The sequence below is a fragment of the Rhizobium sp. SJZ105 genome (assembly GCF_007828365.1).
In the GTDB taxonomy this organism is placed as follows: domain Bacteria; phylum Pseudomonadota; class Alphaproteobacteria; order Rhizobiales; family Rhizobiaceae; genus Agrobacterium; species Agrobacterium tumefaciens.
Genome location: NZ_VIUP01000002.1, coordinates 57,672 through 173,014 on the forward strand (window position 1 = coordinate 57,672; position 115,343 = coordinate 173,014).

Sequence of the window (115,343 nt, forward strand, 5' to 3'; positions counted from 1 at the left end):
GGGAAAGGCGAAGCGACCGATATTGTCTGCCGCAAGGCCTTTGCCGTCACCGGCATTCTTGCGCTGGTTGGCTTCAGTATTGTCAAAGCCGAGGATCATCGCGGCCTTGCCGTCACCGAAGACGCCGAGCGCCTGGGGCCAGGTGGAGCCGAGATAGCCGGGCTGGAAGGGTTCGAGCTTGCCGAACTCGGCCAGTTGCTCGCCCGCCTTGATGATGGAGGGATCCATGAAGCCTTCACCCTCGCCCTTGCGGGCGGCGTCGAACACGGTCTGTCCGCCATTGCGCATGACGAGATAGCTCCAGTAGAAATGGATCGGCCATTTTTCACCGCCACCACCGGCAATCGGAACGATGCCCGCTGCCTTGATTTTCTTGACGGTGGCGCCGAGATCGTCCCAGGTCTTGATGTCTTCCGCCTTTACGCCCGCCTTGGCAAACAGCTCCTTGTTATAAAAGAAACTGACGAGGCTAACCTTGTAGGGCACTGCCCAGACCTTGCCGTCAAAGGAGAGGCCGTCGATTGCTGCCGCGTTATAGGCCTGCCGCAGCTTGCCGCCATCGGCATCGAATACCTCGCTCAAATCCTTGAGTGCGCCGGTTTTTGACTGTTCCTCAAGGACGCCGCCGCCCCAGCTATAAAAGAAATCGGGAACGTCGTTGGACTGCAGCAACGTCGGTAATTTGGCCTTGAAGGCCTCGTTTTCCAGAAACTGCAGTTGCACGTCCACGTCAGGATGTTTGGCCTCATAGTCCTTGGCAATCTCCTCCCAGACGGCCACGGCTTTGGGGTCCAACTCCACATGCATCCATTTAACGACCGTTGCGGCCGAGGCGCTTGCGGCGCCGAGCATGAGAGCAATGCTTGTCGTTGTGGCAAAGCCTATCAGCCTGCCGCTCAGGCTTGCGCCTGCGTGCCTAATCGTCATGATCGTGATCCTCCCTCGGGGATTTCCTCATTTATTCCCCAATGCGGATTAATTCACCTTAGCACTCGCTCATTGTCAAGGCGCCATGCTGATTTTTTGAGCGAATGGCTTGACACACCCCTCCCTGACACCGTTATTTAATCCGCAATCCGACATAAATTGGTTTTCGAACCGGCATTGATCGCAGCAGGACCCCATGAAGACCGCAGACCCAGAACTGATGCGCGCGATCAACCGGCTAAGCGTGCTGGACAGCATCCGCCGCTACGGACCGATCTCCAGGGTGGAAATCAGCGAAAGAACGCAGCTTTCCACCACCACCGTATCTGCGATCACCGCATCGCTGCTCGATGACGGGCTTATCCTTACCCGCCATATCGGCGATATCCGCACGGAGGGCGCACGCGGCAGGCCGCGGGTGATGCTGGAGCTGAACCCGGATGCGGCCCGCGTGGTGGGCGCCAAGATTGCGGCAAGCCGCATGGTCTTCGTCGTCACCGACTTTTGCGGCAACGTGCTGTCCACCCTCGCCCTGCCGATCCGTGTAGACCGCCAACCGATCGGCGTCATTGCCGATCTGGTGGAAGACGGGGTGCGGCGTTGCGTGGTCGATGCCGGACTGTCGCTGGAAGATGTGGACATGGTCTGCCTTGGCCTGCCAGGCGTCATCGAACATCGCACCGGCAGGATCCGCAGCAGCCCTATCCTGCGGGAAGTGAACGTCGATTTTGCCGAGGAAATGACCTCACGGCTGAATTCCCCCACCATCATCGAAAGCGACGCCCACGCCATCACGCTTGCCCATCACTGGTTCGGCCATGCGCGCGATCTGGAGGACATGGTGCTGATCTCGCTCGAGCAGACACTTGGGCTTGGCGTGATGCATCAAAACCAGCTGTTTCGTGGTGCAGGCGGCCTCAGCCACAATCTCGGCGACCTCGTGATCGGCCTTGCCAGTGAAGGAACCGTGCGGCTGGCGAGCCAGGCGGGCGAGAACGCCATTCTCGGTTCCCGCCCGGTGGACGGGCGTTTTGCAGAAGCTATCCGGCTTGGTCGCGGCATGCAGCATGCCCATGCGCTGATTGCGGCGGAAGACAACGATCTTATTGCGGCAGCCTTGCGCGCCGGTGCAGCCCTTGGCCTGACGCTTGCCAATATCGTCACGCTGTTTGCGCCGCCACGGGTCATCATCACCGGCTCCAGTCTCGAGCTCGGCGAGCCCTTCATTGCCAGCATCCGCGACAGTTACAACGCCGCCGTGCCGCCATCGCTGGCAGGCGTCGCAGAGCTGGTTTTCGACGTCGCAAGCGACGAACTGTGGGCGCAGGGGGCGGCAGCCGTCGCACTTTACGAGCTTTACGAATCGCCATGGAACACGACAGGGCCGGCGCTCTAGCCGGCAAGGTTGAGAGTGGGCTTAGGCATTTCTGATTTACGGGAGGAAATCACATGAACAAGGTCGGTATCGGCATCATCGGCTGCGGCAACATCTCCAGCGCCTATCTCAAGGCGATGGCGTCGTTTCCCATTCTCGACATTCGCGGACTGGCGGATATGAACGACGACGCAGCAAAAGCGCGGGCAGACGAGTTCGGCCTTCAGGCAAGAAGTATCGACGAACTTCTGTCTGACCCCTCCGTGGAAATCATCGTCAACCTGACGATTCCCAAGGCGCATGTGGAGGTGGGCCTGCGCGCACTTGAGGCGGGAAAACATGCCTATTCGGAAAAGCCGCTCGGCATCAATTTCGCGGAGGGTAAACGGCTTGCGGACGCGGCAAAGGCAAAGGGCCTGCGCATCGGTTCGGCACCGGACACTTTCCTCGGCGGCGGGCACCAGACCGCGCGCCGCCTGATAGACGAAGGCGTGCTCGGCCAACCGGTTGGCGGAACGGCTACCTTCATGTGCCCCGGCCATGAGCGCTGGCATCCCAACCCCGCCTTTTATTACGAAGTCGGCGGCGGGCCGATGCTGGATATGGGACCCTATTACATCACCGATCTCGTCAACCTGTTCGGCCCGGTCGCCAAGGTGGCAGGTTTCGCCATCGCGCCGCGCAACGAACGCCTCATCACCAGCGAACCTAAGAATGGCGAGAAAATCCCAGTCCATGTCGCCACCCATGTTTCCGGCGTGCTGGCATTCAAGAACGGCGCGGTGGTGCAGGTGGGCATGAGCTTCGATGTGGCGGGCCACAAACATGTACCGCTGGAAATCTACGGAACGGAAGGCACATTGATCGTGCCCGACCCCAATCATTTCGGCGGTGAGGTGCAATTGCTGAAAAAGGGCGGCCAGTTCGAGCCGCAGGCACTGTCTTCGCCCTATGCTGACGGCAACTACCGCTCGATCGGCGTGGCCGACATGGCCCATGCGATCCGCGAAAACCGCCCGCACCGCGCCAATGGCGATCTTGCCTTGCACGTGCTGGAGGTCATGGAGGCCTTCCAGACGGCATCGGACAGCGGCACCACCGTTTCCATCACCACCGAGGTGGAGCGCCCTGCTCCTCTCGAAACTTCGCTGGTCGACGGCCAGCTCGGCAAATAATCCCGAGGAGGAAATAAATGCGCGAAGCACTCATCGTCTGGGGCGGCTGGAGCGGCCACGAGCCGCAGGAATGCGCCACCATCGTTAAGGACATTCTCGAAGAGGATGGTTTCAAGGTCTATGTCGAGCACAGCACGGAGGCTTTTGCCGATCCGTCCGTGCATGACCTGAGCCTTGTCGTGCCGATCGTGACAATGTCGAAGATCGAGAAGGAAGAGATCAAGAACCTCACCGCCGCCGTCGAAAACGGCGTCGGCATTGCCGGCTTTCATGGCGGTGCAGGCGACAGTTTCCGCGACTGCGTCGAATACCAGTTCATGATCGGCGGCCAATGGGTCGCCCATCCCGGTAATATCATCGACTATCACGTCAACATCACCCGCCCCGACGACCCGTTGATGGAGGGGATTTCCGATTTCCCCTACACATCGGAGCAATACTACATGCATGTCGATCCCTCCAACGAGGTGCTGGCGACGACAAAATTCACCGGCGACCACGCTTGGTGGATCGACGGTGTAGTGATGCCGGTGGTCTGGAAACGCAAATACGGCAAGGGCCGCGTCTTCTATTCGGCGCTCGGCCATCAGGCCAAGGAGTTTTCCGTGCCGCAGATGAAAACCATGTTCCGCCGCGGCGCCAACTGGGCGGCACGTTAAAGCGTGCATTGAGAGGCGGCCAAACAAGGCCGCCTTTTTCTTTATCATCAGCCCCGAATAATCTCTTCCGCAGCCATCGCCACACCCAGAACGTGGTCATCCGTGCCGTGCAGGCCTGATAGCAGCAGGCCAACGGGCATGCCCGCCTCACCCGTGCCGCAGGGAATGGAAACGCCGCAGAGATCGAAGAAGTTGCCGATCTGGGTGTTGCGCAGGGTCTTGGCATTCATTGCAAAGAAGGTCTCATCATTCTCCACAAGCGGTGCGACCTTGGCCGCGACATGAGGCAATGTCGGCGATATCAGCAGCTCATTCTTGCCAATCATGCCCGAAAAAGCCGCCGTCATGCGTTCGCGCGCCTCGATAATGGCGATGTAATCCGGCAGGGAGATATTTGCGCCCAGTCTTGCTCGCGCAACCACGCGCGGGTCCATGCGAGCCGCATCAGCACCTTCCAGCCGCGCCTTGTGCAGGGCGAAGGCTTCCGCCGTTACCAGCGCACCCTTTTCCTTGATAAGATCGAATAATTGCGAAAAGACCGGGAATGCCTGCCGCCGTACAGAAGCGCCGGCCCGGGAAAGCCGTTCCACTGCCTGCTCGAAAGCGACCGCGACGCCCTCCTCGATGCCATCGAAAAACACTGTTTCCGGCACGACGAGTGACAAGCCGGACAGAGGCGTGCGCGCCGCATCAACAGCCGCCTTGCCACGCATGGCGGCATCTACCCACACGGCGTCCTGCACAGTGCGAGTGAGCGGGCCGAGCGAATCGAGACTTTTAGCCAGCGGATAGACGCCGCGCATCGAGTAACGGCCGCGGCTCGCCTTGTACCCCACCACACCGTTGAAGGCGGCGGGAATGCGCACCGATCCGCCGGTATCCGTACCGATTGCCACCGGCACCAGACCGGCCGCAACCGCGACACCCGCGCCGGAAGAAGAGCCGCCTGGCAGCCGGTGGCCATCCGTGGAAGCGGGATTGCGCGGCGTTCCGTAATGCGGGTTGATGCCAAGGCCGGAAAACGCGAACTCGCTCATATTGGTACGGCCGATGCAGACCATCCCGGCCTCCTTCAGCGCGCTCACCACATCCGCGTCACGGGACGCAGGCGCATCATTCGAAAGCACCGTCGATCCAGCCGTGGTCACAGTGCCTTCGAGATCGAAAAGGTCCTTCCAGGCGACCGGAATACCGTCGAGCACGCCGCAGGATCGACCCTCGCGAATGCGTTTCAAGGCGCCTTCCGCCTCCGCCATGGCCCGCTCCGCCGTCAAGCCGACAAAGATCGCCCGGTCTTCCGATTTCCCGATTGCATCAAGGGTCTCTTCCGCCAAGGCGCGCGGATCAAGATGGCCGCTCTGGATGAGAATGGAAAGCTGCGCGATGTTTTTGCTCTTGTGAGCCATGATATGTTCCCTGAAACCGGCATGTTACGCACAACATGCCGTTTATCGGCAGCTTGGCAAGGTCAATCGCGGTACCCTTGCAACCATAAAGCCCGGTTGATGAGCGCGAAAAGAGGCCCCAATGCATCGTCGTATTTGGCGCCGATGTCCCATCACAAGCCATCGAATATTTCAACCTGAGGTACATATTTTCGGCGCCTTATATAAGCGGCGACTATAAAAAGACGGATTAATTCTTAATCGCATCTAAACTTTGTTGAATTATTTAGCAGACACCATTGAAATACATGCCCTATAAAAATTCCATAAAACAATCATAACGCGACATCGCGGGGGAATATCGCGAATGGAAGAGACTGCCTATCGGGGGATAGATAGACAGACTGAAACCGGTGACACGCTTCGCTCAACGACGCAGCCGGTGCCGGGCCGCTTTTCGCGGCGGCGTTCGCTCGCCAGCAAGATAACCCTGATATTTCTCGGCGGCGTGATCTTTTCCTACAGCATCGGGGCGCTCGTCGGCTGGTACATGTTCGTTGCCGCCGCCAGCGAGCAATGGCTCAACCAGGCCCGCGTCAATTCACAGATTGCCAGCGCCACCCTGCGCAGCATCTATACCTATGTCAGCGTCACCGCCGACACGGACGGACAGGTGAACGGCATCTTGACCGACAAGCCGATTGGCGACGACGCTTCCATCCTCGTTACCGGCTTCAACCCCAGCGACGTTCTCGCCCTCATCGGTGCGCAGACCAAGAATGCCGTCTGGCTTTTCCGCTACGATGAGGCCGATTCCGGATTCCGTCAAATCGCGGCGGCCTTCGACAACGCCACCGACGACGCCGAAAAACCGATTGCCACCGATCCCATCTTCTCCAGAGATGCGGTCGCCGCGCGTTTTGCCACCGGCTTTGCGACGATTGGCGATTCCAGCCATTATATCGGCCTGTTGCCGATCATCAGCACGGAAACGAAAAAGCCGATTGGCGCGGTCGCCGTCAGCATCGGCGGTTCGGACGCGCTTTATGGCGCGCAGCGCAAGCTCATCTACAATTCGCTCGTCGCCCTGATCGTTGTTCTGACCGTCACCGGCGTTCTCGTGACGCTGATTGCCAGGCATTTTCTGAAACCCGTTCCGGCGCTGGTGCAGGCGACACTCAGGATCGCCCGTGAGGAAACCGATGTCGTCACGCCGTTTCAGGATCGACGGGACGAGATCGGCGACATGGCCACCGCCATCGAAACCCTGCGGGAGGCCGTTCTGGAACGTGGACGGCTCAGGCAGATCCGCGACATGGCGCAGCAACTGGAACATATGGCCCATCACGATGCGCTGACGGGGCTTCCCAACCGCGTGCTCTTGATGAAGACGCTGGAGAACCGTCTCGAACATCTTTCCACGTCAGGCCAGCCGTTCAACGTCATGCTGCTCGATCTCGACCGCTTCAAGGCCGTCAACGATACGTTGGGACACGCGGCAGGCGACGCCCTGCTGGTGGCCGTGGCCTCGCGGATTTCCTCCGTGCTCGGTGAAAACGACATGGTGAGCAGGCTCGGCGGCGACGAATTTGCGATCATACAAGCGGTGAGCGATAATTGTCGCGAGGATGCGGGCGCGCTGGCAAAGCGCGTGGTCCATGCGGTCTCGCGCAGCTTCAGCCTCGAAGGTAGCCATATAAGCGTCGATACCAGCATCGGCATCGCCTGCGCGCCCGATCACGGCAACTCCGCCACCCAGCTTCTGCAACATGCGGACCTTGGTCTCTACCGGGCGAAATCCATGGGATGCGGCTTTTTTGTCTTTTACGAGCCTGGCATGGACATGGCGGCGCAGCACAAGCACGCGCTCGAAATAGACATGAAATCCGCGCTCGAAAACCACGAATTCGAGCTGTATTACCAGCCCGTGGTCAATCTGGAGAGCGGCCGCATTGTCGCCTACGAGGCCCTTGCCAGATGGCGGCACAGCAAGCTTGGCATCATCACGCCGGATCGCTTCATAACGCTTGCCGAAGAAAACAATTTCATCAAACCTCTGGGCGAATGGGTTTTGGCGCAGGCCTGCATGGACGCCATGACCTGGCCCAGGGATATCCGACTTGCCGTCAATCTTTCCGCCGTGCAGCTTTGCAATGACGATATTGTCCCGATCGTTGACGGCGCGCTGAAAGCCTCCGGCTTCCCGGCCGAGCGGCTCGAGCTTGAAGTGACGGAAACGGCAATGCTCGAGCGCGACAACAGCGCCAGGGCTTTAAAGCTGCTGAAGGAAATGGGCGTCCGCCTCGTGCTTGATGATTTCGGCACCGGTTATGCCGGGTTGAGCACGCTGACGCATGTTGCCTTCGACAAGATCAAGATCGACCGCGAATTCGTTTCCGGCCTGCCGGAAAATCCAATGTGCTCGGCCATCGTCAACACCATCATCGACATGGCAGAACAGATCGGCCTGAAAGTCACCGCCGAGGGCGTGGAAGACAAGAAACAGGTCGAGGCCCTCAAGCTTTCCGGATGCGACGAGGCACAGGGCTATTATTTTGCCGAGCCGGCGCCGCTTGCCCGGATACTCAAGAACCGTGCCGTCATCGCCCAAACCGGAAACGACGAATATAGCGACGTCGGGCGACCGATGCAGGAAACCTATTACCCGCCACAAAAAGCGATTTGAGAACGCGGCTGACAGCCAAAAGGACATAAAATGCGCATTTCAGTATTTTGCCTTTTCCTCACATGCTTTATCCCCACAACTCCGGTGCAGGCCGCCGGCGAAGGCGATACGCTTCGGCAGATTGCCAAGACCGCGAAAATCCGCATCGGTTATCGTGAGGCCGAACCGCCGTTTTCCTATCAGCTGCCGGATGGAGAAGTGACCGGCTTCTCGACTGATCTTTGCCGCGCGATCAGCGAGGACATCCGCACGCAACTGAAGCTGGACAAACTCGACATTGAATATGTAAAGGCCACGCCCGCAACCCGGTTCATTCTCGTCCGTAGCGGCAAGATCGATATTGAATGCGCGGCGACGACCAACAACAGCGAACGCCGGAAAATGGTAGATTTCTCCTATCCGAATTTCATGACCGCGACGCAATTTCTCTCCCGTAAACAGGACAATCTGAAGAGCCTTGCCGATCTGGCCGGACGCTCCGTCACATCCGCCTCCGGCACGGTCAACATCGAGCAGCTGAATGCGGTGAACCGCGAAAAGAACCTCAATATCTCGGTGATGCCCACAAAAACCAATGAGGAAGCCTTCGAACTCGTCGTTGCCGGCAAGGCCTCTGCTTTCGTCATGGATGGCATATTGCTGGCGGCGCTGGCGGCAACATCGGAGAATCCCGACCTCTACGCGCTCTCGGACGAAACGCTGAGCGCACCCGAACCGTACGGCCTGGTGTTTCGGCGCAACGACCCGGCCTTCAAGGCGGCGGTCAACGAAAGCCTGCGGCAGATCTTCACCGGTCCCACCATTCACGGCCTTTACGAAAAATGGTTCACCAAACCCATTCCGCCCAATGGCATGAACCTGAACCTGCCGATGACCGCCTCGTTAAAACAAGCCTATGACCATCCGAGCGAATACCGGGACTGAGGGAGTAAAAACCCCACCTCTATTTTATGAAAATGTTTTGACAGATAATTTTGGCTGGAGATGCGCGATGCAGAGATCGACATTGTGGCTCATGCTTGGGGTTTTTAGTCTTTTACCCACCATTGCAGCCGCCGACGAGACCCAACCGCCTACACTCGAAACCATTGCCAGAACCGGCACCATCCGGCTCGGCTTTGCCGACAGAAATCTTCCCTTTTCCTATATGGGAATTGGTCCGGAGCCGATCGGTTACAGCATCGAACTGTGCCTGAAGGTGGCGGATTCCATCAAGAAGAAGTTGGGCCTGCCGGAATTGAAAATCGATTTCGTCAAGCGCACCCCCAGCAACCGCATCACGCTTCTCAATGACGGCACAATCGACATGGAATGCGTGGCGAGCACGAATACGGAGGAAAGACGCAAGGCAGTGTGGTTTTCCTACAGCCACTTCATCACCGGCACGCGTTATGTCGCGCTGAAATCAAGCAACATGACAAGCGTCAGCGATCTTGCCGGACGAACCGTGGTGGTGACGACGGGAACGATCAATATCAGTCAGCTGAATGTGCTTAACCGCAAACTGGGACTGAACATCGCCGTCCTGCAAAATGACAGTACGGAAGGCAGTTTCGACATGGTGACGGAAGATCGAGCCTCGGCCTTCGTCATGGACGATATTCTTCTGAGGTCCTTCGTCGCTGAAACGGGCAAGCCAGAAGACTATTCCATCTCGAACGAATATCTCGCCCCACCACAACCCTATGGCCTGATGCTCCGACGGGGCGACACCGCCTTCAAGAACGCCGTCAACGAAGCCCTTGGGAAAATTTATGCAAGCGGCGAAATCAACGCGATCTACGACAAGTGGTTCAACGCGCCGATCCCGCCGAACGGCATAAACCTCAAGCGCCCGCTTCCCGACGATCTGGCCGAGGCATTTAGAATGCCGGTCGATACGACGGCCGAGTAAAGAAAAACGCCGCCCTGCAAGGGGCGGCGGTATTCGGAGAAAACATCACGCGGCGCGCAGGTCGGCGCTCAACGGTATCTCGACATCGATCTCCAGTATGGAGACGTGCTCGTCACGATCCATCTTCACATGCACCCGATCGTTATCGATCTGCACATGCTTGGCGATGACGGCGAGAATTTCTTCCCGGAGGACGGCGACGAGATCGGTTCCCGACGACGCCCTTTCGTGGGCAAGCAGCACCTGCAGTCGCTCGCGCGCAAGCGGTGCCGACTTTTGTTTACGGAATAGGCCGAAAATGCTCATGCAGCCCTCCTAGCAAAGATCTTGGAGAAGATACCCCGCTTTTCGCCCGGAATGACCACCGGAATGTCCTCGCCTGACAGGCGGCGGGCAGCGTCGAAGTAAGCCATGGCAGGTGCACAACGGGCATCCGCGAGCGTAACCGGTGCACCGACGTTGGAAGCACGCAGCACATCCGTGCTTTCGGGAATGATACCGAGCAGCGGAATGGAGAGGATTTCCAGAACGTCGTCGACCTTCAGCATGTCGCCGCGCTCGGCACGGGCCGAATCGTAGCGCGTCAGAAGCAGGTGCTTTTCCATGCGCTCGCCGCGTTCGGCCTTCAGCGTCTTGGAATCGAGCAGGCCGATGATGCGGTCACTGTCACGCACCGAGGAGACTTCCGGATTGGTGACCACGACGGCCACATCCGCATGGCGCATGGCCAACGTCGCTCCGCGTTCGATACCGGCCGGGCTGTCGCAGATGACCCAGTCGAAATGTTTCTTCAACTCGGCGATTACCCATTCCACGCCTTCCGGCGTCAGATTGTCCTTGTCGCGTGTCTGCGAGGCGGGCAGCAGGAACAGCGTCTCGAGGCGCTTGTCGCGGATCAGCGCCTGCGTCAGCTTGGCATCGCCCTGGATGACGTTGACGAGATCGTAGACCACCCGGCGTTCAGCACCCATGACGAGATCGAGGTTACGCAGTCCGACGTCAAAATCGACAACCACGACCTTCTGCTTGTTCTGCGCCAATGCGGCGCCAAGCGCTGCGGTCGAGGTGGTCTTGCCAACCCCGCCCTTGCCGGAAGTAACAACGACTACCTTCCCCATACGGCTCTCCTGTTCCTGTGTTGTTTTCTCTATGTCGTCAGCCAAGTTTTTCGGCCTTTATCGTATCGTTTTCCAGCCACAGCTGAACGGGCTGGCCGCGCAGCTTGTCGTCAATGTCCTCGGCAACCTTGTAGACGCCGTCGATTGCCAGTAGCTCCGCTTCCAGCTTGCGGCAGAAGATGCGCGCCGAAACATTGCCAAGCGAACCGGCCATGGCGCGACCGCGCAACGCCCCGTAAATATGCACCGACCCGCCCGCGATGATTTCCGCACCCGAGGCGACCGAACCGATGACGGTCACATCGCCTTCGGGGAACATGATCGACTGGCCGGAGCGCACCGGCTCGTTGATGACCAGCGACTGGACCACGGCCCGAACCTCGCCCGAAGCGCGCGGCTTTTCTTCGGGCAATTCGGCGGCAATGGCGACGGGCTCGACCTCGACATCTGAAGCGGGCTTTCCGCCCTTCAGCGACGGCGGCATGCCCGGCTCGATCATCGAGGGGCGAACACCTTCGATCCCCATGATGCCGACATTACGTTCCGTCAGCGCTGCCAGCAGAGCCTTCAGCCCTGCCTTGTCCAGCGACAGCTCAGACGCATCCAGAACCACCGGACGCGACAGGAAGAACCCGGCTGAACGTGCAGCAAGATCATCCAGCCGTTCCAGCCATTGATCGAGCGGAGCTTCAGGGGACAGAACGACCGCGAGGAAGGAGCGGCCTTTGATACGGATCGAACGCTGGTCTGTTAGCACTTTGGTCATCTTGGTAAACAAATCGTTGACAATTAGGTACCTCGAATATGGTTAACAAATGGTTAACAACGCCCCTTAAACGACGGTTTCGTTAAGAGAATTCCGCTGCGAAAAATCTCATGCACAACATTCATAAGCTCCGTTTAGCTTTTGATTTTGCCAACTTTGACTTCTTTCGAAAACTCACAATAGCAGTTGATCCTTGCTGCAACCTGACGCCCGCATGACCGTGTGCGGACGCCGCCTCCCCTGCCTGACCATGCCCCGAGTCGCAGTCCGTGCAAACCGTCCGATTCCGGCACGATGTTCGCCACTGGCGGATGGGTCGCCATTTGCTTGAGGAGCGGAAAAACGATTCCGTTATGCCTGCCGATGCTATAGATACGAGGCCAACCCGACACATCCAACGGAAGAATGCGATGCACAGCAAAGTCCCGGCGACCGCCCAGATCTCCGCGCGCGAATATGGCGCCTTCCTGTTCGACATGGATGGAACGCTGCTGAATTCCATTGCGGTGGTGGAGCGGGTCTGGCGCGAATGGGCCGTAGACAACGGCATAGAGCCGGAGGCTTTCCTGCAGCGCATCCATGGCATGCGCGCATCCGAGGTTGTGCGTCGCGAGGCAGTTCCCGGCCTCGATATCCAGGAACAGGCGGATATGCTTTTGCAAAAGGAAATGGACGATGTTGACGGCATCCTCCAGATTCCGCAGGCAGCCGCATTTCTTGAGAAATTGCCGGCCGGAAAATGGGCTATCGTCACCTCCGCCGCCCGCGCCCTTGCCGAACTCCGGTTGGCTGCGGCAGGCCTCACCCCGCCTCCAGTGATGATCTGTGCCGAGGACGTTGTGAACGGCAAGCCTGACCCGGAGGGTTACAGAAAGGCTGCTGCGAAGCTCGGCGTCGCACCTGAAGACTGCGTCGTCTTCGAAGATGCGCCCGCCGGCATTCTGGCGGGGGAAAGCATGGGCGCAACGGTCGTGGTCATTAACGCCACTCATTCGCATCCCATCGAAACGCCGCACCTTTCGATCGGTGGGTACGGTGAGCTGGACGTCACCATCGGCGACGACGGCGGCTTGAAGCTCACAAGTAACAAGGGCTGAAAAGCCGATCCAAACATGCGGTGTCACCCTCGGGTCTGCCCCGAGGATCAATCACGTTTCGTAAAATCCAATCCATTGCGCCGAGCCTGCTGCACCGGTCCCCAGTCTTTCGCCGTGTAGTTTTCCTCTAGCGGCCAATTGACAGCACCGCATAAATCCTACCTAATAAAATTGGTAAGACCATCTTACCGCTTGCGCGAAGGGGGGAGACTTTCGCGCTGGGAGGACATCATGTTTGTGGCTCTGGAGCCGCGCCGCCTCTACAGGCTGGTCGCGGAACAAATTCGCTTGCTTATCGAGAGCGGGGAACTGACGGACGGTCAGCGCCTGCCGGCGGAGCGCGATCTGGCGGAACGTTTTGGCGTGTCCCGCCCGACGGTGCGGGAAGCACTGATCGTTCTGGAAGTGGAAGGCCATATCCATATCCGCATGGGTTCGGGCGTGTATGTGAACACGTCGCGAACGGCTAACAAGGCAAAGTCACCCGTGCCGGACGCGCACGGCCCATTCGAAATCCTGCAGGCGCGCTGCATCATTGAAAGCGCTATTGCCGAGGAGGCCGCGCGGCTTGCCACGTCTGAATGCATCGCCAGGCTGGACGACATCATCGAACGCATGGCCGGGGCGCTCGACAATTCGCCGCAGGCCCTCAACCTGGACCGCGCCTTCCACACCGCCATTGCCGACATCATCGGCAACTCGGCGCTGAACCGCTTTACCGGCCTGATCTATGACGAGCGCAGCCTTTCGCCCTATTTCGAAAAGCTCGCCAGCTATTTCGAGGGTCCTCACACATGGATTCTTGCCGTTCAGGAACACCGGGTGATCCGCGACGCGATCGCGGCGAACGATCCGGAAGGCGCACGCGAGGCGATGCGCCAGCATCTGACGCTGTCGCAAAAGAGATTTTCCGAGAGTTTCGGGGAGGAAACGATCGGAGAAGAGTGACCGCGCCGAAACCGGCGACGGGAAAAACAGAAATCTGGCTTTAATTCGGGAGGAGTTAAGAATGAAAATCAGATTGTCGACTTTGATGGGCGCAACCGCTGCCATTTTGCTTTCGGCTTTGGCGGCACAGGCGCAAACAACGCTGAAATGGGCGCATGTCTACGAGACCTCCGAACCGTTTCACACGGATTCGGTCTGGGCTGCGGAAGAAATCGCCAAGCGCACCGACGGCCGCTACAAGGTGGATGTATTCCCCGCCTCGCAGCTCGGCAAGGAAGCGGATATCAACCAGGGCCTGAAGATCGGCACGGTGGATATCATCATCTCCGGCTCCAGTTTTGCCGCACGTGACTTCAAGCCGATCGGCGTCACCTATTTTCCATATATCTTCCGCGACCCGAGCCATCTGATCGCCTATACCAAGAGTGATATCTTCAAGCGTCTTGCCAAGGGTTACGAGGACAAGACCGGCAACCACATCGCCGCCGTCAGCTATTACGGCACGCGCCACACCACGTCGAACAAGCCGATTGCCAACTGCGCCGACATGGCGGGGCTGAAGATGCGTGTTCCCGACGTTCCGGCCTATCTCGCCATGCCACGCGCCTGCGGCGCCAACACGACGCCGATCGCATTCGCAGAAGTCTATCTGGCGCTTCAGAACGGCACGGTCGATGCACAGGAAAACCCGCTGACCACCATTGAGGCAAAGAAGTTCTTCGAAGTGCAGAAGAACATCGTGCTGACCGGCCACATCGTCGACCACCTCAACACGGTGATCTCGAAGAACCTGTGGTCCAAGCTTTCCGATGAAGACAAGAAAATCTTCACGGACGTCATGCAGGAAGCCGCCGTGCGGACCACGAAGACAATCGAAGGACGCGAAAAAAGCCTCGTGGAAGAGTTCAAAAAGCGCGGCCTGAACGTCGCAGAGGTGGACAAGGCGGACTTTGAGAAGAACGTCATGGAGAAGGTGAAGTTCGAGGACTTCGGTTACGACAAGGCCGACTGGGAAGCCATTCGCGCCGTCAAGTGAGCCAAGATCCGGTGCGGCCTTCGTTGCCGCACCGCCCTTTCTCTCCAGACGGGATATCTCAATGTCGCAGGAAATTCATACTCAGGTCACGCCTGAAGAACTCGCCCACACGTTTGACGAGGCGCCGCCCGAAGTCGACCTGAAGGTCTACGCCTTCGAGGACTGGGTTACGCTTGGCCTTTTCTGGCTGATGACAGGTTGCGTGTTCCTTCAATTCTTTACCCGTTACGTGCTTAACGACAGCTATGCCTGGACGGAAGAAATCGCCGTCAACTGCCTGATTGGCGTGGTGTTTCTAGGTTCGGTCATGTGCGTGCGCATGTCACGCCACATCCAGGTGGATGTGCTTTATCACTACGTTCCGCCGCAGGTTGCCCGCGTCATGTCGATCCTTGTCGACGTGCTGCGCATCGTGTTCTTCGCCTACACCTCGTGGCTGATGTGGCGGTATCTGGAAATCGTCGCGGACGAGGAAATGGTCACCGTCGCCCTGCCGCGCAACATCGTTTTCTATACGGTTCTGGCCGCTTTCGTCCTGATGTTCTTCCGTTCGGTGCAGGTCTTCATCGCCAATATGCAGCGTGGCTATTCCGTTCTGGAACGGCCGGAAGAATTCCAGAGCGCGGGGGATTGAACATATGCTTATTCTTATCGGCTCGTTTCTTCTGTTGATGCTGATCGGCCTGCCGGTCGCCATTTCAATGGCCACGGCATCGCTTCTCTACATCGTCTCGTATAATGTCGCGCCAGATATCATCGCGGCGCAGCGTCTGATTGCGGGCGTGGAAAGCTTCCCGCTTCTCGCCGTTCCCTTCTTCATCCTTGCCGGCAATCTCATGAACACGGCGGGGGTGACGGGACGCATCTATTCCTTTGCCGTGGCGTTGGTCGGCTGGATGAAAGGTGGTCTGGCACAGGTCAACATCATCGGCTCGGTAATCTTTTCCGGCATGTCCGGCACGGCCCTCGCCGACGCCGCCGGCATCGGCACCATCGAAATCAAGGCAATGAAGGATCATGGTTATCCGGTCGAAGCGGCCGTCGGCGTCACCGCCGCTTCCGCAACGCTCGGGCCGATCTTTCCGCCATCGTTGCCCTTCGTCATCTACGGCATGATGGCAAACGTCTCGATCGGCGCACTGTTCATGGCCGGCATCGTTCCGGGCGTCGTCATGACGCTTTTGATGATGATCACCGTTGCCGTTTTCGCCTACGTCAAGGGTTGGGGTTCCGATACGCCGTTCAACCTCAGAACCATCTTCGGCGCTTCGCTTGAAGTGCTCGTCGTCATGATGGTACCGCTCGGCATCTATCTCTTGACGCTGTTTGGCCTGTCGCTCAACCTGTCGATCCTGATCGTGCTGGTGGTCTTGCTTGCCTGCGACTGGTATTTCGACTTCTCTGCCGTGATGGCCCTGATGACGCCGGTGATCCTGATCGGCGGCATGACGATGGGCTGGTTCACGCCGACGGAGGCGGCTGTCGCGGCCGTGTTGTGGTCTCTGTTCCTCGGGCTTGTCCGTTACCGGACGATGACGTTCAAGTCGCTGGCAAAATCGACCTTCGACACGATAGAGACCACGGCATCGGTTCTCTTCATCGTTGCGGCGGCATCAATCTTCGCATGGCTTCTGACGGTGAGCCAGGCAGCACAGCTGCTATCGGCGGCGATCCTGACGATCACCGACAGCAAGTGGATTTTCCTCCTGCTGGTCAACCTGCTGATGCTGTTCGTCGGCTGCTTCCTAGACACAATTGCGGCGATCACCATTCTCGTGCCGATCCTGCTGCCGCTGGTGCTGCAGTTCAATATCGATCCGGTGCATTTCGGCCTCATCATCACCCTTAACCTGATGATAGGGCTGCTGCATCCGCCGCTCGGCATGGTGTTGTTCGTGCTCTCACGCGTGGCGAAACTCTCCGTCGAGCGCACGACCGTCGCCATTCTGCCGTGGCTGGTGCCGCTGTTCGTGGCGTTGTTGCTGATCACCTTCATTCCGGCGATCACGCTATGGCTTCCGACGGAAATGGGTCTGATCCGCTGACCAGGACATCCCCTGCCCGCGCGGCTCGCCGCGCGGGTTTCATTCATCCAATCCACATAAGATGAGAGGCATCGTCATGCAGACACGCGTGGCACGTCTATACGGCCGTGAAGATATCCGCGTCGAAACGCAGGACATGCAGGCCCCCGGCCCCGGTGAAGTGCTGCTGACCATGGCGGCGGGCGGCATTTGTGGTTCCGATCTACATTATTATCAGGACGGCGGCTTCGGGCCTGTGCGGGTGCGCGAGCCGATCATCTGCGGCCATGAGGCATCGGGGCGGGTGCAGGCGCTGGGCGAAGGCGTCAGCGGGCTCGCACTCGGCCAGCTCGTCGCCGTCAATCCCTCGCAGCCTTGCGGCCATTGCCATTTCTGCCTGAAGGGCCAACCGATCCATTGCCTCGATATGCGCTTCATGGGCAGCGCCATGCGCCTGCCGCACGAACAGGGCATGTTCCGCGATCGGCTCGTGGTTCCCGCAAAACAATGCGCGACATTTTCAGACACCACTTCGCCCGCCGAAGCCGCCTGCACCGAACCGCTTGCGGTCTGCCTGCATGCCGTCGCACAAGCGGGCGATCTGACCGGCGCCAAGGTGCTGGTAACGGGCGCCGGGCCGATCGGCCTCTTGACGATTGCCGCCGCCCGCCATGCCGGTGCCGGCATCATTCTCGCCACCGACCTGACCGATGCGGCGCTGGAGCGCGCGCCCGCCATGGGGGCGGACCGCACCATCAATGTCGCGAAAAACGCAGAAGCACTTTTACCCTATCAGGACAATAAGGGGTATTTCGACGTCGTTTTCGATTGCTCCGCCGCGGCACCTGCGCTTCGCGCCGCCTTCGCCTGCGTACGTCCGCGCGGTACTGTCGTGCAGGTGGGCGTCACCGGTGACATAACCATTCCGCTCAATGCGCTGGTGGGCAAGGAAATCCTCTGGCGCGGCTCGCAGCGTTTCCACGACGAATTCGCCATTGCCGCCCGCCTGATCTCCACGCGCGGGATCGATGTGCGGCCGATCATTTCCCACAGCTTCCCGCTTGAAGAGGCGAAATCCGCATTCGAGCAGGCTGGAGACCGCTCCGCCGCCTGCAAGGTGCAGCTGACATTTTCCGCAGAATGATATTTGAGGATAAAAAATGAGACATACATGGCGCTGGTTCGGCCCGGTGGACAAGGTCACGGTTCAGGATGCGGCTCAGGCAGGGGCGGAAGGCATCGTAAGCGCGCTGCACCACATCGCCACCGGCGATGGCTGGCCGGTGGACGAGATCGCCAAACGGCATGAGGCGATCAAGGCCGGTGGGCTGTATTGGGACGTGGTGGAAAGCGTGCCGGTCTCCGAGGAGATCAAAACCCAGACGGGCGACTGGAAAAACCATATCGCCAACTGGCAGGAGACGCTGCGCCGCCTCTCCGCCACGGGCATTCGCACCGTCTGCTACAATTTCATGCCGGTGCTGGACTGGACCCGCACCGATCTGCGCTGGGAAACGAAGCACGGCGCAAAAGCCATGCGTTTTGACCTTTCCGATTTCGCCGCCTTCGACATTCACATTCTCAAACGCCCCGACGCAAAGGCCGATTATCCGGAGTGGCTGATCGAGGAAGCGGCAAAACGTTTCGCCGACACGCCGGATACGAAGATCGCCGCACTCGGACGTAATATCGGCGCGGGCCTGCCGGGTTCGGCGGATGGTTACACGCTCAGCCAGCTTCTCGAAAAGCTGCGCTCATATCACGGCATAAACCGCGAAAAACTGCAGCAGAACCTGATCGATTTTCTGTCAGAAGTGACGCCGGTCGCGGAAGAGGTCGGCATCAACATCTGCGCCCACGGCGACGATCCCCCATGGCCGCTGCTCGGCCTGCCGCGTATTCTTTCAACGGAGTCCGACTACGCCCATATGCTCTCGCAAGTCGACAGCCGGGCCAATGGCGTTACGCTCTGCACCGGCTCGCTCGGCGCGCGGGCGGATAACGACCTGCCCTTCATCGCCAGCCGTTTTGCAGACCGCATCCATTTCGTGCATCTGCGCAACGTCACGCGCGACACGGACACCGTGCCCTGCTCCTTCTTCGAGGACGAGCATCTGGAAGGTGGAACGGATATGGTCGCCGTTATCGCAGCACTTCTGTCGGAAGAATCCCGCCGTCGCGCGGAGGGCCGTGCAGACCACACCATTCCGATGCGGCCCGACCATGGCCAGGAAATCCTTGATGACCTGACGCGCGGGGCGCAGCCGGGTTATCCCGCCATCGGCCGATTGAAGGGGCTGGCAGAGCTTCGCGGCATCGAGCGCACGCTGTCGCATGGCCGTTTCGGATTGGCGAAGCAGGCTAATTAAGCCGTCACGATTGGCCGCCGGCAGCCTCTTAGCTTGCGGTCAATCGCGTCCTGAATTGAAGATACGAAAAGGCGGCAAGCCCACCGGCAATGGCGCCAACGGCTTTCACAACTGCATCTGTCATATGCGGATGCCGTGTGGGCGACAGAAATTGCAGCGCCTCGATGCCGAAAGCCGCCACGACACCCGCGACAATGATGGCAAGCCAGTAACGCGGATAGGCCAGCACGAAGGCAGCCGAACAGAAGGCAAAGGCGGCGGCGCGGTCGATGCCGACGGTCGTCAGCGTATGCGGCCGAAGCCCGATCGGGCAAACTGTAACGATCACGATCAGCAGCAGAACCGACCAGGCGATGTATTTCGGAAGTCTATTTGTCATCATGGCGTCACAATAGAGCGCTGCGCGCATAAACGGAAGATCGTCTTTTTCTTCCATCGCCCAATAAATCACACTTTTTGGACAGATACTGCACAAACCGGCTTTCGCTGAAGCCTTACTCGGGCTAAGGCAGAGGGCAACCGGACAAGGATCGCGGCTGATGGCCTTTCAGGCTGTCGCCCTTCGGTCCGGTTTTACGGTATCGGGTGGATTTTCCACACAGGATCAGATTTTCAGGGAAGAGCACAATGAGTTTCAAGCCGCACGGCAAACATCTGGTTGCAGGAGAATGGGTCGCCACGGAAGCGAAATTCCGCAGCGAGCCTGCACATGGCGAAGCTTTCGATTTTTCGGTCGGCACCGTCGATCTGGTGAATGCGGCCGCAGAAGCAGCCGAAGAGGCTTTCTGGAGCTACGGCTACACGACCCGCGAAGAGCGCGCCGCATTCCTCGACACCATCGCCGATGAGATCGAAGCCCGCGCCGACGCCATCACTGAAATCGGCACGTCCGAAACCGGCTTGCCCGCAGGACGCCTGCAGGGTGAACGCGGCCGCACCACCGGACAGCTTCGCCTTTTCGCATCGCATATCCGCAAGGGCGACTATCTCGACCGTCGTCACGACGAAGCGCTTCCGGACCGCCAGCCGCTGCCGCGCCCGGATATCCGTCTGATGCAGCGTCCGATCGGCCCCGTTGCGGTCTTCGGCGCTTCCAACTTCCCGCTCGCCTTCTCGACCGCCGGTGGTGATACCGCCGCCGCTCTCGCAGCCGGCTGCCCGGTTGTGGTCAAGGGCCATTCCGCCCATCCCGGCACCGGTGAAATTATTGCCGAGGCCGTTCTCGCCGCCGTCAAGAAGCACAATCTGCATCCCGGCGTCTTCTCGCTGATCCAGGGCGGCCGCCGCGATGTCGGTTCCGCGCTCGTCCAGCATCCGCGCATCAAGGCAGTCGGCTTCACCGGCTCGCTCGCCGGTGGCCGCGCACTGTTCGATCTCTGCGCCCAGCGTCCGGAACCGATCCCGTTCTTCGGCGAACTCGGTTCTGTCAACCCGATGTTCCTGCTGCCGGAAGCCGTTTCCGCGCGCGGTGAAGCCATCGCCAAGGGCTGGGCAGGTTCGCTCACCATGGGTGCTGGACAGTTCTGCACCAATCCCGGCATTGCCGTGGTGCTTGCCTCGCAGGCGGATGCTGTGTCGGAAACCGCACGGGCGGCCCTTTCCGAAGTCGGCCCGCAGGTCATGCTGACCGACGGTATCGCCGCTGCCTATCGTGACGGTCGCGACCGCATCGCAGCCGGTAACGGCGTGCGCGACGTTTTGACCACCACCTGCGACCTGCGTAACGCAACGCCTTACCTGTTCCGCGTTTCGGGCAAGGACTGGGTTGCCAACCACGCGCTCGCCGAAGAAGTCTTCGGACCGCTCGGCCTGATCGTGACGGTCGACAGCGCTGAAGAAATGATCGAAGTGGCAAAGAGCTTTGAAGGTCAGCTGACAGCGACCATGCATCTTGACGCAGGTGACGCCGAACTCGGCCGCAAGCTGCTGCCGATCCTCGAGCGCAAGGCCGGCCGCGTTCTCGCCAACGGCTTCCCGACCGGCGTTGAAGTCTCCGAAGCCATGGTTCACGGCGGCCCCTACCCGGCTTCCACGAACTTCGGCGCGACCTCGGTCGGCACCATGTCGATCCGCCGCTTCACGCGCCCGGTTTCCTACCAGAATATTCCTTCGGACGTTCTGCCGCAGGATATCCGCTGATCAAAAAAATGGGGAGGGCGCTCCTGCGCCCTCCCGATTCACAATAATGCATCGGTATCAGGCCGACTGGATCGCCTGTATTTTCTCGATGCCGCCGACAGTGCCGGCAAAATCCTGCCAGACGCCCTGCGCACCCTTGCGCCACTCATCCAAGGCTTCCGGCTGCAACACCTTGCCGCCCTTCGAAATCGCAAGCTCCACAGACTTCGCCTCGTCCTCGACGATCAGCTGGTTGAAATAGAGCGCGCCTTCGCTTGATGCTTCGGTCAGGGCCTTCTTCTCTTCGTCATCGAGCTGGTTCCAGAAAGCCGCACCATAATAAACCACGCCCGATGCCCAGATATGGCCGGTCTCGGTCATGTAGGGTACAACCTCGTAAAGCTTGAACCCGGCATAGGCGGACTTTGTCAGATCCATAGCGTCGGCTACGCCGGTTGACAGTGCATTATAGGTCTCGGTGATGGGAATGCCGACCGGCGTGGTGCCGAAGGCGCTCCACAGCTTGGTGTGCAGCGGGCTCTGGATGACGCGGATCTTCTTGCCGTTGAGCTGCTCTGGCCGGGTTACCGGCTCCTTGGTCAGGAGATGGCGCGCACCGTAATTGATGAAGTCTACGGCCACGAATTGCTGCGCGCCAAGCTTGGTCTTCAGCTCGCTGCCGGTCTCGCCCGTCACCACCTTGCGCACATGGTCTGCATCGCGGAACAGGAAGGGCAGATCGAGGATTTGCAGTTCCGGCACCCAGCCGGAGAGCGAAGAGACCGTGGAAAGGCTCGCCTGAACCGATCCGAGACGGATATTTTCCGCCACTTCCTTTTCGCCGCCCAGCGCACCGCTCTTGACGATGTTGAAGCGGAAACGGCCAGGCAGCTTTGCCTCCACCAGCTCGCTGATCTTCACCCAGATTTTCGTCTCCGGCTTGTCGTCCGCGAACAGGGAGGCGACCGTAATGTTACGGGTCCTGGCATTTGCGTTGCGGACGAAGGCGGGCGTGGCAAGTGCTGCCGCACCCGCAGCGGAGAGTTTCAGGAGATTGCGACGATCGATAATAGTCATGAATAAAACCCCGGATTTAGAAGACAATGGCCCAGGCGCACAGAATGGCGAGGGAAACGAGAAGGGATAGGAGATAGGGAACGACGGCCTGGAATAGCGCTGTCGCCGGAATGCGGGTGACACCGCTGACGACGAAGATCAGCATGCCGAGCGGTGGTGTGAGGCCATGGATCATCAGGTTGACCACGAGAATGACGCCGAAATGGATGGGATCGATGCCGGCCGCGACGGCCGCGGGCAACAGGATCGGTCCAAACAGCAGGATGGCCGCGCCGATATCCAGCACCAGCCCCACTACGAGCAGGATGAGGTTGGAAAGCAGAAGCACCGCGATCTTGCTGCCGCCAAGCAATGTCACGAAATCCGTGACGAGGCCGGAGACGTTATCGACCGCCAGAAGAAAGGCGAAGGGGCCTGCCGTGCCGATAAGGAGACCGATGGCCGCCGCCTCACCGGCTGATTGCCGGAAAGTTGCGAAGATACGCCCCGCGCCCAGCCGGTACCCAAAGCCGAGAAGCAGCGTGTAGAGTGCGGCAAGTGCGGCCGCCTCCGTGGTGGTGACGACACCGATGCGGATGCCGACCACCACGATGACGCCGAGACCGAAGGCGGGTATGGCGGCGATAGCCGAGCGCCAGCGCTCCGTGCCCGTGGCGCGCGGCAGCGTATCGACGCTGCGCACGCTCCAATGGATAGCCACCGCAAGGCAGATCGCCATCAGCCCGCCGGCGAAAAAGCCGCCGACCAGCAACGAGCCCACCGACAGGTTGGTAGCCGTTGCGAGGATGAGAAAGGCAATGGAGGGCGGGATGACATTGTCGAGCACCGACGTTGCAGCGATGATCGCGCCCGCCTGCGCCGGCGGATAGCCGTGTTTGACCAGTTCCGGCTGGAAGGTTGAAGCGCCGAAGGCGGCGTTGGCGACAGAGGAACCGGATGCGCCGGAAAACAGCACGCTGGTCAACAGCGTCGTCTGCGCCAGCCCTGCCCGGCGGTGTCCAACCATGGAGGCGGCGAACCGAACCAGCTGGTTGGCAACGCCCGATTCCGTCAGCAGGCTTCCGGCCAGCAGGAAGAAGGGGATGGCGAGCAGCAGGAATTTCGACATGCCTGTTACCGTTGAGGAAACGATGGCCGGCTCCGGCAAGGTACTGCCGAAGGCGATCGCCACATAGGCTGCGGCGAGAAAGGCATGGGCGAGCGGTGCTGCCAGCACAAGCCCCACCGCCGCCGTCAGCGCCAGAAACAGGCTGGGCGGCAGGCTCGTATCAACGAAGACTTCCGGCAGGCCGACATAGGCCGCAATTGCAATGGTGAGAGACGCTAGAACGGCAAATGTCTTGCCCTCACTGACACGCTGAAGCGCCAGGTAAAGAAGGATCAGCGCGCCACCTGCACCCAGAAAGCCAAAACGCACCCATTCCGGCAGACCGAGCGTCGGAGACGTACCGCCCAGCATCGCCGCGATTTCAACGCCACCGAAGGCGAGGATCAGTGCTGCGATGAAGGAGAAGGCATCCGCCAGAACTTCGGTTGCGGCATGAAACCGCTCAGGCAAAAACCGCACGAAAACATCGAGCCGCATGGCAAGCGCGCTTTTGAGACTGAGCGGCGCGCCGACCGCGATCATCGCCACATGCAGCCAGATGCCGAGATCTTCCGCACCGATGAAGCCGGTGTGAAACAGATAACGCAGGGTGACATTGACCAGCACCACCACGAGAAGAGTTGCAAGGATTGCGGCGGCGACCGCGCCAAGCGCCTTGTCCAGAACGGCAAGCGCCCGCTCCGCCGCACGCTGAGGGCCGATGCGCCATTGTGCAATCGTTGTTGCCGGACCAGCCGTCATGTCTTTTTTCTCCACTCCCGGAAGGCCATGTTTACGATGCCTTTGCGGAGAGGTCGCGGTCGAACAAAGTCGACCAGGTGAATTGTTTGGCTGACGAGACTTCCCGCGATACATCAAGACGCGGAAGAACCTTTTCCCCAAAACGGAAGGCCTCTTCCAGCAATGGCATGCCGGACAGAATAAAGGTATTCACGCCCGCCTTTTTATAGGCCTCCAGCGTGCGGATCACCGTATCGGGCGAGCCGACAATTGCGGTGCCCGGTCCCGGCCGGACAAGACCGATGCCGGCCCAGAGATTGGGGGCAATTTCGAGATCACGCAGGTTCTCAGGCTTCTGTCCACCATGCATCGCCGTCATGCGCTGCTGGCCGACGGAATCGGTCTTGCCGACGAAACGCTGGTTGGCTGCAATGGCACGCTCGTCCATGCGCCCGTAAAGATCGGCGGCGGCGGCCCATGCCTCTTCATCCGTATCGCGGACAATCACATACAGACGAATGCCGTATTCAAGCTCACGGCCGAGTTTCTCCGCCCGCGCCTTGACGAGATCGACCTTCGCGCCGATCTGATCGGGCGTTTCACCCCAGGAAAGATAGGTCTCGACATGTTTGGCGGCAACCTCGATCGCCTTGTCCGAAGAGCCGCCGAACCATAGCGGTGGTGGCTCTATGCCTTGCCCCACCGGCAGTGCCAACTTTGCGCCTTCGGTCTGGAAATGGCGGCCCTTGAAATCGACCGTCTCACCGGCAAAAAGACGATGCCAGATCTGCAGATATTCATCCGCCATATCGTAGCGTTCGTCATGCGGCATGGTCATGCCATATGCACCGAGCATCTTGGCATCGCCCGAGACGACGTTGATCAGCAGGCGTCCGCGCGAAAATTCCTGAAGCGTCGCCGCCATCTTGGCGAGCAGCGTTGGCGCGACAAGACCCGGATGAATCGCGACCAGAAACTTCAGCCGCTCGGTATAGGAAAGCAGCGCGCCAGCCAGAACCCAGACATCATGCGCGCCGGTGGCAAACAGGGCGCCTGTGTAACCAAGCTGATCATAAGCAAGTGCAAGCTGCTTGTAATAACCGAGATCAACCTTGCGGGATCCTTCCGGTTGCCAGGGATAGGCGCCATCGGGCGCGCACATGTACCAGAAAACGTTCATCTGTCGCCTCCCGCGCTGGCTGATTGTGGGGCCGGTCTCTGCCCGGTCAGAACCGGTAGAGAGAAATGGCCGTGCCTGTAAAGCGTATCGGCCTCCTCCTGCTGTTCGGCAAGGATATTTTCGGCGGCGGGCACCACCGAAAGATCGCGTGAGCGCAGCACCTTTGCCCAGGACTGCGCATCGCCTTCGCTGCCCGGCTCGGCGGCAAGAAGGGCCGCGGCTTTTTCTATATCCGCCATGACGGCGCGGCCAACGCGGTCCAGTTCGGCGGCAATCGCATCGCGTTGTTCCAGCGCCACAGTGTGACGCGCGAGCGTCCAGAACAGCGAACGGTTGGGAATGGTGGAGCCGCAACGGACCAGAAGACTGATCCCGTCATGGGTCAGAGCTTTTTCGAGCCGTGGCGACATCGTCACCCAGGCATCGACGCGGCCTTCCACGAGATCGCGCAGGCTATCGCTGTCACCGCTCTCGATGCGTATTACATCCGCAAGACCAAGCCCCACCCCTTCCAGGCTACGCGCAAGAAGATAGGTATGAAAAGACCCGTCAATCAGCGATATGCGTTTTCCCGAAAGGTCGGCCGCAGAGCGGATGGGGCTGTCGCGCCGCACGAGGATCGCGCCGTTTGCGGGGCGTGGTGCCGAGGCGGCGATATAAGCTGCGGAAAGCCCCCTCGCATCCGCCTCGATTGGCGGCGTCGAGCCCGTGCCGCCGAAATGAATTTCGCCTTTTTCCAAAAGCGCTGCGGTATCGCGCCCCTCGCGGTAGGGCACGAATTCCGGATCGAATTCATCAAACGCGCCGGGCCAGAGCCGGGCGAGCCGCAAATGCAGATTGTTGGGATGAACCCCGATTTTCATGTCGACACCTCATTTCTCAATCAATCTACTTTTTTATAGAATGTTTTCGAGGAACGTTTTGGCGATCCTCTGCGGGAAAGCGAAAGAGAAATCTACAAATCCTGTAGATTTTAAAAAATTTCCTGACGCGGTCAAACTCGGCCTAATCAAACCATTGAAATTTATCGCAATACAATTTACTTTTTTATAGTTTGAAAAATGGACCTGTAGTCGTGACGAAACCGGTTTCCAATCTCATCTGCCGCAGCGTGGTGGAGGCGAGCGAGCTTTTAAAGCTTGTCGCCAACGCCAATCGCCTGGCCATCGTCTGTTATCTCATGAAAACGGAGGCTTCCGTTTCCGCACTGGAATATGAACTCGGCATTCAGCAACCGACACTTTCACAGCAGCTTGCCGAATTGCGCGATGCCGGTGTGATAGAGGGCTCGCGGGAAGGCAAACAGGTGATTTATCGCGTCACCGACCCGCGCATCATCCAGCTCGTTGCGACATTGCGCGGTCTTTATACTGATCTTTCTGATGTGACCGGCAAGAAAGGCAGGCGAGCTTTGCCACTAGATGAGGCGATGTTCGATTAGCATGATCGACCTCTACACCTGGATCACCCCGAACGGCCTGAAAATCTCGATTGCGCTGGAGGAACTCGGCCTGCCCTATATCAGCCACGCCATCGACATTGAAAAAGGCGAACAATTCTCAGCCGACTATACCCACGTCAATCCCGGCTCGAAAATACCGGCAATCATCGACCGCGATAACGGCACAGTTCTAGCGGAATCGAACGCGATCCTGATCTATCTCGCCGAAAAGGCCGGGCGTCTTCTGCCTGCCTCCCCTGCTGCGCGGCTGGCAGTCACCGAATGGCTGATGTGGCAAGCCGCCAATTTTGGCCCGACACTCGGTTATGCCCATTATTTCCTGACCTACAATACCGGACAGGCACCCTTTGCCGAGGCGCGTTTCGCCTCGGATACGGAGCGCCTCTACCGCACACTGAACCAGCGCCTGACGGGCCGGGAATTCATCGCCGGTGATTTTTCCATAGCCGATATCGCCATCTGGCCTTGGGTCTCGCGTTTCGCGCGCCATAAAATTGACCTCGACGATTTTCCGGCGGTACAGCAATGGTATCGCCAGCTCGGACAGCGCGAAACCTTCCGGCGCGGTTACCGCGTGCCTTTCGCGACATCCGATGTACCGGGTCTTTAACCCGCTTTAGCAGGCGACAAGGTGACCGGGCGAGACCTCACGGTACTCACGCGGTTTCACCACGTAATCGATCGCGCGGATCGGGCTTTTCAGCTCGTCATTCGCGGCATTTCGCCGGGTGTTTCTACGGTCCGGGTCCGGCACCGGCACGGCGGCCATCAGCTTGCGGGTGTAATCATGCTGCGGATTGTCAAACACCGCCGCACGTGGGCCGATTTCAACGATTTCGCCGAGATACATTACCGCTACCCGGTGGCTGACTCGCTCCACCACCGCCATGTCATGGCTGATGAACAGGAAGGCGAGATCGAGGCTTTGCTGCAGATCCAGCATCAGGTTGATGACCTGCGCCTTGATCGAAACATCAAGCGCCGAAACGCTCTCATCGGCGACAATCACCTTCGGCTGGAGCGCAAGCGCGCGGGCGATACAGATACGCTGACGCTGGCCGCCGGAAAATTCATGAGGGTAGCGCGCCGCCATATCGGGCGAAAGGCCGACCTTCGCCAGCATATCGGCCACAACATCCTTCGCCTCGCGGGCGTTTCCCATGCGGTGCTCCAGAAACGGTTCGGCAATCGCCGCACCCACCGTCATGCGCGGGTTGAGCGAGGCATAGGGGTCCTGAAAGATCATCTGCACCGTTTTGCGCATCTCGCGCATGCCTGATTTGCCGAGGGCGAGAATATTCTCGCCATTGACCATCACTGAGCCGGCATCCGGCTCGATCAGCCGCATGATGGCGCGCCCGGTGGTCGATTTGCCGCAACCGCTTTCGCCGACCAACGACAATGTCTCGCCGGCTCTGAGATCAAAGGACACATTCTCCACCGCATGCACGCGGCCGCTGAGCCGTCCCAAAAGGCCGGAGTGAATATCGAAGCGCTTGGTCAGCCCTTCTACCTTGAGCACCGGCTGGGCACTCGAATCGACGGTATCGCCCGGCCGCGCCGGCTGCTGCGTTTCGCCTGTGGTGGTGTTGACGATGGGAAACCTGAGCGGTCTTTCCTCACCCGTCATGGAACCCAGAACCGGAACGGCGGACAAAAGCGCGCGGGTATAGGGATGCTTGCCGCGATGAAAGATATCAGCGGTCGCGCCAACTTCCACCTGCTCGCCGCGATACATGACAACGGTACGATCGGCGATCTCAGCCACCACGCCCATGTCATGGGTGATGAACAGAACCGACGTGCCTTCCTCCTCCTGAAGCGTCTTGATGAGGTCAAGGATCTGGCCCTGAATGGTCACGTCGAGTGCGGTCGTCGGCTCATCGGCGATCAGCAGCTTCGGCCGGGATGCAAGCGCCATGGCGATCATCACGCGCTGGCGCATGCCGCCGGAAAAGCGATGCGGATATTCATCGAAACGCGATGCGGCTGAAGGAATACGGACCTTTTCGAGCAGCCGAACCGTCTCCGCCCTCGCGTCGGTTTTCGACATCGGCTGGTGGCATAACAAGGCCTCGGAAATCTGGTCGCCGATGGTGAACAGCGGATTGAGGCTGGTCATCGGCTCCTGAAAGATCATGGCGACCTCGTTTCCCCTCACCTGCCGCATGGCATCTTCGGAGAGGGACAGCAGGTTGCGCCCTCCAAGCAGGATTTCACCCTCCACCCTGCTGCTTTCACGATCCAGCAGCCGCATGATGGAGAGGGAGGTAACGCTTTTACCCGAACCGCTTTCACCGACGATCGCGACCGTTTCACCCGGCCCGACATCAAAGGAAATATCACGAACCACGGGTTTCCAGCCGCCATCCACGTGAAAGGACGTGGTGAGATTGCGGACGGAAAGCACGGCATCTTCGGCACCAACGGGTGCGGCCTGCGGCATGGTCATGATCGTTCCCTTCTTGTCGTTAGGTTTTGGCGGCGCAAGCGGTCAAGCCTAGTCCGGCCAGCGCAGCATGCCGTCGAAGCGGTGTCGGCTCCGGTCTTCGAAAGGTGTTGCAATCACCTCGTTGGAGGCACGCGCCTTGTCCAGTTCCTCGGCCAGACGAGACGCCACGATGGTTTCCTGTCCGGGATGCAGATTGCATGGGTCGAGATAGAAATAGCGATGCTCTACCTCGTGGTCGCGGGTGATGATGGGAGGATTGCCCCTGGCCAACGCCGTCGTCAGGTCCCAGGCAGTGATATGCGCTTCTTCGGCATCGATGATCACGCGCAGCCTGTCGAGCGGGTTATTGGTCGGATCCGGCTCGATGAGCGCGGTCACGCCCGGGCGGCCATCCAGCGTTTCCTTCCAGAGATTGAGATATCCGGTCTCGCGCTCACGGATGCCGGCATGGTCGCGCTTTTCCCAGGCTTCCAGTGCCGCCATAACGCCATAGATGCTTTCCTTGCCGACCTTCATGCCGCGGCCAATGCCCATATTTTGCAGGAAGGCGTTGCGCACCAGTTCCTTACTTCCGGCCACGATGCCGGAGGTGGGGCCGCCGAGAAACTTGTGGCCGGAATAGAGGACAATATCTGCGCCGGTGGCCAGAAACAGCTCCAGATCATATTCGGACGCCGCATCCACGATAACCGGAACACCCTTGGCATGGGCGATCTCTACGAATTCGGAAAGATGCAGCAGGCCGTAATTCACGACATGGTGCGAGATGACATAGACCGCCGCCGCCGTCTTTTCGGTGATGGCGTTTTCCATGTGGAAGCGATGGGTCGATGTGGCCTGCCCGACCAGCACCACCTTGCCGCCGCCAAGCCGGATCGCCTGATCCACCGGCGCGCCGTAGCTCACCACATGCCCCATCTGCACCAGCACCTCGTTCTTTTCCGGTGCAATATCAGGCAGCTTTTCGATGGCCAGGAGATTGTTGCCGGTGATGGCACCGGCAACAGCAAGGCTGATGCCGGAAGAGCAGGAAGCAGTGACGAAACCAGCCTCGCCGCCCGTCAGTCTCGCGATGATCGCGCTTGCCTTGCGCTGCAGATCGTTGATCTCTACGAATTGCGGCAGGATCGCCGCCATGGCCTCAACCGCCTCTGGAACGACGATGGAAGCACCGAGCGACGTCATGGTGCCCGAGACGTTGATGACCGGGCGAAGGCCGATCCTGCTTCTGATATCCTCGGTCATGTCTTTCTCCTGTCTTTGCGATGCGATAGGCATCGACATATATGCCATAATAATGTAATAGCTTCTCAAAATTCATGAGGAGCCCGAAATTGGACGCCCATAAACTGGACGAATTGTCTTCACACGCCTTGTCCGCGACCGAGGAAAACCCGGACGCGAAGGTGGCCAAGCGCTCGCGTGTCAGCGGCATTGATCGCGCTCTTCAGGTGATTGATTACCTTTACGAAACCGGATCGCCAGCTGGCGCTTACGCCATTGCCAAGGCGATCAAGGCGCCACTTTCCACCGTCTATGTGATCGTTGACGATCTGGTCGAAAAGAACATGCTGGCGCGCAACGCCGAAGGTAACATATGGCTCGGCGCACGGCTTTATCACTACGGCCTTGCCTATGCCCGCTCGCTGGATTTCATGGGTGTCGCCACCCACGAAATGCATGATCTGTGCCGCCATGCGGGTGAGACGGTGCAGCTTTGCGGTCGCGACGGTGACCATATGCTGGTGCTCGCCATGGCGGATGGCCCCAGCCATTTCCAGGTTGCCTCGCGCGTCGGCACCCGTGTTCCATTGAACTGGACGGCATCCGGCCGCCTGCTCGTTGGCCATCTGCCGGAAGAGGAGCGCGTCGAGCTTTTCAAACGCTGCGCCCGCACGTCGCCCACCGGCCGTGCGGAAATCAACCCGGAAGCGCTTTCTCAATCGGCAGGCACGGCGTTCCGTGACCGGCTGTCGATACAGGTTGCGGAATCCGACTACGCTGTTGCCTGCATCGCCTCGCCGATCTGCGACACCAATGGAGAATGCGTGGCGACGATCTCCATCGTGCTGCCGGAACAGAAGGTGCTGGCGGACGAAAACCACTATACCGAACAGGTCAGGGTTTCGGCCGAAAGGATCGAGAAGCTGATGGGCTGGCGCAACCATTGAACGGCCTCAATCCCTAAGGGCGATGATGGCTTCTATCTCGACGGTGATGTTGCCCGGCAGCGAACCGAACCCCACGGCGGAGCGGGCGTGCTGCCCCGCATCGCCGAACACATCGATGAAGAGATCCGAACAACCGTTGATGACGCTTGGATGATCGCGGAAATCGCTGACGGCATTGACCATGCCCAGCAGCTTGACCACCTTCTTCACCCGCGACAGATCCCCAAGCGCCTCATGCATGACGGCAAGAAGATTGATGCCGGTTAAACGCGCATGCTGGTACGCCTCGTCCAGCCCGATCTCGGCTCCGACCTTGCCGGCGTACAGGTGTCCGTTCTCCTCCCTCGGGCCCTGCCCCGAAAGATAGAGCATGTTGCCTTCCACCACGTGCGTGACGAAATTGGCGATCGGCGGCGGTGGCGGCGGCAGCGAGATGCCGAGCGCGGCAAGCCGGTCGTAGGGCGAATGACGCCCATCTGCCTCAAGCGAAGACTGTTTCACGCGAATTCCTCATAATACCGGGACGGGTATCCCTATTCTTTGCGGAAGACGGAGAGCATCCCTCCCCGCCGCTCCAGTCGGTTCAGCGCCAGGAATAGCCATGGCTGTGGCGCACGAGCTTGCGCGCTCTTGGGACATAACGGCTGGCGGCAATGGCCTCCGCACCGATGACCGCGTAGCGCGGCTCGAACAGCCGCTTGAGACGCGAAACGTCGCCATTGGAATCGGTCGCCTCCAGATCGGCATCGACAAGATCGAAAACCGTGAAATCCGCACGCTGGCCAACATCGAGGCGGTTTTCCATGTCGAGGCGGATGATGGAGGCCGGATTGCGGGTGACGGCCTCGACGACATTTTCGAAAGGCATATCGACCGAAAGCAGCTTCGACATGGTCGTCGCCAGATCCCAGACGGGGAAATTCATCGAATGGCCATGCAAATCCGTGGAGATCGAGAAAGGCAAAAGGCCGCGCGCGATCGCCGCTTCCGCCACCTTGAAGGAGAAGGATGCACCGCCGTGGCCGATATCCAGCCGGATGCCTTCCCCGGCGCAGCGCTCCGCGAGGTTGAACAGGTCCTCGTCTTCCATGATGCTGGAGCCGGACTTGCCGTTGAAGCAATGGGTCACGACATCGCCGGGACCGAGAATTTCCAGCACCTCATCGTAGAGCGCAGGCGGTTCACCCACATGCACCATCATCGGCACTTTCAGGATCTTGGCGATCTTCTTGCCGAGTTTGACCGGCGTAACTCCCCAGGAACCCGTAATGACATGGCTCGCCCGCACCTTGAGGCCAACGATATGCTCGCTGTTCTCGGCATAACATTCAAGGATGCGGTCGAGGTCGATATCCTTGATATCGCGAAGTTCCGGGACCCGGTTGCAGGCGACAAGCCCGATGGAGCCGAGATTGAGGAAGGCCTTGATGCGTTCCTTCGATGGTTCGATGATATATTCGCGAAAACCGTGGAAATTTGCTTCCCCCGCCGAACCGGCATCCACCAGCGTCGTCACGCCGCGCTCGGCCCCGCATTCTGAGGGGCGGATGGAGATATCGGTGCCGCCATGCCAGATATGCACGTGCAGATCCACCCAGCCGGGCGAGACGAATGCGCCCTTTGCGTCGATGCGCTGCGCATCCGCCGGCGCCTGAAGGGCAGGCCCAACCGCCACGACCTTGCCATCGCCGCCGATCAGGATATCGGTCTGGGCCTGTGGCGCCCCCTTTTCGAAGCCGACGGGTTTCACATTGGAGAGAAGAATGGGAGCTTGAAGAGGCGTTTTTGCCTGTTCACCGGACGTCATATTACAAATCCCTTCGCAGTCTTGGGTCGAGCATGTCCCGCAGCCCGTCGCCGACCATTTGCAGCGAGAGCACGGAAAGAATGATGGCAAAGCCGGGGAAATAGGTCATCCAGTCCGCCTGGCCGATATATTGGCGGCCGGCGGAGATCATGGTTCCCCAGGTTGGAATTTCGGGGCTGACACCAAGCCCCAGGAATGAAAGGCCGGCCTCGGCCAACATGGCGCTGGCGAAAAGGAAGGTGCACTGCACGAGGATCGGCGAGATCAGATTGCGCAGCACATGCCGCGTCATGATGTGGAAGGTGGAGATGCCGAGCGCCTTGGCCGCCTCCACATAGGGCAGTTCACGGATCACCAGCGTCGAAGCACGCACGATGCGGGCAAGACGCGGCGAATAAACGACGGCAAGTGCGATGATGACAGTCGTCAGCGACGGGCCGAGCGCCGCGACCAGCGCGATAGCCAGCAGAATATCCGGAAACGCCATCATGGCATCGATCAACCGCGCGATCGGCGTATCCAGCTTCTGGAAGAAACCTGCAAGCAGGCCGAGCGTGATGCCGATCAACGCCGAGAGCGCCACCACGGCGGCGCCCACCAGAAGCGACAGCCTTCCCGCAAAGATGGTACGGGAAAAAACGTCACGGCCGAACTCGTCGGTGCCGAACCAGTAGAGTTCGCTCGGCGGTTTCAGACGGTTGACGATCGACAGTTTCGACGGCGAATAAGGCGCGATCATCGGCGCGAAAACGGCGAGCAGCACGAAGACGAGCAGCACGATCAGACCGGCTGCGACCGTCTTGCGCTTCAACAGACGCCGAATGAACAGGATGGTCGGGTTGCGCGCCGGCTGGGCGGTGGAGGTGATATCGGCCATCAGTAACGAACCCTCGGATCGACCAGCAGATACAGCATGTCGATGGCAAAATTGATGAGCACGTAAAGCCCGGCGATGACGAGAAGCGCGCCCTGAATGACCGGATAATCGCGCCTCAAGACGGCTGACACGACGAGATTGCCGACGCCCGGCAGGCCAAACACGGTTTCCGTAACGACCGCGCCGGAAATCAGCACGGCGGCGGTGAGACCAAGCACAGTGAGGATGGGGATGAGTGCGTTCTTCAGCGCGTGTTTCATCACCACCCGGCGTTCCTTGACGCCCTTGGCTCTGGCGGTACGGACATAGTCGTCGCCGAGAACATCCAGCATCGAGGCGCGGGTAAAGCGCAGAATGAGGGCGGAAGAAACGAGGCCGAGTGCGATGGCCGGCAAGGTCAGGTGATACATGCGCTCGAGGAAGCTTGCGCCCGGACCGCCATATCCCGACACCGGGAACATATCGAGCCGGACGGCGAAGAACTGCATGAGGATCAGGCCAAGCCAGAAGCTCGGAATGCTCGCCGCCAGCATCGCAATGGTTGTCGCTGCCTGATCCACGAAGGAACCGCGCCGGTAAGCGGCATAGATGCCGATGGGAAGCGCGATGGCACTGGCGATCAACAGCGAAAAGATCGTCAGGAAGAAGGTCGGTTCCGCCCGATCCAGAAGCGCCGATCCAACCGGCATGTTGAGGAAGATCGACTGGCCAAGATCACCGCGCAGCAATTGCCCGATATAGTAGACATATTGCACGCCAAGCGACTGATCTAGGCCAAGTCTGGTGCGCAACTCCGCGATGTCCTGTGCCGAGGCGTCCGGCCCGAGCATCACCGCCGCCGGATCCCCGGGCGTGACGCGCAGGATGATGAAAACGATGGTGACGACGAGAAACATCACCACGATCATTCCGGCAAGTCTCTGGAAAATATACCGTATCACGTATGAATGCTCCGAAGCGCGTGATGGGCCGCTCTCAGGCGACGGTTGAACAGAGTTGTCGACGAGTGCCGGTAAACCCGGCGCTCATGGCTGGAAAACTCCCGCCTCCGTCATGCCGGATCTGATCCGGCATCCAGCCACCGCGCGTCTGCGTGGTGAAGGCGTCCTCTTGCGGTCAAAGACTTGATCGCGCTGGACCCCGGATTCAGTCCGGGGTCACGGGGAGCGGAGCGGTCTTACTTCGTAACCGAAGCATTCCAGAAATAGGGCCAGGGAGCCGGATCGACGCCATCAAGCTTGTTGGACTTCGCCGCCACGGCGTTGAAGTCGCCGATCTTGATGAGCGGCAGCTCGTCATAAATCGTCTTCTGCACCTTGGCCCAGAGAGCAATGCGCTTCTCCGGATCAGCCTCCGAGGTGAAAGCGTCCACCGCCGCCTTGCGCGTCGGCGTGTCCCACCAGCCCGGCGAACCTGTGGAAAGCGCGCCAATCAGCGCCGGCTCCGGCAGGAAGGGGCTGTGGCTGATGTAGATATCCCAGAGCTTCGGGTCGGCACGGCGCTGCGTCAGCGTCGCCCAGTCAACCACCTGCATATCCACCTTGAAACCGGCAAGCTTCAGATACTCCGCTGCCACCTGCGCCATTTTGTAGTGGAACTCATACTGACGGCTGGTGAGGATGCGCAACGGCTCGCCATTATATCCGGCGGCCTTCAGCTTTTCGGCTGCGGCCTCCGGGTTGCCGACATTATAATTGCCTTCGACGCCCTCTTCCGAATGCCAGGAGAAATTGGACGGATAGTAGGCGCCATCAAGCGCATAGAAATCCGTGCTGCCGAACGCCGCCGCCAGCATGTCCTCCATGTTCAACGCTTCGGTCACCGCCTTGCGGACCTCCAGCTTGGAAGACAAACCTTCTTTGGTATTGAATACAAAGACCGGATAACCGAAGGGCTTCAGCATCAACGGCTGCGAGGCCGAGGAGGACTTCACCTTGGCGAAGGATTCCACCGGAATGGAATCGACGTAGTCATACTGGCCGGAAACAGCGGCCTCGACACGGGTATTCGGATCGGGAACCGGAACGAAACGGATTTCATCGAGATACTGATGGCGCGCACCGCCATATCCGTCACTTTCACCGTCACGAGACTTGTAGCCGTCGAAACGGACGAGCTGGATATATTGGTCCGCCTTGCGTTGCTTCAACAAATAAGGGCCGGTGCCGACAAATTCTGTCATCGGCTCAGCCTGCTTTTCAGCGGGCAGAATGATGGCTGCGGAGTTGTTGAAAGCAAGCAGCGAGGTTAGCGGCGCATAGGGCTGCTTGAGGGTGATTGTCACCGTCTCGGCATCAGGCGCGGAGATATTGTCGATGAAACCGGCGACCTGTTTTCCGCGTGATGCGATCTTCATCCAGCGGCCAAGCGAGGCGACGACATCTTCCGAGGTCATATCGCTGCCGTCATGGAACTTGATGCCCTTCCGCAGCTTGATCGTGTAGGTTTTGCCGTCCGCACTGATGTCAGGCAGGCTTTCCGCCAGAAGCGGCGTCATCTTCCACCCCTTGTCGAAGGTGTAGAGCGTTTCGAAAATATGTTGCGTGACAATGCCGACGAGATCGGCCGTCGAGGCCATGGGATCGAGTGTCGGCGGCTCGCCGATCGTGGCGACATTGATGACACCGCCCTTTTCCGCAGCCATCATCACGCCCGGCGCTAGCATCAAAGCGGCAGTGGCGAGAAATGCAAGTTTACGTCTCATTGTTAAGCTCCCAGCTCTTGGTCCCGACCTTATGAGTTCCATTATTATGTTATATCAATCTTTATAACAGAATAACTCGATAAGACGCCTTGTCAATGACAATGCGGAGCGAGGAAGGGTTTCCAAGACAGGCGAAATGGAAGACGGGCCTTCGCAAGAGGCGGAAACGGAACGTAAGTCGATGGAAAACAGGCTATTTCGCCCGAAACACGGCGCGCGGCAAACACCGCTGCTGCCAGCCGGAACTGCGGAAACTACGGCTGGCTTTCAACTGGAAAACGAAGAGGAGGAATTAAGAGGCTTTGATATTTCGCATTTGCGAACAAAGTGCTATTGAGGATCAGACCAAGACCAGATTACGACAGACATAATCTCGCATTCTTATTAATCGTTACGTTATTCGCCTTCCCAGCCGTGTTTTTAAGGGCTGCAGACAGACCAGATATTCTAAACCGCCGAGCTTTATTCCGGGGCGGGTTATAAATTTTTATTACGTTGAAATTATTGAGGAAATCATGAAGACGGCAATCGTGCATGACTGGCTCACCGACAGAGGTGGGGCCGAAAAAGTGCTTCACAACCTTCTTGAGATCTATCCTGACGCGGATCTCTATTGCCTTGTCGATTTCATGAGCGATCGAGACCGGGGCTTTCTCGGTGGCAGGCCGGTCAACACCTCCTTCATCCAGAAACTGCCTTTCGCTCGTAAAAAATATCGCTCCTATCTGCCGCTGATGCCGCTGGCCGTCGAACAATTTGATCTCAGCGGCTACGATCTGGTGATTTCCTCAAGCTACGCCGTCGCCAAGGGCGTTATCACCGGACCCGGCCAGTTTCACGTCTCCTATATCCACAGCCCCATCCGTTACGCCTGGGATCTCCAACACCAATACCTGAAAGAATCGAAGCTTAGTCGCGGTTTCGCCTCGTGGATCGCCCGTGCCGTTCTTCACTATATTCGCATGTGGGACATCCGCACCGCCAATGGCGTCGATCTCATGACGGTCAATTCCAAATTCATTCGCAGCCGGGTTCGCAAATGCTACGGACGCGACTCTACGGTTATTTATCCGCCCGTGGATACTTCCCATCTCTCCCCTTCCGACCTGAAAGGCGATTATTTCGTCACGGCTTCGCGGCTGGTGCCTTACAAGAAGGTCCACCTCATCGTAGAAGCCTTTGCAAAAATGCCCGATAGACGACTGGTCGTCATCGGCGACGGCCCGGACATGAAACGCATCAAGGAAATCGCCACTCCCAATGTCGAGATCCTCGGTTTCGTCGGCAATGACGAGCTTCACAAATACATGGCGGAAGCCAAGGCATTCGTATTTGCCGCCGAAGACGATTTCGGCATCGTCCCGGTTGAATCGCAAGCGCTGGGAACACCCGTCATCGCCTATGGAAAAGGCGGTGTACTAGAGACCGTTGTTCCTCTCGGCGCCTCCAATCAGCCGACCGGCCTTTATTTCCGCGAGCAAACGCCTGAAGCCATCTGCGCTGCGGTGCAGGAGTTTGTCGATAACTCCGACAGTTTCGACAAGAACGCCTGTGTCGACAACGCCGCCCGCTTTTCAAGTGAACGCTTCCTGCGAGAATTTGCCGATACCGTGAATTTTGCGCTGGCCGAACGGGCCTGACAGGCAATTTTCAAGGTCGCATATATCCATATTGGATATACTCTGTTGACGTCGACAGAGACACTCATAGGTCAAGCAAGTGGCGTCACCGGCCTTCTCTTATCCAGCGCAGGCTAGCCGTCGCCTTGTCCGCAATGCAGTCGCCGTGCATAATGATTCCTCGTTGTGAGCGAGGCGGCCCTGACCGGCCTACCTCATAAGTGATTTGGTCTTTGTACAAACAGAGGAATATCACAAATTGGTATCTAGTAAATACCAAATCGTGATATTTATGCGGAATTATGAGCAGGAAACGCGTCGAGCCAAAGACGCCGTTGGGAAAACGGCTGACCGAGGTCCGCGAAGCACTGAAATTTGACGAGCGTGAGCCATTTGCTGAGGCACTAGGCCTGACAGTTGCAATGCTTGGTTACTATGAACGGGGCGACCGTATTCCCGACGCTGGCGTTTTGGCGCTCTATCGTGAGCGGTTCGGCATCAATATAAGTTGGCTCGTGGCCGGTATGGGCGACATGTTTGACACGGCGCCAGCGGCACCTACTCTTGCCTACGACGTTGCCCTGCTGCAAAAAATCAGCGACCGGGTCGAGACGATCTTCGCGGAGTGTCGCCAAAAGTCGCCCACACGGTCTACAATAACGGAGGCCGCGCTTATTTATAACGAACTGGCCAAAACCATATCGGACATTCGCGACGTCCAGATGGTAGAGGCAATTTTATCCGTACTTCTGCTACGCTTCAGGGAGCGTATAACAACACCAGGATCGGGACTCGGCAAATACGAATCTTCAAGTTTTTAATATTAAGCATATTTATACAGCTGCCACAATAGACAGATTTTTAACCTCATTCAATACTTCCGATACACGATTAGTATTTCATAATAAATTTTGTATCCACATCAACTAAATATTTCACTGAATTATAAATAATTTTAAAATTTACATTAGGTGTTTTATGGGAGATGCGGCGTTGCGTGATCACAGCTATGATATAGCCAAGGGTCTCGGCATTCTGGTTGTCTTTGACCACACGGGAATGATACCGCAACCCGTTTCGGGGTGAATGAGCGCCTGGCGCCGCAGACCAACCGGGGACTAAGGATCAGCCGCTGACTTAGGGAAAAGATACTTTAAAACAACCAATTATCGTGTTTTTAAGTCAAACATGAAAGAAACTGGACAAGCGTGACAAAACTGCACTAGCGCTATGCGGTAATCGCAGTGATTATGCCGTCCGATTGAATATTGAAGAACGATGATACTGACGCCATTCGGGTTCGTGAAGATTGTGCATGTTACGGATTTTCCGGCGCAATCGAGCGACAACTTAACTTGAAGCATCGCCTTAAGTTACGCAATAAGCCTGATGCCAGCGTAGAGATTTCGTGACACGATTCCGCTGAACGGATGTAATGCCCGGTTGAGATTTGATTTACCGGTGTCAAATATGAAGTGCCGATTTTTATAAAACTATACGATGTCCGGTTTGTTTCTTTTTTCGGACGAAATTTATTTTGAGGACCAAATGCGTTTATTGAATGTTTCGATTCTGCTTGCCTCCGCAGCACTTGCGGGGTGCACCGTCACCGCGGCATCAGGCCCCGATGCGGCAACAATCGAATCCAACGCTTCAGTGAAATTCAGTTCCAAGGACAAAAAGAAAACTGCGGGCGTTGACTACGCTCTCATCGATATCAACAGTTCCGTCCTGAACTATGTCGGCGACACCACCACCGCTACCCTGCTCGGCAGTTTCGGCGGCGGCAAGGGTGGTGTTCCGGCATTGCCGATGGGCGTTGGTGACGTGGTGCAGGTCGCAATCTTCGAAAGCCAGGCGGGCGGACTTTTCATTCCAAACGATGCGGGCAGCCGTCCCGGCAACTTCATCAGCCTGCCGAACCAGACGGTAGACCGGGAAGGCAATATCAGCGTTCCCTATGCCGGCAAGATCCGCGCAACAGGCCGCAATGTCGAGGATGTGCAGAGCGAGATCGAGGAGCGTCTGGCCAACCGGGCTATCGAACCGCAGGTCCTCATCACCAAGATTTCCAGCCGCTCCGCACAGGCATCCGTGCTTGGCGACGTCAAGGAGCCGACGAAGGTCCAGCTTTCAGAAGCGGGTGACCGCGTTCTCGACGTCATCTCCTATGCAAAAGGCCTCAGCGCCCCAAATATCGAATCCTATGTCACGCTGATCCGTCGCGGCAAGACCGCGCGCGTCAACTACAATCACCTTGTCAGCACGCCTTCCGAGAACATCTATGTGGTTCCGGGCGACACGGTCATGGTGGAGCGTGAACGCCGCACCTATCTCGCTTTCGGCGCCTCCGGCCTCAATGGTCGTTTCGAATTTGAGGACGCCGCGCTGAAGCTCTCGGATGCACTGGGCAAGGCGGGCGGATTGCTTGACTCCCGTGCCGACCCTGCGCAGGTCTATGTCTATCGTACCGTCAAACGCGATCTTCTCGTGAAGCTTGGCATCGACATGTCCAAGTTCCCGGGACAGGAAGTTCCGGTCATCTTCCGCGCCAACCTGCGGGATCCTTCAACCTTCTTTGCCACCACGAAATTCCCGATGCAGGATCGCGATATCATCTACGTCACCAACTCGCAGGCAACCGAACTTTACAAGTTCCTGGACCTCGTCGGCTCCGTTCCCGCAACGGCCGGCAACGTCTCCGAGGATGTGCTTGCGACGCGCAACGCCATCCGGGCGTTCTGACCCTCGGCAACTCGCCGCTCCTGTTCAAAGCCGCCCCGGAAACGAGGCGGCTTTTTATTTTGGTCACGATTGGGGTCAAGTTCCGTGCATCGAGCCCGGCGACGGGCATATGCCCAAAAGCGCCACAACCCTTGTTTCGCAAGGCAACATGACGGCAGACATCGTCGCCGCCATTACAAAAGTTTAAGGTGATTTTGCAGCGCATTGGGTGTCTTGTGGGAGCTAAAGCTGCTCCCAGGGCTTGCCGAACATGTTCGGGAAACATGTATTGCTCTCATTTTGCGGAACCGTCAGATGAAACGTTTCTGGACCGCCCTCAGCGTTCTCGCCATCGCAGCCGCCGGCGCGTGGTATTTTAAAGATCGCCTGCCCCTTGATCAAATTCCTTATCTCAAACAATTCGCTAGCGTTTCGCCACATGCAGAAACGGCAACGGCCGATGGATCTGCCGGCAAGAAGGGCCAGACGTCGCAGAACGGTCAAGCCGGCCAGCAGACAGGCCAGAGGCAAGGTGGCGGGCGGCGCAATGGCGGGCCGCCTACCGTCAGCACCATCGCCGTCAACAAGGCGACGTTGCCAATGGATGCTACGGCGACGGGGTGGGCGGTTGCCGCCGACATCACCAATATAGCGCCGCTTCAGGCCGGTCTCGTCACGGAAATCTCCGCGAAGGACGGCCAGCATATCAAGGCGGGTGATCTGATCCTCAAGATGGATGACCGTATCGCCCGCGCAGCCGTCGACAAGGACAAGGCCAATATCGCTGCCGATCAGGCAACGCTGGAACAGACGGAAGCCGCCTTCCAGCGCGCCGCCAATCTGGTCAAGCAGAGCGCAGAGTCCCAGCAGGTGCTGGATCAGGCAAGGGCAGCCCGGGACAGCGCCGCCGCAAAGATCGATGCCGACAAGGCGACGCTTGCTTCCGACCAGGTAACGCTCGAACATATGGAGATCCGTGCGCCCTTCGATGGGCGACTTGGCGATGTTACCGTCAGCCCCGGTGCCTATCTCAGCGCTGGCATCAATATTGTGACGATCACGAAATACGATCCCATCTCTGTCAGTTTTCGCCTGTCGCAGCGCTACCTGCCGCAATTGCGCGAAGGCGTTCAGAAGGACACGGCGGTCGATGTAGACCCGGCGGCAACCGGCGGCGAGCCCATGAGCGGCATGCTGCGTTTTTACGACAACGTCGTAGACCAAACGTCCGGTACCGTACTTGCCAAAGCGGAATTCAAGAACGATCGCGGGCTGTTGTGGCCCGGCCAGTCCGTCAACGTCACGGCTCATTTCGTCTCCGACGCGGAGATGATCGTCGTGCCGACGGTTGCCGTGCGGCCGGGGCCGAAGGGCAATTTCGTCTACACCGTCGATGACAACCACCGTGTTCATATGACGACCGTGGAAGTTGCCCGCTCCAACGGCGATATGACAGCCATTGCCAACGGCCTCACCGGCGGCGAGCATGTGATCATCGAAGGCCAGTCGGGACTTGCCGACGGTCAACAGGTGGTCGAACAATTCTCGGACAAGGGCGGCGCGGCCGCCAATCTGGCCGCCAATATTCCGCAGCAGGAACAGGTGGGTAACCCATGATCCCGAATTTCTGCATCAACCGACCCGTCGCAACCACCCTTCTCGCCATCGGCCTCGTGCTCGCCGGGCTTGCCGGTTTCCGCCTGTTGCCCGTCGCTGCGCTGCCGAAAGTCGATTTTCCGACGATCAGCGTTTCGTCGTCGCTGTCGGGCGCCTCGCCGCAAACCATGGCCACCTCAGTCACCACGCCGCTGGTGAAGCAGTTCGAGACCATTCCGGGTGTCAGCGAAATCAGCGCCACCAACACGTTGGGCAACAGCTCCATCGTGCTGCAATTTGATCTCAACCGTGACATCGACGCAGCGGCAGCAGATGTTCAGGCGGCGATTTCGCGCGCACAGCGGCAGTTGCCAAGCAACATGACGACAACGCCGAGTTACCGCAAGACCAACCCGGCCGATGCGCCGGTACTGCTGCTTGCCATCAACAGCAAGGAGATGCCGACCAGCAAGGTGGACGAAATCGCCGAGAATATCATCTCGCCGCTGCTTTCAACCATTTCCGGTGTCGCGCAGGTGAGTATCTACGGCGCGCAGACCTATGCCGTGCGCATCGGCCTCGATCCCTCGCAGCTTCAGGCAAGAGGGCTTGGCGTCGACACCGTCACAACCGCCATCGCGCAGGCGAACAATCAGGTGCCCGTGGGCGCGTTGCAGAATGACAACCAGCGCCTGACGATAGAGGCAGACACCCAGCGCACCGATGCAGCGGCCTTCCGCTCGCTGGTGGTGGCGACAAGCAACGGTGCTTCCATCCATCTCGGCGATATCGCCAATGTCACGGACAGTATCGACAACCCCAATGCCGGCAGTTGGTTCGATGGCGAACAGGCGATCGTTCTTGCCGTGCAGCGCCAGCCGGACGCCAACACCGTTGATGTGGTGGATGCCATCCGGGCCAAGTTACCGGCGCTGCGCCAGCAATTGCCGCCATCGGTCAATATCAACGTCATGAATGACGCCTCGACTGCAATCAAGGACGCGATTGCCGACGTACAGTTCACGCTGCTCCTCACCATCGGGCTGGTGGTCGCGGTTATCTATCTCTTCACCGGGCATCTGACGGCGACCATTATTCCGGGCCTTGCCGTGCCGCTATCACTGATTACCGCCTTCGGGGCCATGTATGTTCTGGGGTACAGTATCGACAATATCTCGCTACTCGGGCTGACATTGTCGGTCGGACTTGTGGTGGACGATGCGATCGTCATGCTGGAAAACATCCTGCGACTGCACGAGGAAAAAGGCCTAACGATGCGCGAGGCGGCCCTTCAGGGCGCCGCGGAAGTCAGCGGCACCATTCTGTCCATGTCCATCTCACTGGTCGCAGTGTTCATTCCCATTCTGCTGATGGGCGGAGTGATCGGCAGGCTGTTTAACGAATTCGGCATGGTGGTCACGCTGGCGATCATGGCGTCGGCGCTGGTTTCGCTGACTGTCACGCCGATGCTCGCCTCACGACTTTCGGGTCATTCCTCCAGACCGCCGGCCATCATCCGTTGGTTCGACGCCGGCTTCGAGCGCACGCTTCGCCTCTATGGCAAGGCCGTCGGCTGGTGCCTTTCCCATCGCCGCGTGGTTCTGGGCGCATTCCTGGCATCGGTTGCAGCATCGCTTTATCTGTTCGAGACTTTGCCTTCCAGCTTCTTCCCGCAGGAAGATATCGGTCGCCTTTCCGTGTCGACGCAGGCGCGTGAGGACATTTCCTATACCGCGATGCGCGATCTTCAGGCGCAGGTGGCCGATCAGATCCGCAAGAACCCGGCCGTGGTGCATGTGACCTCTACAGTCGGCGGCAACTCCCGCAACCCGCTGAATAACGGCTCGATGTTCGTGGAGCTGAAACCGAAGGAAGAGCGTGCACCGCTAAGCCAGGTATTGGCGGAACTTGGCCAGGCGACATCGAAGGTGGCGGGCATCCGCACCTATATCAATCCCCAGCAAAGCTTGCGTTTGGGCGGGCGCAGCTCCGCCAGCCAATACCAGCTCGTCATTCAAGGCCTGAATGCCGACGCGACCAATGAATGGTCGAACAAGCTGATGGAGGCGATGCGCCGCGACCGCACATTCGCCGCCGTCAATTCCGACGCTCAGAACGGCGCAATTGCGGCGACGATTTCGGTCGACCCGGAAAAGGCAGCCGCCTTCGGCATTACCAACGACCAATTGCGCAAGACGCTGGAAATGTCGTTCGGCGGTTATACGGCGGCGCAAATCCAGTCGACCGGTGATAGCTATGATGTGATCGTCGAATTCGACAGCTCGAAACAGTGGAATGACGATTTCCTGAGCGACATCAACATTCTCTCGGCAAAATCGGGTGTTCTGGTTCCGCTTTCCAACTTCGCCACCCTCACCCGCACGCAGGCGCCGGTGACCATCAACCAGACGGGCCAGCTCGTTTCTACGACCGTCTCCTTCAACCTGCCGGATGGCGTAGCGCTTTCGGATGCGACGAGCCGTATTGACCAGATCAAAACCACCATCGGCCTGCCGCAGGACGTGTTCACCAGCTATGGCGGCACGGCGGCGATATTCCAGCAGAGCCAGGGCAATACCGGCATCCTCATTCTTGCGGCGGTGTTGACCATCTATGTGGTGCTGGGTGTGCTTTACGAAAGCTTCATCCACCCGCTGACCATCCTTTCCGGTCTGCCGGCGGCGGCTTTTGGCGCGCTGGTGGCGCTGAAGGTGATGGGCATGGATTTCTCGATCATTGCGCTGATCGGGCTGTTGATGCTGATCGGCATCGTCAAGAAAAACGCGATCATGATGATCGACGTTGCGGTGGAACTGATCCGCGAAAAGGCCGAACCGCCCACCATCGCCATCCACGAAGCCTGCGTGCGCCGTTTCCGGCCGATCATGATGACGACCTTCTGCGCGCTGCTGGGCGCCCTGCCCATCGCCCTCGGCTCAGGCGCCAGCTCGGAACTGCGCCAGCCACTTGGTGTTGCCGTGGTCGGTGGTCTCATCGTCTCGCAATTGCTGACGCTGTTCATCACCCCGGTCATCTTCGTGGAAATGGACAGGTTGGGTACCTACCTCACCGGGCTGTTTTCGCGCAAGAAATCGGCCGAAAAACACGCGGAACCGCAAAAGCCGGAAGGTTCCAGCGAACCCGATTCCGTCGCGGCATAGGTCGTAGATACGCATTTCCGGACACAAACCGAGATGCGGTTTCTACCGAAAATGCTCTAATGAAGGCTTCCGAGGCGCTCCAGTGCCTCGGAAAATCCCTGTCCCTGCAACTGGAACGAAACGGTTCGGCCCTGCAGATCGGGGGCCTCTATCGTCAGGGTTTGTCCGGCCTTCAGCGCGGTTACAAGTTCGACGAACGGCGTGAAGGAAACGATGCAGCCCACGGGCAGACACGTGCTGACCTGAACTTCCTGCAACCGCACATTTCCGGATTTTACCGAAAACAGCTTTGTGACGGCAAGGCCGAAAGGCATGACCATGGTGCCGGAAAGCTTACCCGGCGTCCCGACATCATCCAGCCGGAACTCGACGGAGACGACCAGTTTGCGTGTCTTCTCCTCAAGCTGGACCTGAGCGATGGCGCAGAGCGGTTTTGCCGTCTCCGCCACCGGCTTACTGGCGTCATTATCATCTTTTTTCGCAGGCGCGACGCAAGCAAGCTGCCAACTCCCGTGAACCTCACGCAACGGCGCCGCCGCCTTTTTTTCTGCATCTTGCGCGGGAGCACCGCCTGCCACCAAACCGGCGGACAGGAACACCGTGAGAGCCGTTTTCCAAAGCGTGTTTTGACTGCGCTTCATCAGAAACGAACTCCAAGTTGGGCTGAAGCAGATTGATCCAGAAGACCCGCGCCAAAAACCGCGCCGTAACGGAATGTCAAGGTGGCGGATGGGTTGAGATTGTAGCTAAGCCCCAGATTGATCAATGCCACGTCGCGCGCCATGGCAGCACTTGTCACAGAAAACGCACTGCCACCATCGTAGAACAGTGCGCTCTCCATCATCGGATCGCCATAGGCATGACGCCACCCGATATCGAGCATCGCGCGTCCAAGCATCCCCTCCAACGCAATGTCACGGCTGATGCGCGCCCCGAGCGTCGAATAAAACTCGTCGTGGCTGACGGCACCCGAAGACACGGCGGCGATACCGCCCATCTCCCGGAAAGCATCCGTCCGCGTATTCACGTAAGCGATATTGGCGTAAGGCTCGATATGGGTGAGATCAAAATCGAACCGCCAGGCGGCTTCGGCAAAGACCTGCGTGGTGGAAGCGTCGTAACCGGCGGTGAGGTCCTCCTTCAATGTTGAAAAAGAAACCGCCCGGCGCGTTTCGACATCCTGAAAGGCGTGGGTTGCACCAAGACGCAGGGATGCAGGGCCAATTGTTTTGCCCGCATAACCCGCCACATAGTAGCTGTCCACGTCAGCAGATGCCGCGGGAGAACCCTGGCTGATCACATCGCGGCCGTAACCGGCCGCCACCCCGGCACGCCAGCCATCAGCCAGATTTCCGTCAATACCAAAGAGGACGCCGCCGCCCTTCGTGTCGGCCGATGCGCCGTTTCCATCGCCATCGATGCGGCCGCGAGAGCCGAAACCACTGGACCAGAACGTGAGTGAACCCTCGTCAATGTCAAACGGGTTTGATCCGCCTTCAGCATAGGCGACCGACAGGATCGGGCGCGCATCGACACCTTCGAAAGCACTGCGCAGCCGGTTGAGAATGACATCGCGGGTGAGTTGGCTGCGGTTGATCAAAGCCATGGCAAGCGAGGGATGAATTTCCCCGGCAAGCTGCGCGAAGGCGGATTGCGTTTCCCCCTGCTGCAGAAACACGGCCGCCTCGTAGAGCGGCGAGTTTTCCCCAAGCGCCTCTATGGCGTTGGCGGCCCCGCGCGCATTGGGCGTCGATGTTTCAGCGGCCAGAAAGCCGGCATCCGGTGATGCACGGGCGAAGGAAAGATAGGTGGTGCCGTCGTCGGCACTCCGGGCTACCCTTGCGGTCAGATAGGCGAAATTTTCGCCGACACTTGAAAACGTACCGGTAATTCCACCCGTTGCCGTCAGGATCGTGTAGCGGGTGCTGAGGCTATAGGCAGTTTGGTTCGCCAGCGACGTAACGACAAGACTGACGTCATTGTCGATAGTGATGGTTCCGGTCACGGCAAGCCTGTCGGAATTGCCGGCGGCGTCGATTTCAACCTCATAGCGAGAGCCACTAGCAAATGTTGCGCTGCCCGTGGAAGCCAGCGTGCCGATCGAATTGCCGGGCGCGAGCGTGCCACTCGAGCCGACGGTCAGGCCTCCGATGGTGCCGGAGCCGCCAAGTGTCGCGCCGGTACCGACCGAAACAGCGCTTGCAACCGAACCATTGACGCTGAGCTTTCCAGAGGAAACCGCAGTGGTGCCCGTATAGGTACTATTTCCGGCCAAGACCAGATTACCATCGCCGGTCTTTTCAAAGGTGCCAGTACCGCTGATGGCATTGGAAAGCGTGCCGGCACCATCGACAACGAGTTGCGCATCATTGGCGATGCCGCCCGAGCCGAAACTTTTTGAGGTGCCTTTCAGCGTGCCGGAGGAAATCGTGGTGCCGCCGGAATAGCTGTTATTGCCGCCAAGCGTTGTGACGCCAGCTTCGGCAACGACTTTGCCCGCACCTGAAATATCGGCTGAGAGTATATAGCCGGTCTCGGAATGGTTGAAGACGATGCTGCCGTTGCCTGCACCGAAAGCAATCGTGCGCGCTTCCAACGCACCGGCTGAACGGGCGGTTTGGCCCGCGGCAGCTCCGATGTTGAGCACCCCTGTGGAACCCGCCGATGCGGCAATGAGAATAGTGGGCGCAGCCAGCGAGGCTCCGCCGGTTATCTCCACGGAACCGTTTCCGGCATCGCCGACGACCATGAGATTGCCAACCGCAACGCGCGATCCCACACCGCTTACCAGAACGTTTCCAGTCGATCCCGCCGAACTGCCCGCATAGAGATCATAGGCATCAAGCGATCCGCCGTTCGTAACGGTCAAGCTTCCGGAACCTTCAAAACCCACATCGACGGAGCCGGAGTTCACAACGCCGTTGTCGATATAAGCGGTGACGTTCGAACCCGCTCCTGTGATCGTCATCGTGCCGGAGGAACCGCCAAGGTCACCGAGCATCACCTTGGCAGCTTTGATACCGCCGCCGGCGCTGACCGACACATTTCCTGTAGTCCCGCCTCCGTATCCGACAAAAAACGTTCCGGTCATCGCCCAGCTCGATCCGTCGCCCGCCACCGTTACGGTGGAAGTGGAACCGCCATGGGCCGCAACATAGCCGTCGCGGCTTTCCACCGTGCCACCGGCCTCGACGGTCATGGAACCGTTGCCGTCAAGGCCGACATTGAGATCGGCGCGGCTTTGCAATTTGCTGCCTGCGCCGGATACCCGGGCGGAACCAGTACCACCGGCATTTGCTCCGATGATGATATTCGCTGCATCGACAAGGCCGCCGCCCGTGACCGCCAGCGAACCCGTGCCACTCACACCCACCTCGAGATCGCCACGGTTGACTGTCCAGACCGAGCCCTGCCCATCCACGGCGGCAGCGCCCGTTGCACCCGCCACAACGCCAAGCCGCGCCGTCGTACTATCAATGGAGCCACCCGCCATAACGTTGAGCTTACCATTGCCGGCGGCACCGCCCGGATCGGCGACATCGCCGCCGACCTGCAGGTCGCCGGTCCTCCAATTCGAGCCGTCGCCGGTGACAGTCGCCTCACTTGCCGAATGGCGGCCGATAATGGCCTCGCCACTGGTTACGGTCCCTGCGGCCTCTACGAGAAGCGTTGCAGCTCCCGAATTGCCAACGACGAGCGATCCGCCGCTTTGCAGCGCGGAGCCCAGACGGCTTACCGTCACGGAACTTCCGTCCGCAGAAGCCAGATTGGCAATCACCGTCGTTGTCTGACTGATGACCGTGCCGCCACCGGTTACGGTGAGCTTACCAACGCCTGCTTCGCCAACGACCATATCCCCGGACATGGTCCAGTGGCTGTCTTCACCGGAAACCAGCGCGGTTCCCGTCGTACCGAGGTCTTCGGCCAGAACGCCTCTCGCGCTGTAAAGCTCGCTGGCGCCGAGCACCTCCAGATTTCCACCGCCGCCAGCTCCGGAAGACGACCCGCTCACAAAAACGGTGTCGGAAGTCGTGAGAGTGGAAGAGTTATCGAGCTTGAGGGAGCCATTTCCAGTCCCGCTTCCGCCAATAAGGACGTTCTTCGACGATGCCGTCGTGCCGTGCAAAAGGGAAAGGTTACCCACGCCGCTGCCACCGATGGAGACATCACCGTCATTCTGCCATTTCGCACCGATGAAACTTGCGGTGCCGGACGCGCCACTGACAGCGCCGAGAAAAACTGAATCTGTCTGCAAGCCGCCCTGCACTACCAGCGTGCCGGCCCCTGGCGCGGTGCCTATCAACAATTCACGGGCTTTGGCGCTCGTCCCTATCGTAATGACCGGGCCGTAGGTATCGATCATCACATCATCGCTGGCACCAGGCACGCGGCGCGACGGACCCCAGTCCGCGTCGGTAAACCAGTCACCCCCATCGGACCCCGTCCAGAGCAACGTTTCGGCGATAGCCTCCGATGTAGCGGCAAGCGAAAATATAAAGAAAAATAGACCCGCCGTACCGCAGACGAAAAGCCTGCTTGGCGTCAAGGCACGCATTTCCGCTGTCGGACAGGTTTTCCCTTCCGAAACATGGCAGAAACAAGCGGACATTCAGTCTCCCTAACCCGCGCGACGTGCGGTCTTCCTTTGATCGAGCGAATCATTTTGTGAATCAGATCAACTACGCCAGTTTGAAAGATGATTTCCAGTATGAACAGCGCAAAGCGTGGTTTTTACTGACAGACGAAACAAAAACGGAGCACGACAGGCGTGCTCCGTTAAATAAGCAACAGATGGCTGGAGTAAATCTCTGCCGAGATCGAACGGGAAAATCCCGTTATGCCTACTGCTTTGAAAACCGCCCGAAGGCTCCGCCTGAAAAGCACAGGGGATCGCCATCGCGGTGGGCGGCACGCAGCACTTCGCCGACGATGATGGTGTGATCGCCCGCATCGTGGGCTGCTGCCTGCCGGCATTCGAAACGGGCGAGCGTGCCCGGAATGACCGGAACGCCCTCGTCGTTGATTTCCCAGTCAAGATCGTCAAATGCGCGGCCGTTGCGGGTGAAGCGGGCGCTCAGCACGTCCTGATCTGCGCTCAGCACATGGATGGCGAAATGCGTTGCGCCGCTGAAGGCCGGATAGCGCGATGAATTTTTGGCAGGCGACCACAGCACCAGCGGCGGATCGAGCGATACCGACGCGAAGCTGTTGACCGTCATACCGATCGGCCCTTCGGGCGTCGTTGCCGTCACCACTGTTACGCCGGTGGTGAAAGCGCCGAGCGCATTGCGAAAGCTGCGGCTGTTTTCGCCGCCGGGAACAAATACATGCTCATTGGGCATTTTGATCGCTTCTGCGACTGTCATCACGGCACCTCGCTTCCAATTGCAAGTGTGTAAAGCTCAAACCATGTCTGGCGGTCGATGGTGACGCGCAGGGCATCGGCCGCCGTTTTTATGCGCTGAATATTGTTGGTGCCGAGCACGGGCACGATCTTTGCTGGATGCCGCAGCAGCCAGGCGATGGCAACGGCAGTGGCATCGACGCCCTGCTCGTTGCCGATGCGCTGCAGGGCAGCCATGGTTCCACCATGCGCACCGGAAAACAGCGAACCGCCGCCAAGCGGCGACCACGCCATCGGTGAAACGCGCTTTTCCTGCAGGAAGGCCAGATCGCCATTGGTGAAGTTATCGGTCGCAAGCAAGCTCATTTCGATCTGGTTCGTAACCAGCCTATTGCTCATAGCCGATTGCAGCAGGGCGAAATCCCACGGGCGGAAATTGGAAACGCCCACGGCCTTGACCTTGCCGGACGCTACCAGTGCATCGAGCGCCTTGCCGGTTTCTTCGGGATCGATCAGCGGATCGGGCCGGTGGATCAGCAACAGATCGACACGATCTGTGCCCATGTCACGCAAGGAGGCCTCGACTGAAGCGTTGATATGGCCAGCCGTGGTATCGTAATGCTTGACGCGGGCGGATGAGTGACGCCCGGCTGGCGCCACGATGCCGCATTTCGTCACGATCTCGATCTTGTCGCGAAGGGATGGAGCTGCCTTGAGGCCGGCACCCAGAATGGCTTCCGCCGTGTATCCACCGTATATATCAGCCTGATCCATGGTGGTGATGCCCTGCTCCAGGCAGGCTTCGATCTTTGCCTGTACATGGGAAGGCGAAGTATCAGCATCGTCGCCGATGCGCCACATGCCGTAAACGATGCGGCTAAGTTCCAGGTTTTCAGAAAGAGCGATACGTTCCATCAGTGGCGTTCCCCGTTGCCCAGCGGCGTGGCAGGTGTTTCAGAAGGCACCCGGCCGTATGCGTGCGGCAGGGAGCAGGTTTTCATTTGCGGCAGGACCTTGGTTCCGAAGTGTTCAGCCTCGTCGAGATGCGGATAACCCGAGAGGATGAAGGCGCGAATACCCATTTTCTGGTATTCCTCCAGCGCCGAAAGGACCTTGTCGGTGGAGCCGACGAGCGCTGCACCACAGCCGGAGCGCGCCCGGCCGATGCCGGTCCACAGGTTGGGTTCGACATAACCGAACTTGTCGGCCAGTTCCCGGGCCCGCGCCTGATGCGATACACCGAGTGAGCCGCTGTCGTGGGCGCGGTTGCGGATCAGCTGGCCATATTCGTCGTCGAGCTTCGAAACCAGATGCTCGGCATATTCGCGCGCTTCCTGTTCGGTATCGCGCACGACCATGTGGACTCGCAGGCCGTAATCCAGCGTGCGGCCATGGGCTGCGGCACGCTCATGGGCAGCACGCATGCGGTCGGCGAGCTGGTCTTTCGTTTCGGGCCACATCAGATACACGTCGCATTGCGCGCCGCACAGCTCCAGCGCATCCGGCGAATAACCGCCGAAATAGAGCAGCGGACCGCCATTCTGCTGGTACGGACGTGCAGGCTCGGTGGAGACACCCTTGAATTGGTATATCTCGCCGTCATGGTCAATCGTGTCACGGGTCCAGGCCTGGCGCAAAATCTGCACGACTTCATGGCTGCGTTTGTAGCGAAACGCGCTGTCAGCCACCTCGCCGGGAAAATCGGAGCTGATGACGTTGAGCGTCAGGCGACCCTTCAGCATGTGATCGAGCGTCGCCACCGTACGCGCCAGCATGATCGGCTGCATTTCGCCGCAACGGATTGCAGCAAGGAAATTGATGCGGTCACTGATCGGAGCGCAACCCGCCACGAAGCTCAACGTGTCCTGGCCGACCTGATAGGAAGAGGGGCAGAGAATGTTGCGAAAACCGAGTTCCTCGGCCTTTTTGACGATATCCGAGCAATGTTCGAAGCTGGAGCGCAGGCTGCCATCCGGCACGCCCAGATAGGCGTAATCATCGGAACAAAGGGCAGAAAACCAGGAGACCTCGGCAGCATCGAGATCAGCGGATGTAACGGGTACGACGGTCATGCAATTCCTCCTCAAGGCGCTCTCGTTTTTCTTGCATAACATCAAGAAATATGTAAATCAATGATGTATCAATTTTTGTTTTGCGGAGGGGATGGCATCATGAAACACACGGGCGGCAGCCTGCCTATGTATTTGCAGATCGCCGAAATGCTGGTGCGCGAAGTCGCTGCGGGCCGTCTGACAGATGGTGAAAAGCTTGCTCCCGAAAGGGATATGGCAGCCGATCTCGGCATTGCTGTCGGCACGCTTCGCAAGGCGCTTGCGGAGTTGCAGGAGCGTGGACTGCTGGAGCGTGTGCAGGGTTCCGGCAATTATATCCGCGCGGTCAGCGATCCCCAGAGCGTTTATGCCTTCTTCCGGCTGGAGATGATCGAGGGCGGTGGCCTGCCAACGGCGGAGGTGCTGGATGTTGCCCGCCTTGCCAAGCCATCCACCCTACCCGCCTTTGGCACATCGCCGGAAGGCCACCGCATCCGCCGCCTGAGGCGTATCGCGGGGAAACCGGCGGCAATCGAGGAGATCTGGCTCGACGGTTCCTATGTCGATACGATTACCATCGAGAACCTGTCGGAATCGCTCTATCTCTATTATCGCACCCGCCTCAATCTCTGGATATCGAAGGCAGAAGACCGCATCGACCTCGGGGAAGTGCCAGAATGGGCGCCTGCACAATTCGGCCAGAAACCCGGCGCGTCGGTGCCGCGTGTCCTTCGCCTGAGCCAGGGTCAGGACGGAGCTGTGGCTGAAGTCTCATGGACATGGTTCGATCACACCGTCGCACGGTACGTTTCACGCATACGTTGAAAACGCACGAAATTCGCGTGATCCACATGGACAGAGAAAATTGACCACAGGCAAGGAAGCCGAGACCTGCCACGCAGGGATTTTGGTTGAAATATTTCTACAAATCAAAGCTTTGGCGGTTTTTGATTTCTGTCAGAAATAAAATTGATACACTATTGATTTCCTTTTGACGAAAGGTAATATCACGGGCCTAGGGAGACAGGCGTTTGGCCGTCCCACGATATCGCCGGACGATCGGGATGATTTTTTCGAAAAGCGATGCGTGGATTTGAAGGTTGATGCCGGGTTTGCGTTCATCGGATTTTGGACGCCCCGGACGTGAGGAGGAAAAGATGGCTTCAGTCAGCCTGCGCAAGCTGGACAAGAGTTACGGTGCCCTGCGCATCGTCAAGGGTATCGACCTTGAAATCAACGATGGTGAATTCGTGGTTTTCGTCGGCCCCTCAGGCTGCGGAAAATCCACGACGTTGCGCATGGTCGCCGGGCTGGAAAGCATCAGCGGCGGTGAGGTGATGATCGGCGACCGCGTTGTCAACAAACTGCCGCCGCGCGAGCGTGACATCGCCATGGTGTTTCAGGACTACGCGCTTTACCCGCACAAGACGGTGCGTGAAAACATGGGTTTCAGCCTGAAGGTACGTGGTGTCAGCGCCTCGCAGGCCAATGCCAGCATTGATGAGGCAGCGAATATGCTGGGCATCAGCCATCTGCTGGACCGTCGTCCGGGCCAGCTTTCTGGCGGCCAGCGCCAGCGCGTGGCCATGGGTCGCGCCATCGTGCGCCGCCCGCAGGTGTTCCTGTTCGACGAGCCGCTTTCCAACCTCGATGCAAAACTGCGCGGACAGGTTCGCACGGAAATCAAGCGCCTGCACCAGCAGCTGGGCACCACCATCATCTACGTGACGCATGATCAGGTGGAGGCGATGACGCTGGCTGATCGCATCGTCATTCTGCGTGGCGGCGATATCGAGCAGGTGGGCACGCCGGACGAGGTCTATAACCGTCCGGAAAGCGTGTTCGTCGGCGGTTTCGTCGGTGCGCCTGCCATGAATTTCGCCCGCGCCAGAGTGACCGGCGACAGGCTGACATTTACGGACGGCAACTTTCTTCCACTGGCAGCAGTCAGACCGTCCCGTGAAACGGCGCTCGATGGACGGGAGGTCATCGTCGGCATTCGCCCTGAACATTTCGGTCCTGCCGGGGGATTTGACACACAGCTCTCCGTCAAGGTGCAGGTGGTGGAGCCTTTGGGGTCGGATACGCTGGTGCATTTCACCCTCGGTGATGCGGCGCTGACAGCGAGAATGCCGCCAGAGATGAAACCGGCTCCGAATGAGGAACTGAAGATCGGCCTCGACCCATCGAAGGTGCACCTGTTCGACGTGACGACGGAACGCTCCATTCAGTGACAGGATCGGGCCGCCACCGGCCCGGCTTCAAGATTTCAATAACGGGAGGAAAACATGAAATTCAAAGCCCTTACGGGAGCGGCGCTCTGCGCAACGATGCTCAGCTTTTCGGGACAGGCCTTTGCCGACGCCGAACTCAAAATCTTCGTTTCCAGCCAGCATCAACCCGATGTGTGGCGCAAGGCGCTCGATCAATATGAGGCGAAGACGCCGGGCGTGAAAGTCGTGATCGAGACCGGCGGCAATACCTCCGAAATGCAGGCGCAATATCTCAACACCGTCATGTCTGCCAAGGATTCGAGCCTCGACGTGCTGATGCTCGATGTCATCCGTCCCGCACAGTTCGCAACCGCTGGCTGGACCAGCGATTTCTCCGGCAAGGACTTGTCCGCCTACCTGCCGACCTATGCAGAAGCAAACACCGTGAACGGCAAGATCGTGGCGCTGCCGGCGTTCGCCGATTCCATGTTCCTCTACTATCGCAAGGACTTGCTGGACAAATACGGCATCCAGCCGCCGACCACCTGGGATGAGCTGAAGGAAGCCTCAAAAAAGGTGATGGAGGGCGAAAAGAACCCCGAACTTCAGGGCCTCTCCTTCCAGGGTAAGGCCATCGAAGGTGCGGTATGCACGTTCCTGCTGCCCTACTGGAGCGAAGGCAAGTCGCTGGTTCAAAACGGCAAGCTGAATTTCGACAATCAGGCGGCCGTGGATTCGCTGAAGCTCTGGAAGAGCTTCGTCGACGAAGGCATTTCCAAGAAGAACATTTCCGAAGTGGCGACCGACGACACGCGCAAGGAATTCCAGGCGGGCAAGGTTCTCTTCGCCGTCAACTGGTCCTACGCCTGGACCCATTTTCAGGGCAAGGAATCCCAAGTGAACGACAAGGTTGGCGTCGCCCGGTTGCCGGCCGTCAAGGGCGGAGAGCAGACGACGTGCCTCGGCGGCTGGGAATTCGGCGTTTCCGCCTATTCCAAGCAGCAGGACGAAGCCAAGAAACTGGTGGAATATCTGTCCAGTCAGGATGTTTCGAAGTTCATGGCCATCAATGCCGCGCTGCTGCCCACCTATGCCTCGCTCTACAAGGATGCTGATGTGACCAAGTCCATCCCTTGGTTTGCGGATGCTCTTCCGGTTGTTGAAACGGCAAAGGCCCGTCCGGTCACACCGCGTTACAACGAGGTCAGCGAAACGATCCGCACCACCGTCAATGGCGTGCTTGCGGGCGTGATGTCGCCGGAAGACGGCGCAAAGCAGATGGAAAGCCGTCTGCGCCGCGTATTGCGCTAAGCCCTGTGGCCGGGGGCGGCATGCAGGACATGCCGTTGCCGGCCTGTTTGGCCGAACCAGTGAAAATCGCCTGAACGGCGCGATAAACGGGCCGGGACTTAACCGGTCTGATCGGGAGACGATGACGTGAATTCAGTTGCGGGAGTGGCAGACGTGACGATGCCGGAGAGAACAATGGTCAGGGTGGACGAGAAACCGCAGCCGCGCTGGACGCGGTGGCTCGATCTCGGTGACCGGTCGCTTGCCGTGCTTTTGCTGGCGCCTGCAGCCATTCTTCTTTCGCTTATCATCGTCTATCCGGTGGCGCGTCTCGTCTACACCTCGTTTTTCAGCCTTTCGCTGACATCAGGTCTGCCGGCGGAATTCATCGGCTTTGAAAACTACACGGCGATGCTCGATGACCCGATTTTCTGGGAAACGACCTGGAATACGGTGCTGATAACGCTGATAACGGTGCCGGGAGCGCTGTTCATGGGCCTGGGCCTTGCGCTCCTCGCCAACCTGCCGTTTTCGATGCAATGGCCGATGCGCCTGTCGCTGCTCATCCCCTGGGCGCTGCCTCTGTCGTTCGCCGGCCTCATCTTCGCGTGGTTTTTCCACTACGAATACGGCGTGGTCAACGATGTGCTGAACCGGCTGGGCTTTGAAGGCATCATCTGGTTCAACTCGCCGAACTGGGCCTTCGCAGCCATTTGCCTGACCATCATCTGGAAGACCTCCTCCTTCATGGCACTGATGATCCTTGCAGGGCTGCAAACCATTCCGCGCTCGCTCTATGAAGCCGCCGATGTGGATGGCGCCGGCAAGCTCAGGCAGTTCTTCGAGATCACGCTGCCGCTCCTAAAGCCCTCGATCGTCGTTGCTCTCATCTTCCGTACGATTACGGCGCTGCAGACCTTTGATATTCCATACATGATGACCGGCGGCGGCCCCGGCACATCAACCACGACGCTCGCCATGTACATTCACCAGAACACCGTTTCCTTCCTCGATCTCGGTTACGGTTCGGCACTGGCGGTCATGATGTTTGCGCTCTCCATGTGCGTCACCGCCGTTTATCTCCGCATTATCAGGACGAAGGACTGATCCCATGAGCACCGTTGCGACCTCCTCCGGTCTGTCCTCCTTCTTCTCCGGCAAGCCGCTGCGCTTCATTGCCGCCTCCATATTGCTGGTCAACGGCCTGTTTCCTGCAATATGGATCCTGTTCACCTCGCTGAAAACCGAAGCGGAACTGACGGTGAAACCGATCACATGGTTTCCGCATGCGCCGACGCTTGCCAATTACATGCAGGCCTTTTCCGACCAGCCGTTGCACCTCTTCCTGTTCAACAGCTTCATGGTCGCGCTGCTTTCCACGGCACTCACAATTCTGATTTCGGTGCTGGCAGCCTATGCGCTGGCGCGGCTCGATCTCAAGTACCGGGCGCTGATCCTCTCGCTCATCATCGCCGTTTCCACATTCCCGCTGGTAACGCTGCTGGTGCCTCTGTTCGAGATCATGCGTGCGCTCAACCTGCTCAATAGCTGGACCGCTCTTATACTGCCTTACACCGTGCTCTCCCTGCCGGTCTGCACGCTGATGCTGGTATCCTTCTTCGAAAGCATCCCGCGCGATCTGGAAAACGCCGCCATGATTGATGGCTGCACCCGCATCGGCGCGCTGTTCAAGGTTGTCGTGCCGCTATGCGCGCCAGGCGTCTTCACCGCCGGTATTCTCGCTTTCGTGAACGCCTGGGACGAATTCCTGCTGGCGCTTTCCTTCAATTCCAATCCGGCACTGCGCACGCTGCCGGTCGGCATCCAGCTTTACCAGGGTGAGTTCGCTTTCCCCTGGCCCGTCATCTCGGCGGCGCTGGTGGTCGGCATCGTCCCGGTTGCGATCTTGATCGTCATCTTTCAGGAACGCGTCGTCTCCGGTCTCACCGCCGGCGGTCTTAAGGGTTAAACAGGTATAGTCATGCAATTCGAAAAGACCAAAGACGGCTTCACGCTTGCGATTGGCAGCCACACCATTCTTTCTCATTCGCCTGAGAACCCGGCTTTCTTTGCTGGTTTCGGCAAGGAGCGGATGGATATGTATCGCGGCAATTTCGATATCGAGGACTATGTCATCGAACGAACTGCGCTCCGCCACGCCGAAGTCAGTGGCGACAGCGTTACGCTGTCTTCCGCACCCGGGCAGGCCGCGCGCCTTCATCTGGCGCTGGATGGAAATGCCATCAGGGTCACGGCGCTGGATGAAACCATCAATCGGCTGTGGCTGCGGATCATCGCAGATGAGGACGAACATGTCTGGGGCGGTGGCGAACAGATGTCCTATTTCGACATGCGCGGCCGCCGCTTTCCGCTCTGGACCTCCGAACCCGGTGTCGGCCGCGACAAGACCGCTGAAATCACCTTCAAGGCTGACGTCAGCGGCAAGGCGGGTGGCGATTATTACAACACCAATTACCCGCAGCCGACCTATCTGTCGTCGCGCAAATATGCGCTGCATGTGGAAACCAGCGCCTATTCGGTCTTCGATTTCCGCGATGAAGATTTCCACGAAGTCGAGATATGGGCGATCCCCGAGAGGATCGAGTTTTTCACCGGTGATTGTTTCACCGATATCGTTTCCGCCCTCTCGCTGCGGTTCGGACGCCAGCCGGAACTGCCGGAGTGGGTCTATAGCGGCGCGATCATCGGGTTAAAGGATGGCGCCAACTCCTTTGCCCGGCTAGAAAAAATCCGCGCTGCCGGAACCAAGGTCTCCGGCCTGTGGTGCGAGGACTGGGTGGGGCTTCGCCAGACATCATTCGGCGCCCGGCTCTTCTGGGACTGGCAGGCCAATGAGGCGCGTTATCCGCATTTGCGTCAGAAGATCGCGGAGCTTGCCGATCAGGGCATTCGTTTTCTGGGATACGTGAACCCCTATCTCTGCGTCGACGGCCCGCTTTTTCCGGAGGCGGAGGCGGCCGGTTATTTCGCCACCGGCGCGGACGGCAAGACGGCGCTCGTGGATTTCGGCGAGTTCGATTGTGGCGTGGTCGATTTCACCAATCCGGCCGCAGCCGAGTGGTTTTCCGAAGAGATCATCGGCAAGAACATGCTGGATTTCGGCCTTTCCGGCTGGATGGCCGATTTCGGCGAATATCTGCCGATCGACATCACGCTATCGAACGGCATCGACGCCAAGCTGATGCACAATGCCTGGCCGACGCTCTGGGCAGAGGTCAACGCCAAGGCTGTTGAAAGCCGTGGCAAAACCGGCGAAGCGCTGTTCTTCATGCGGGCGGGCTTTACCGGTGTGCAAGCCCACTGCCCGCTGCTGTGGGGCGGCGACCAGTCCGTCGATTTCTCCCGCCATGACGGTCTCGTCACCGTCATATGCGGTGCGCTGTCCTCCGGTCTTCTCGGTAATGCCTATCACCATTCCGATATTGGCGGTTATACCAGCCTGTTCGGCAATGTCAGAACCCCGGAACTCATCATGCGCTGGACGGAGATGGCAGCCTTTACCCCTGTCATGCGAACCCATGAGGGCAATCGCCCGCGCGACAATCTCCAGATCGATCAGGACGAGACGGTTCTTGGCCATTTTGCCCGCATGACGGCAATCTATGTCGCACTCGCCCCCTATCTGAAATCGCTTTCCACTGAAGCGGCCAAAACCGGCCTGCCGGTACAGCGCCCGCTTTTCCTGCATCACGAGAACGACCGGCAGACCTATGCCATTCAGGACAGCTATCTCTACGGGGCCGACATGCTGGTCGCACCCGTGTGGAAGGCGGGGGAGACGCAGCGCACGCTTTACCTTCCGGGCGATGGTGAATGGGTGCATCTTTGGAGTGGCGCGCGGTATTTTGGCGGGCACGAGTTCACCGTGGACGCTCCGATAGGCCAGCCGGCTGTGTTCTACCGCGCTGAAACGCCCTTTACTGCGTTATTTGAACAGCTTCGCAATATCGTTTGAAGCATCACCTTCCGGCTATTTCCAAAAAACGCCGCAAATATTGCGGCGTTCAATCGATGCTTTAGCAGGCCTCGCTAAAACGGCCATCAGCCCGTCAGGCGTGGTGATGTAATGGCTTTCTTGAACAGCACCGTCATCGCGTCGCTGATGCCCTGGGACGGGCTGACTTCGAAATACAGGCCCGGGGAAGCACAGCTCTGCATGCGTGAGCCGATTTCCGCCTGAAAGGGCTTGATCCAGCTATTATACCAATCATTCGTCGGCAGCGGCAGATAGGTGGTATAAAGCACCGCGATACGAAAACCCTTTTCCTTCAATTTCGTACAGTCTTTGATGTCGATCGGCTCCTGACAGCGGCCTCCCGTCAGTTTTTTCGTACAGGAGGAGGGCTTGTAACTGTCGCCCACCCCGTCTGAAACAAAGAAAATAACCTTATCCGGGTTCGCCGAGCTTGCGCCCGTGCCCGAACTGCCGACCTTATCTCCAATCTGGATCAGTGCCCGGTCGAAATCTGTTTGCTGGTCGTTGTTGTATCCCTGATAGGGGATCGACATCAGGTTGATTTCACCAGCTTTTTTCTTTGCTGCGTCCAGATCCGATGTTAGCGAAACGACCTCAAGCAGCTTGGTATCTTCCGCCCGTTCCCCAAAGGTATAGACGGCCATGCGATATTGATTGCTGCTTTTGCGCGTGGACTTTGCCGTGTCCATCAGGCTGGCGGTTGCCTTGGCAACCACGTCGATACGCGTCGTAACCCCGAGTTTCTTGGCCTTGAAGTAATAGCTGTTCGGGTCTGCCACGCCGTCCTTCACGATGTGACAGGCAAAAGCGCATTTATCGCCAGTATTCGCAACCAGGGTGGCAACATCCGTGGGTGTCGCGCCCACTCCCATGGAAGGCGTATTATCAAGCAGAAGATAGAAATCGCTGAAGGTTTCCGTTTCGTATTTGGCCGTGGCCGTGCCGCCAACCGAAACGAAATCCTTCCCCAGAAGCCCTGAGAGCGTCGTGCTGACCGACGCCTTGAAGCTGACGGACGACTCGACCACATTGCCGTGCTTGATCACCGAAACATCGACAGAGGTTATGGTGTAGTCCGCGTCGCCGCGCTGATTGCCATCGAAGAATGCCCGGGCTTCTTCATTGCCGACGGGAATGACACCGTCCCCCGACATCTTCTTTGCCGCCTGAACACTTGCGGACATATCGGCGACTGCCGCCAGAGCCGCGGAATCCGCCGCCTGCTGCAGATCGGCTTTGACCGACATGCCGCGCGTAATATCGAGCGCCACACCGGCAGCACCGCACAGAGGCACCATGAGCAGCGCGGTCAGAATGCCAAAATTTCCAGATTTCTCTTGCCAGAAGTTTTTCAAGTTCGCCCCCAACCAATCTGGGAGCTGAAGCTAATACAGCGGAATTGAAAAGCGGTTTCAATAAATAACTAATTTTTGATTAACTTAATATAATCGACAACTAATATGTTCGCGGCAAATTCGCCAATATTCTCGTTAACTTTCAACGTTGACATTACTTCAAAACCCTCCTAGCAAAACAGTCTCTTCCGAGGGGAGCACCTGACGGTGCTGAGATGGCGATGAGCCGGACCCTTGAACCTGATCCGGGTCATGCCGGCGTAGGAACGGAAACTGTAGCGCGTTTGCGTTACTGCCCTTTCTCTTCTCCGCTTTGCCCGGATCTCCGTGATCGCCACAGCTGGAGACCGAACGATGATGATGAAACATCCTTCCCTTCGTATACGGTACGGCTGCGTCTGAGCCCCGGCCGATGCGTGCCTCCCATGCGCTGAAGGGCGTCGTTCTTATTCTGATTGTCTGGCAGCTGGGCATCTGGCTGTTTGCACCGCCCCGCTACATCCTGCCCTCGCCCGCCGATGTTGCCGCAGCACTCCTGCGCCAGCCAGCCTTCCTGTTCGGACAGGCCATGGTGACATCAGGTGAAATGGCTGTCGGGCTTGCGGCTGGCATTGCCGCCGGCATTCTCGTTGCCTTTACGATTGCCGCCGTCCCGCGTTTTGGCCGCCTCGTCTGGCCCATGGTTCTCGTGTTGCAGGCATTTCCGGTCTTCGTGCTGGCCCCCATTCTCGTACTCTGGTTCGGTTTCGGCATGGCCTCGAAAGTTGTCATGACGGCGATCATCATCTTTTTCCCCGTCGCTTCAGCCTTCACCGACGGCCTCAATCGCACGGATCGGACAATCCTCGATGCCGCCTCGCTGACGGAGGCGAGCCACTGGCAAATCCTCACCCGGCTGCGTGTGCCGCTGGCGCTTCCCTCACTCATTTCCGGACTGAGGGTCGCAGCTCCGCTCGCCCCGCTCGGCGCGGTCATTGGCGAATGGGTGGGCGCCTCCGCCGGGCTCGGTTTTGTCATGATCCAGTCAAATGCCCGCATGCAGACCGACACAATGTTCGCCGCCATGACCATTCTCGCCGTCATGGCGGTGCTGCTGCGGCTTGTCGTCGACCGGGCAACGGCCAACCTCGCCCCCTGGGCCAAAGAAACAGACCACGTCATTCCTTTCAAACATTTGCGGAGACTTTCGGCACCATGAAACGAACTCTTCTTTCCCTCGTCGTCGCGGCAGCAAGCGTGCTTTCGCCCGCGCAATCGCAGGCGGCAGACAAGCTTACCGTATTGCTGGAATGGTTCGTGAACCCGGACCATGCACCGATGGTGATCGCCAAGGAACGCGGCCTTTTCGCCGATGCAGGGCTGGAGGTCGAGTTGATCCCGCCCGCAGACCCATCCGCCGTACCGCGTCTGGTCTCGGCAAAGCAGGCCGATATCGGCGTTCACTACCAGCCGAACCTCTATCTAGACCACGATGCAGGGCTGCCGCTCGTCCGTTTCGGAACGCTGGTCGAAACGCCGCTGAACACCGTCACCGTTCTGGCCGACGGGCCTATCAAGAGCCTGAAGGACCTGAAGGGCAAGAAGGTCGGCTTCTCCGTTTCCGGCTTCGAGGATGCGATGCTGAAGCGGATGCTGGAGAAGGAGGGACTGACGAAAGACGATGTGGAACTGGTCAACGTCAATTTCTCACTCTCGCCGTCCCTGATCGCGGGCAAGGTCGATGCCACGCTTGGCGGCTTCCGTAATTTCGAACTGACGCAGATGAAGCTTGAAGGCCACGAAGGCCGCTCGTTCTTCCCCGAGGAACACGGCGTGCCCGCCTATGACGAGCTCATATTCGTCACGCATCGTGATCTCGTGAAAGATAGCCGCCTGCCGCGTTTTCTCTCGGCCGTTGAGCAGGCCGCGATTTTCATCACCAACCACCCACAAGAATCCTGGCAGCTTTTCATCAAGGCCTATCCGAACCTTGACGACGCGCTGAACAAACAGGCGTTTTTCGATACGCTGCCGCGTTTCGCCAAACGTCCAGCCGCACTTGATCGCGCCCGCTACACACGCTTCGGCACCTTCATGCAGGACATGCAACTGATCAAGCAGGCGCCGGCGGTGGAAGACATTGCCGTGGAGTTGCAATAACCATGGCAAACAGTTTTCCGACTGCGGCGAAGGCCGCAGAGATCCTCGAAAGGGTAAGGCAGACGCGCCCGCGCGTGCATTGCCTGATGAACACCGTGGTACAGAAATTCACCGCGGATGGCATTACCGTCGTCGGCGGCATCCCCTCGATGACAACCTCACTCGAAGAAATCGGTGCTTTCGTCACGAAAGCCGATGCGGTGACGATCAATCTCGGCACGCTCGACGCCGACCGGCGCAAAGTCATTCGATTTGCCGTCGAGATCGCCCGCGCGGCTGGCAAGCCGTGGATTCTGGACCCCGTGCATTGCGACTATTCGCCATCGCGACTGGCGTTCGCGCGTGACCTGATCTCGCTTGGACCCACCATCGTGCGCGGCAACAGCGCTGAGATGAGCCTGATCGGTGCTGTTCCGAACGCCATCAGGATAGAGACCGGACCTGTCGATAACCTGCGCGACGCCACAAGGAGTGTCAGAATCGTCAACGGTCACCCGTGGATGGCGAAGGTGACAGGCACGGGTTGCCTATCGGGTGGCGTCATCGCCGCCTTCATGGCGGTGGAAAAAGACGCACTGACGGCCGCCGCCGCCGCCCTCGCTATCACGGGTGTCGCAGCCGAACTGGCAGCGAAAAACGCCAAAGGTCCCGGCACATTCGAGCCGGCATTTCTGGATGTGCTTTCAGAAATTTCCGGCGAAGACATAAGAAACCATGCGAGGATTGAGCATGAACAAAGTTGATTACCGTCTCAATGCGCTGGTCGATGCGAGCCTCGTCGATGTTGCGCCGTTGGGCGAGCTTGCTCTGGCGGCCGCACTCAACGGCGCGACCATTCTGCAATATCGCGACAAACACGCCTCCACGCGGGAGATGATCGAAAACGCCCTCGCTATTCGCGAAGCCATTGCCGGCACGGGCGTGCCGCTGGTCATCAACGACCGGGTGGATGTGGCGCTCGCCTCTGGCGCGGACGGGGTGCATCTCGGCGCCGATGATATGGATGCCAAAACCGCCAGACGCATCCTTGGAGATAAGGCGATCATCGGCCTTACCGTCAAGAACCGCGCCGATGCCGAGCGGGCGGCCTCCATGCCCGCCGATTACGCCTGCATTGGTGGCGTGTTCGAAACCGTTTCCAAGGTCAATCCAGACAAGCCTGTCGGCCTCGACGGCTTTACGACGCTCCGCACTCTGCTCCGCGAATTGCGGCCGGGCATGCCGGTGGGCGCCATCGCCGGTATCGATCTTGCCCGCGTGCCGAACGTCATCGCCGCCGGTGCGGATGGTGTCGCCGTCATTTCTGCAATCTTCCGCGCAAACGATATTGCCAGCGCAACCAGGGACTTCCGCGCGGCAGTCGATGCAGCGCTGAAAGCGAGACAGTCATGACAGCAATCGCATTGACCATCGCCGGCTCAGACAGCGGCGGCGGCGCAGGCATTCAGGCCGACATCAAGACTTTTTCGGCACTCGGCGCCTATGCCGCCAGCGTCATCACCGCCATCACCGCCCAGAACACCAAAGGTGTGACGGCAGTGGAGGATATTTCCGTCGACACCATCGTCGCGCAGATGGATGCAGTTTTTTCCGATCTTGCCGTCAATGCGGTGAAGATCGGCATGGTATCGCGGATCGAAACCATCGCGGCCATAGCTGCAAGGCTTCGGCAGCAGCCCCAGCCGGTGGTACTCGACCCCGTGATGGTTGCGACCTCCGGCGACCGTCTATTGCATGCGGATGCGATCGAGACATTGCGGCGCGACCTGCTGCCGCTCGCCACCATCGTCACGCCGAACCTGCCTGAAGCAGCGCTTCTCACCGGGTTGCCGATTGCAGACACCGAGGCGGAGATCACCCGTCAGGCCGAGATGATCCTGAAGGTGGGCGCGAAAGCCGTGCTCATCAAGGGCGGCCATGGCGACGGGCCGCAGAGTACGGATTATCTGTTTGCAGACGGCACCGTGCAGGCGCTTTCCGCTATGCGAGTGGACACGAAAAACGACCATGGGACCGGCTGCACGCTGGCGGCGGCGATCACCGCGCATCTGGCCATGGGGCATAACCTGGCGGAGGCAGTGGGGCTTGCGAAGGAGTATCTGAATGGGGCGCTTGACGCTGGTCGGGGGCTTGCCGTCGGGAACGGTCGGGGACCGGTGCATCATTTTTATCGGTGGTGGGGGTGACATCGACATGCAGAGTGAGGGGCTTACCCCCCTCTGTCCTGCCGGACAGAGGGGATAACCGCATATTCCGCTGCGTAATTGTCCTCTCGAAAAAACTACTCACCGCGCCTTCGGCGTCGCCAGCACATTCCTGATCGCAAAACTCGAATGAATCCGCGAAACACCCGGCAGCTTCGACAGAATCTCCTTATGGATGCGCTCGAAATCGCCCGCACTTTCCGCCTCACATCGCAGGAAATAATCCGACCCGCCCGTCATCAGGTAACATTCGCGGATTTCTGGATAACGCCGCACCGCGTTCTCAAACCTGTTGAGAAAATCCTCCGTCTGGCGGTCGAGCGTGATCTGCACGATGACCGAGATCACCTCGCCGCCGGCAAGGCCGCTGGTCAGCGCCGTATAGCCCCGGATGATACCCTCCCGTTCCAGAATATCGACCCGGCGAAGGCAGGCGGAGGCCGAAAGGCCGACTTCCGCAGCAAGTTTCGCATTGCTGATGCGGGCATTGAGCCGGAGCAGGCGGATGATGTGGCGGTCTGTCGCGTCGAGTGACGACATAGAAAATTCCAATATGACAATGAAAGTTGCGTAGATTGCATTTTTATCGCATCTTATTCGAACAATAGCCAAGAAATTCGACAATCGTTGCAATACTCTCATGTGATAAAAATGAGGGTGAACGACCATGGACATGCAGATCAGCCGCCAGCAGGCAGCGGGTGGTGCAAGCGGCCATCTGACCATCGATCTTGGCGCATTGCGCGATAATTATCTCTCGCTTGCGGCAATGGCGCCCACATCGCAGACGGCAGCGGTCGTCAAGGCTGACGCATACGGCCTCGGCGCGGATATCGTCTCGCAGGGGCTGTTTGACGCGGGCTGCCGGAATTTCTTCGTCGCCCATATCGATGAAGCGTTGGCGCTCCGGCTGCGTCTTTCAGCGGAAGCGCGGATTTTCGTCCTCAACGGGCTTCAGCCCGGTAACGAAACCTCCTGCGCAGCCATGGCCGTCACACCGGTTCTGAATTCGCTCGAGCAGATCGCCCAATGGGCGGCCCACGCCAAAAATCTTGGCAAGACATTACCCGCCGCAGTGCAGATCGACACCGGCATGTGCCGTCTCGGCCTCTCTCCCGAGGAGCTTGAAGTCCTCGCCTCCCGGCCGCAACTGCTTGATGGTATCGACATCGCCTTCGTGATGAGCCACCTCGCCTGCGCCGACGAGCCGGATCACCTCTCCAATGCCGCCCAACTCTCTGTGATGCGAAAAGCCGCTGCAGCTTTTCCTGATGTATCCGTCTGTTTTTCCAATTCCGGCGGCATCTTTCTGGGCAACGACTATCACAACTCCCTGCTACGCCCCGGCATTGCGCTTTATGGCGGCGCGCCCTCCGTTACCCGTCCCAACCCGATGAAACCGGTCGTCCGGCTTGATGTCGCCGTTATTCAGACCCGCGAAGTTCCCGCCGGATCGCTGGTCGGTTATGGTGGCTCTTTCGAAGCGGCCGGGCCGACGCGGCTTGCGACGATCGCGGCTGGTTATGCCGATGGCCTGCCGCGATCGCTCAGCAATCGCGGTGCGGCATGGTACAATGGCGTTCGCCTGCCCATTGCTGGTCGCGTTTCAATGGACAGCATCATTCTCGACATATCCGCCCTGCCCTTGGGAACATTGACGCAAGGCAGCTTCGTGCAGATGATCGGGCCTGACCAGACGCTGGAAGACATTGCCGAGGATGCGGGCACGATCGCCTATGAAATCCTGACCGGACTCGGACGCCGTTACCGCCGCAATTATATTCAGCCGGGCGAAACCCCGGCCGTCGCTTCAACATCTGTCAGCCATAAGTGAGACGATCATGAACGTCACTATCCTCGGAGCCGGCGTCGTCGGCGTGACCTCCGCCTGGTATCTGGCCAAAGCCGGACACAAGGTGACGGTGATCGACCGCCAGCCGGCCGCAGCGCTTGAAACCAGCTTTGCCAATGCCGGCGAGGTTTCCCCCGGCTATTCCTCGCCATGGGCCGCGCCCGGCATTCCGATGAAGGCCATGAAATGGCTGTTCATGAAACATGCCCCGCTCATCATCCGCCCGACCGCCGATCCGGCGGCGTGGCGCTGGATGAGCCAGATGCTGCGCAATTGCACATCGGCGCGTTATGCCATCAACAAGAGCCGCATGGTGCGCATTGCCGAATATAGCCGCGATTGCCTGATGGCGCTGCGCGACGAAACCGGGATAGAATACGACCAGCGCATGCAGGGCACTCTGGAGGTTTTCCGCACCCAGAAGCAGTTCGATGCCATCGGCAAGGATGTGGACGTGCTGACGGCAGGTGGCGTGCCTTTCGAAATTCTCGACCGCGAAGGCTGCGCCGCCATCGAGCCCGGCCTTTCTCCTTCCAGGGAAAAGATCGTCGGCGGCCTGCGCCTGCCCGGTGATGAAACCGGCGACTGCTTCATGTTCACCACCGAACTTGCGCGCATGGCTGAAGAGGCGGGTGTCACCTTCATCTACGATACCGGCATCATGCGCCCCATCGTCGAGGCAGGCCGTATCAAGGCCGTGGAGACCACCAAGGGGCTGCTGGAAGCCGATATTTTCGTCGCCGCACTGGGCAGCTATTCCCCGCAATTCGTCCGCCAGCTCGGCCTTACCCTGCCGGTTTACCCGGTCAAGGGCTACTCCATCACGGTTCCGATCGTGAAGGAGGAACGCGCGCCCGTTTCGACCGTGATGGACGAAACGTTCAAGGTAGCGATCACCCGGCTCGGCTCGCGCATCCGCGCCGGTGGCATGGCGGAAATCGCCGGTTTCAGCAAGGATCTGCCCGCAGCAAGACAGGAAACTCTGGCCCATTCGGTGGAAGACCTGTTCGGCGGCGCAGGTGACCAGAGCCAAGCGAAATTCTGGTGCGGCCTGCGCCCGATGACGCCGGATGGTACGCCTGTCATCGGCGCCACCCGCTACAGCAATCTTTATCTCAACACCGGCCACGGTACGCTTGGCTGGACGATGTCCTGCGGCTCGGCCCGCGTGCTTGCCGATCTCATCAGCGGGAACAAGCCCGAGATAGACACGCACGATCTGGCACTCAGCCGTTACGCAGCCTGAAGTGCGACAGGGCGCTTATCCCCGTCTGAAAGGCGGGGATGGTGGCCGCTCAAAGTGCCAGTGCATCCTTCAGCGCCAATCCTTCCTTCATGCGAAGGTCGAGATCGGCCTCGATGTGATCGAGGTGCTGCAGCATCAAGGCACGGGCCTTTGCCGCATCCTTCGCCTCCAGTGCATCGAGCAGGTCGGCATGATCGTTGTGGCCGCAGCTTGAAACGCCCGAGCGCCCGTAGAGCGCGATAACCAGCGACGAGCGGGCGACCAGTTCGTCCATGAATTTTTCGAGGATGGCATTGCCGGCAAGCGAGGCCAGCATCAGGTGGAAATCACCTGATGCCTTGATTTCCGCGCGCCTGGCGTGCGGGCCGCGCTCATGCTGGTGGCGGCTTTCCTGAACCAGATGCTCTCTCAGCTGCTTCACCGCCGCAGGCGTGATCTTTTCGATTGCGGCGTCCAGAACGCCGGGCTCGATCAGCCGGCGCGAAGCAAAAACCTGCCGCGCTTCGTCCGGTGTGGGATTGGAGACAAAAGCGCCGCGGTTGCGCTCGGCCTTGACCAGTCCTTCGTAAGCCAGCATCTGAAGAGCCGCCCGCACCACCGTGCGGCTGACATCGAACAGCGTTCCCACTTCCGATTCCGACAGCTTCGTTCCCGGGGCAAGCCGTCGGTCGACAATGGCGTCGCGCAGCGTATCTCGAATAGCCTGGGCACGGTCTTCGTGGGATGAATCGGAATTGACGGTTATATGGGCAAGGCTCATGGAATTGTCCTGTTTGAACTTGAGTTCTAGCGCGAAGCGCGGCTTGCGCAAACAGGAATTGCGAGCTGTCGCCAGCCGCCACAATTCATTCAGCGCCCGTTCAGCAGGCGCGCTATATTTCTTTAACCATCGAATTTGCAACTGGCAGCGCCCTGCCATCCGGATGGAAGAAGATCATGTCGTCCTTTGCAGCTAAAACCGTTCTGGCTATCGCCGTCGCCGCCGCCACCATCGTGCCCTTCAACAGCGCATCCGCCGATGACTGGGGCCGCCGCGACCGTCGCGATGCCGCCATTCTGGGTGGCGTGCTTGGCCTTGCCGCCGGTGTCGCCGTTGGCTCAGCCCTTTCCCGCCCGGCACCGGTAGACGACGAGCGCGTCTATATCGACCCGCCGCGTCGCTATGAACCGAGCTATGTGTACGAAGAGCCGGACTACCGCTATTATCAGCCACAGCCGCAGCCCGTTTATCGACCCGCTCCGGTCTATCGTCCGGCACCGGTTTACCGTGCCCAACCGGTGTATGACAATAATTCCGGCTACTACCAGCAACGCCGTACCTACCGCACCATCGAGCCGTGGACGAATGCCTGGTACGATTATTGCTCGCAACGTTATCGCAGCTTCAACGGCCGCTCCGGCACCTATGTAGGCAATGACGGCCAGCGTCATTTCTGCGTAGCGGGTTGATCGGGGACAACGTCTGCGCAGTTATTGCTGTTAATAATCAGGCCGCGGACGGAAACGTCCGCGGCTTTTCATTAAGTGTCACCCCAGATCCTGCGGCAACCTCAAGCAGCGCCGTTTTTCACATAATCCGCCCGGTTGATGCCGTGACGTTGCAGCTTGTCGTAAAAAGTCTTGCGGGCAATGCCGAGTGTCGCAATTGTTTCGGCCACGTCGCCATTCGATTGCACAAGCGTTTCGCGAATGATCTGCGCTTCTATTTCATCCATTCGCTCTGGCAGGGTGCCGGAAGCCGGAATGCTCGATTGCGAAACAGTCGTGGTGGCCGCATCCATCTCCAGCCCCAATACTACCCTTTCAGCGAAATGCCCGAGTTCGCGCACATTGCCCGGCCAGTCGTAGTCGTTAAGGCGGCGGGAAACGCCGGCGCTGATCTGCGGTACCGGCATGTTGAACCGGTTGGCGGCCTTGGTGACGAAGTGCGAAAACAGCAGCGGAATATCCGCCTTGCGCTCGCGCAGCGGCGGTATCGACAGCGTCACCACATTCAGCCGGTAATATAGGTCCTCGCGAAACGTGCCACGCTCGGCCGGGTCGCCGAGATCCACCTTCGCCGCCGCCACCACGCGAATATCGACCGGTCGCTCCTCATTTGAACCGAGTGGCGAGACCTCGCGCATTTCCAGAACGCGCAACATCTTCACCTGTACGGCAAGCGGCATGCTTTCGATCTCGTCGAGAAACAGCGTGCCGCCGCTTGAATGTTCGATGCGACCAACGCGTTTTTTCTGCGCACCGGTGAAAGCACCCGGCTCATGGCCGAAAAGCTCGCTTTCGATCACCGTTTCCGGCAGCGCACCGCAATTCAGCGCCACAAAATTGCCCCTGGATCGCTTCTTGCTCCAGCGATGCAGCGCCGTTGCCACCACTTCCTTGCCGCTGCCCGTCTCACCTGCCACCAGCACGTCCACGTCCGTATCAGCAATGTGCCGGAGCGTGGTGCGCAGGCGCTCCATGGCGGGCGTCTGGCCAATCAGCGGCAAATCGTCCTCGGCTTGAGCACTCGCCCGGCGAAGCGCGCGGTTTTCCAGCACGAGGCGGCGCTTTTCCAGCGCGCGGCGGGCGCTTTCAACCATGCGTTCGGCGGGGAATGGTTTGGCGATGAAATCATAGGCGCCGTTGTGCAGGGCATCGACCGCCATCGGCACATCACCGTGGCCGGTGATGAGGATAACAGGCAGGTCGGCATCGATCCTGCGGACATGGTCGAAGAACTCAAGCCCGGTCATGCCGGGCATGCGCACATCGGTGATGACGACGCCGTCGAAATCCTCGTTGAGCGCCGCAAGTGCCTGTTCGGCGCGGGAAAAGGAGGTGACGGGCAATCCGTCGAGTTCCAACGTCTGCACCATCGCCTTACGCAGCTGGGAGTCGTCATCCACCAGAAATATGGTTCCACCTGCCATCATATCATGCTCGCTTCAGATATACGGAAAAAGACGTGCCTGCCTCGCTGCTCGTTACCTCAATACGCCCGCCATAGTCGGAGGCGATATCGTTGGAGATGACGAGACCAAGGCCTAGGCCGCTTTCCTTGGATGTATTAAAGGGCGAAAAAAGCTGGGCGCGGATCGCTTCCGGAATGCCGGTCCCATTGTCGCTCACCGAAAGCAAGACCATGTCCCCTTCCTCGCGCACCCGCACCTCGACACGCGCCGCATCAATCGCTTCAGTGGCTTCCAGTGCGTTTTGCAGAAGGTTGATGAGAATTTGCTCGAGCCGGATGCGGCTGCCAAGCACCTTCAGGTCCTGATCCGGCAACACGATATCAAGCGCATCCATCTGTCCGGAAAAACGACTGCGCAACAGCATCACCGCGCCTTCGATGACCAGTTTGAGACTGACCGGTTCGGCAGCGGTGCGGCCCTTGCGCGCCAATATCTTCAGGTCGCCGGTAATCGTGCCGATGCGATCGGTCAATGCCGCGATGTTTTCGAGATTTTCGTTGGCCTCCGCCATGCGGTCGCGTTTCAGCAGGGTGCGGGCATTGTCGGCAAAGGCGCGGATCGTCGCTACCGGCTGGTTGATTTCGTGGGCAACGCCCGCCGCCACCTGCCCTAGAATGGAGAGACGGTTGGCCTGCACCAGCTCGTGCTGCACGTTGCGCAGTTCACCTGTCGTCTTTTCGTGCAGGGCAATTTCCGCCTGAAGATGGTCGCGGGTCCTCGTCAAGTCACGGGTGCGCTCCTGCACCTTCATTTCAAGCTCGGTGCGGGCGCGCTGCTCCTCTTCCTTTTCCCTCAGCGCCTTGTGCCTGCGCCACAGCCACAGAGCCGAAAGCGCCATCAGCGGCATCAGCGTTGCCAGCGCCACCACCCTGCCTTCGCGAATGGCGGCGTTCAGCGCCGGTGCCACCGGCTGCAGATAATGCAGTGTCCATGAGGTCGTCGGCACCGGCGTTTCCAACCGCAGATAATCGCCGCGCTCACTTGCCGGGTCATCGACACGGACGAGCGGAACGCCGTCGCTCGAGAGTCGCGCCATCCGGAACGGCAGCGTCGTAAGCGCCTCGTTACCGAATTGCAGGCTTTCGGAAATGGCTTTGCGTCGCGCCTCGTCAATCGGCGCTACGGTCTTGAAGCGCCAATCCGGCACGCTCGTCATCAGCACGACGCCGTTCCTGTCAACCACATAGACCGGTTTGCCGCCGATGTTCCAATCCGCCTCCAGACGGTTGAACTCCACCTTGGCGATGACGACGCCGAGCGGCCGCCCGTCTGCGGCATCGATGCGGCGCGAGATATAAAGGCCCGGCCGGCGGCTGACATTGCCAAGCGCATAATGTTCGGACATGCCGGTATTCATCGCCGCCTGAAAATATTCGCGGAAGGCATAATTGGAGCCGACGAAGCTGTCGGCCTGTCGCCAGTTACTCGAGGCAATTGTCAAGCCGGTCGGTCCGGTCACGTAGATGACAGAGGACTGCGTGCCTTCGATCAGCCCCTCCAGCTTGCGGTTCAGCCGATCAATGGCAGGCGCGCCACCGCCATCCAGCGCAGTCGCAAGGTCGGGATCGCCGGACAGAACCAGCGGAATGGCTCGCGGCCGCTCCAGCGCGACATTCAGAAGCGCGATCTTGAGTTCGGCATCGGTGGAGGCCTCGGACGCGGCGGTGCGTATTGCGTGGTTTCGCGCAAAGTCATCGGCAACCAACAGAACTCCCAGGCTGACGAGCAGCCACAAGCCCGCCAACGCCAGCCATTGAGCGCGCCGTCGTGCCTGGGAATGAGAGGCCTGATCTTCTTGGGTCATGTGACAATTGTGCGGATTTACACACAGACCGCAAGAGGTTTTGTCCGGATATCCACACATACGCCGGCGAGCTGATACGGCGTCAATAAAAAGTACTTTTTAAATCAGCCAGTTACACCAAATAAGCAAGTCTGGCATGCGTATTGCACATGACTCCTCAATCGGCGCGAAGCCGTCAACGACACGGCGATCCCGGGAGGCCAATTAAGGCAGGGTGAGGCCGAGGAGGAAAAAACATGATCGATACAACAACCGTGGCGGCAGGCCACGCCAAGCAGCCATTCTACAAGCACCTGTATTTCCAGGTTCTGGTCGCCATTATCGCCGGTATCGCGCTTGGCCATTTCTATCCGGCCTTTGGCGAACAGCTGAAGCCGCTCGGCGACGGCTTTATCCGTCTCGTCAAGATGATCATCGCTCCCGTCATCTTCCTCACTGTCGCAACCGGCATCGCCGGCATGAACGATATGAAGAAGGTTGGACGCGTCGCCGGCAAGGCCATGATCTACTTCCTCGTGTTCTCCACCCTCGCGCTCATTGTCGGCCTCATCGTCGCCAACACTGTGCAGCCGGGTGCCGGCATGAACATCGATCCGGCCACGCTGGATGCCAAGGCCGTCGCGACCTACGCCGACAAGGCCCATGAGCAGACCATCACCGGCTTCCTGATGAACATCATCCCGACCACCATCGTCGGCGCATTCGCCAGCGGTGATATCCTGCAGGTGCTGTTCTTCTCCGTGCTGTTCGGCATCGCGCTCGGTATCGTCGGCGAAAAGGGCAAGCCCGTCACCGATTTCATGCATGCCATGATGTATCCGATCTTCAAGCTGGTCGCGATCCTGATGAAGGCCGCCCCCATCGGTGCCTTCGGCGCCATGGCATTCACCATCGGCAAATACGGCATCTCGTCCGTCACCAACCTCGCGATGCTGATCGGCACCTTCTACGTCACATCAGCACTGTTCGTGTTCGTGGTCCTCGGCGCTGTCTGCCGCTATAACGGCTTCTCGATCGTCGCGCTTATCCGCTACATCAAGGAAGAACTGCTGCTGGTTCTCGGCACCTCGTCTTCGGAAGCCGCCCTGCCGGGCCTGATGAGCAAGATGGAAAAGGCGGGCTGCAAGCGCTCCGTCGTCGGTCTCGTCATCCCCACCGGTTACTCCTTCAACCTCGACGGCACCAACATCTACATGACGCTGGCTGCCCTGTTCATCGCACAGGCGACCGGCATCCACCTCTCCTTCGGCGAACAGATCCTGCTGCTGCTCGTGGCCATGCTCTCCTCCAAGGGTGCCGCCGGCATCACAGGCGCTGGCTTCATCACGTTGGCCGCAACGCTCTCCGTCGTGCCGTCGGTTCCGGTTGCCGGCATGGCACTCATCCTCGGCATCGACCGCTTCATGTCGGAATGCCGCGCACTCACCAACTTCGTCGGCAATGCGGTCGCCACCATCGTTGTTGCCCGCTGGGAAGGTGAACTGGATCAGGAGCAGCTCGCCCGCGTTCTCAGCGGCAAGGAAGAATTCACCGGCATCGCCGATGTGGATTCGCTTCCGGGTGCGGTTCAGCCCGCCGAATAACACGACCTCCCAAGGTCCAGCCTGTCCCGGTTTGTCCGGGCAGGCTCTCGCATGAAGGCCGGCGCATCAGATCGATGCTCCGGCCTTTGATCGTTTGAAGCCCTCCCAACCGTCGAAAACGGTTTTTATCGCCGTGCGGATGTTATAGGCCAGATCGAGCGAGAACGAATGCGAAAAACGGAGTAGGCCCTTATGAAGAACCTGTTTCTGGCCTGGCAATTCTGGGCACTGCTATCGGCGGCCTTTGCGGCATTGACCGCGATTTTTGCGAAAATCGGCATCGAAAACGTCAATTCCGATTTCGCCACCTTCATACGCACCATCGTCATTCTCGCTGCCGCTGGCCTGATGGTTTATGTTACCGGCAACTGGCAGCAGCCCTCCACCATTTCGGCGCGGACCTGGACCTTTCTCGTGCTTTCGGGGCTGGCGACCGGCGCATCTTGGATATGTTACTTCCGGGCGCTGAAAATCGGCGATGCCGCCCGCGTCGCCCCTATCGACAAGCTCAGTGTCGTGTTCGTCGCCGTCTTCGCGGTTCTGTTTCTAGGGGAACGGCTGTCGCTGCCAAACTGGCTGGGTGTGGTGCTAATCGCCTGCGGCGCGGTGCTTGTGGCATACCGGGGATAAGGCAAGCTGACAGCGGTGCCCGGCCGGACGAACCGGCCAGGACATTCGCAAAGTCATCAGGCGCGTGCGGCCGCAACCTTGTCCAGTCCCCGCTTAACGCCGGCGAACAGCTCATCAAGCTGCTCGGCCGTGATGATCAGCGGTGGGCAGAAGCAGATCGATTCGCCGATCGGGCGAGTGATCACGCCCTCATCCTCAATTCCGGCGGCAATGGCGAGCGTCGCATCGCCCGGCTTCGTACCTTCCCACGGCTTTATCTCCAGCGCGCCAAGAAGACCGACGCCGCGCGAGGAATGCACCAGCGGATGGTCGGAAAGCGCTTTCAGATGATCGAGGAACTTGCCTTCCAGCCTCGCGACATTACCGACCAGATCGCGCTCCTGAATAATCTTCAGGTTTTCGAGACCGACGGCCGTCGCGACCGGGTGGCCGGAGGCGGTATAACCATGGCCGAAGGAGCCGATCCGGTCGGATTCGTCGGCGATCGGCTGGTAGAAACCGTCATTCATGATGATCGCCGACAGCGGCATGTAGGATGAGGATATCTGCTTGGAAACAACAAGCACATCCGGCTTGATGCCGTAGGTCTCGCAGGCGAACATCTTGCCGGTGCGGCCGAACCCGCAGATGACCTCGTCCACGACAAGCAGAATGTCGTATTTCTTCAGGATCGCCTGCACACCTTCCCAATAACCTTCAGGCGGCAGAAGAACCCCGCCGGCACCCATCACCGGCTCGCCCCAGAAGGCGGCAACGGTTTCCGGGCCTTCGCTGAGGATCAGATCTTCGAGTTCCTTCAGAATACGCGCGGTAAAATCCGCCTCGCTTTCACCTTGCTTGCCGAAGTGCACATAGGAGGGGCAGGCCGTATGCAGCATGCGGTCCAGCGGCAGGTCGAAGCTTTCATGGTTGCGCGGCAGGCCGGTGATCGAGGCAGAGGCAATCGTCACGCCATGATAACCCTTGATGCGGCCAATGATCTTCTTCTTGTCCTTTTTGCCCAGCGCATTGGAGCGATACCACACCATCTTGGCAACGAGATCGTTCGCCTCCGATCCCGAAGACGTGAAATGAACCTTCGACATCGGCACTGGCGCAAGCTCGATCAGCAACTCGGCAAGATCGACCGACGGGCCGTGCGTCTTGTAGGAGAAGGTGTGGTAATAGGGCAGCTTCTGCATCTGCTTTGTCGCAGCGTCCACCAGTCGCTGTTCACCGAAGCCAAGCGCCACAGACCAAAGCCCTGCCATCGCCTCGATATAACGCTTGCCGCTGCTGTCGGTCACATAGATGCCTTCACCACTTTCGATGACCAGACCACCGGTCTTTTCGAATTTACGCAGATTGACGTTCGGATGCATCTGGTAGGCGATATCGCGTGCCTCGACGGAATTCGGCAGAATGGTCATGGGATAAAGGCTCCGTTTCGGTTGGATGGACTGAAGCGTCAGACGTGCTGGCCGCCATTGATGAGAATTTCTGCGCCGTTGATGTAGCTCGACTGCTCCGAGCAGAGGAAGTAGATGGTCTGCGCCACCTCCGCCGTTGTGCCTAGCCGCCCGAGCGGGACCTGCGCTTCCACGAGTTCAGCGGTTCCGGGTGAAAGGATGGCGGTGTTGATTTCGCCGGGCGCTATGGCATTGGCGCGCACGCCGCGCGGCCCGAATTCATGCGCCAGCTCCCGTGTCAGCGCCGCAAGTCCCGCCTTCGATGCGGCATAGGCGACGCCCGCGAAAGGGTGCACCCGCGAGCCCACAATGGAGGTAACGTTGACGATGCAGCCTTTTGCCGCCTCCAGTTCCGGCAAAAGCGCACGGGCAAGAAGCGCCGTCGAGACGAGATTGACGTTTAGCACCCGCGTCCAGATCTCCGCCGTTGTGTCGGCAACGCCAAGGCGGCTACCGCCTTCGCCCTTCGGCGAGATTCCGGCATTGTTGACGAGTGCGGCCAGCTTTCCTTCCGGCAGGCGCGAGCGCACCTCGTCGGCCAGATCGTCGATGCGGGACAGGTCCTCCAGATCGGCCTGGATATGGCTTTCGCGCGCAGATGGCCAGCGGCATTCCTCCGAAAAGGGTTGTCGCGATACGGTCAGGATTCTCCAGCCTTTTTCCTGAAACAGCTTGACGGTGGCATGCCCTATTCCGCGGCTCGCACCAGTCAAAAGCATAAAAGGAACAGCCATGAAAGAACTCCTTTGCCATGCGAACCGTTGAGCCGGTCGCGCATTCAGCCCGCATGTTAGAGTGCTGCGACCCGCTGACAAGGGCTATTTTGTCGCGGTGCACGAATGGGAGCCGCGTCACGGGCTAATCCCATTTGATATAGGCCTTTCACCCGAAGGGAATATTTGAAGCCGGCCATTTGCTCATAAAATGCAACCTCCCGAATCTGTGATCCGTATTGGGAGGGGGACGAATGCGTATCGACATCATCGACACCGACGCCGGCTTCGAGGCGATCCGGCAAAACTGGGAAACGGTGTTCATGGCCGATCCCCATTCCCGACACTTCCTGTCCTGGGGCTGGCTGCGGGATTATATGCCGCGCCGCAAGCGCTGGTTCATCCTGGCGCTCAGGGAACGTCCCGAAGGCTCGCCCTATGTGGCATTTTTTCCGCTACGCATCGTCACCGAACCGGACAAGAAAACCGGCCGCTTCCACGACAGCATCGTCATGGCTGGCAATGCCGCGGCGGATTACACCGGCTTCATTACCCTGCCGGAATATGAAAATAACGCGGTTGCCGGTTTCTGTTCCTATATTCGGCAGCAGAACTGGACCGAACTCAAGCTCGACTATCTTTCCGGCCCACCGGAGCGGCGCGACGCGATGATCCGCGCGCTTCAGGGACCGCTCGTCATGTTCCGCGACAACATGCCGACCAACCCCTATAACATCAACAATTGCATCTGCCCGGTCGTGGCCCTGCCGGACACGTTCGACTCCTATCTCGATAGCCATATGAGCAGCCAGTCCCGGCAAAAGCTCCGCCGCTTCATGAGGAAGGTGGAAGGCGGTGACGAATACCGCATCACCTTCGCAACGAGAGAAACAATCAAGCGGGACATGGGCATCCTGTTCGATTTCTGGCGCATCCGCTGGGCGCCCCACAAGGGCAAGGAGCGCACCGAACTGTTGATCGGCGCAACACGGCAAATGCTGATGGATGTCTATATACGCGGCGATCTGGAAGTGCCGGTCCTGTGGTTCGGCGACCAGCCGCTCGGCGCGCTTGCCAACATCATCGACCGGCAGAAAAAGTCGGTATTGTTCTACATTACCGGTCGTGACGAGAACTGGAAGACCCCCTCACCCGGCCTCGTGCTGCACGGACACTGCATCCGCAGGGCGATCGAACAGGGTTTCAAGACTTATGATTTCCTGCGAGGCAACGAGCCGTACAAATATTTCTTCGGCCCGGAGGAGCACAAGCTCAGTTGCACGCTGTTCCGCACCCGCTCGGGCGACAATCTCGGTGGCAAGCTCCACCCGCGCAGCATACGCTTCGTCTACGAAGAGGGTCTCAAACTTTACAAGACGGGCAAGAAGGCGGCCGCCAACATCGCCTTTTCCCAGGTGCTGGCAGCCGCGCCCGATCACCTTGGCGCACAATTCGGGCTGGCCAATCTGACCTTCGACCGCGGTGAATTCCGCGAAGCGGAAATCGCTTTCCTCGGTCTCCTCGGCAGCGGTCAGGACCCGGTTCTGCTGTGGATGCGCATAGGCGAAGCGCGGTTGGCGCAACGGCAATATCACGAGGCGTCCGAAGCATTCCGTCAGGTGACCAATCGCGCCCCCTTCCACCGCGAGGCGCTCTACAAGTGCGCCGTGGCGCTGATTGCGGCCGAAAGAACGATGGAAGGCGCCGAAATCCTCGACAGATTGCAGCATTACCATTCTGACGACGCTACGCATCTGGAATATGCCGAAAAGGCGCGCGCAGCCCTTGCCCGGCTGGAACTGGGAAAGGCCAGGATTCCGCTGCCTGCCGATGTCATCACGCTGAGCGCCAGGCCAAAATCGACGGGCAAGCGCTGGCGTCCGCCAAAGGTTTTGCATTGAACGTAATGACCTGTAAGTTGCGGCAGAAAAAATCGGCCGGACGACTTGCAAGGGTTTTTTATGTTTCTGACCAACAAGGATATGCTTGACCTCATCGAGCTGCGCCATGAGCTGCACCGCCATCCGGAAATTTCCGGCGAGGAGAAGGAAACAGCGCGGCGTATTCGCGATTTCCTCGAGCAGGCAAAACCGGATCGGATGTTCACCGATCTGGGTGGTCATGGCGTGGCAGCGGTCTATGACAGCGGCAAAAGCGGTCCGGTAGTCCTCATCCGCTCGGAACTCGACGCTCTGCCCATTCAGGAAAAAACCGACGCCGAATACCGCTCCGGCACCGATGGTAAGGGCCATCTTTGCGGCCATGACGGTCATTCCACCATTCTAACGGCGCTTGCACTCGGACTTTCCAGAAAGCGCCCGGAAACCGGCAGCGTCGTACTGCTCTACCAACCGGCAGAAGAGACAGGTGCGGGCGCGGCCGCCGTCATCGCCGATCCGCGCTTTGGCGAGATGAAGCCGGATTATTCCTTTTCTCTTCACAATCTTCCAGGCCTGCCATTCGGCCATGTCAGCGTGGTGGAAGGGCCGGTCAACTGCGCATCACGCGGCATCAAAATCCGCTTCTCCGGCAAGACCGCGCACGCCTCCTCACCGGAGCATGGCGTCTCGCCGATGCGGGCGATATCTGAGTTGATGCCGGCTTTGACCGATCTCGGTTCCGGCTTTCCACCGCAACCCGATTTTTCGATGGTGACAATCACCCATGCCGTGATGGGTGAAGCGGCCTTCGGCATCTCTCCGGCAGATGCGGAAATCTGGGCGACGCTCCGGACGCTGACAGACGACCGAATGGAAAAACTCTGCGCGGATGCGGAAGCGCTGGCAAAAAAGGTGGCCGAAGAACAGAAACTGACACTCGATATCGCCTATGATGATATTTTCCTGCATTGCGAAAATGCGCCGGAAGCCGTCGACCATATCCTGCGGGCGCTAACTGCGGAGAAAATTTCCCACGGGTCGGAAGGTTTGCCGATGCGGGCCTCCGAGGATTTCGGAAGGTTCCGCGCCGTCTCGTCATCGGCCATGTTCTTTTTGGGCGCAGGCAAGGACTATCCCAACCTGCACAATCCCGACTACGACTTTCCGGATGGGCTGATCGATATCGGCGCACGCATCTTCATGCGCATCATCCGCAACCTCACCGACGCGGGGTAAGCAACGGCAGCCCATTGCCGCCCAACGCCATCAGCCGCCCTGGGGCCCTCTGCTCGGCCGGGCGGCACGGACCGCTGCCAGTCCCCTGATGCCCTCCTTATCGCCAATGGACGTCAGACTCTCGAAAATCTGCGCAGCATCGGCGTAGCGGTTCATGGCAAGATAGGAATAACCGCGTAATACCATGAGATCGGTACGCTCATCGGCAAGCCGCGCCCGCTGATCAAGCAGGAGAAGCGTTTCCGCATAACGTTTCGACTGGAAGGCGGAAACCGCCCTGTCGGCCAGGATTGAAACCTGCAACTCAGTCGCGCGCGGGCGGTCCATGCGCGATTTCGTCGCCGAGACAGCGGCATGGTCCGTCAGCCCCATGCGCAGATAGGCAAGGCTCTGGCCATAGGCCGCATCGCTTTTAACAGTCGACTGGCCGCCAGCAATGGCGGATTCGAAAGCCTTCAGGGCTTCCGCCGGCCGGTTGGTCTCCATCAGGCACCAGCCGAGATCAAGCGCCTGCTGTGCGGGCAGGCGCTGGGGATCGGGATAGACCGCGCAGGAGCGTGGACGTGACGAGGCACTTACGGTCCTCTGCGTCTGCGCTGGCAGACGCGCCTGCTTGCGCGAAGGTTCCGGAGCCGGCTGCTGGACAGACGGCTGGCTATAAGCCACCACTGTCTCAGGCTGCGGCGCATAGGGCGCGGGTGCCGTTGTCTGGGAAGCTGTGGCGACAGGCGGTGCGGTGATGGGCGCTATCTGCTGCGCGGACTGGTCCACCATACGTGCCGTTCCCACATCAGCGATGCGTTGCGAGCGGCTTGCCCATTGCTGCTGTATGCTGCGCAGACCGGCGAGATTGCGCAGATCGTGATAGCTGACTGCCATGCCATAGGCCGACGGTTCGTCATCGGCTTTCCAGCCAAGCGCAGTGCTGAACCATTGCAAGGCGAGCGGCGTCTGCCGGAAAGCAAGCGAATACCAGCCGAACTGCTGCGCGGTCGCCGCATCCTTGCGAGTTATTGTTTCAGCGGCGATGCGCTGCAACACATCCGGCGGCAGGACCACAGGCGGCTCAAGCGCCAGGAGATTGGCTGTCGCGGCAAGATAGGTCGCAAGCCCGTCGTCCGAAGCGGTGCGCCACTTATACATGACCTCTTCAGCTTCACGTGGCTCGTTGCGGTCGATCAGCGCCAGCGCCAACCCTTGCGATGCAGACGCGCTGTCTTCCTCTTCCCGCGCCTTGCGAAACCACTTTTCCGCCTCCGCCATGTTCTTCTGGCGGATATTGTACCAGCCGAGCAACAAGGCATCGCTTGCAAGCTTGTCGGTCTCGGCAAGCCTTTCAAGCCGCATCAGATAGGCGGAAGGAACGGAAATTCCCTCCTTCTCCCCTGCCTTCGCCACGAATTGGCGGGCGAGATCGTTCTTGACCGGTTCGAATTCCAGCTGACCGTCTGCGTTGGGCTTTTCCTTGGCAAGCAAATCGCCGATCATCTCCGCCGGCAAAAGCGCGGACGCCTTCTGCACCGTGGCGAGCCTGTCGCTTGGCGTCGTGCAATTGTTGAGAATGTAGAGATAGGCGTCGCGCGCCCGTCCCATGCGGTCGGTATTGGCAAACGCATCGGCAACCCGCCACAGGACATCCACCTCGCTACAGGTCAGCAGGCCGGGATTGCTGGCGGCCGCGTCCACCACTGTCGCATATTGCTTGAGATCGGAAGCGTTGACGAGCCGCTGGCGGGCCTCGGCGAGGGAAAGCATGCCGGTCAGATTGTCGGGAGGCTGCCAGCCGGGTTCCGCCTGCTGGCGGTCGGCGATCGCCTTTCTGACCTCGGCGTAACGGCCGTCGCTATAAAGCTGCCACATGGCATCGAGCCGGGGATCGCCGTTAACGGGAATGGCGAGCGGATCGGCAGGCGGTGTCCAGTTCGGATAGAGCGTGCGCAGCCTCGCGATTTCGGCCTGAAGGCGCTGGGTATCGCCCTTGGCCGCGAAATAGCGCAGCGCGCTGAGATCGACCTCGAGCATGTCTGATGACGCCGGCTGGGTCTGGCGGGGTGCGGGCGCCTGCGCCATTTGGGGCTGCGATATCTGTCCACCCGTCTGTGTCTGCGTAACCGGCGGTTGCGGATCAGTCGCCGGCACCGTTACCGCTGGCGTCACGGGTTGGGTTAGCTGCGCCATCTCGCGATTTTTAAGGAACGCGTTGATCTGGGCCGGATTGGCTGCCGCTGGAGAAACGCGCTGCGCCGCACGGTTGTCGCCAACCGCCGAAGTATGAATGTCCGATACACGTCCGAGAATGGTGTCGCGCCAGTGGAAGGCGGCGAGAGCAATCAGAAGCAGGATGAGAGCCGAGGTAGACAGCGGTTTGTTCATCGGCACTCCCCGTTATTCCTTGCCAGAAACGACAATGCCAGAAGATGCAATGTAGAAGGATAATAAAGCGTTGGCTGAAAGCCTTTCAGTTCGGCAGGCACAGCCGGGCCGCCGCCGGCGCAGGCTGCGAGCGCCGGAATGATGCGATAACCGGGATCCGACAGAACGTCCTTGACCGCGCCGCTCTTGAGATCGAAAGTTCCCGCAGCACCGCTTTCCAGCGTCATGCCGTTTTTCAGGCGGTCAAGCAGCTCCGGCGAGCCCATTTTCGCCCTTGCAAGATAAAGCGGAATCCGCACCGCATTGTAACCGAACTCGGGTGGAAACGCCGATGCCGGTTGCGGTTTCGTCTTCATCGACACCCAGTCGGCGGGCAGTTTCCTGTCGCTGAAAGCGAATGTGGCGATCTGCGCCACGCCGTCGTCGGCAAGCGCCTTCCAGAGTGGCGATGGTGCGACGAGATTGAGGACCGGAAATGCTTCGAAAATCAGATAGGAAGGATTGACCACCGGGCCGTCGCCCCGGTCAACCTCGCCAAAGCCGCTGGCGGCGGGCAAAAGCAGCGTTCGCCCGCCGCGCTGAACGACAGTCTTCTTGAGGACGGCTGATGCGATGGCCGCCGATGCCTCTGCATAGTCCTGCCGGTTCCACTGCGCGGCAGCCAGCGCCAGCGCGTAGGCAATCAGAATATCGCCATCCGTGGCATTGTTGATGTCAGTCACATGCGGTCTGGTTCGCGGATCCCATTTCCACGCGGAGAGACCGTCGTCGCGCACCAGGAGTTCCGTGCGGGTAAAACTCCATATCAGCTCGAAGTCGGCAATGTTCTCTGAAAGAACGGCAAGCCACATGCCGTAACCCTGGCCTTCGCTATGGCTAATATTGCCGTTGCCGGTATCGATGATGCGCCCGCCGGGATCGAGAAACGCACTTTTATAAGCCGACCAGGCCTCAGGCGAGACAGATGCGGCGCGGGCAATCGAGATGCTTGAGATCAACGCCATCAGCGACACGCAGAAAATGCCGGCAAGTCTAAAAATCCCACGCCTCATCGGTGTCGCCCCATCATACGCAGCATCGCGAAGGTGGCAAAGCCCAGGAGCGACACGAACCCGATGAATGCCAGCGAATAGGAAAGAACATTGGAAGACAGCCAATTAGCAGCGATCAGCCTCCAGTTCGAGAGGGAAAACGCCCGCGTGACATAGAAATACGGCTGCCCCACCTCGACCGTTTCGATCTTTTCTGCACCGGCATCGTAAGCTGCGACCCGCCCCGTGACGTCGCGCCAATGGTTCTCACGCACCATCGAAGACATGCCGTCACGAAGCTCCGCCGACGTCGGGGCGGTAGCCAGCGTCCAGACCCCTTCGCCGGAAGGGCTTAGACCCTGCACCAGCATGAAGGAGACATTGCCGGGCGGCGCATAGGGCTGCTCGGCCGCCGGCAGGAAACGCAGCGTATCGGAACTCAGATCGAAATTCCGCTTCATCCACTCCTCAAAGGAGGAAACCTGGCCTTGCCAGATGCCGCCGTCCACCCGCTCTCGCCAGTCATTAAAGAGGGTTTCGCTGTTCTGCGCAGGCGGCTGAACGCCCGTTCCCATTTTCCAGGATATCTGGCTGGAAGGGACAAGATTGAACTGGCTGATCAGCGATTGCGGGAATTGCGAAATCGTCCCGACGAACAGGGCGTCACGGTCCCCGATCACCAGCGGCGATGCGACGGTCTCGACATTGATCGGATATCCAGCGGCGCTTGCCAGCCGGCTGACCAATGTCGCCGCCGCCGACATGGTGTCGGTATCGAAACGATCAAGCGACAGCGCGACGGGATTTGCGGCAAACCTGTAGGGCTGCCCGGCACCGGACATCGCGGCGAGATCCGGTTTGCGACCGATCTGCGCGTAATCAGGAATATGGATTTCCGATGTGTCGAACAGGGCAAAACGCGGGGTCGTGCTGGCTGGCGCTCCCGGCGCGCAGACCTGATCCTGCGCCGTCATCAACACGGCCTCGATGGTGATCTTGTTCGGGCCAGGCTTGAAGTGGCGCATCGTCACATTGATGGGCAGATGCCGGAAAATGCCGCCACCATTGTTGGAGATCGGCACGGTCGAGGCGATCTCGTCATTGACGTAGATGTCTATATGGCTACCGGGCAGCACCTGCGAGGAATAGGCGGCATCGAGCAGCATGGCCGCCTCGCCATAGGCCGACGCATAAAAGTCGGCGGGCATGCCGACGTAGAATTCGTTGCGGAAACGCCGTCCACCAAATTCGCTGCTCTCAAGCCCAAGCTCGGAAAGCGCGATGCGACGGTCCGACATGACGAGCGGCACATCCGGCGCATGCCAGCTGCGGGTGGAAAAGGTCGTTCTCTGGGCACCGGGCGTGCGCGAGATCGAGGAAAACAGCGTCTCAATCGCCGCCTGTACCGCCTGCGGGGTGGGACCGCTGACGAAGAGTGGCGAGAGGCCACCCGGTGCGGTGGTATCGAAGCCGGCAAAAGCACCCGCCGACGCCTCGGGCGGCACCGCGCCGGTGAAGCCGGTAATCTCGCGCGCGGTGCCGACAAGAACTACCAGCGTTCCCGCCTTGCGTTCGGCGGAGGGTGCTGCCACGAAACGGATCGTCTGGTTCGGCATCTGGGTTCGGAGTGCCAGAGCCTGAGAAAGGCGCAGCAGCGAATCTGCAAATGCCGGATTGCCGAGTGCAGGTGCAACGATCTCGATCGACGTTGCCGCCTTGGCGTCCGGACCGGTTGCCTGGATATCGTCGATATTGGTGAAGTTGCCCGCGACATCGGCGTTAAAGCCGATATAGGTATTTGCCGGATTAACATCGGTCCACAGATCATAAGTGGACTGGATCGTGCAATCGGTTCTGTGGCGCTGCTGCACGCCAAGCGTCACGACATTCGCGCCCACCTGCAGGACACCGGGTGGAATTTTCAAGGAAACATTGCCCTCACCGTCGGGCGCCTCAATGCGCGCCGTCTCCAGCGGAACATTGTTGAGGCTGACCTGGAAATTCGAGTCTTCCGGCGCGACCACGATGGCGTTCTGATAACCAATATTCAGCGAAACGGCGGCATTCACCTGCTCGGGCGTCAGATAAATGCTCCACTGCCGCCGATCCATTTCGCCGGAAAGGCTGAGCTTTTCGTACGGCAAGATATACCGGCGACGGCTATCCGCCGCGGGTGACGATGCCTGAACGGGTGCGGGTCTCGCCTGACCCTGCGGCGGCATGGATACGGGTGGCGTCAGCGGCCGCAGCGGCGGTTGCGGCGCAGGTGCGGGCTGCATTACCACAGGAGGCTGGCCCACTGCAGGCTGGGTCGATTGCTGGGCTGGCTGCGGCTGGCGCGGTACAGCGGGGGGAAGTGTCGGCGGCGGCACAGGTGCCGGGGCTGTCTGTGCAGGCTTCTCCGGCGACATGTCGAAAGGTGAGGACTGCGCCATCGCACCGGTTGCGACGACACCCAACATCAGTGCTGTCAGTGAACTCCTGATCGTTTTACCGCCGGTCATTTTACAACTCCGGCAGGTTTGACGGTTTTGGAGGCGGGCCGGAGCGCCTTGGCCAGATAGAACAGGCCGCGCTGCGTCTGGAACAGAGATATCGCCAGAAAGATCGCCGTGCCTCTGATGAGGCCGGGGTTCTTGCGGCGCACGCGCTGGAACTCGCTCCATTGCTCGGAATTGGCGAAGATCAGGTCGGCGATCAGGCGATGATCGATGGCGCGCTGCGGCGAGAATGTGCAGCCTATGGAAATGAAACCGTCGCTCCGGACCGTGCGGACCACATTGATGGTCATGGTTTCCGGCACGCCCTCGCTATGCGGCTTCACCCTAATGATCGCTGTCGTGTTCTTTTCGATAGCGGTGGTGCTGTCGAAAAGATTGATCAGCAGGCCATGCACCGACACGTTGTCGATGGAGGCCGGCACCCATGCGTCACTACCCTCAAGCTTGACCTCGCAGCGCCGCTTGACAGTGATGCGCCGCGACGCCGATTTTTCGCCGCGCTCGGAGACGACGCCAAGCGCACATCCCGCGAAAATGAGGTTGAGCAGGTTCCACCCGCCGACGACGAGTGTGACGTCCGCCTTGTATGGCTCCGCATAGATGCGCCAAATGGCAAAGGCCATCGCAACCAGCAAAAGTGCGAAAATGACGAAGAACGGGCGGCTGATTTCCGAAAGCCGCGCCTCGGCGATGGATTCGTCCTTCGCCGTCACCTTAAAGGTCGGCTTGCCCGGATTGAAGATCACCGACACGACGGCTGGCAGAAGGTGGACCGTCTGCACATATTCGTAGAGTTCAGAAATCCACGGCCAGCGGAAGCTGCCATAGAGATAGTTCTGCATCATCAGGTTCACGAGCATATACGCGGCCGTATAAGCCAAAAACTCGCCGCCGGAAGCCACGAAAATCTGAAGATCGAAGAACAGGTAGAACAACGGCGCAAACAGGAAGATCGTGCGCGGGAACGGGAAAAGCCAGAACAGCGTCGACGACATGTAGCAAAGACGCTGCGTGAAGGAGAGACCACGGCGGAACAGAGGCTGGCGAAAGATCAGAATCTGCATCATGCCCTGCGCCCAGCGGCTGCGCTGGCCGATGAAGCTTGCGAAGGTGGCCGGTTGCAGCCCGGCGATCAGGGGCTTGTCGACATAGACGCTGTTCCAGCCGCGCGAATGCAGCGCGAGCGCCGTTTCGCAGTCCTCGGTGATGCTGACGCCGCTGAACCCTTCCGTATCCAGCAGTGCCTCGCGCCGCAGCACGGCGGCGGAACCACAGAAAAACGCGCCATTCCACTTGTCGAGACCGCGCTGGATGATGCCGTAAAACATCTCGTTTTCGCTCGGCATCGTCTCGAAGGTGCGCAGATTGCGCTCGATCGGATCGGGATTGACGAAGAAGTGCGGCGTCTGCACCAGGAAGAGCCGGGGGTCTTCCTCGAAATAGCCCACCGTTTCCAGAAGGAAATCGCGCGCCGGCGCATGGTCGGCGTCAAACACCGTCACCAGTTCGCCGGTCGAGTGGGCGAGGCCGTTATTGAGATTTCCGGCCTTGGCGTGGACGTTGCGCTCGCGCGTCAGATAACGCACGTCGAGGTCCTCGCAAAGCTTCTTCAACTCCTCATGGCGGCGCTGTGCCGCCTGCGCCTCGACGATATTGCTGGCATTGCGCTTCTGCACCGAGCCGCCGTCGTCCAACAGCCAGACGGTGAACTTGTCGGCCGGGTAATCCATGTTCTTGGCCGCCGCCAGCGTATTGGCGAGAAGCTCCGCGTCCTCGTTGTAACTCGGCACGAAAACATCGACCGTCGGCCGGTAATCGGGCGAGCCAGGCCGGGTCTTGCGGGAAGGCAGCGGCATCGACACGATGACGAGGCTGAGACCCAGCATCACGACGCTATACATTTCCGCGAGATAAAGCAGAAAGCCGGGAATGAAGTTTTCGAGCTGGTTGACGGGCGGCAGCGTGCTCGTGGTGCGCCAATAGACATAACGAAGCACGATGGCCGTGCCGAAACCAAGCGCCACGAGCCGCCAGGCTCCCTGCCCGTTGAAACTCTTTATTGTTGCGAGAAGGACAAGCGAGATCGCCGTGGCGACCAGGTGCGTCTGCAGGCTGACCGGCATCGTGACGATGGCCAGAACGCAAAGCGACACAAGAAACCAGACAATGATTGTGATGGCCTTGTTCATCCCGAAACTTTCCGCTCTCTTCCCCGCCCGGAATTTTTACCGGGATCTTTTGCAATGCCCTCTTCTGCTGTTGCTCCAGCCATCACCTGCATCCCGGAGGCGCTGCCGAACCGGACAGACATGTGGGCGACGGAATGGCTACCTGCGGAACCTGCGTCGGCTGCTGGCTCTCCACCTGCACGCTGGCCGCGCGCCTGCCGACTACAGCAGGCCTTGCGGGCTGGGCGGGCGCGCCAACGGATGCGGGTGACGGAATACTGACTGCCGCAACCGGCGGTAGGGGCTGCGCCGTTGGCTGAACAGGCGTGACGGGTACGGCAGCACGGCGCACGGGTTGCAATGGTATGCTCGCAGTCACTTCACTGCCGGGCCGCATCGGCACCTCATTGGTCTTCATGGGATAGACCGGATGGCCCGGCCGCCCAAGGTTCTGATCCACCGCCTGCGGCGTGCCATAGGGGTTCCAGCTTTGCGAGGCATAGGTGCCGGTGATCGTGTAATTATACATGACCGTCAGAAGCTGCTCGACGCTTGCCGCCGACTGGCAGAGGCGCAGTCGCACCTTGATACGCCCCAGGTTGCGGAAATCCTGCCGCATGCTTTCGGGTGAGCGGATGTCCTGCCAGCCATAAAGGCAGGTATCGCTGCCTCGGCCCTTGCCGGCCGCATAAGAAAAGGCGCCGTAACCGTTCTGCAGATAATTCGCCGACATGACGATGTTCTCACCCGGAAACTCCGAGCGGATTTCCCGCGCGACGGAGGATGCCTTAAAGCCGGAGAAAGTCAAAGCATCGCGATCAGTGTCGCCGGCTTGCTGCGGACCGAAGAACTCGGCCTTAATGTAGTTCTGTCCGGGCGTAGCGGCTTCGGCGCGCAATACGACCTGCTGTGCCACGGCATTGGAGTAGGTGCGATTGACTACGGTGACGATTTCCGGACCGCCGGGCGGTGGGAAAACCAGTGCTTCGGACGCAGACAACATCTTTGCGCCCCCGAACGACCTGACGCCCGAGGGAGTATTGCAGCCCGAAAGAACTGCAATAGAGAATAGCAATGAAGTAAAGGCAGAAAATTTCACTGCCCCGTGCCCCTTTATTTCCCCAAGCCCTAACAGGTTAAAAGGAGACCGAATCACTAATGACCAGACCATTGTTACGAAATACTGGAGGCAGGCGAATAAGCAATATCAAATTTATATTGTAATTTCTGATGCTTTGTGGCCTCCGAATCGTTTCGGATCCCTTCTTTGCCGGACGAGACGACGGAACCAAATCGCGCTGGTGCGGGTTCGCTCGGCGTGAGGTCGATATTTTTACGGTTGCAGCGCAATATGTCCCATGGTCTACTTGCGTCTATAATGACGTATTTTTATTGATCACTTTTTTCATTCAACTGTAAAAACAGAGAGTTGACGCATGACTGTGCAATTTCCGAGTATCTCGCAGGCGCTTGCCGAAGAGATCGGAACCTTACGGAAATGGCTTGAAGAGGACGCGCTACCGCTGTGGTGGGAGGTGGGCTCCGCCCGTCCGGACGGCGGTTTTTACGAGCGCCTGGGCCAGGATGCGAAACCGGTTTTTTCTGATGACCGCCGCGCCCGCGTGCAGCCTCGTCAGGCCTATTGTTTCGCTGCCGCCGGCCAGAACGGCTGGCAGGGTCCGTGGAAGGATGCGTTGCTGCATGGGCTGAGCTGGTTCGAAAAGGTCTATCGCCTCGATAACGGCCTTTACGGCAACCTCGCCGACCAGACCGGCAAGCTGATCGATCCGTCCTTCGATCTCTACAATCAGGCTTTCGCGCTTTTCGCCGCAGCACAGACGGCCGCAGCCCTTCCCGACCGCAAGGACGAGATGCGTGCCCGGGCGCTCGAGATCCTCGCCGTCCTCAATCGCGACTACAAACACCCCGTCGCCGGCTTTGAGGAAGCGAACCCGCCGCGCACGCCGCTGTGCTCCAATCCGCATATGCATCTTTTCGAGGCGATGCTTGCCTGGGAAGTGCAGGACCCCGAAGGTCCATGGACCGCGCTGGCCGACGAGATCGCCGGCCTTGCACTCACCCGCTTCATCGATGGCACCAATGGCGGGCTACGCGAATTCTTCGGCCATGACTGGATGCCGTTTGAAGGCGAGAAGGGCCGCATCATGGAGCCCGGTCACCAGTTCGAATGGGCCTGGCTTCTGGTGCGCTGGGGCAGCCTGCGCAACAATGGCGAGGCAATCGCCAAGGCCAAGCGCATGTTCGAGATCGGCGAAGCGCATGGCATCTGCCCACGCCGCAAGGTCGCGATCATGAGCTTGTACGATGATTTTTCGGTACATGACGGTCTGGCACGGCTCTGGCCGCAGACGGAATGGCTGAAGGCAGCCTTGCGCCTTGCCAGCGTGACCATTGGTGAAGAAAGACAGCGTTATCTTGCCTCGGGCCTGAGGGCCATCGGCGCGCTGCAGCCTTTCCTCGACACACCGGTCAAAGGGCTTTGGTTCGACAAATGGCCGGCCGACAAGCCGATGCTGGACGAACCGGCACCGGCCAGCACTTTCTACCACATCGTCTGCGCCATCTATGAGGCTGAGGCAGTACTCGCCTCCAGCCATTAGAGTCCGGGCGGGCGAGCGGGCCGGGCGTCCGCTCTACCCGCTCCAGCCTCAGTTAAGCCGCGCCGGGCGCACAACGCGCCAGTCGGGCTTGCCGAGATTGTGCGGCCATGGATGCACGTCCTTGTCGTTGAAATAGACGACCTCTTCCAGCTTGGGAAAATCCGCCTGTTTCAGCGTCACGTCGTTCATCCATGGACGGACGTAGGAATCGCCGCCTTCGTAACCCAGTTCAGCAACCCAGACCGGTTTATTGAAGGTTTCGACAAGCCCATAGCCCTTGCGCAGGAGATCGGTGAACTTCTGCGGCCCGCCATATTCGATCTTGTCATAGTCCTCTAGACCGAAGACCGAGAGACCGACCAGGTCCGCGTAATTGTCACCAGGATAGTAAGCGCGCAGACCGTCGAGACCTTTCGGCGACCACATCACCTTGACGCCGGGGACCGCCTTGCGGGTCATGTCCACCATGCGTTTGTAGGCCGTGATATAGTCCTGCGGGTTCCAGCCCGACCACGAGAAGCGGCCGGATGTGTCTTCCATTTCCTGTCCCCAACGCAGGATCAGCGGGCTCTTCATTGCGGACATGCGTGCGGCGATCGCCTGCATGTTCTTGTCGTAGTCGCCTCCCATCACCTTGCGGCGCAACTCGTCGGAGGTGAGCCGCCAGTTGACGTCCCATGACCAGGGTTCGACCGTGATCAGGACATTACGCTTGCGCTCCAGAGCGTAAGCGTCTGCGAGCGCGAGGCTGTCGAGATCCACGTCCTCCCAGGGCAGGAACAGATGTTCCGTCGCCACCCCGGTCTGGCCGGTGAAATCGCCGTGCGGATCGTAGGCGCCGAAGCGTATACCATCCGCGTGCAATGTCGGACGTTTGTCGGCAAGCGTCTTCATGCCCGTGGAGCCCATGGGCGCGACCCCCTGGGCATCCAGTTTGAATATGGGGTACATGCTGGCTGAAGAAGCAACAGCAGCCCCGCTTGCAAAGAGCAGTCTTCTTCTTGTTATTTGCATGACACTTTCCTCCTACCTCGTCGCAGTCATCGCCTTGCCATAGGCGGCGATTTGCGGGGTGACGTCGTCCTTGCGGACAAGTTTCAGGAATTCATCTCCGGGCCGTGGCGGATTATGCCGGAAGACGTACCAGGGCCCGCCCTGCTTGCGCTGGTAAAGCACCTGACCGATGCGACCGTGGTCGAAACACGTGTCGGCCTTGCCGTTTCCGGCATCGGTTTTCCAGGTAGCGCGCATGCACAGCGTACCTTTGGCATCGACGGTCCAGCGGCCTTCACCGACGGCCTTCTTGCCTTTCTCTTCAGTCAGGGCGATGAACTTGCGGCCATCGGCGATGAAGCGTCCGCCACCAGTCTCCCATTTCCAGGTCTTGTCGTAATACATATCTACGACTTCGCTGGTCCGGAGCGGTTTCGGCGTCTTCGTGCCGCCCGCGGCGTGGACGGCACTTGGCGCGATCACCGCAAGGCAGAGTACGAAAGCGGAGAACCCGCATTTGCTTATTGTTGTTCTCATCACAGCCTCCTCCTTCTATTGTCCGACCCTATTGTCGGCCAGCATGATTTCTCCGGTTGTCATGACCGGTGGCGGCACCATGGGCTCCGCCTGCATGTTTCGAATTCCGGGCATTCCCGGCAGTACGATGCGCAGTTTCAGACGCACCGATCTCGCTCCCTCCACGCCAGCACCGGCCACGGTGAACCGCGTTTCGGTGAAGCTGACATAGGGTTGCCCGTGCGACAGGGCCTCCAGCCCACCAATCGCATGGGAGCTGAGTTCCGCGGCACTACCTGCCACAAGCAGTAACGAACAGGCGGCAACCGTCGCCCCACCGCGCAATGCCGGCAGCCGTGGCAAGCCGTTTTCCATGGTATGTCGGACGAGAAGAAAAACCGAAAGGCCCGCGTAGATCGCCACATTGATCGCGGCGAAGACGAAGAAACCTTCCGCAGCGTTTTCACGCGGCGCCAGAACCATTGCGAGAAGGCTTAGTGCCGCCAGAACCATGTAAGGCGCGATTACGCGCAGCGGCAGCGGCGGTTTCGCCTGCGTGCCCTTGGGTGTAATGCGAAAGTCGACGAAATCACCACGGATCGTATCGCGTATCGCCGCAAGCACACCCATCAACGACCAGGGCCAGCGCAGGAACAGAAACACGATGGCTTCCCACCCGAAGAGTTTCGCATCATGCGGGCGAAAGGCCCCCGTGGCCCGCCAGAAAAAGGCGAACACGATCATGATGAATGAAATCGGCAGGAAATGCGCCAGAAACACTGGATAGGAGGCATTGACGAGTACCTGGCCGCTCAACAGTGCAAAAGCGGGAAGCACGAACATCAGTGCCATGAAGCCGGAAAACAGGGGATACCAGAGCTGTGAAAACAGGAACTGGAATTTCAACCGCAAGGGAAGCTTCGGCACGTAATGCCGCGAATATTGCAAGAGGATGGTCATCAGACTGCGTGACCACTGGAATTCCTGCACCACGAGATCGGTAAAAGTCACCGGCCCGTCGCCATGCGCGATTGCGTTGACGGCATGGACGCCGCGCCAGCCGCCCGCGTTCATCAAAAGCGTGGTGGAATGGTCCTCGGCAAGCTCGGGTCCCAGACCGCCCACCTCACGCAGAGCTTTGGTGCGCACGGCATAATGCGAGCCGATACAAAGCGGCGCCCAGCTGTTGTTGTAACCCAGCTGCAGGGCGCCGTGCAGGCTTGCCTCGGCATAAAGCCTGCCACGCGCAGCCCAGCTCTCCTTTGCATTGGCATCGCAGATGCTTGGTGCGGAGACATATCCAACCGCCGGATCGGCGAAAGGACGAATGATTTCACTCAGATAGTCCGGTTTCGGAACGTGATCGGCGTCGAATTGCGCGACGAAATCATAACGCTCATACCCGTAATGATCGTAGAAATAAGCGAGATTGCCTTCCTTGCAACGGGTGCGGCGAGGCCATGTCTTGCGGTGATAATCGACGACACCCTTCCGGGTCGAAACGAAAACGCCGTGCGCGCCGCACCATTTCAACGTTTGCGCATCCGGGTCCTCATCCGCAAGCCACACGTCAAATTCCAGGCCCTTCTGCTCCAGCATGGCCTGCAGCGTCTTTTGTACTACGGCAAAAGGTTCCGATGGCGCCTTGGTTACAACCATCGCCACCCTGCCTTGCGGCAGAGGAGAGCGCCGGTCGACGACCCTGGCGTTCAGGAAGATGAAGATGAAATAGGACGGCAGAAGCGTGATCCACGCGAGTGTTACCGTAACGATCGTAAAATACGGCCAGTCGATGACCCGATCCCGGTCCAGCCACCAGATCCAGAAATAGGCAAGCGTCACCAGCCAACCTCCAATGCCGAGACGATAGGCCATGCGGTTCCAGCCGGTGAAGACGGGCAGCATTGGCAATTGGCCCGCGACGGGACGCGATGATGGTACGGAAGGGGTAGAGCGAGCTTTCATGACAGCACCTCCAGCCCGAAGCCGGGACCAGCCGTGCGGATGATGGTGTCTATATCGGAGCGCTTCGGCGCAAAGCCGAGGGTCGCCCTCGCTCTTTCTATATCAGCGAACAGGGCGGGCGGATCACCGGCGCGCCTTGCGCCGAAATGCACCGGCACTTCCTGTCCCGTGACGCGATGGATCGCGCGGATGATATCCCCGACCGATGTGCCGTGGCCGGAGCCGAGATTGACACGCAGGGTCTCGCCGCCATCGGAAAGATAGTTGACGGCGGCCACATGGGCATCAGCCAGATCGCTGACATGGATGTAGTCGCGGATACAGGTGCCGTCGCTGGTGTCGTAATCCTGGCCGAATACATCAAGTTGCGGCAGCCGCGAGGCGGCAGCCATCAGTGCCCGGGGGATCAGATGGGTTTCCGGGTCGTGGCGTTCGTAAAGTTCGCCATCCGGGTCGGCACCCGCCGCATTGAAGTAGCGCAGAGCGACGAAACGCATGCCATAGGCGGCAGCGTAATCATCGAGCGCCATTTCGAAAATCAGCTTCGTACGACCGTACGGATTGACCGGCATCTGCGCCGTTTCCTCGCGGATCGGTAATTGCGGCGGCACGCCATAGGTGGCGCAGCTGGAGGAAAATACCAGACCGCCGATATTCTGGTCGAGACAGGCATCCAGAAGCGCCAGACTGCCGCCGACATTGTTGCGGTAATATTTGCGCGGATCCTCGACGGATTCGCCGACATAGGCATTTGCGGCGCAATGTATGACGAAGGCTGGCGAGAACTCCTTGAGCGTGGCCTTCAAGAGACCACGATCCAGAATGTCGCCTTCAATGAAGGGACCCCAGCGAACTGAATCCGCGTGACCCGTCGAGAGATTATCGTAAGCAATGGGCTTGAAGCCGGAATGCGCCAGCGCCTTGCAGATGTGGCTGCCTATGAATCCGGCCCCGCCCGTGACGAGGATTGTACGGGACATCTCATACGGCCTCCGCAACCTTCTTGCCGGCCAGCAGCGCATCGAAATAGACGATGGTTTTCTCCAGACCGGTTTCGAGCGGTACGCGCGGTTGCCATCTGAGCATTTCCTTGGCACGCGAAATATCGGGACGACGCTGCTGCGGATCATCGATCGCAGCGGGCAGATGCACGATGCGCGAGCGGGAATTCGTCATGCGGATGACGATATCGGCCAGCTGCCGCACCGGAATTTCGCTCGGGTTGCCGAGATTGATCGGTCCGGTGCAATCCTTCGGCTTGGCTGAAAAACGCAGGAACCCGTCGATCAGATCATCGACGTAGCAGAAGGAGCGCGTCTGGCTGCCGTCGCCATAAATGGTGATGTCCGACCCCTTCAGCGCCTGGACGATGAAGTTGGAGACCACCCGCCCGTCATCGGGGCGCATGCGCGGCCCATAGGTGTTGAAGATGCGCCCAACCTTGATATCGACGCCATAAAAGCGGTGATAATCGAAAAAAAGCGTTTCGGCGCTGCGCTTGCCCTCATCGTAGCAGGCTCGCGGCCCGATTGTATTTACGTTGCCGAAATAGCTTTCCGGCTGCGGATTGACGAGCGGGTCGCCATAGACTTCCGATGTCGAGGATTGCACCACGGTTGCACCGCATCTGCGAGCGACTTCGAGAACGTTGACCGCGCCGAGCACATTGGTAAGCAGGGTGCCGACTGGATCACGCTGGTAGTCCGGCGGCGAGGCCGGCGACGCGAAGTTGAAGATCAGCGAGACGTCGATGTCATAGGGCTTGCGGACATCATGCTCGACCATCAAAAACCGCTTGTTGGCTTGCAAATGCTCAACATTAACGGTCCGTCCAGTCGAAAGATCGTCGAGACAGATCACCTCATGACCGCAAGCCAACAGACGTTCGCAAAGATGGGAGCCAAGGAAACCAGCCCCGCCGTTGACCAGAACGCGCTGGCCTGGCCGCCACTCGGAATAGATTGTAGCGCCGTTGTCATGGTCGTTGGGAACGAAATTACGCATTACACACTCCTCCCAATGAGGAACCAGCCCGGCTGATTCGACTTGAACTAGATCAAACTCCAGATTGCAGGATATTTCGAATGTCACCTCCGGTTTTTATTTCTTCTGGAGGTTTTAATATTTAGATTCGGTATATTTCAACTTTTATGATAGGCGCGTCATAAAACAGGTCAACTTTATTTTATCGACATATTACAATTGATTACCCCGAATTACTCGTATTAATCACTCGATTTAATACTTTTTAACTACGCCTCCATTATGCCTTTCTTATTGAGCATTAGCGCAAGCTTCGCTCAACCAGTCGGGACTATTCTGGTTTTGTAAGGCTCGGTCCACCGGGGCAAAACCACCCGGCGAGATGCGACAGCTAGTCGATTTCAGGGGACATACATCATGAATGAAATGCCTTATTCCCATAACAGCAAAGCGGCCCGCCGCTGTCGTTTTGCACTTGTTGCCGCCGCACTTGCGACGTTCACTTTCGCAACGGCCTCGTGCTCCGTCGTTGAAGATGCCGTTCTGATCAAGACCGCATCTGCTAATACGGCGACGATCAAGAGCCGGGTTGCTCCAGCCAAGGCGTCCTACGGCTATGACAAGACAGGCAACGCAGCCGTCACGCTTGTTGCCGATACTTACGACACACCGACGATATCGCCGCGGCATTCCTATTCCGGTTCTTCTCCCTATATCTGCTCACCGAGCGGATTTGGTCAGAAGTCCCGCTGTTTCCTGAGGCCCTGAGCCTCAGGCATAACCTCTGCTTGAAACTGGCGTCATTGCGGCATCAGGCCCGCCAGATGTTCAGTTTCTCCAGCCGGAGATAGCCGCGTCGTCGTCCTTGTGAAAGAAGCGCGACGCTGCCTCCGTTCGGTTGCGCACATTCATCTTCTTGTAGATGTTGCGAACGTGCACCTTCACGGTATTCTCGGACAGGTGAAGCCGGTCGGCGATAATCTTGTTTTGCGTTCCCTTGCAAAGCAGGTCGAGGATTTGCACCTCGCGCGTCGTCAGCGCCGCCATTTCACTCTTGCTGACGGCAAGAGCGTCGGCGCGGTTGGCGAGCACGGCGTTGCTTTGAACGCTTTTGCCGTTCACGGCCTGGGAATAGGGGGTGAGCTTGCCGAGAAGGGCAGCGGGAAAATGCTCCCCGCCCTTCATGAGGAGATCAACCGCCGCCATGAAAACGTCGAGCCGCAGATTAAGCGGCAGCACGCCATCGATGATACGCATCCCCACCAGTTGCTTCAGCGGCTCCTCAAACTTGTCGATGGTTTCGACGACAAGTGCAATTGGGGCATCCGGATGCTTTTCGCGGACTGCCGAAAGAACGCTATGAAGCCGCTCGCCCGACATACGGTACGGCAGGACCAGCCGGACATCGGCGCCATAGTCATCGTCGATCGTTGCCGACGACATAACGCTCATCACAGCGAATGTTGGGAACTTTTTGCCCAGCGCCTCCACGAGGCACTCGGAAAACAGGTCCGGATCCGCGATGATCAATAAAGTCCCATTTATAGGCGCAACGGCTCCACTTTGTTTTGCCGCATAATCTGAAGTTCCCATGAACATCGACGTCTCCCCTAAAGCGCTACGCATTACGTTCTTTTTGGTTGTGTGCTCTGTCATTCGCCGGGATACCCCTAGAAACAAATGGGGCAACTCCCGCTTCACGCCATGTCAACTATCATTAATTACCCGTTAATTAAGGAGGCTAATACGAAAAGCTGTGCAAAGAAATGGCCCAAATGGGTTATTTCTTGCAATTGACGTACAAAATTGGTTACGCCCGTAATGAATCGTTGAGCCCGGAACCAGTGTAAAAACAAACACATCGGAAAAGCTTTCGCTCCGGTTTTGCAATCCGGGAAAATATAACTTTTGGTTGATATCCCTTTACATACCTGCCCGGCAAAGGAGCTTCCGGAATGTGCCATTTCGGGATAGGGACCCTTCTCACCGCCATTGACTACATTTTTAGAAAAAGCAGCTTTTCCCGGCCTGAGCGCGATTATTTGCGTCTGAACCGGCGGCAAATCTCCATGCGACCGCCTTCCGACATATATATTGGTGGTAAGGGTGCCGATATGTTTAGCCCGAATTGATAGCTAGGAAGCGCGATTTTTCTGCTGCACAGTCTGACCGTCGCTGCAAACAGTGACCGATGGAAAGACAACCCTGGCCTTTGACGTGTGTTTGCAAACGCCGGTTCCTTTTCAAGACATAACGAAAGCAAAAAGACGAAGCCACCGCGCTCCCAACGGAGCGAGGAACGGATTTGTGCGCCTTAATACCGAGTAGCGCACAAGGGCTGAACGAGAAGAGCCCGGTTACGGGCCGATGCCAAGCCGCAGATGAGACGTACCGAGTGCATCTGCAGAACATCAATCTTTGTGCAACGCGGAGCAAGCGCGAAAAAATCCCGTTTTAGATGAGAGGGATTTCGAAAGCTGCTCCGAGCTTTTTCGGAGGAAATCGACATGGGTTACAATCCACAGCCTGCGGGCGACGACATCACCAAGATTGGCGCGCTTTCGGAGGGTTTCGCCAACACCTCGACCAATGACGCAAAGGTGGACGACAGCAACGTCGGCACCGCAAACGGTGAAAACCGCAACAACGACAACAGCGACAACAGCACCAATGTGGATGTTGACGCCAAAATCGACGTTGCAGTGGGCAACGGCGACAATCGCGACAACGACTATGACTGGAGCTATGACAGCAAGTCTTACAGCGACAACGATACGACCGTAAAGACGAGCACCGAAACCAGCACCGAAATCAAGACCGATTACGACTGGAGCTATGAAAGCAAGTCGTACAGCGACAACGACACCAACGTGAAGACGGTCACGGATACGGACACCAAGACCTTCTCCTATTCCGACGACGACACGACAACAACAACAACGACGACTTCCGACAGCTTCAACTCCGCTGACAGTTTCTACAAGTCGGATGACGACTTCGGCAACATCGCCGGCGTCAAGGATGTCGGCAATCTCGGCATCGCTGGCGGAGACCTCACCTTTAACCTCGGTGACGACTTCTCCTTCACGCTTGATGTCGACAATATCCTCAACAGCTCGCTCAACGGCGAAGGCAACGACACGGGCTTCAGCCTTGTGCAGGCCAACCACCTGGCGGATCAGGATCAGGCCTGGGATGTCAGGATGGACAATGGTGGTGCCCAGAACCACCTGAGCGCGAATGCCGGCGACGCCTTTGGCGCAGAAGGCATGGACGGCAAGGGATGGGACCTCAAGGCTGGCGACGACGCTGCGGGTACCAGCACTGCAGATGCATCGGCTATCCTTGCAAACTCCGGCTTCCATCTGGAACTGGTGCAGGGCGCCAACATGCTCTCCAATGCCGTTGATGTCTCGGTCACAGGCGGTAACTCGCATGTTTCTGATACCGGCGAGGACAGCGGCTCCTGACGAGTACCTCTCTATGAAAAAAGCTGCACCGGCATTCGCCGGTGCAGTTTGCGGTTGAAGGACCGGGTTTGCGCGAAGACGAAGCACCGCCTCTTGGACGTGTGCCGCCCGCCGCCCAGGCTCTGCCGCGATGATCAGGGAGGGACCTGCAATGCAAATCGACAGAATTTCAGACATGATTGCGCATTTCATCGGCCTGTTCGACACGGTGATCGAGGAAGCGCGTCTAAGAAGCAACTATGCCGAAGGCACGGCACACGCGAACAAAGACCGGTTGTCGGATGATGACGCGGCAAGACTGCTAGACAAGAACTACGACTTGCAGCTTCAGGATTACGATCCCGGCGTTAAATATCGCGCCGGCTATTACGACTTCGACTATCTGCAACCGCATTTCGCCCGCATGGTCGAACACGACATGCAGCAGCTTGCAAATGCGATACCGGTCGATATGTCAGCGGCGCATTTCCGTTTTCCGGGCAGTGTCTCCTTTGAGCAAGAACGCGAACTGGTGGTTCACACCGGCCCTGGCTCGGTTATCGCCCATGTCACTCAGGTCAATATTCTTCAGGACGACGACTATCTGAACATGACGGACGGCCCCAATGTGGCGCGCGACACCAGTTTCGTGACCCAGCGCACCGTCGAGTTCCATAACGAAGCAGCCGTCTTCACGCCCTTTTCCGTTTTCCAGCGCACCGACAGCTACGACGCGTTGCAGGCGCTCGCCAAATCAGCACATGATTATATCGACCATGCACGCGAAAATGACGTGACGTCCCTTGGAACCGGCGCTGAACAGGATTTCGTTCTCGCTGGCAATGACATCAACGGCCTCTACATCAATGGCTCCATGGCAAGCGAAAAGCCAACGCTCGACGACTTCATGCCGGATCGTGGCATTGCCAAGCCCGCTGAAGAGCCGGAAAAGAGCGATGTTTCGCTGCATGAGGATAGCCCCGCCGGAAACAGCCTCGATGTGGCTGCCGGCGCAAATGTCGTCGCCAACATAGCAACGCTGGTCAATACTGCCGTCATGGCCTCCGTCACCACCGTCATGGGCGATTATCACCAGATCGACGCAATCACCCAGGCCTATGTCTATAGCGACCGCGATGAGGTCGATTCCGTTTTCACGCAGTCCGAAGACCATGACGCAACCGCCGCCTACAATATTGCGACCTTCTCACGCAGTGTCTATCCGGGTGCAGAAAGCGCCGATAGCAGCCACGATAGTGGTGAACCGCCAATATTTCCCACTGCCTGGCGTGTCAGCGTCCTCGAGGGAGACGTGTCTTTCGTCCACTGGATCGAGCAGTACCAGTTCATCAGCGACAACGACACACTGACGGTTACCTCTTCGGGTGCCAGCGTCAGCTTGCTGAGCGGTGGCAACGCTGCCCTCAACATCGCCAATTTCCTCGGCATCGGCATGCAGTACGATCTGGTCATCGTCGGCGGCAATGTGCTGGACATGAACCTCATCAGCCAGATCGCCGTGCTTTACGACAATGACTGGATCCGCGCCAACCCCGACGCGCCTGAGGGCGCCACCGTTCAGTCCGGCAACAACCTGTTGTGGAACGACGCCAGCATCCACAATGTCGGTGGCAACGACCGTTTCGAAACCATGCCGGACTATATGGCGCAGACGGTGAAAGCGATTAACGAGCGTGATCCGAACATGCCGGACGCGCTTGCCCACGATGCCAATTTTGCGGGCTATCAGGGGATCAACGTCCTTTACATCACTGGCAATCTTTATGACGTCAGCATCATCAAACAGGTGAGCGTGCTGGGCGATTCCGACTATGTGACGCAGGCAGCCGCAAAGATTCTGGAAAACAACGAGAACGTCACGATCCATATCGATACCGGCAGCAACGCCGTCATCAATCTCGCGCAGATTATCGATTACGACAGCTTCGGTTCCACCACCTACGTCGCGGGCGGGCTTTATTCGGATGCTATCCTTATACAGGGCGGCATCATCGAAAATGATGCGTCGCAACCGGGTCACCAAGGCCAGCAGCTGGCAAACGAAGTGATCGCGTTTCTGCACGACGATCCCGCCACCATTCAGAATGAATCCGATGGCGTCATCAACGCCGGTCACGACATGTCGTGGTCGAGCGCGCATTCATCCGACGTCATGCAGGCGGTCACTGCATAGGTTTTGACAGGCGGGGAGAAACACCCGCCGCCAAAGCCGCAGAAACCGCGAGATCACCGAGGGGATTAATAAAAAAATGGATCATATTTCAAGAAAAACCATTACCGCCGGGCACTCGCTGGACTTGCCGCTGGATCAGGATGCGGAAGACAGCAAGCTGACTGATGCCTGCATTTCGGCCATAAACGAGGCCGTCGAAAACCTGCGTCACCTGTCCGGCGCGGAACCGACCGTGAAAGCAGCCTCGCCCTCCCCTGAGATCACACCGCCCCGGCCCCTTCCACAACATTCCCCATACGCCGAACAACCGCAAATGCGTGACGTTCCGCAGGAAAGGCCAGTGCCGCCGCAGCAAGACCGGCGCCCCGCCTCACCGCCGGAGCCGGAAGCAAAGGTGGACAATACCGAGCTGAAAAGCGCACCCGACCTGCCCTTCGTCAAGACCATCGACAATAATGACGGGCCTATCCGTGAAAACGAGCGCCGTCCGGTGACGGGCGGCGGCGGCAACGGCAAGGAGCCGACGGAGAATGGCGGCGGTGGCGGAGGCGGCGGCGGAAGCCAGAGCGGCTTCCACAAGCGCAGTGAACCCGTCAATTTCGCCGCCAGCCTCGCCAAGGGCATCGCCGCGATACGGCGCAACATGGCGATCGTGATGCTGTTCACCATCGCCATCAACGTTCTGCTGCTTGCCATCCCGCTCTATCTGTTTCAAATCTCGGACCGGGTCCTGACAAGCCGCTCCATGGATACACTCGTCATGCTGACGGTCGCCGTTCTCGGCGCGGTTCTGTTGCAAGCCTTCATGGACGCCATCCGGCGCTTCATCCTGATGCGCACCGCTGTCGAGCTTGAAGTGCAGCTTGGAGCGCCGATCCTGTCGGCAGCGGCCCGTGCCTCCCTGCATGGCAGCGGCAAGGACTACCAGATTCTGCAGGACCTGCAGCAGCTGCGTTCCTTCATTACCTCCGGCACCCTGATCGCCTTTCTCGATGCGCCGTTGATGCCCCTCTTCATCGTGGTGGTTTATCTTGTACATCCGCATCTCGGCATCATCATCATGGTCTGCTGCGCGGTGCTGTTCATCATAGCCTGGCTGAACCAGCGCTTCACCGCCAGACAGTTCGCGGAAGCCTCCGGTTATCTGAGCCGCGCCAATTTCCATCTCGATTCCATGTCGCGCAACTCGCAGATCATCAATGCCATGGCGATGATCCCAGAGGCCGTGAAGATGTGGGGTCGTGAAACAGCCGGATCACTGAAGTCGCATGTGGCGGCGCAGGATCGCAACATCATGTTCTCAGGTGTTTCCAAAGCAGCCCGCATGATCACGCAGGTCGCACTGCTGGGTTGGGGCGCGCATCTGTCTCTCGCAGGCGAACTGACCGGCGGCATGGTGATCGCAGCATCCATCATTTCCGGCCGCGCGCTGGCGCCCATCGAAGGGGCGATCGAGGGTTGGCATCAGTTCAACAAATCTGCAGCCTCCTATAGCCGTATCAAGCAGCTTCTCATCACCTCACCGCTCAATTTCCCGCGTCTGCGCCTGCCCAATCCGGAAGGGCGTCTGGATGTGGAACGTATCCTTTTCGTGCCGCCGCCGCAGAAGAAGGTGATCTTGAACGGCATTTCCTTTTCGCTGAAGAAAGGTGAATCCCTCGCCATCATCGGCAATTCCGGTTCCGGCAAGACGACGCTTGGCAAGATGCTGGTCGGCTCCATCCTTCCCACTTCCGGCAATGTCCGCCTTGACCTCATGGACCTGCGCAACTGGGACCAGCGGCAATTCGGTGAAAGCATCGGTTATCTGCCCCAGGACGTGCAGCTGTTTCCCGGCACCATCAAGGCCAATATCTGTCGCATGCGTGACGATGTTGAAGACCGGCAGATCTACGAGGCGGCTGTGCTCGCTGACGTACACGAGCTGATCGCCGGTTTCCCGCAGGGTTACGAAACCGTGGTTGCCGCCGATGGCGCACCGCTTTCGGGCGGCCAGAAGCAGCGCATCGCGCTTGCCCGCGCCTTCTTCGGTGATCCCAAATTCGTGGTTCTGGACGAACCAAACTCCAACCTTGATACGCAGGGCGAACAGGCGTTGGCAAAAGCCATTCTGCACGCCAAGAAACAGGGCATCACCACCGTCACCATCACCCAGCGACCCGCACTTCTTCAGTGCGTCGACAAGATAATGGTGCTGAAGGACGGATCGGTCGCCATGTTCGGCGAACGGATGGACGTACTGAAGGCTATTTCCGGCAATGGCCGGCAAAGTAGCCAGTCTCCGCAGATCGAGGGTTGAGGATCGTCATGTTCAAGAAAAAAACCGCCGTCGCCGTCGCAGAGGTAAAACCCCAGGGCCAGCTTGAGTGGTACAGCGAAGTGCCACGTTCCATTCGCCTCCACAGTTCAATCGGTCTTGCCGTGCTGCTCGCCTCCTTCGGCGGCTTCGGGTACTGGGCCGGCACTGCACCGCTCTCCGCCGCCATCATTGCCCAGGGCAGCTTTGTCGCCACAGGCAACAACAAGGTCGTGCAGCATCTGGAGGGCGGCATCATCAAGGAAATGATGGTCAGCGAAGGCGACACCGTCAAGGAAGGCGACGTGCTTCTGACGCTCGACAAGACGACGGCGCTCGCCAACGAGCGCATGTTCCAGCTGAGACGCCTTCGCCTCGAAACCATCGTCACGCGCCTGCGCGCCGAGGCGCAGGGCCAAAAAAGCTTCAAGGTGCCTGACATCGTCATGAAGGAAGCCAGCGATCCTGATATCAAATCCATCATCCAGAGCCAGAACATCGTGTTCCACAGCAAGATCGTGAAGCTCGACGAGCAACTGAATCTCATCGAAAAGAACATCAAGTCGCTGGAGTTTCGTTATGCAGGCTATGAGGGGCAGAAGCAGTCCTTCGACCGTCAACTGGCACTTCTGACCCAGGAGCGTGATTCCAAGGAAAGGCTTGCCAAGGACGGTGTCATCCGCAAGACCGACATGCTGGCGCTGGAGCGCGCCATTGCCGATGCCATGGGCGATATCGCCCGACTGACCGGCGAGATGAACCAGAGCGAGGCTGAAATCGCCAAGTTCAAGCAGGAAGCGGTCATTGCCATCAACGCCAACAAGCAGGCTGCTCTCGACGCGCTCGAAACCGCAGAAGCCGATCTGGACAGCGTGCGCGAGCAAGTGCGCGGTGCCGCCGAAGTGCTGGAACGCACCGTCATCCGCTCCCCCGTCAACGGTACCGTGGTGCGCGCCTATTACCACACGGCAGGCGGCGTCATCACCACCGGCAAGCCAATCATGGAAATCCTGCCCGCCCACGTTCCCCTGATCCTTGAGGCGCAGGTTCTGAGAACCTCCATCGACCAGTTGCATGAAGGCCAGACGGCAGCGATCCGCCTTTCGGCACTGAACCGCCGCACCACGCCTGTTCTGAACGGTAAGGTCTTTTACGTCTCCGCCGATAGCATCGAGGAAAATGCAGGCCTGCAGGTTAAGGACGTCTATATCGTGCGCGTGCAGGTTTCAGACGAGGAGATCGCGAAGGTCCATAATTTCCATCCCGTTCCCGGCATGCCGGCGGATGTCCTGATCCAGACTTCGGAGCGAACCTTCTTCGAATATCTGACCAAGCCTATCTCCGAGAGCATGTCCCGAGCATTCAAGGAAAGATGAAGAAATACCGCTTTTCCAGGAAGGTTGGACGGCGGTTTTGCGTCGGGAAAATGCGGAACGCAGAAGGACCTACACTGTCAATCCCGTCCAGATCGGCATAGAATGCCAGTATATGTCTGGTGGGGCGGGAGAACAGCATGGCGGCAATGTCGGATATATTGCTGATGGTCGGCAGGCTGAATTACGTGTGGACCAACACCGAAAGCCTGATGATCTATCTGATCGTCCATCTCCTGAAAGTGGAGAAGGAAGCGGCCATCGTCGTGTTTCTGACGCTCAACACCACGCGCGCGCGCATGGATCTCATCGAGCGTCTGGCAAAACTTCCCTCAACGCCGGCGCCGGATCGCAAGACCATTCTATCCATCATGGCGCGGCTCAAGAAAGAATCGAAAACGCGCAACAAATACAATCATTGCATCTACTCCTTCGACGAAAAGGGCGAAATTGCCAGCACCCAGCTCATGCGACTGGTGGAGGACGAAACCCAGGTCCGTTACGGCAAGGTAGAACGCATGGACGAGAAAGAAATCGAACACCTCGAGAAATCCATCGCCGACATCGTCTCTGTCAGCAAGGACATGTGGAGTTTCATCCACGCCAGCCCGCACGTCTCATCGGATTACCTCTAGGATCGGGAAGAGCGAATGCTCAGGCTCGCGTCTGTAACCGCACGCCAATCGCGGGATGAGTTTCGCTATTCTGCGTGGCTTTCGCCGGCAGGCACAGTTTTCCGGCGGCGAAATACAGCAGGAACGAACCGATCTGGAATGGGAAGATGATATCGATCTCCACGAAGGAGCGGACGACGAACAGCGCGCAGATGGCAAAGAGAATGACGCCCTGCGGATCGCGCTGGCGCATCAGGACCGAGCGCAGATGGCCGAGCAGCGTTCCGTAAAGCACCATGCCGAGCAGAACCATGCCGACGATGCCATTCTCCACCACCGTCTCGATATAGGTGTTGTGAAAATGGAAGCCGCTGCGTCCGGTAATGAAGAAGTCGTTCCACAGGCGCTCGGCATCGGCAAAACCCACCACCCAGAACCCCTGGTAACCAACGCCGAGGATCGGTGTCTGCTTTGCCGCTTCGATGCCCTGCTGCCAGAGATAGGTGCGTCCTGTCAGTGTCGAATCCTTGCCGAAAAGGCCGAGAATGGCATCAAGCAAGCCGAACTGCAGTGACGCAACCACCAGCAATATGCCAATACCGCCGAGTGCGAAAAAGGTCATCTTGCGGTTGGCCGGTGAAAGCATGCCAATCGGGATGAAACCGATGATGAGGGCGACCACCGCCGCCGTGGTAATGGTGGATGTGGCCGATTGCGAAGCAATTAGGCTATAGGCCGATAGGAGCCCGGTGATGCCCGCGACCGGCAGCCAGATACCCCTTTGCTTGAGGATCAGCACGGATGAGACGGCGAAAATGACGCCGAGCGAGGCGTAGAAGCCAAGCTGGTTCTTCGATGAGAAAGCCCCGACAAAACTGTAGGTTCCATCAAGCGCATCGAAAAGGTGGACACCGAACAGCAGCGAATAGAGCAGAATGACGGTGATGCCGATCAACGCCCCACGTGTCAGCGTGCGGATGGAGACCACCCGCATGGCGATAAGTGCACAGACGATATGCGTCATATACTGGATGGAAGCGCGCATGGTGACCGATGCTGCCTCCGACCAGAAGCTCGACAGCACGGTCAGGATGCCGAAGGCGAATATCCACAGATAGCGCGGATAGTTACCCAGCACGCGCCGGTAATTGACCACTACAAGGGGCAGCCACATGCCATAATAGGCCAGAATCGAGATTTGCCCGAAACGCGACGAATAGGCGAAAACGAAGAATGACAGCGCAATCGCCGCCATTCCGTAGACCTCATTGCGTTCGGGATCGATCAGTGCCGATTTGGCGATCCGCATGAAAACCTCACTGCATCAGGATTTCGGACGAGACCTTGATGACGTCGCCTGGCTGAAGCATGGCGTTTTCATCCACCTTCACTTCTTTCGGCTTGCCGTTTTCCTCACGCACCACGACGTAGCTGATTGTCGCGGATTTTCCCGACGGATCGAAACGGATCGCCTCAGCCGATTGTGCGAGCGCCTCCGACATCAATTCCCGGCTTGTACCCAGTTGCAGATTGAGCTTGTCGAGTTCCGCTTCCGTGTCCTGCAATTCCTTGGAGCGCTGTGCCACCCAGTCATTGCGCAGGTTGATTTCATCCTGGGTCGCCTTGTTGATATCCTGCTTGGCCCGCAATGACTGCGTGTCGATATCAAGCAGTGCGGCTTCCACCTCCGCTGCACGTTCTTCCGCGGAAATACGCCGTTGCGATAGTGCAAGGCCCTGCTCGTTCAGCCGGTTGACACGGTCTCGGTCCTCATTGGCAAGCTCGAGCTGGCGGTTTTGCGTTTCCGATTTCTTTTTCAGCGATTCGACTTCGCTTTCCAGAAGCGCATGCAGATCCGTCAGTGCCTTGAGCTGCAAAGTGTAACGCTCGGTGCGCGATTTCATCAGCGCGCTTTCGCTGGCGAGAAGCGCGTCGATCTCGGCAATCTTTTCCATCTCCGGCGTCTTGGCAATGACCGTGTCACCCTTGACCTCGGCGATCAACCGCGCCTGACGGGCAAGCAGCCTTGCGCGCTGGTTGTCGTAAACGGCTGCGTCGCCGCGGGCATTTATGAAGTCGCGGGCAAAACGCTGCCCGGCATCGGAGCGCCGCAACCCGCCGGCAAGGCTTACGGCCTTCAACACCGTGAGATTGGCAGCATAGGGATATTCGCCTGGCGTCTGTACATCTCCGCTGAGGAAGATCGGCCGGAACTGGGCAATTTCGACAGAAGCCGACGGCAGGTTGCGAAGGGCGAACTTGCTCTGAAGCTGGGCTCCAATCGCCTCACCGACCTCTGCAGACGTCTTCCCCGCCACATCCAGCTGGCCGATGAAGGGCAGCGACAGCGCGCCGGATGGGCCGACGGAATAATCGCCGTTGATGACATCCCAGTTGCGGATGCTGCCATCGGCCGGCTGCCATTCGGCAACGCGGATGCGCAGCTTGTCGGCGGTGCCAAGCTTGTATTGAGCGCCTTCTGCAGCCATTGCGGAAAGCGGCGCTCCGAATGCGACGGATGCAACAAGCAGAAGGGCGGAGAAAGTGCGTCCGGCGGTTCTTTTTGCAAGCGGACGGCTGGCGACGGCAATAGGACCGTTCATCGGGAAACTCCCTGTTTGCGGATCGCCGCGCGGGCGATCAGGCGATAGAGCAGCCGGACGGTGCCGGCTGCACAGCGCCGCAAAAAGCGGCCATTATGATTTGCACCAATGACGCACCCAAAGACCGGACTTGGGATCCCGGTCAGGGTGCGTGGCAAAACAAAGATCGATAAAGCCAAACTCAATATCGGTTTTCAGTAGCTTCCGCGTGAAAGGCACACGGCGGGAATGGTCTTGACGATGATGAAGACGTCCTGTCGCATCGACCAGTTCTGCACATATTGCGTGTCGAAAGCCACGCGGGTCTTGTAGCTTACGTCATTGCGGCCGCTGATCTGCCAAAGGCCGGTCAGGCCCGGACGGGTGCTGAGGTAATAGGCGGCATCGCTTTCGTAGTAGCTCAGCTCCTCGTCGACGACGGGGCGCGGGCCAACGACGCTCATTTCGCCGCGGATGATGTTGAGAAGCTGCGGCAGCTCATCAAGGCTGAGCTTGCGCAACACGGCACCAACTGCGGTTACGCGCGGATCATTCTTGAGTTTGCGGGTCGCACGCCATTCCTCGGCGGCCTCCGGATTGGCGGCAAGATATTGCCGCAACATTTCATCACCGTTCATCGCCATCGTCCTGAATTTCAGGCAATGGAAATAGCGGCCATTATGTCCCACACGCCGGTGCCCATAAAAGATCGGGCCGGGATCGGACAATTTCACCAGTGCGGCGATCAACAGAAAAATCGGGCTGAAGATGAGCAGCGCAAGCAGGGCCGATGTCATATCGAAGCTGCGTTTTGCGATGCCCCCGATAGGGAAACTGACATCGAAGTCTTCGGAACTGCTGAGTGTCTGTTCAGCCGATTGGGTCGCGGACTTCATAGAGAGAACTCCATTTATGTTTTGCGATTGGTCGGTGCCCGGAGGCGTGTCTTTCCGTCTAAAAGAGATAACAAGTCTGTGTTCTGAATTTGATGCTAATGGATTTTTTGTAAGGCACATTGCCCCTGACCGTCTATGCGATTTCTTGCGAGAGCGGCCGATCAACGTCAGGGCAATATTAACGGTTGCATAAAAAAGCAACAAATGTGCCGGCGGCCATGTGTTGAGAGCATGGGTACCGCTCCCGCATGTATTGCGTTTTCGACAACAGATAGTCTTTTCTTATATGTTTCTTGTGACTTAATCAGGTGAGACAGGAACGCCAAGAACAGCCATGCGTCAGGAAGAATATTAAATTTTTTTGCAGCGCAGCAAGATTGTGGCAATGCATATAAAATTTGACATATTAGCCGGGATTTTTTTGCCGGCACGCCAACTTCGCCAAGAAAAAGCGATGGAAAAATTGCAAAAGCGGCGCAAAAGCGGCAAAATAATGGCAGGAACCCGTATCAAAGTTCGGTCGGATCGTAGAAAATCTCTCCGGCTGGACCATATTATCTCCGGCTGAAACGGTCCGACCACCATTCCGGCGTGAGTTTACGCGAAAGCCATAGAATCAGAAGGTGGGTGGTGTGCAGGCGCTGATGACCTCGCACGGCACTGGACCAACGCAGCGGAAGCGGTGCGGCCTGCGGCTTTCGAAATAATAGGCATCCCCCGGACCGAGAACCCGCCGCTCCTCGTCTACCGTCACCTCCAGACGCCCCGAGAGGATGATACCCCCCTCTTCTCCATCGTGGACCAGTGGCACCTTGCCGGTATCGGCACCCGGCTGATAACATTCCTTCAAGATTTGCAGGCTGCGGCCGAAAACATTTTCGCCCACCTGCCGGAAGGATATCGGTCCTTTGCCGATTTCGACAAGTTCATCCGCGCGGTAAAATGCCTTGCGGCTGGTCTCCGGCTCGTAGGCGAAAAATTCGGCAAGGCCGATCGGTATACCGTCGAGAATGCGCTTCAGCGCGCCGACGGACGGGTTGGAGGTGTTGGATTCGATCAGGGAAATCGTCGAATTGGTAACACCAGCACGTCTTGCCAGTTCACGCTGGGAAATATTGTGACGCAGCCGCAAATGGCGCAAACGCCCGCCTATATCCACCGACATGCGTGATCCCCCGTTGCCGTTGTTCGAAATATCGAAAACTACCTTTCCCGCCTATAACATTTTCAATGGCTTGGCCACAGCGAGAAAAGGGCTTGTTCAGCCCGGAAAATACCTTTCAATCACCGGCACCGAACAGGAGAACCGTTATGGACAACCCCAACCGATCCAACTCCACCTCACTCGACAGCTACTGGATGCCATTTACCGCCAACCGGCAGTTCAAGGCCAATCCCCGCCTGCTGACGAGCGCGGAGGGCATGTATTACACCAGCAATGACGGTCGTCAGGTTCTCGACGGCACAGCTGGCCTGTGGTGCGTCAATGTCGGCCATGGCCGCCACCAGATTGCATCCGCCGTCAAACACCAGCTTTCGACCATGGATTATGCGCCCTCGTTTCAGATGGGCCATCCCGTCGCCTTCGAATTCGCCGAGCGGCTGGCGGAAATCGCGCCCGGCGCGGAAGGCGCGAAGCTCGACCGCGTGTTCTACACCGGCTCGGGTTCTGAATCAGTCGATACGGCGCTGAAGATTGCCATCGCCTATCAGCGCGCCATCGGTCAGGGCACCCGCAGCCGTCTGATCGGCCGTGAGCGCGGTTATCACGGCGTCGGTTTCGGCGGCATCTCCGTTGGCGGCCTTGTCAACAACCGCCGTGTTTTTCCGCAAATCCCGGCCGACCACCTGCGTCATACCCACGATTTGGCGAAAAACAGCTTCGTAAAGGGCCAGCCCGAGCATGGTGCTGAACTGGCAGACGATCTGGAACGGCTGGTTGCTCTGCATGGGGCCGAAACAATCGCGGCCTGTATCGTTGAACCGGTTGCCGGCTCCACCGGCGTGCTGGTGCCGCCGAAGGGTTATCTGGAGCGCCTGCGGGCCATCTGCGACAAGCACGGCATTCTGTTGATCTTCGATGAGGTTATCACCGGTTTCGGCCGTATGGGCTCGTCCTTTGCCAGCAACTACTTCGGCGTGACGCCTGACATCGTTACCACCGCCAAGGGGCTGACCAACGGCGCAATCCCGATGGGTGCGGTTTTTACCAGCCGCAAGGTGCACGATGCGTTGATGCATGGGCCTGACAACCAGATAGAGCTGTTCCACGGCTATACCTATTCCGGACATCCGGTTGCCTGCGCCGCCGGCATCGCCACGCTCAACATCTACCGCGACGAAGGGCTCTTTACCCGCGCGGCAGAAATGCAGGATGTCTGGCACGACGCCATCCATTCGCTGAAGGGCCTGCCCAATGTCATCGACATCCGCACCATCGGCTTCATCGCCGGCATCGAGCTGCAATCGCGTGATGGAGCTATCGGCGCACGCGCCTATGACGTTTTCGTGGATTGCTTCGAGCGCGGTCTGCTCATTCGCGTCACGGGCGATATCATTGCCCTTTCGCCGCCGCTTATCGCCGAAAAATCCCATTTCGACGATATCGTCTCTATCTTGGGCGACGCGCTGAAAAGAGCGAATTAAAAGTATAAATCACTAATAAACAAAAGGCTGCAATTTCTATTGCAGCCTTTTTTTTGCATTTATCAAGACCGCAACAAAAATAGATCATTTCTTAAGCATATTCTATTAATTTCCCGTAGTATAACCAACCGAGCGGGAATGGCCTCATGGCGTCGATTCAGAAAAAAATTATATTGGCAAGCATTGCGATCTTTTCCATCACCGGAAGCGCGGCGGGGGTCGGTATCTGGGCGACGAATACGCTCAATCGCAATAGTACGGATGTATCGCGGTCCGCCGAGATACTTCATAATCATATGCGTGCCGACATGATGCACGATGCGCTGCGCTCAGACGTGCTGGCAGCCATTCTTTCCACGAATGATACGATGGGCCTGTCGTTCGACGCGGTAAAGGCCGACCTTGCCGAACATGAAGCCACTTTCCTTGAAGCATTGAAGCTAAACAAGGCGCTTACCGAAGGTACGAACGCCAAAGCCGTTATTGAGAGCGTTGAAAAACCGCTTCAGTCCTATCTTGAAAGCGCCAAAACGGTGGTTGGCCTCGTCAACGCCGATCCGGGCGCGGCGACAAAAATGATTCCGGACTTCATGCGCCAGTTCACCACTCTCGAAACCGCGATGGAAACGGCGAGCGAACAGATCGACGCGCTTTCCGAAGCAACTGTCGCGGAAAGCCAGGAGACGAAGGCGGTAATCGAGCTCGTATTAGAAGGGCTGCTGGTTCTGGCGACACTCTTCTGCGTAGGCCTCTTTATCCTCACCCGCAAAACGGTAACGGGTCCAATCCTGCGCCTGTCGAAGACGATGGAAATCCTTGCCAGCGGCGACACGTCACAACCTCCTTCCGGCATGGACCGGAAGGATGAGATCGGCTCCATGTCCGGCGCGGTCGAAATATTCCGGCAGGCGGCGATTGCCAATCGGGCGCTCGAAGAACAGGCCGCAGCAGCCAGACTGCAGGCAGAA

The 115,343-nt window shown here is 58.8% G+C and carries 94 protein-coding genes and 1 riboswitch (2 of these 95 cut by a window edge); of the genes, 50 read left to right on the plus strand and 44 right to left on the minus strand.

The features are described from left to right. Window positions 1-927: the 5' portion of an ABC transporter substrate-binding protein gene (locus tag FB593_RS09510; RefSeq protein ID WP_038493940.1), read on the minus strand. The gene continues 375 nt to the left of window position 1, outside the view; only the first 927 of its 1,302 coding nucleotides appear in the window; the start codon lies at window positions 925-927; its stop codon lies off the left edge, out of view. Between the two features lie 196 nt (window positions 928-1,123). Between FB593_RS09510 and FB593_RS09515 the strand changes: the two genes are divergently transcribed. From FB593_RS09515 to FB593_RS09525, 3 genes are read left to right on the plus strand one after another with little or no spacing between them, the layout of a single operon-like run. Continuing rightward, on the plus strand, window positions 1,124-2,323 hold the full coding sequence (locus FB593_RS09515; protein WP_065703027.1) for an ROK family transcriptional regulator: 1,200 nt from the start codon (window positions 1,124-1,126) through the stop codon (window positions 2,321-2,323). A gap of 53 nt (window positions 2,324-2,376) precedes the next feature. Then, window positions 2,377-3,477, plus strand: a complete 1,101-nt coding sequence (locus FB593_RS09520) for a Gfo/Idh/MocA family protein (protein ID WP_111842571.1) — start codon at window positions 2,377-2,379, stop codon at window positions 3,475-3,477. 17 nt (window positions 3,478-3,494) lie between these two features. Then, on the plus strand, window positions 3,495-4,136 hold the full coding sequence (locus FB593_RS09525; RefSeq protein ID WP_003510737.1) for a ThuA domain-containing protein: 642 nt from the start codon (window positions 3,495-3,497) through the stop codon (window positions 4,134-4,136). Window positions 4,137-4,183: 47 nt separating this feature from the next. Here the strand turns inward: FB593_RS09525 and FB593_RS09530 are convergent, their stop codons facing one another. Then, on the minus strand, window positions 4,184-5,542 hold the full coding sequence (locus FB593_RS09530) for an amidase (protein ID WP_003510741.1): 1,359 nt from the start codon (window positions 5,540-5,542) through the stop codon (window positions 4,184-4,186). Between the two features lie 346 nt (window positions 5,543-5,888). Here FB593_RS09530 and FB593_RS09535 point away from each other — a divergent pair, with 346 nt between their 5' ends. The 3 genes from FB593_RS09535 (at window position 5,889) to FB593_RS09545 (ending at window position 10,101) form a co-directional block, all read left to right on the plus strand. Then, window positions 5,889-8,207: an EAL domain-containing protein gene (locus FB593_RS09535; RefSeq protein WP_003510743.1), complete on the plus strand. Its 2,319-nt coding sequence runs from the start codon at window positions 5,889-5,891 to the stop codon at window positions 8,205-8,207. A 30-nt stretch (window positions 8,208-8,237) separates the two neighbouring features. Continuing rightward, window positions 8,238-9,131, plus strand: coding sequence for an amino acid ABC transporter substrate-binding protein (locus tag FB593_RS09540; RefSeq protein WP_060642281.1), 894 nt, complete (start codon window positions 8,238-8,240; stop codon window positions 9,129-9,131). Window positions 9,132-9,198: 67 nt separating this feature from the next. Further along, complete coding sequence (locus FB593_RS09545) at window positions 9,199-10,101, plus strand: amino acid ABC transporter substrate-binding protein (RefSeq protein WP_003510747.1); 903 nt, start codon at window positions 9,199-9,201, stop codon at window positions 10,099-10,101. A gap of 45 nt (window positions 10,102-10,146) precedes the next feature. Here the strand turns inward: FB593_RS09545 and minE are convergent, their stop codons facing one another. From minE to minC, 3 genes are read right to left on the minus strand one after another with little or no spacing between them, the layout of a single operon-like run. Beyond that, on the minus strand, window positions 10,147-10,407 hold the full coding sequence (gene minE, locus FB593_RS09550; RefSeq protein WP_003510750.1) for a cell division topological specificity factor MinE: 261 nt from the start codon (window positions 10,405-10,407) through the stop codon (window positions 10,147-10,149). Beyond that, window positions 10,404-11,219 (minus strand): septum site-determining protein MinD, encoded by an 816-nt coding sequence (gene minD, locus FB593_RS09555; protein ID WP_003510752.1) that lies wholly within the window; start codon window positions 11,217-11,219, stop codon window positions 10,404-10,406. The genes minE and minD overlap by 4 nt, the downstream gene beginning before the upstream one ends. A 37-nt stretch (window positions 11,220-11,256) precedes the next feature. Then, window positions 11,257-11,985, minus strand: a complete 729-nt coding sequence (minC, locus tag FB593_RS09560; protein ID WP_003510754.1) for a septum site-determining protein MinC — start codon at window positions 11,983-11,985, stop codon at window positions 11,257-11,259. 410 nt (window positions 11,986-12,395) lie between these two features. Here minC and FB593_RS09565 point away from each other — a divergent pair, with 410 nt between their 5' ends. The 7 genes from FB593_RS09565 to uxuA all read left to right on the plus strand — a co-directional run bounded on the left by FB593_RS09565 (window position 12,396) and on the right by uxuA (window position 19,459). After that, a complete protein-coding gene (locus FB593_RS09565; RefSeq protein ID WP_111801432.1) occupies window positions 12,396-13,082 on the plus strand; it encodes an HAD family hydrolase in 687 nt (228 codons plus the stop codon). Window positions 13,083-13,313: 231 nt separating this feature from the next. Beyond that, entirely contained in the window at window positions 13,314-14,030 is a 717-nt protein-coding gene (locus tag FB593_RS09570; protein ID WP_013761517.1) for a FadR/GntR family transcriptional regulator, read from the plus strand. A gap of 61 nt (window positions 14,031-14,091) precedes the next feature. Then, window positions 14,092-15,066: a sialic acid TRAP transporter substrate-binding protein SiaP gene (locus FB593_RS09575; protein WP_013761518.1), complete on the plus strand. Its 975-nt coding sequence runs from the start codon at window positions 14,092-14,094 to the stop codon at window positions 15,064-15,066. A 61-nt stretch (window positions 15,067-15,127) separates the two neighbouring features. Beyond that, on the plus strand, window positions 15,128-15,700 hold the full coding sequence (locus FB593_RS09580; RefSeq protein ID WP_013761519.1) for a TRAP transporter small permease: 573 nt from the start codon (window positions 15,128-15,130) through the stop codon (window positions 15,698-15,700). A gap of 4 nt (window positions 15,701-15,704) precedes the next feature. Continuing rightward, window positions 15,705-17,111, plus strand: coding sequence for a TRAP transporter large permease (locus FB593_RS09585; RefSeq protein ID WP_003510762.1), 1,407 nt, complete (start codon window positions 15,705-15,707; stop codon window positions 17,109-17,111). Window positions 17,112-17,187: 76 nt separating this feature from the next. Next, window positions 17,188-18,234, plus strand: coding sequence for an L-idonate 5-dehydrogenase (locus FB593_RS09590; protein ID WP_065687734.1), 1,047 nt, complete (start codon window positions 17,188-17,190; stop codon window positions 18,232-18,234). Between the two features lie 16 nt (window positions 18,235-18,250). After that, window positions 18,251-19,459, plus strand: coding sequence for a mannonate dehydratase (gene uxuA, locus FB593_RS09595; protein ID WP_145166520.1), 1,209 nt, complete (start codon window positions 18,251-18,253; stop codon window positions 19,457-19,459). A gap of 28 nt (window positions 19,460-19,487) precedes the next feature. On the opposite strand, the gene FB593_RS09600 is transcribed toward uxuA, so the two are convergent. Next, window positions 19,488-19,841, minus strand: a complete 354-nt coding sequence (locus FB593_RS09600; RefSeq protein ID WP_034501960.1) for an antibiotic resistance protein VanZ — start codon at window positions 19,839-19,841, stop codon at window positions 19,488-19,490. A gap of 245 nt (window positions 19,842-20,086) precedes the next feature. On the opposite strand from FB593_RS09600, the gene FB593_RS09605 reads away from it, so the two are divergent. After that, complete coding sequence (locus tag FB593_RS09605; RefSeq protein ID WP_013761523.1) at window positions 20,087-21,598, plus strand: aldehyde dehydrogenase (NADP(+)); 1,512 nt, start codon at window positions 20,087-20,089, stop codon at window positions 21,596-21,598. 57 nt (window positions 21,599-21,655) lie between these two features. On the opposite strand, the gene FB593_RS09610 is transcribed toward FB593_RS09605, so the two are convergent. Genes FB593_RS09610 through FB593_RS09625 form a run of 4 tightly spaced genes read right to left on the minus strand, consistent with a single transcriptional unit; the run spans window position 21,656 to window position 26,525 of the window. Beyond that, complete coding sequence (locus tag FB593_RS09610) at window positions 21,656-22,654, minus strand: TRAP transporter substrate-binding protein (RefSeq protein ID WP_003510767.1); 999 nt, start codon at window positions 22,652-22,654, stop codon at window positions 21,656-21,658. Between the two features lie 16 nt (window positions 22,655-22,670). Beyond that, window positions 22,671-24,503 (minus strand): TRAP transporter large permease subunit, encoded by a 1,833-nt coding sequence (locus tag FB593_RS09615; protein ID WP_025595730.1) that lies wholly within the window; start codon window positions 24,501-24,503, stop codon window positions 22,671-22,673. 31 nt (window positions 24,504-24,534) lie between these two features. Next, window positions 24,535-25,662, minus strand: coding sequence for an LLM class flavin-dependent oxidoreductase (locus tag FB593_RS09620; protein ID WP_025595728.1), 1,128 nt, complete (start codon window positions 25,660-25,662; stop codon window positions 24,535-24,537). Then, window positions 25,659-26,525, minus strand: coding sequence for an ABC transporter substrate-binding protein (locus FB593_RS09625; protein ID WP_111801434.1), 867 nt, complete (start codon window positions 26,523-26,525; stop codon window positions 25,659-25,661). The genes FB593_RS09620 and FB593_RS09625 overlap by 4 nt, the downstream gene beginning before the upstream one ends. Window positions 26,526-26,737: 212 nt before the next feature. On the opposite strand from FB593_RS09625, the gene FB593_RS09630 reads away from it, so the two are divergent. Together FB593_RS09630 and FB593_RS09635 are read left to right on the plus strand one after the other, a co-directional pair. Then, window positions 26,738-27,103 carry an ArsR/SmtB family transcription factor gene (locus FB593_RS09630; RefSeq protein ID WP_065687737.1) on the plus strand — a complete coding sequence of 122 codons (366 nt, stop codon included), beginning with the start codon at window positions 26,738-26,740 and terminating at the stop codon, window positions 27,101-27,103. Window position 27,104: 1 nt separating this feature from the next. Continuing rightward, the gene (locus FB593_RS09635; protein ID WP_111842567.1) at window positions 27,105-27,734 is read left to right on the plus strand and encodes a glutathione S-transferase family protein; all 630 of its coding nucleotides are present in this window, start codon (window positions 27,105-27,107) and stop codon (window positions 27,732-27,734) included. 6 nt (window positions 27,735-27,740) lie between these two features. Here FB593_RS09635 and FB593_RS09640 read toward each other — a convergent pair whose 3' ends face one another. Continuing rightward, entirely contained in the window at window positions 27,741-29,576 is a 1,836-nt protein-coding gene (locus tag FB593_RS09640) for an ABC transporter ATP-binding protein (RefSeq protein WP_111842566.1), read from the minus strand. Between the two features lie 48 nt (window positions 29,577-29,624). Beyond that, entirely contained in the window at window positions 29,625-30,821 is a 1,197-nt protein-coding gene (locus FB593_RS09645; protein ID WP_003510781.1) for an aminotransferase class V-fold PLP-dependent enzyme, read from the minus strand. 89 nt (window positions 30,822-30,910) lie between these two features. Here FB593_RS09645 and FB593_RS09650 point away from each other — a divergent pair, with 89 nt between their 5' ends. Beyond that, complete coding sequence (locus FB593_RS09650; RefSeq protein ID WP_003510788.1) at window positions 30,911-31,747, plus strand: IclR family transcriptional regulator; 837 nt, start codon at window positions 30,911-30,913, stop codon at window positions 31,745-31,747. A gap of 6 nt (window positions 31,748-31,753) precedes the next feature. On the opposite strand, the gene FB593_RS09655 is transcribed toward FB593_RS09650, so the two are convergent. The 5 genes from FB593_RS09655 to FB593_RS09675 form a co-directional block, all read right to left on the minus strand. Further along, window positions 31,754-32,248, minus strand: coding sequence for a RidA family protein (locus FB593_RS09655; RefSeq protein WP_019564632.1), 495 nt, complete (start codon window positions 32,246-32,248; stop codon window positions 31,754-31,756). Window positions 32,249-32,330: 82 nt separating this feature from the next. Then, a complete protein-coding gene (locus FB593_RS09660; RefSeq protein WP_111842565.1) occupies window positions 32,331-33,554 on the minus strand; it encodes an amidohydrolase/deacetylase family metallohydrolase in 1,224 nt (407 codons plus the stop codon). Between the two features lies 1 nt (window position 33,555). Beyond that, window positions 33,556-34,431 (minus strand): ABC transporter permease, encoded by an 876-nt coding sequence (locus FB593_RS09665; RefSeq protein WP_019564634.1) that lies wholly within the window; start codon window positions 34,429-34,431, stop codon window positions 33,556-33,558. Continuing rightward, window positions 34,431-35,372: an ABC transporter permease gene (locus FB593_RS09670; protein ID WP_003510794.1), complete on the minus strand. Its 942-nt coding sequence runs from the start codon at window positions 35,370-35,372 to the stop codon at window positions 34,431-34,433. The genes FB593_RS09665 and FB593_RS09670 overlap by 1 nt, the downstream gene beginning before the upstream one ends. A 236-nt stretch (window positions 35,373-35,608) precedes the next feature. Beyond that, a complete protein-coding gene (locus FB593_RS09675) occupies window positions 35,609-37,135 on the minus strand; it encodes an ABC transporter substrate-binding protein (protein WP_145166521.1) in 1,527 nt (508 codons plus the stop codon). Between the two features lie 136 nt (window positions 37,136-37,271). On the opposite strand from FB593_RS09675, the gene FB593_RS27695 reads away from it, so the two are divergent. From FB593_RS27695 to FB593_RS09700, 6 genes are all read left to right on the plus strand, one after another. Beyond that, a complete protein-coding gene (locus FB593_RS27695) occupies window positions 37,272-37,472 on the plus strand; it encodes a hypothetical protein (RefSeq protein ID WP_127966203.1) in 201 nt (66 codons plus the stop codon). 178 nt (window positions 37,473-37,650) lie between these two features. After that, complete coding sequence (locus FB593_RS09680) at window positions 37,651-38,775, plus strand: glycosyltransferase family 4 protein (protein ID WP_003510798.1); 1,125 nt, start codon at window positions 37,651-37,653, stop codon at window positions 38,773-38,775. A gap of 281 nt (window positions 38,776-39,056) precedes the next feature. Continuing rightward, window positions 39,057-39,575: a helix-turn-helix domain-containing protein gene (locus FB593_RS09685; RefSeq protein ID WP_035199422.1), complete on the plus strand. Its 519-nt coding sequence runs from the start codon at window positions 39,057-39,059 to the stop codon at window positions 39,573-39,575. Window positions 39,576-40,302: 727 nt separating this feature from the next. After that, window positions 40,303-41,499, plus strand: coding sequence for a polysaccharide biosynthesis/export family protein (locus FB593_RS09690; protein WP_013761539.1), 1,197 nt, complete (start codon window positions 40,303-40,305; stop codon window positions 41,497-41,499). Between the two features lie 294 nt (window positions 41,500-41,793). Further along, window positions 41,794-43,095, plus strand: coding sequence for an efflux RND transporter periplasmic adaptor subunit (locus FB593_RS09695; protein WP_035199423.1), 1,302 nt, complete (start codon window positions 41,794-41,796; stop codon window positions 43,093-43,095). Continuing rightward, window positions 43,092-46,235: an efflux RND transporter permease subunit gene (locus FB593_RS09700; protein ID WP_035199425.1), complete on the plus strand. Its 3,144-nt coding sequence runs from the start codon at window positions 43,092-43,094 to the stop codon at window positions 46,233-46,235. Before FB593_RS09695 ends, FB593_RS09700 begins: the two co-directional genes overlap by 4 nt. A gap of 56 nt (window positions 46,236-46,291) precedes the next feature. Here the strand turns inward: FB593_RS09700 and FB593_RS09705 are convergent, their stop codons facing one another. The 5 genes from FB593_RS09705 to FB593_RS09725 form a co-directional block, all read right to left on the minus strand. Continuing rightward, entirely contained in the window at window positions 46,292-46,876 is a 585-nt protein-coding gene (locus FB593_RS09705; RefSeq protein WP_035199426.1) for an invasion associated locus B family protein, read from the minus strand. Beyond that, complete coding sequence (locus tag FB593_RS09710) at window positions 46,876-50,844, minus strand: autotransporter domain-containing protein (protein WP_145166522.1); 3,969 nt, start codon at window positions 50,842-50,844, stop codon at window positions 46,876-46,878. Before FB593_RS09710 ends, FB593_RS09705 begins: the two co-directional genes overlap by 1 nt. A 232-nt stretch (window positions 50,845-51,076) precedes the next feature. Next, window positions 51,077-51,601, minus strand: coding sequence for a flavin reductase family protein (locus FB593_RS09715; RefSeq protein ID WP_013761544.1), 525 nt, complete (start codon window positions 51,599-51,601; stop codon window positions 51,077-51,079). Next, a complete protein-coding gene (locus tag FB593_RS09720) occupies window positions 51,601-52,494 on the minus strand; it encodes an aldo/keto reductase (protein ID WP_035199429.1) in 894 nt (297 codons plus the stop codon). Before FB593_RS09720 ends, FB593_RS09715 begins: the two co-directional genes overlap by 1 nt. Next, window positions 52,494-53,651, minus strand: a complete 1,158-nt coding sequence (locus tag FB593_RS09725) for an LLM class flavin-dependent oxidoreductase (RefSeq protein WP_003510817.1) — start codon at window positions 53,649-53,651, stop codon at window positions 52,494-52,496. Before FB593_RS09725 ends, FB593_RS09720 begins: the two co-directional genes overlap by 1 nt. A gap of 99 nt (window positions 53,652-53,750) precedes the next feature. Here FB593_RS09725 and FB593_RS09730 point away from each other — a divergent pair, with 99 nt between their 5' ends. The 6 genes from FB593_RS09730 (at window position 53,751) to FB593_RS09755 (ending at window position 61,109) form a co-directional block, all read left to right on the plus strand. Further along, window positions 53,751-54,455, plus strand: a complete 705-nt coding sequence (locus FB593_RS09730; RefSeq protein WP_003510818.1) for a GntR family transcriptional regulator — start codon at window positions 53,751-53,753, stop codon at window positions 54,453-54,455. 332 nt (window positions 54,456-54,787) lie between these two features. Further along, on the plus strand, window positions 54,788-55,864 hold the full coding sequence (locus FB593_RS09735) for an ABC transporter ATP-binding protein (RefSeq protein WP_035199430.1): 1,077 nt from the start codon (window positions 54,788-54,790) through the stop codon (window positions 55,862-55,864). 54 nt (window positions 55,865-55,918) lie between these two features. Further along, window positions 55,919-57,154, plus strand: a complete 1,236-nt coding sequence (locus tag FB593_RS09740) for an ABC transporter substrate-binding protein (RefSeq protein ID WP_013761547.1) — start codon at window positions 55,919-55,921, stop codon at window positions 57,152-57,154. 174 nt (window positions 57,155-57,328) lie between these two features. Next, window positions 57,329-58,240 carry a carbohydrate ABC transporter permease gene (locus FB593_RS09745; RefSeq protein WP_003510821.1) on the plus strand — a complete coding sequence of 304 codons (912 nt, stop codon included), beginning with the start codon at window positions 57,329-57,331 and terminating at the stop codon, window positions 58,238-58,240. Between the two features lie 4 nt (window positions 58,241-58,244). Then, the gene (locus tag FB593_RS09750) at window positions 58,245-59,102 is read left to right on the plus strand and encodes a carbohydrate ABC transporter permease (protein WP_003500737.1); all 858 of its coding nucleotides are present in this window, start codon (window positions 58,245-58,247) and stop codon (window positions 59,100-59,102) included. Between the two features lie 12 nt (window positions 59,103-59,114). Then, window positions 59,115-61,109: an alpha-glucosidase gene (locus FB593_RS09755; RefSeq protein ID WP_145166523.1), complete on the plus strand. Its 1,995-nt coding sequence runs from the start codon at window positions 59,115-59,117 to the stop codon at window positions 61,107-61,109. 86 nt (window positions 61,110-61,195) lie between these two features. Here the strand turns inward: FB593_RS09755 and FB593_RS09760 are convergent, their stop codons facing one another. Then, window positions 61,196-62,485, minus strand: coding sequence for a TadE/TadG family type IV pilus assembly protein (locus FB593_RS09760; RefSeq protein WP_035199432.1), 1,290 nt, complete (start codon window positions 62,483-62,485; stop codon window positions 61,196-61,198). Between the two features lie 181 nt (window positions 62,486-62,666). Next, window positions 62,667-62,769, plus strand: a riboswitch (TPP riboswitch). Window positions 62,770-62,897: 128 nt separating this feature from the next. On the opposite strand from FB593_RS09760, the gene FB593_RS09765 reads away from it, so the two are divergent. The 5 genes from FB593_RS09765 to thiD are packed head-to-tail and all read left to right on the plus strand — an operon-like array spanning window position 62,898 to window position 66,810. Next, window positions 62,898-63,683: an ABC transporter permease gene (locus FB593_RS09765; RefSeq protein WP_035199433.1), complete on the plus strand. Its 786-nt coding sequence runs from the start codon at window positions 62,898-62,900 to the stop codon at window positions 63,681-63,683. Further along, window positions 63,680-64,624 carry an ABC transporter substrate-binding protein gene (locus tag FB593_RS09770; protein WP_145166524.1) on the plus strand — a complete coding sequence of 315 codons (945 nt, stop codon included), beginning with the start codon at window positions 63,680-63,682 and terminating at the stop codon, window positions 64,622-64,624. The genes FB593_RS09765 and FB593_RS09770 overlap by 4 nt, the downstream gene beginning before the upstream one ends. A 2-nt stretch (window positions 64,625-64,626) precedes the next feature. After that, the gene (locus FB593_RS09775) at window positions 64,627-65,367 is read left to right on the plus strand and encodes a hydroxyethylthiazole kinase (RefSeq protein WP_035199436.1); all 741 of its coding nucleotides are present in this window, start codon (window positions 64,627-64,629) and stop codon (window positions 65,365-65,367) included. Continuing rightward, complete coding sequence (gene thiE / locus FB593_RS09780) at window positions 65,354-66,016, plus strand: thiamine phosphate synthase (protein WP_145166525.1); 663 nt, start codon at window positions 65,354-65,356, stop codon at window positions 66,014-66,016. Before FB593_RS09775 ends, thiE begins: the two co-directional genes overlap by 14 nt. Continuing rightward, window positions 66,013-66,810 (plus strand): bifunctional hydroxymethylpyrimidine kinase/phosphomethylpyrimidine kinase, encoded by a 798-nt coding sequence (gene thiD / locus FB593_RS09785; RefSeq protein WP_145166526.1) that lies wholly within the window; start codon window positions 66,013-66,015, stop codon window positions 66,808-66,810. Before thiE ends, thiD begins: the two co-directional genes overlap by 4 nt. Before the next feature lie 99 nt (window positions 66,811-66,909). Here the strand turns inward: thiD and FB593_RS09790 are convergent, their stop codons facing one another. Then, complete coding sequence (locus FB593_RS09790) at window positions 66,910-67,368, minus strand: Lrp/AsnC family transcriptional regulator (protein ID WP_003500727.1); 459 nt, start codon at window positions 67,366-67,368, stop codon at window positions 66,910-66,912. Between the two features lie 127 nt (window positions 67,369-67,495). On the opposite strand from FB593_RS09790, the gene alr reads away from it, so the two are divergent. Next, entirely contained in the window at window positions 67,496-68,662 is a 1,167-nt protein-coding gene (gene alr, locus FB593_RS09795) for an alanine racemase (protein WP_145166527.1), read from the plus strand. A gap of 7 nt (window positions 68,663-68,669) precedes the next feature. Then, window positions 68,670-69,926: a D-amino acid dehydrogenase gene (locus FB593_RS09800; RefSeq protein ID WP_035199440.1), complete on the plus strand. Its 1,257-nt coding sequence runs from the start codon at window positions 68,670-68,672 to the stop codon at window positions 69,924-69,926. A 49-nt stretch (window positions 69,927-69,975) separates the two neighbouring features. On the opposite strand, the gene FB593_RS09805 is transcribed toward FB593_RS09800, so the two are convergent. Next, window positions 69,976-70,686 carry a GntR family transcriptional regulator gene (locus FB593_RS09805; protein ID WP_025595694.1) on the minus strand — a complete coding sequence of 237 codons (711 nt, stop codon included), beginning with the start codon at window positions 70,684-70,686 and terminating at the stop codon, window positions 69,976-69,978. Window positions 70,687-70,862: 176 nt separating this feature from the next. On the opposite strand from FB593_RS09805, the gene FB593_RS09810 reads away from it, so the two are divergent. After that, window positions 70,863-71,375, plus strand: a complete 513-nt coding sequence (locus FB593_RS09810; RefSeq protein WP_003510838.1) for a BA14K family protein — start codon at window positions 70,863-70,865, stop codon at window positions 71,373-71,375. A gap of 101 nt (window positions 71,376-71,476) precedes the next feature. Here the strand turns inward: FB593_RS09810 and FB593_RS09815 are convergent, their stop codons facing one another. Continuing rightward, the gene (locus FB593_RS09815; RefSeq protein WP_013761557.1) at window positions 71,477-72,841 is read right to left on the minus strand and encodes a sigma-54-dependent transcriptional regulator; all 1,365 of its coding nucleotides are present in this window, start codon (window positions 72,839-72,841) and stop codon (window positions 71,477-71,479) included. A 1-nt stretch (window position 72,842) separates the two neighbouring features. Next, window positions 72,843-74,684 carry a sensor histidine kinase gene (locus tag FB593_RS09820; RefSeq protein WP_112391218.1) on the minus strand — a complete coding sequence of 614 codons (1,842 nt, stop codon included), beginning with the start codon at window positions 74,682-74,684 and terminating at the stop codon, window positions 72,843-72,845. A 236-nt stretch (window positions 74,685-74,920) separates the two neighbouring features. Here FB593_RS09820 and FB593_RS09825 point away from each other — a divergent pair, with 236 nt between their 5' ends. Together FB593_RS09825 and FB593_RS09830 are read left to right on the plus strand one after the other, a co-directional pair. Further along, window positions 74,921-76,267: a dicarboxylate/amino acid:cation symporter gene (locus tag FB593_RS09825; protein ID WP_013761559.1), complete on the plus strand. Its 1,347-nt coding sequence runs from the start codon at window positions 74,921-74,923 to the stop codon at window positions 76,265-76,267. Between the two features lie 192 nt (window positions 76,268-76,459). Continuing rightward, entirely contained in the window at window positions 76,460-76,897 is a 438-nt protein-coding gene (locus tag FB593_RS09830) for an EamA family transporter (protein WP_019564660.1), read from the plus strand. Window positions 76,898-76,953: 56 nt separating this feature from the next. On the opposite strand, the gene FB593_RS09835 is transcribed toward FB593_RS09830, so the two are convergent. Together FB593_RS09835 and FB593_RS09840 are read right to left on the minus strand one after the other, a co-directional pair. Then, window positions 76,954-78,306, minus strand: coding sequence for an aspartate aminotransferase family protein (locus FB593_RS09835; RefSeq protein WP_003510848.1), 1,353 nt, complete (start codon window positions 78,304-78,306; stop codon window positions 76,954-76,956). Between the two features lie 38 nt (window positions 78,307-78,344). Next, complete coding sequence (locus tag FB593_RS09840; protein ID WP_003510849.1) at window positions 78,345-79,079, minus strand: SDR family NAD(P)-dependent oxidoreductase; 735 nt, start codon at window positions 79,077-79,079, stop codon at window positions 78,345-78,347. A gap of 233 nt (window positions 79,080-79,312) precedes the next feature. On the opposite strand from FB593_RS09840, the gene FB593_RS09845 reads away from it, so the two are divergent. Together FB593_RS09845 and FB593_RS09850 are read left to right on the plus strand one after the other, a co-directional pair. After that, entirely contained in the window at window positions 79,313-80,959 is a 1,647-nt protein-coding gene (locus FB593_RS09845) for a GNAT family N-acetyltransferase (protein ID WP_111801492.1), read from the plus strand. A 60-nt stretch (window positions 80,960-81,019) separates the two neighbouring features. Continuing rightward, window positions 81,020-82,174 (plus strand): amidohydrolase, encoded by a 1,155-nt coding sequence (locus tag FB593_RS09850; RefSeq protein WP_111800222.1) that lies wholly within the window; start codon window positions 81,020-81,022, stop codon window positions 82,172-82,174. A gap of 30 nt (window positions 82,175-82,204) precedes the next feature. On the opposite strand, the gene FB593_RS09855 is transcribed toward FB593_RS09850, so the two are convergent. From FB593_RS09855 to bcsN, 5 genes are all read right to left on the minus strand, one after another. Beyond that, window positions 82,205-84,547, minus strand: coding sequence for a cellulose synthase (locus FB593_RS09855; protein WP_162691381.1), 2,343 nt, complete (start codon window positions 84,545-84,547; stop codon window positions 82,205-82,207). Continuing rightward, window positions 84,544-85,599, minus strand: a complete 1,056-nt coding sequence (locus FB593_RS09860; protein ID WP_065687757.1) for a glycosyl hydrolase family 8 — start codon at window positions 85,597-85,599, stop codon at window positions 84,544-84,546. The genes FB593_RS09855 and FB593_RS09860 overlap by 4 nt, the downstream gene beginning before the upstream one ends. Then, entirely contained in the window at window positions 85,596-88,082 is a 2,487-nt protein-coding gene (locus tag FB593_RS09865) for a cellulose biosynthesis cyclic di-GMP-binding regulatory protein BcsB (RefSeq protein ID WP_065687758.1), read from the minus strand. Before FB593_RS09865 ends, FB593_RS09860 begins: the two co-directional genes overlap by 4 nt. Beyond that, window positions 88,079-90,268, minus strand: coding sequence for a UDP-forming cellulose synthase catalytic subunit (gene bcsA / locus FB593_RS09870; protein WP_035199451.1), 2,190 nt, complete (start codon window positions 90,266-90,268; stop codon window positions 88,079-88,081). Before bcsA ends, FB593_RS09865 begins: the two co-directional genes overlap by 4 nt. A gap of 82 nt (window positions 90,269-90,350) precedes the next feature. Beyond that, on the minus strand, window positions 90,351-91,250 hold the full coding sequence (gene bcsN / locus FB593_RS09875) for a cellulose biosynthesis protein BcsN (protein WP_035199452.1): 900 nt from the start codon (window positions 91,248-91,250) through the stop codon (window positions 90,351-90,353). A 433-nt stretch (window positions 91,251-91,683) separates the two neighbouring features. Between bcsN and FB593_RS09880 the strand changes: the two genes are divergently transcribed. After that, window positions 91,684-92,868: an AGE family epimerase/isomerase gene (locus FB593_RS09880; protein ID WP_035199453.1), complete on the plus strand. Its 1,185-nt coding sequence runs from the start codon at window positions 91,684-91,686 to the stop codon at window positions 92,866-92,868. 48 nt (window positions 92,869-92,916) lie between these two features. Here FB593_RS09880 and FB593_RS09885 read toward each other — a convergent pair whose 3' ends face one another. The 5 genes from FB593_RS09885 to FB593_RS09905 are packed head-to-tail and all read right to left on the minus strand — an operon-like array spanning window position 92,917 to window position 98,346. After that, window positions 92,917-93,882 carry a glycoside hydrolase family 26 protein gene (locus tag FB593_RS09885; protein WP_145166528.1) on the minus strand — a complete coding sequence of 322 codons (966 nt, stop codon included), beginning with the start codon at window positions 93,880-93,882 and terminating at the stop codon, window positions 92,917-92,919. A gap of 12 nt (window positions 93,883-93,894) precedes the next feature. Beyond that, window positions 93,895-94,398, minus strand: coding sequence for a DUF995 domain-containing protein (locus FB593_RS09890; RefSeq protein WP_003510879.1), 504 nt, complete (start codon window positions 94,396-94,398; stop codon window positions 93,895-93,897). A gap of 15 nt (window positions 94,399-94,413) precedes the next feature. Continuing rightward, on the minus strand, window positions 94,414-96,342 hold the full coding sequence (locus tag FB593_RS09895) for a glycosyltransferase family 2 protein (RefSeq protein ID WP_111827599.1): 1,929 nt from the start codon (window positions 96,340-96,342) through the stop codon (window positions 94,414-94,416). Beyond that, window positions 96,339-97,322, minus strand: coding sequence for a UDP-glucose 4-epimerase GalE (galE, locus tag FB593_RS09900; RefSeq protein WP_111827598.1), 984 nt, complete (start codon window positions 97,320-97,322; stop codon window positions 96,339-96,341). The genes FB593_RS09895 and galE overlap by 4 nt, the downstream gene beginning before the upstream one ends. 1 nt (window position 97,323) lies before the next feature. Beyond that, on the minus strand, window positions 97,324-98,346 hold the full coding sequence (locus FB593_RS09905) for a UDP-glucuronic acid decarboxylase family protein (RefSeq protein ID WP_019564672.1): 1,023 nt from the start codon (window positions 98,344-98,346) through the stop codon (window positions 97,324-97,326). Between the two features lie 396 nt (window positions 98,347-98,742). On the opposite strand from FB593_RS09905, the gene FB593_RS09910 reads away from it, so the two are divergent. After that, window positions 98,743-99,093, plus strand: coding sequence for a hypothetical protein (locus tag FB593_RS09910; RefSeq protein WP_013761572.1), 351 nt, complete (start codon window positions 98,743-98,745; stop codon window positions 99,091-99,093). A 60-nt stretch (window positions 99,094-99,153) separates the two neighbouring features. Here FB593_RS09910 and FB593_RS09915 read toward each other — a convergent pair whose 3' ends face one another. Beyond that, window positions 99,154-99,924 (minus strand): helix-turn-helix domain-containing protein, encoded by a 771-nt coding sequence (locus FB593_RS09915; protein ID WP_111827597.1) that lies wholly within the window; start codon window positions 99,922-99,924, stop codon window positions 99,154-99,156. A gap of 908 nt (window positions 99,925-100,832) precedes the next feature. On the opposite strand from FB593_RS09915, the gene FB593_RS09920 reads away from it, so the two are divergent. The 5 genes from FB593_RS09920 to FB593_RS09940 all read left to right on the plus strand — a co-directional run bounded on the left by FB593_RS09920 (window position 100,833) and on the right by FB593_RS09940 (window position 108,272). Continuing rightward, on the plus strand, window positions 100,833-101,795 hold the full coding sequence (locus tag FB593_RS09920; RefSeq protein WP_035199459.1) for a hypothetical protein: 963 nt from the start codon (window positions 100,833-100,835) through the stop codon (window positions 101,793-101,795). A 151-nt stretch (window positions 101,796-101,946) separates the two neighbouring features. Then, window positions 101,947-103,968 (plus strand): hypothetical protein, encoded by a 2,022-nt coding sequence (locus FB593_RS09925; RefSeq protein WP_111827596.1) that lies wholly within the window; start codon window positions 101,947-101,949, stop codon window positions 103,966-103,968. Between the two features lie 76 nt (window positions 103,969-104,044). Further along, window positions 104,045-106,267, plus strand: coding sequence for a type I secretion system permease/ATPase (locus FB593_RS09930; RefSeq protein ID WP_013761577.1), 2,223 nt, complete (start codon window positions 104,045-104,047; stop codon window positions 106,265-106,267). An 8-nt stretch (window positions 106,268-106,275) separates the two neighbouring features. Further along, window positions 106,276-107,640, plus strand: a complete 1,365-nt coding sequence (locus tag FB593_RS09935; protein ID WP_003510897.1) for an HlyD family type I secretion periplasmic adaptor subunit — start codon at window positions 106,276-106,278, stop codon at window positions 107,638-107,640. A 137-nt stretch (window positions 107,641-107,777) separates the two neighbouring features. Next, window positions 107,778-108,272, plus strand: coding sequence for a hypothetical protein (locus tag FB593_RS09940; protein ID WP_013761578.1), 495 nt, complete (start codon window positions 107,778-107,780; stop codon window positions 108,270-108,272). Window positions 108,273-108,291: 19 nt separating this feature from the next. Here FB593_RS09940 and FB593_RS09945 read toward each other — a convergent pair whose 3' ends face one another. From FB593_RS09945 to FB593_RS09960, 4 genes are all read right to left on the minus strand, one after another. After that, a complete protein-coding gene (locus FB593_RS09945; RefSeq protein WP_013761579.1) occupies window positions 108,292-109,560 on the minus strand; it encodes an O-antigen ligase family protein in 1,269 nt (422 codons plus the stop codon). A 7-nt stretch (window positions 109,561-109,567) separates the two neighbouring features. Then, the gene (locus FB593_RS09950) at window positions 109,568-110,854 is read right to left on the minus strand and encodes a polysaccharide biosynthesis/export family protein (RefSeq protein WP_013761580.1); all 1,287 of its coding nucleotides are present in this window, start codon (window positions 110,852-110,854) and stop codon (window positions 109,568-109,570) included. A gap of 194 nt (window positions 110,855-111,048) precedes the next feature. Continuing rightward, the gene (locus tag FB593_RS09955) at window positions 111,049-111,729 is read right to left on the minus strand and encodes a sugar transferase (RefSeq protein ID WP_003510909.1); all 681 of its coding nucleotides are present in this window, start codon (window positions 111,727-111,729) and stop codon (window positions 111,049-111,051) included. 616 nt (window positions 111,730-112,345) lie between these two features. After that, window positions 112,346-112,894, minus strand: a complete 549-nt coding sequence (locus FB593_RS09960) for a cupin domain-containing protein (RefSeq protein ID WP_003510910.1) — start codon at window positions 112,892-112,894, stop codon at window positions 112,346-112,348. A gap of 146 nt (window positions 112,895-113,040) precedes the next feature. On the opposite strand from FB593_RS09960, the gene FB593_RS09965 reads away from it, so the two are divergent. Both FB593_RS09965 and FB593_RS09970 read left to right on the plus strand, forming a co-directional pair. After that, entirely contained in the window at window positions 113,041-114,375 is a 1,335-nt protein-coding gene (locus FB593_RS09965) for an aspartate aminotransferase family protein (RefSeq protein ID WP_112296451.1), read from the plus strand. Between the two features lie 146 nt (window positions 114,376-114,521). Beyond that, window positions 114,522-115,343 carry the start of a methyl-accepting chemotaxis protein gene (locus tag FB593_RS09970; RefSeq protein ID WP_112296452.1) on the plus strand. The gene runs 999 nt beyond the window's last position, so only the first 822 of its 1,821 coding nucleotides appear in the window; its start codon is at window positions 114,522-114,524; its stop codon lies beyond the right edge, outside the window.

Coding starts and splice junctions, on each gene's coding strand:
- FB593_RS09515 (WP_065703027.1), top strand. CDS start 1,124: ATGAAGACCGCAGACCCAGAACTGATGCGCGCGATCAACCGGCTAAGC.
- FB593_RS09520 (WP_111842571.1), top strand. CDS start 2,377: ATGAACAAGGTCGGTATCGGCATCATCGGCTGCGGCAACATCTCCAGC.
- FB593_RS09525 (WP_003510737.1), top strand. CDS start 3,495: ATGCGCGAAGCACTCATCGTCTGGGGCGGCTGGAGCGGCCACGAGCCG.
- FB593_RS09530 (WP_003510741.1), bottom strand. CDS start 5,542: ATGGCTCACAAGAGCAAAAACATCGCGCAGCTTTCCATTCTCATCCAG.
- FB593_RS09535 (WP_003510743.1), top strand. CDS start 5,889: ATGGAAGAGACTGCCTATCGGGGGATAGATAGACAGACTGAAACCGGT.
- FB593_RS09540 (WP_060642281.1), top strand. CDS start 8,238: ATGCGCATTTCAGTATTTTGCCTTTTCCTCACATGCTTTATCCCCACA.
- FB593_RS09545 (WP_003510747.1), top strand. CDS start 9,199: ATGCAGAGATCGACATTGTGGCTCATGCTTGGGGTTTTTAGTCTTTTA.
- minE (WP_003510750.1), bottom strand. CDS start 10,407: ATGAGCATTTTCGGCCTATTCCGTAAACAAAAGTCGGCACCGCTTGCG.
- minD (WP_003510752.1), bottom strand. CDS start 11,219: ATGGGGAAGGTAGTCGTTGTTACTTCCGGCAAGGGCGGGGTTGGCAAG.
- minC (WP_003510754.1), bottom strand. CDS start 11,985: ATGACCAAAGTGCTAACAGACCAGCGTTCGATCCGTATCAAAGGCCGC.
- FB593_RS09565 (WP_111801432.1), top strand. CDS start 12,396: ATGCACAGCAAAGTCCCGGCGACCGCCCAGATCTCCGCGCGCGAATAT.
- FB593_RS09570 (WP_013761517.1), top strand. CDS start 13,314: ATGTTTGTGGCTCTGGAGCCGCGCCGCCTCTACAGGCTGGTCGCGGAA.
- FB593_RS09575 (WP_013761518.1), top strand. CDS start 14,092: ATGAAAATCAGATTGTCGACTTTGATGGGCGCAACCGCTGCCATTTTG.
- FB593_RS09580 (WP_013761519.1), top strand. CDS start 15,128: ATGTCGCAGGAAATTCATACTCAGGTCACGCCTGAAGAACTCGCCCAC.
- FB593_RS09585 (WP_003510762.1), top strand. CDS start 15,705: ATGCTTATTCTTATCGGCTCGTTTCTTCTGTTGATGCTGATCGGCCTG.
- FB593_RS09590 (WP_065687734.1), top strand. CDS start 17,188: ATGCAGACACGCGTGGCACGTCTATACGGCCGTGAAGATATCCGCGTC.
- uxuA (WP_145166520.1), top strand. CDS start 18,251: ATGAGACATACATGGCGCTGGTTCGGCCCGGTGGACAAGGTCACGGTT.
- FB593_RS09600 (WP_034501960.1), bottom strand. CDS start 19,841: ATGATGACAAATAGACTTCCGAAATACATCGCCTGGTCGGTTCTGCTG.
- FB593_RS09605 (WP_013761523.1), top strand. CDS start 20,087: ATGAGTTTCAAGCCGCACGGCAAACATCTGGTTGCAGGAGAATGGGTC.
- FB593_RS09610 (WP_003510767.1), bottom strand. CDS start 22,654: ATGACTATTATCGATCGTCGCAATCTCCTGAAACTCTCCGCTGCGGGT.
- FB593_RS09615 (WP_025595730.1), bottom strand. CDS start 24,503: ATGACGGCTGGTCCGGCAACAACGATTGCACAATGGCGCATCGGCCCT.
- FB593_RS09620 (WP_025595728.1), bottom strand. CDS start 25,662: ATGAACGTTTTCTGGTACATGTGCGCGCCCGATGGCGCCTATCCCTGG.
- FB593_RS09625 (WP_111801434.1), bottom strand. CDS start 26,525: ATGAAAATCGGGGTTCATCCCAACAATCTGCATTTGCGGCTCGCCCGG.
- FB593_RS09635 (WP_111842567.1), top strand. CDS start 27,105: ATGATCGACCTCTACACCTGGATCACCCCGAACGGCCTGAAAATCTCG.
- FB593_RS09640 (WP_111842566.1), bottom strand. CDS start 29,576: ATGACCATGCCGCAGGCCGCACCCGTTGGTGCCGAAGATGCCGTGCTT.
- FB593_RS09645 (WP_003510781.1), bottom strand. CDS start 30,821: ATGACCGAGGATATCAGAAGCAGGATCGGCCTTCGCCCGGTCATCAAC.
- FB593_RS09660 (WP_111842565.1), bottom strand. CDS start 33,554: ATGACGTCCGGTGAACAGGCAAAAACGCCTCTTCAAGCTCCCATTCTT.
- FB593_RS09665 (WP_019564634.1), bottom strand. CDS start 34,431: ATGGCCGATATCACCTCCACCGCCCAGCCGGCGCGCAACCCGACCATC.
- FB593_RS09675 (WP_145166521.1), bottom strand. CDS start 37,135: ATGAGACGTAAACTTGCATTTCTCGCCACTGCCGCTTTGATGCTAGCG.
- FB593_RS27695 (WP_127966203.1), top strand. CDS start 37,272: ATGGAAGACGGGCCTTCGCAAGAGGCGGAAACGGAACGTAAGTCGATG.
- FB593_RS09680 (WP_003510798.1), top strand. CDS start 37,651: ATGAAGACGGCAATCGTGCATGACTGGCTCACCGACAGAGGTGGGGCC.
- FB593_RS09685 (WP_035199422.1), top strand. CDS start 39,057: ATGAGCAGGAAACGCGTCGAGCCAAAGACGCCGTTGGGAAAACGGCTG.
- FB593_RS09690 (WP_013761539.1), top strand. CDS start 40,303: ATGCGTTTATTGAATGTTTCGATTCTGCTTGCCTCCGCAGCACTTGCG.
- FB593_RS09695 (WP_035199423.1), top strand. CDS start 41,794: ATGAAACGTTTCTGGACCGCCCTCAGCGTTCTCGCCATCGCAGCCGCC.
- FB593_RS09700 (WP_035199425.1), top strand. CDS start 43,092: ATGATCCCGAATTTCTGCATCAACCGACCCGTCGCAACCACCCTTCTC.
- FB593_RS09705 (WP_035199426.1), bottom strand. CDS start 46,876: ATGAAGCGCAGTCAAAACACGCTTTGGAAAACGGCTCTCACGGTGTTC.
- FB593_RS09710 (WP_145166522.1), bottom strand. CDS start 50,844: ATGTCCGCTTGTTTCTGCCATGTTTCGGAAGGGAAAACCTGTCCGACA.
- FB593_RS09715 (WP_013761544.1), bottom strand. CDS start 51,601: ATGACAGTCGCAGAAGCGATCAAAATGCCCAATGAGCATGTATTTGTT.
- FB593_RS09720 (WP_035199429.1), bottom strand. CDS start 52,494: ATGGAACGTATCGCTCTTTCTGAAAACCTGGAACTTAGCCGCATCGTT.
- FB593_RS09725 (WP_003510817.1), bottom strand. CDS start 53,651: ATGACCGTCGTACCCGTTACATCCGCTGATCTCGATGCTGCCGAGGTC.
- FB593_RS09730 (WP_003510818.1), top strand. CDS start 53,751: ATGAAACACACGGGCGGCAGCCTGCCTATGTATTTGCAGATCGCCGAA.
- FB593_RS09735 (WP_035199430.1), top strand. CDS start 54,788: ATGGCTTCAGTCAGCCTGCGCAAGCTGGACAAGAGTTACGGTGCCCTG.
- FB593_RS09740 (WP_013761547.1), top strand. CDS start 55,919: ATGAAATTCAAAGCCCTTACGGGAGCGGCGCTCTGCGCAACGATGCTC.
- FB593_RS09745 (WP_003510821.1), top strand. CDS start 57,329: ATGGTCAGGGTGGACGAGAAACCGCAGCCGCGCTGGACGCGGTGGCTC.
- FB593_RS09750 (WP_003500737.1), top strand. CDS start 58,245: ATGAGCACCGTTGCGACCTCCTCCGGTCTGTCCTCCTTCTTCTCCGGC.
- FB593_RS09755 (WP_145166523.1), top strand. CDS start 59,115: ATGCAATTCGAAAAGACCAAAGACGGCTTCACGCTTGCGATTGGCAGC.
- FB593_RS09765 (WP_035199433.1), top strand. CDS start 62,898: ATGCGTGCCTCCCATGCGCTGAAGGGCGTCGTTCTTATTCTGATTGTC.
- FB593_RS09770 (WP_145166524.1), top strand. CDS start 63,680: ATGAAACGAACTCTTCTTTCCCTCGTCGTCGCGGCAGCAAGCGTGCTT.
- FB593_RS09775 (WP_035199436.1), top strand. CDS start 64,627: ATGGCAAACAGTTTTCCGACTGCGGCGAAGGCCGCAGAGATCCTCGAA.
- thiE (WP_145166525.1), top strand. CDS start 65,354: ATGAACAAAGTTGATTACCGTCTCAATGCGCTGGTCGATGCGAGCCTC.
- thiD (WP_145166526.1), top strand. CDS start 66,013: ATGACAGCAATCGCATTGACCATCGCCGGCTCAGACAGCGGCGGCGGC.
- FB593_RS09790 (WP_003500727.1), bottom strand. CDS start 67,368: ATGTCGTCACTCGACGCGACAGACCGCCACATCATCCGCCTGCTCCGG.
- alr (WP_145166527.1), top strand. CDS start 67,496: ATGGACATGCAGATCAGCCGCCAGCAGGCAGCGGGTGGTGCAAGCGGC.
- FB593_RS09800 (WP_035199440.1), top strand. CDS start 68,670: ATGAACGTCACTATCCTCGGAGCCGGCGTCGTCGGCGTGACCTCCGCC.
- FB593_RS09805 (WP_025595694.1), bottom strand. CDS start 70,686: ATGAGCCTTGCCCATATAACCGTCAATTCCGATTCATCCCACGAAGAC.
- FB593_RS09810 (WP_003510838.1), top strand. CDS start 70,863: ATGTCGTCCTTTGCAGCTAAAACCGTTCTGGCTATCGCCGTCGCCGCC.
- FB593_RS09815 (WP_013761557.1), bottom strand. CDS start 72,841: ATGATGGCAGGTGGAACCATATTTCTGGTGGATGACGACTCCCAGCTG.
- FB593_RS09820 (WP_112391218.1), bottom strand. CDS start 74,684: ATGACCCAAGAAGATCAGGCCTCTCATTCCCAGGCACGACGGCGCGCT.
- FB593_RS09825 (WP_013761559.1), top strand. CDS start 74,921: ATGATCGATACAACAACCGTGGCGGCAGGCCACGCCAAGCAGCCATTC.
- FB593_RS09830 (WP_019564660.1), top strand. CDS start 76,460: ATGAAGAACCTGTTTCTGGCCTGGCAATTCTGGGCACTGCTATCGGCG.
- FB593_RS09835 (WP_003510848.1), bottom strand. CDS start 78,306: ATGACCATTCTGCCGAATTCCGTCGAGGCACGCGATATCGCCTACCAG.
- FB593_RS09840 (WP_003510849.1), bottom strand. CDS start 79,079: ATGGCTGTTCCTTTTATGCTTTTGACTGGTGCGAGCCGCGGAATAGGG.
- FB593_RS09845 (WP_111801492.1), top strand. CDS start 79,313: ATGCGTATCGACATCATCGACACCGACGCCGGCTTCGAGGCGATCCGG.
- FB593_RS09850 (WP_111800222.1), top strand. CDS start 81,020: ATGTTTCTGACCAACAAGGATATGCTTGACCTCATCGAGCTGCGCCAT.
- FB593_RS09855 (WP_162691381.1), bottom strand. CDS start 84,547: ATGAACAAACCGCTGTCTACCTCGGCTCTCATCCTGCTTCTGATTGCT.
- FB593_RS09860 (WP_065687757.1), bottom strand. CDS start 85,599: ATGAGGCGTGGGATTTTTAGACTTGCCGGCATTTTCTGCGTGTCGCTG.
- FB593_RS09865 (WP_065687758.1), bottom strand. CDS start 88,082: ATGACCGGCGGTAAAACGATCAGGAGTTCACTGACAGCACTGATGTTG.
- bcsA (WP_035199451.1), bottom strand. CDS start 90,268: ATGAACAAGGCCATCACAATCATTGTCTGGTTTCTTGTGTCGCTTTGC.
- bcsN (WP_035199452.1), bottom strand. CDS start 91,250: ATGTTGTCTGCGTCCGAAGCACTGGTTTTCCCACCGCCCGGCGGTCCG.
- FB593_RS09880 (WP_035199453.1), top strand. CDS start 91,684: ATGACTGTGCAATTTCCGAGTATCTCGCAGGCGCTTGCCGAAGAGATC.
- FB593_RS09885 (WP_145166528.1), bottom strand. CDS start 93,882: ATGCAAATAACAAGAAGAAGACTGCTCTTTGCAAGCGGGGCTGCTGTT.
- FB593_RS09890 (WP_003510879.1), bottom strand. CDS start 94,398: ATGAGAACAACAATAAGCAAATGCGGGTTCTCCGCTTTCGTACTCTGC.
- FB593_RS09895 (WP_111827599.1), bottom strand. CDS start 96,342: ATGAAAGCTCGCTCTACCCCTTCCGTACCATCATCGCGTCCCGTCGCG.
- galE (WP_111827598.1), bottom strand. CDS start 97,322: ATGTCCCGTACAATCCTCGTCACGGGCGGGGCCGGATTCATAGGCAGC.
- FB593_RS09905 (WP_019564672.1), bottom strand. CDS start 98,346: ATGCGTAATTTCGTTCCCAACGACCATGACAACGGCGCTACAATCTAT.
- FB593_RS09910 (WP_013761572.1), top strand. CDS start 98,743: ATGAATGAAATGCCTTATTCCCATAACAGCAAAGCGGCCCGCCGCTGT.
- FB593_RS09915 (WP_111827597.1), bottom strand. CDS start 99,924: ATGTTCATGGGAACTTCAGATTATGCGGCAAAACAAAGTGGAGCCGTT.
- FB593_RS09920 (WP_035199459.1), top strand. CDS start 100,833: ATGGGTTACAATCCACAGCCTGCGGGCGACGACATCACCAAGATTGGC.
- FB593_RS09925 (WP_111827596.1), top strand. CDS start 101,947: ATGCAAATCGACAGAATTTCAGACATGATTGCGCATTTCATCGGCCTG.
- FB593_RS09930 (WP_013761577.1), top strand. CDS start 104,045: ATGGATCATATTTCAAGAAAAACCATTACCGCCGGGCACTCGCTGGAC.
- FB593_RS09935 (WP_003510897.1), top strand. CDS start 106,276: ATGTTCAAGAAAAAAACCGCCGTCGCCGTCGCAGAGGTAAAACCCCAG.
- FB593_RS09940 (WP_013761578.1), top strand. CDS start 107,778: ATGGCGGCAATGTCGGATATATTGCTGATGGTCGGCAGGCTGAATTAC.
- FB593_RS09945 (WP_013761579.1), bottom strand. CDS start 109,560: ATGCGGATCGCCAAATCGGCACTGATCGATCCCGAACGCAATGAGGTC.
- FB593_RS09950 (WP_013761580.1), bottom strand. CDS start 110,854: ATGAACGGTCCTATTGCCGTCGCCAGCCGTCCGCTTGCAAAAAGAACC.
- FB593_RS09955 (WP_003510909.1), bottom strand. CDS start 111,729: ATGAAGTCCGCGACCCAATCGGCTGAACAGACACTCAGCAGTTCCGAA.
- FB593_RS09960 (WP_003510910.1), bottom strand. CDS start 112,894: ATGTCGGTGGATATAGGCGGGCGTTTGCGCCATTTGCGGCTGCGTCAC.
- FB593_RS09965 (WP_112296451.1), top strand. CDS start 113,041: ATGGACAACCCCAACCGATCCAACTCCACCTCACTCGACAGCTACTGG.